The organism is Gluconobacter cadivus (assembly GCF_015244745.1).
In the GTDB taxonomy this organism is placed as follows: Bacteria; Pseudomonadota; Alphaproteobacteria; order Acetobacterales; family Acetobacteraceae; genus Gluconobacter; species Gluconobacter cadivus.
The window spans coordinates 109,112-190,234 of sequence record NZ_JABCQI010000008.1 but is presented as its reverse complement, the minus strand read 5'-3'; the positions used below and the strand labels follow the sequence as shown (position 1 = coordinate 190,234).

The window sequence follows — 81,123 nt, the reverse complement described above, 5'->3', positions numbered from 1 at the left end:
TACCCCGTTCCAGCAGGATGGCAGCTCTCCGCAGTACGGTTACGATACGATCATGCGTCAAAACACCATGGCGCTGGCGCACTATCTGGCAGCCCATTCCATCGGCGGCGTGGATGCGCTTCCGAACTACTGGATGGTCGGCCAGTATTCCAATTCGGCCGTAACAAACTCCATCGGAAACGAGACAGACCCTGAAAGCATTTCGCGCGTGACGCTGGATCTGCTGTCTGCGGGTATGGTTGACGCGACGAATCTGACAGCGCGTGCTGCTGGAGTTATGTCGGCGCAGAAAGGGATCTGCCCTCGTATCACGGCGTTCGCCAACGGACAGACCAGCACGCCGACCCTGGCCGCAACACAGGGTCATGCGACGGCCCCGGCATCGTCAGGTCGCTATGGCTATGGGGATGTCGTCGACGGTTTGCGGATCGATCCCGACCAGGGGCTCCAGTTCATCGACAATGTCTATAAGGCGTCTTCGACGGCGGCTCCGATGAAGGTAAACGGCATCGATGACAGTTCAGGCAACCGGGGGCTGATGTGGGCAAATCGCAATTTTGAAGAAATGGGCGACGGGTATCATTTCAGGACCTGGAATGCCGGGATCAACGGCTTCAATCCGGACGGCACGCCCAGGATCGATGCCACGCAAGGCAACTCCGAAGTGTGGGTGGACTATGCCGGCGGTCATTTCACCTTCGCCTTTGCCAGCAAAAACGTCTATCAGGCCGCGCTCGACCTGACGCTCGACAGTGCGAAATTCACTGTCCCGGTGGAGTTGATCGGGTTCCCTAAAGCAACAATTCTGGGCCTTACAGGTTCAGAGGAAGGAATGATTATCAACGACAGCGATGACCATGTGCCTGTCATTTACGAAAACGGGAAATGGTATCCGATCCAGCTTGGGGCCGCTTTGCAATAAGCGCCCCCTGATCTCTGGCTAAGATGCTCTTCCAGGCCCGTATTTTCAGAGACTTTCTCCAGAAATCCGGGATGTTGGTTTTTTATGGGTGAGCTTCCGCATATGCGGCGGCGGCGCCGAACAGTCCCGGTTGTGGGTGGGTGATTATTTTGACCGGCATTTCGGTCATCATTGTCTCGAAACGCCCTTTTGCGACGAAGCGTTCGGCAAATCCGGAATGGCCGAGGCTGTCTGCGAGGCGGAGACCCAATCCGCCGCCGATGACGACGCCTCGTGCTCCGTGCGCGAGCGCCAGATCGCCGGAGACTGCGCCCAGGCTCAGGCAGAAGCGTTCCAGTGCGGCAACGGCCAGGGTGTCCGAGCCGTCGAGGGCGTTCTGCCACAGGGTGCGATTGTCACGCAGGGTAATGGGCCAGCCCTGTATTTCCGCAATGACTTCATACAGATTGGTCAGGCCCGGACCTGAGACAATCCGCTCTGCGGAAACGCGGCGAAAGCGCAGACGCAGGGCTTTGAGAATTTTGTCTTCCAGTTCGTCGAGGGGAGGATAATCCAGATGACCACCCTCGGTTTCCATCACGAAATACCGGTCGTTGCGACGGAGGAGGCACGCAGCACCCAGTCCGGTTCCCGGCCCTACAATAGTGATGGCACCTTCGGTTGGAAGGTCGATATCCGGTCCACACAGATGTTTCATACAGGATGAATCGACCTGTGCCACGGCATGGGCCACAGCCCCGAAGTCATTGACCAGCACGAAATTATCGAGATGCAGGCGCGCGGCGAGCTGGCTGGGCTGGATGATCCACGGATTGTTGGTCAGTTTGAGGATTTCTCCGCTGACCGGACAGGCGACCGCAATACCGGCTTCGCGCGGCAAGTCACGATTCAGGGAGCGGCCGAATGTTTCCCAGGCCAGCGCCAGACTTCCATGTTCCGCACATTTCAGTGTCGTGGCCTCACCTAACGTGATGACCTTGCCATCCTCGATGGTCGCGATTGCAAAACGTGCGTGCGTTCCACCGATATCGACGGCGACGATTTCCCTCATGGCACCTCAAGTCCTCTGGCGATGCTGGCCGACGGCCTGCGCTTTTTCCATGTGCAGCAGTTGCCTACCGGTTCCTCCGCGTCAAGTTCCGGATGTGATGGAATTCGTAATTCAGCGAGCGGGCCGCTGTCGGACTTCTGCGGTTCGTAGCAGTCGGTGAACGATGGCACGCGGCACGATCATTTCAAGAAACCGGGCTATGGCGAAAGGCCAAGGGAAAAGCAGGTGCGCCCTTCCTTGTCCGATGGCGCGTGCGATCATGCGGGCAGCGCGTTTTGAGGAGACGAGAAAGGGTCGCGCTCCTTCGAGCCGCTGACTCATCGGCGTGTCGACATAACCGGGAGAAATCAGGGTGACAGAGACATGATGAGGGGTCATGGCGGCATGCAGGGCCGTGCTGAAGCGTGCCAGACCGGCTTTTGAGCCGCTATAGGCCGTTGCGACCGGAAGATCATGGAATGCCGCGACGGAGCCTACCAGTGCGATCCGGCCTTCTTTTCGAACAGCCATACGTGAGGCCATTTCGGTGGCAAGGGTCGCAGGGGTTGTGAAGTTGACAAGAGAGATGTCGCGGACCTGTTCGGCTGTTTCCGTCAGGGCGCCTTCGGGGCGGATATCGCCCAGCCCGGCTCCCAGAATCAGAATATCGATTTTCTGCGCGTCGTCTGTTTTTCGCAGAGCATCCAGAGCATCGTCCGTGCGGCACAGATCGAGGGACAGAATGTCTGCCGAGGCGCCTTTACGGACGACCTGTGCGGCAATGTCTGCCAGCCGTTCGGGATTGCGGCCCCAGAGTGTCAGATGAGTTCCCGGACGGGCGTAGTGAAGCGCCAGAGCGGCGCCGATCCCGCTGGATCCTCCGGTGATGAGGACGTGAAACGGGTCGCTGGAAGAAGAAACAGAAGTCTCTGGCATGGAAAACCGCTTTATTCGTGGTCGGATCGGGGCTGGAAGGGTATAGCCCTCCCATGCAACAAGATGCGACCCCGTGCCGTACTGGCACATCAGCCCGCTGGACGGGATGTTTTTTTCGATCAGAGGTACACCTGCCATTATGACACTGCCCGACAGGACTGACATCCCTGCGCCGCATGATGATCTTGTGGTTCGGCCAGTGACGACGCGGGCTGATCTCAAACTGTTTACGACGCTTCCGCGTCGTATCTACGCCGGAATGACGGGCTTTGTCCCTGCTTTCGACATGGAACAGGATGATCTGCTGAACCCGAAAAAAGCGCCGATTTTCCGCCATGCGAGCATCCGCTACTTTCTGGCATGGCGTGGAAACACGGCTGTGGGGCGCATTGCAGCAATCGTGGACCATCGTGCCATTGAGCACTGGGGCATGAAAATCGGCTGTTTCGGCGCGCTGGATGCTGTTCCTGAAGGCAGCGTCGTCAGCGCACTGCTGGAGACGGCCCGGAGCTGGCTGCGTCTTCAGGGCATGCAGACAATGCGCGGGCCGGTGACGCTGAGCGGCAATGGCGAATCCGGCCTGATGATCGAAGGGCAGGACCAACCCCTGATGGTCGCCATGCCCTGGCATCCGCGCCTGATGGGGAAACTGGTTGAAGACGCGGGCTATACGCCCGTTGAAGACCTTTTGAGCTATAAGCTCGATCTTGATGATCAGACGGAATCGCGTTTCAAGGTTCCGGGCGATCTGAAAATTGGTGAAGGCCGACTCGGCTCCATTGCCATCAGGCGTCTGTCGAAGAAGCAGATTGCCGAGCAGGGCGAAATCCTGCGTCAGCTTTACAATGATGCCTGGAGCGACAAGTTCAATTTCGTACCCCTTCAGGATTACGAGATGAAGGCCATGATCAAGCAGCTTGGTCCGGTTCTTCGTCCTGAACATTACGTCCAGATCGATCAGGATGGTGAACCCGTCGCCATGGCGCTGGTGGTTCCCAATCTTTACGATATTGCCGGTGATCTGGGTGGTGCGCCCTCGCCTCTGGGTTGGGTGAAGCTTGCGGCCCGTCTGACGACGCATCGCTTTCATTCGGCGCGAGTTATTCTGCTCGGTGTAACGCAGCGTCTACGTGGCACCGTTCTGGGGGCACTTCTGCCGTCTCTGGCGATTGCCGAACTGATGCGTCGCCGGAAGTCCCTGCCCTATTCCTGGGTGGAGCTGGGCTGGATTCAGGCTTCTGACTCCAACATGCGCAATCTGGCAGAAAGCATCGTGCCCGAGCCTTACAAGCGCTATCGGCTTTATGAACGGCCGATCGACGATCCGGCCTGAAGGCTAGGTTTGTTACAGGGTGGCTTCAGAAATGCTGCCAGCCACCCTGTTCGCGCGCAATATCTTGCCCTGTTGCGTCCAGAAGTCTGACGCCTCGTCCCGTTTGCACTCGACCAATACGATGGACCGGGATTCGAGCACCTTTGCATACAGACTGAAGTACACGTGATCGTTCGGGCGGGCATGTGAGGAGCAGTTCGTAATCGTCGCCACCACACAGCCGTTGCATGAGCCAGTCCTGCCCGAGCGATGCGGCAGCCTCCGAAGCAGGAACGGCTTCCGATTCGATAACGAGCTGGACGCCGGATTCTGCTGCGATATGGCCGCAGTCCTGCACGAGGCCGTCTGAGATATCCATGGCTGCGTTGACAATGCCGTGAAGATTTAAGCCGGTTCTGGGCTGAGGCAGGCGGTATCGTGTGGCCAGAAAGCCCGACGGATCCTTGAGCCTGCCCTGAAGCACGAGCAAGCCCAGAGCGGCGTCTCCGATCGTGCCGGTCACCCAGATATCGTCGCCTGCTCTGGCGGTGTTGCGGCGAAGCGCTGTGTTCTGTTTGAGAAGTCCGAATACAGTTGCGGACAGAACCAGTGGCCCAGAGATGGAGGTGGTATCGCCGCCGATCAGATGCACACCGTAGTGGTGCTGGTCTTCTGCAAGGCCGTGCGAGAATGCAGCAAACCAGCTTTCGTCGTGTCGCCCTCCGCGTGGGACGGTTACGTTCAGCGTATAGGCATGAGGCCGTGCGCCCATGGCCGCCAGATCGGAGAGGTTGCACCGCAACAGCTTGCGACCGAGAGTTTCTGGTGGGTCATCCGGAAGAAAATGGACGTTCTCGACCATGGTGTCGGTCGAGATGGCGAACTCCTCGCCTACGGGACAGCGCATCAGTGCGCAGTCATCCCGCAGGTCGAGCGCTTCCGGTCCGGCGAGTGGCCGGAAATGACGGGCAATGAAGCTGAACTCGCTTGATCCGGCGTCTTCGGAATCCGATCTGCCCGTCATGAATCAGGCGTTGCCGTCATTACCGCTGCGGCTGAGAGTATCGAGGATGCCATTGACCATCTTGGGTTCGTCGCCGGAGAAGAAGCCGTGAGCGACGTCCAGATATTCGTTGATGATGATCCGGTCCGGTGTGTCCGTGCCGATCAGCTCAAAAACGGCACCACGCAGCAATGCACGCAGAACAGGGTCCAGCCGCGGCAGTGGCCACTGTTCGGGCAGAACGGCGCTCAGTTTTGTATCGATATCATCCTGTCGACGGGTGACGCCAAGGACGATTTCCTGAAACAGCTTCAGGTCGGCATCTGGGATATGGCCGTCTTCGAACAGGGCCGTGGAACTGACGCGGCGATGACGAATGAACTGGCTGATGACGGTTTCCGCCGTGTCGCCGGACTGTTCGCACTGGAACAGCGCCTGAACGGCCGCGACACGGGCGATGGTCCGGCTGCGGCGCGTCGGGTTTGTGGCGGGGGCGTCGGTAACGGTCATGGTGTCTCCTGGGAGTCGTCGGGGTGCGGCATGTCTGCTCCCCCGGGAATAGGTTTCATGTCGGCGAGGATTTTCGAGAAGGCCTCGACCTCGCGGAAGTCGCGGTAGACGCTGGTGAAGCGGACATAGGCCACACCATCCACTTCGCGCAATGCGTCCATCGCAAGCTGACCGATGCGATGGGAAGAAATTTCATGCTCCCCCGAGGCTTCGAGCTGCCGGACCAGTCCGTTGACCAGCTGTTCCTGACGTTCCTCGGGAACCGGACGCTTGCGCAGGGCGACACGAATGGAGCGTGCCAGCTTGTCCCGATCAAAAGGAACGCGCCTTCCGTCCGCCTTGTTGACGGAAAGTTCGCGGAGCTGAACGCGCTCGACGGTCGTAAAACGCTGCGTGCATGCTGAACAGACGCGCCGGCGACGGATGGCAACGCCATCTTCCGTGGAGCGGCTGTCCTTGACCTGGGTATCGTCATGTCCGCAAAAAGGGCAACGCATTCGCGATCCTGAGAGTTCGGGCCTTGTCGGGGCCGGGTAAGTGGGCGCACTTTACCGGATGATGCGTTCTGGCCCAAACGGGGCCTTACACGAGACTGCCTACATTCACGGGAGACTGTCGTTGAAACGGGTATCTGTCCTGACCGCCCTCTTTGTTTTCTCTGCGTCGCAGGCCTTCGCCCAGCAGTCCCTTTCAGGAACTGCGCCACCGCCGGATGCCGCTCATGATGCGGAGCGCGTTGTCGTTCTGGACGGGACGTTCCGCCCTTCGGCATATTTTCCAGACCGTGGGGCGGGTTACTTCACGATTCGCAACGACGATAGCGTGGATCACCTCCTGAAGGGGATTTCATCTCCGCTCTGTCAAAACGTGGTTGCACATCATACGAACCAACAGCAGACCGAAGGGGCGAATGACCTCTTCACGCATCTGGCTCTGCCTCACGACTCCACGATGATTTTCCCGCGCTCGGGCTATCACATGATGTGCATGGGTATCCGGCAGATGCCTGCCGTAGGGAGCAAAGTGCCCTTCACTTTCGATATTCTCAACGGCGGCAGCATCACTGTCAGCTTCACGGTGACGGGGCCTGACGAACTGACCCATGACTGAAGTTTCAGTGGGCTGAGGCAGGCTCGCGGATTTCCCGCAGGACAGTCAGGACGGCGGTTCCGTAGCGATCCAGTTTCGAGGCGCCGACGCCTTTAATGCAGCCCAGCCCGTCCCGGCTGTCCGGTTGTTCGCGGGCGATATCCCGCAGGACGGAATCGTGGAAAATGACATAAGGCGGGATTTCCTGTTCCCGCGCTTCAGACAGGCGCCACTGTCGCAGGGCATCGAAATACGGCTTTTCATCCGCTGAGAGGCGGTCGTTTTCCGTATTGCCGTCAGAGCCCGCGCTTGCCGTCAATGCAGCTTTAGCTTCGAGCCTGAGCGCGACACGTTCCTCACCGCGCAGGATCGGGCGGGCAATCTCGCTCTGGAGCGCCAGACTGCCATATTCACCATGCATCCGGATGGCGCCCCGTGCGATCAGTTGTCGGATGACGGCACGCCACCACTGTTCGCTATGCTCTTTGCCGATGCCGAATACGGAAAGATGTTGGTAGGCATTGCGCTCGATCGTCTCGTTCGTCTTGCCGCGCAGGATATTGGAGAGCTGGACCGCACCAAGGCGCTGGCCGGTGCGATAAATCGCGGAGAGGACCTTCTGGGCCGCCTGTGTGCCGTCGAAGGTCGAGACCGGGTTGATGCAGTTGTCACAATGCCCGCAGGGCTGGGCAAGGTTCTCACCGAAACACGCAAGAAGCGCCTGTGTGCGGCAGCCAGTGGTTTCGGTGAGCGCGATCATGCTTTCCAGCCGGGCCTGCATCACGCGTTTTTCGTGGTCGGGGGCGGCGGATTGTTCGAGCCAGTATCGCGCCCGGGCCATGTCCTCTCCGCCATAAAGCAGGAGAGTGTCGGAAGGCTCGCCGTCGCGCCCTGCCCGTCCAATCTGCTGGTAATATGCTTCCGGCGATGAGGGCATGTCCAGATGAACGACGCAGCGCACGTCGGGCCGGTCGATGCCCATGCCAAAGGCGATGGTCGCGACGATCACCATTTCTTCGCCGGAGCGGAAGCGCATCAGGGTGGCGCGTTTTTCGATGGCAGACAGGCCTGCATGAAACGGCAGAGCCGTCAGTCCTTTGTCACGCAGCATTGTGGCGACGCGCTCGGTCTTGTTGCGGCTGCCGCAATAAACGATGGAGGCGCCTTCGCGATGGCTTTGAAGCGTTTCGAGAAGCTGACGGCTCTCGCTGGCTTTGGCGCGGGCTTCCACGATCAGGTTGGGGCGATGGAAGCTCGCCATCAGAACCTGTGCGTCGGGCATGCCCAAGGCGTTCAGGATATCGTCGCGTGTTCTCGGATCGGCTGTGGCCGTCAGGGCAATGCGCGGAACGCCGGGGAACATCTCAGGCAGGCTGGCAAGTGCGCGGTATTCCGGACGGAATTCATGCCCCCAGGCCGAGATACAGTGTGCTTCGTCAATGGCGATCAGGGAAATCCGGCGCTTAGACAGGAAATTCGCTGTGGACGGCTGAAGCAGGCGTTCGGGGGAAATATAAAGAATGTCGATCCGGTTGTTGCGCAGATCGCTCTGGAGCTGTTCGCGTTCATCCGGTTCAAGCCCGGAATGCAGGGCGGCTGCCCGAACTCCAAGTTGCCGCAGACCGGCCACCTGATCGTCCATCAGGGCGATCAGGGGTGAAATGACGAGACCCATCCCATCCCGGCAGAGCGCAGGAACCTGATAGCACAGGCTCTTGCCGCCGCCAGTCGGCATGAGGACGAGAACGTCTTCGCCCCGCATGACCGTTTCGACGGCCTCCTGCTGGAGGCCGCGAAACCCCGAAAATCCGAAGATTTCCGCCAGAACGTCCTCAGGAGACAGCGCTGTACCGGCACCCGCCTGATCGGGAGGCGTGGCCTGCGATTCCGTCATTTCTGCTTCCGGATCAGAGACCCGGAACGATGGTGATGGAAACGCGGCGCAGGGCGACGTGCGAATCTTCAAGCTGGCTTGGTGTGTAGGGCGTCATTTCGATCTTGGCGCCGTTGATCCCGTCACTGCTGAGCTGTGTGGCAACAACCTGCGCGCGGCTCGTGGCCAGTTCCTTCAGAACTGCAGCATCACCATTCACCCCGGCAGAGCCAGAAACGCGGACGACCGTGGCATGTTCAGCGCGGGCTGCTGCTGCGGCCTTGGTGACGACAGCCTGTGCGACAGGGCTGAGTGTGACGGATTCACGGTCGAAGAAAACGACGTAGCTGTCGCGCGTGGGCTGTTCGGCGCATCCTGCCAGCGCAGCTGACAGAACGAAAACCGGGGCCGCGATGCGGATGAGGGAGAGGAAACGTGCCATGGCGTAGCGTCCTGTCAGGGTGGAAAGGCGTGAAGCTGGGGCGGCGCACAGCCGTTCAGCATGCACTGGAAATAACCTGTCCGTCTTCCAGACGCCAGATGCGGTCAAGTTTTTCCACGCCTGTCAGACGATGCGCGATCAGCAGAACGCTTCGCCCTGCGGTCGCGTTATTGAGCGTTTCGAGAAATGAGCGCTCGGTATCGGCGTCCAGCCCTGTTGCCGGCTCGTCAAGAACGAGAATGGGCGCATCGGACAACAGGACACGCGCCAGAGCAATACGGCGCCCCTGCCCGCCCGAAAGTTTCGAGCCGCCTTCGCCGATCCATGTCTCAAGTCCGTCAGGCAGGCTGCGAACGACATCCGCGATCCGGGCCTGTTCTAGAGCCGTCCAGAGAGCTTCTTCGGAAATATTTTCTCGGCCAAGAAGCAGGTTGCCGCGGACCGTATCATCAAACAGGTGGCTGGCCTGTGACAGCCATGCGATCTGGGAGCGGAGATCGCTGTCGCGCAGGGTGTTGATGTCAGTCCCGCCCAGCAGGATCTGGCCCTGAACAGGAGATGCGGCCTTGAGGATCAGCGCGGCCAGACTGGATTTTCCAGCTCCGGAAGGCCCGATCAGCGCCGCGCGCTCTCCCTGACGCAGGGTCAGGCTCAGATTGTGGAAGATCGGCGCCCGATCCGGTGTCCAGCTGAACGTCACGTTTTCGAGACGCAGATCCCGTCCGGCCGGTAGCGGTCCGTTGCCTTCTGGAGCGGGGGGAGCCTTATCGGCAATCTCAACGATCCGCTGGGCGGCGTGGTTGACCTGTCCGCTCAGCAGACCGGCCCGTGCCAGACCTGTCACGCCTTCGAGGGCCGTGATGGCAACGAAAAGCGCTGTAAGGCCAGCGACTGCGGGTGCCTGCGGGAACAGGAGTCCAGCAACCGCGCACAGGATGATGGCGATGCCCCCTTTAGCGATCAGGCCTGCAAAACCCTGCATGAGCGCCATACGGGTCTGCTGGCGGCGCTGGGCCTTGAAGAGGGTTTCCTGCCGCTCCGTAACGACCGCGGTGAGGACGTCTTCCGCACCGAACGCACGTGCCTCGCGAAGGCCCGAGGTCAGATCGAGTGCAGCAACCCGAAGCTCGGATTCTGCATGCAGGATGTCCGGCCCGAAACGTTTGGACAGGTGCGCGCCCATCAATGGAAGAACGAAAGCGAGAACGGCAAAGAGTGCGCCTGTCAGCAGCCCGGCCTGTGTTCCTGCTTTCATCCAGACGATCGTGGAGATTGGAAGCGTCAGCAGCGCTGAAACCAGCGGGACAAAAATTCGCAGATAGAGGCTGTCGAGCGTCTGGACGTCGGACACGAGGCGGGACAACAGATCCCCCGAACGCTGGAAACCCAGCCCTGCCGCAGCGCCATCAGCGAGTTTGCGATAAAACCAAACCCGCAGATCCGCCAGAGCGCGGAACATGGCGTCATGAGTATACAGACGTTCCACATAGCGCAGGACGATCTGGGCGGCACCGGACAGGCGCAGAAGAAGATAGGCGGCTCCAACGCCGATCGCAGCGCCCGCAAGACGACCACCTGCCTGCCCCATTAGGGCCAGTCCCGCACAGACGGCCAATTCGGCAATGATGATGCCTGTGATGAGACGCGTATATTGCGGACGCCAGACCTGAAGGATTCGGGAAAGCGCTGTTTCGCTGCGTGTTTCCGGGCGCGTGGGCAGTGAGGCACTCATGCGGCTTCTCCCGTAAAGGCGATGGCGCGGCCACCATCAAGGACAAGGTGGCGTCCCTGAAACTGTCGGGCCTGTGCGGAATGGCTGCAAAGAATGACAGTCCGGCCTTTTGCCAGTTCTTTCAGGCTTGCGAGGATGCTGGCCTCGGTTTTCGGGTCAAGATGGGAGGTTGGCTCATCCAGCAGCAGAAGCGGCGAGTTTTTGAGATAGGTGCGGGCAATGGCAATGCGTTGCGCCTGACCGCCGGAGAGACCGAAGCCGCCCTCCCCGATCCGCGTTTCCAGACCGTCCGGCAGGGATGAGAGGTACTGATCGACGGCAGCCGCGGAAATGGCATGGTTCAGTTCGTCGGTCGTTGCATCGGGCTTGGCGAACAGGATGTTCTCACGGATGGTCCCGGCAAACAGGACCGGCTTCTGACCGATCCAGCTGATCAGGGAGGAAATCTGTCGCGGAGAAAAACCCTGCATGTCCTGACCATCAAACAGGATGCGCCCCTGTGAGGGGGAGACGAAGCCGAGCAGCAGTTCCAGAAGCGTGGATTTCCCTGCTCCGGAGGCACCTTCCAGAATCAGTGTCTCACCTGCGGCAAGAACGAAGCTGATATCGTGAATGACCGTGCCGCGCTGCTCGTCCCATGCAAAAGAGACATTCTCTGCCGTGACGGAGATGCCGCTGTCGGCATGGAGGATATCGGGAGTGGTGACTATCCGTTCGGTTAGCGGGGCCAGTTCATGCATGGCTTCTGCGGCGGCGGTGGCGTGCGCACGATCCTGATAAGCTGCTGAAAGTGCCCGGAACGAGGCAAACGCTTCAGGAACCAGAAGAACGGCGTAGAGCGCGCGGGTCAGGACGGCGTTGGACGGATGCCCCATGAGGGTGTGGGCCTGCGTTACGACGATCAGCACGAGTGCCACGACCATCGCCACATCCGTGGTTGCGGAAGCAAGAAAGGCGATCCTCAGGACTTTCATGGTCCGTTGGCGCAGATCGTCGGCACTTTTCGCCAGAGCCTGTGTCTCGCGTTCAGTTCCGCCTGAGAGAACGATGGTCGCGATCCCTTTCACGCGGTCCAAAAAACGCGTCTGAAGGCGTGCCATGGCCAGAAACTGTTTGCGGGACGCCACAGCTGTGGCGATTCCGAAGACGGCTTGAAAGATGGGGAGGACGGCGCAACAGGCAGCGAGGATCAGGCCAGCCTGATGATTCTCGAGGTAAACTGCGATCACGACCAGCCATTGAGAGACCAGCCAGAGCGACGCGGCAGGCAGCCAGCGCGCAAAGTAGCCGTCGAGCGCTTCGATCCGGTCAACCAGCGTTGCGGCGATGGCTGCGCTGTGGTGGCGACGCAGAAGAGCTGGTCCTTCATTGAGGATACGATCCAGCACTTCTTTTCGCAGACGGCGGCGACCCTGAATTCCGGCGGATATGGCGGTCATTTCCTGCACGGTCGAGAGAATGACCCTGAGGAGGCAGGCCAGAAGGAAGGCGACAATCGCCGGACCGATACTGTCCGTGTCGTGTGTCAGCACTGAGGCGAGCGTTCGTGCCAGCGCCCAGGCCTGCAGGAGTCCCAGCAGGGTTGAGAGCAATCCTAAACATACTACGACAGAGGTTCGGGAGCGGCTGGCGCGTCCCTGTGCCTTTACCCACGCTTTTGCGATTGTCTTGTCGGCCTTCATGACCCCTGCATATAGGTCGCAAAAGCGCGACAAGACAGTGCCTCGAGCAATTCTTGCAGCTTATTTAGAGTTTTTTGTGGTTTTAAAGGGAAAACCTGGGGCTGCTACGTGATTACCGCACCGAGTCTTCGTCGTGATTAATGGCCTCGCGCGCCATGGCGAGTGCCGTAAGGGACGGGCGTTCTGGAATGAAACGCAGAGTGTACCAGGTTCCGTTTTCATTGCTGACCGTCATGTCCGCATTGATTTGTCGGGCAAATCCACGAATGAGCTGCATACCGATCCCTTCCCTACGCGTCCGGGACTCGCTGGCCTGACCGGCATCAATGCCAATGCCGTCATCACCCAGCTTCAGTTCTACCAGTCCTTCTTTGTCCGGATCTGGCGGTACAACTTTGTGAAGGGCAATGACGATACGTCCTGCCCGCTCGCCTGGAAACGCATATCGCAGGGCATTGCTGAGAACTTCCGTCACGATGAGCGCAATCGGTACGGCCTGATCGGGTGAGATCAGGACATGTTCGATATCAAGCCGGAGTCGGATACGGGTCTGAGCATTCATGCTGTTGGCTGACAGCAGAATGCTACAGAGTTCTTCAAGAAAGCTTTGGACGTCCAGAGCGGAAAGGCCGTTTTCCGAGTAGAGATAACGATGCAGGGTCGCGAGTGCTCTTACACGGTCCCGTACGAGGCGGAATTCCTCACGGGCTTCGTGTGAGCGGATCCGACTTGCCTGAAGATTGAGCAGTGATGCCACGACCTGCAAGTTGTTCTTCACGCGATGATGGATCTCGCGGATCAGCATGTCCTGATTGCGGGCTGACTGTTCCAGAGCCTTTTCATGCTGGGTCAGGCGGCGTGTAGCACGCAGGAAGGCTTTTTCCAGATGCCGGATTTCAAGTGGAATAGAATGGTTGTTTCTGGGCGCGAACAGGGCGCCCCGCCTCCAGTCCGCAACGGCAAGCGCAAGTTTTTCAAGGGGATCAACCAGGAAGATACTGGCGCCTAGTGCCACGCCCAGCAGTTCAAGAACCAGAAGTCCAACAATCAGGCTGACCCGGATCAGAAAGATATTCAGGGCATGGCTTTCTTCCGCTGTGCGCTCGGTAGCGACAATCAGGCTGACCGGCCCGTAAGCGTTCTGAAAGGCATATGTAATGCCCTGATTTGTGAAAACGTCATGTTGGCTCTGGGCGGTAATATCCCGCTGAAGACGGGCCATCGCTTTTGGGGGCAGGTTGACCGATACGGGACGATCCGGAAAAAGCGAGTAGAGAGAACCATCAGGCATTGCGAGAAAATGCCGGGAATTAGTTTCCGTACCAAGAAGAAGCCGACTGTCCCCTTTTCGAAGATGGTTCTGCTGCCACCCCAAGGTCCGTATAGCTACGATATAGCCCGAAACGGAATTGTTGCTGAGAATGGGAACAACAAATTTCAGAAGTGGGCCTCGCGCGCCCTTGAGCACATCAATTCCGGCGACGGGCAGTCTTGCGGAAGCAGACATCATCGAAGGCGACGCATTTTCCGGTGAGTGACAGATCGCCGGGTCCTGAGTTGAAGGCGACGGCAGTACGACCGAGGGTCGCCCCTCGGCATCCGTCAGCATCAACAGACAGTAGTGATGCTGGGAGACCATCTGGACGAGCGCGAATTCCCGAAGAGCATTTCCGGATGAAATGTCTCCATCGGCCAGCATATCCAGAAGGGTATGGGTCTGGTCCAGATCTGTCGTGATTTCTGAAATCGCAAGCTGCGTATCGCGTTCCGTACGCAAAGCGCTATTGCCGACATTCTGCTGATAGCTGTGCCAGGCAAGCATGGACGCGATGATTGCGAGAGGAAGGGTGGTCGCAACAATCAGCGCCATAACCCGAGCGCCTACAGTATCGAGCATTCGGATATGGCGCAGCGCCTTGCGTCCGCGAAGCAGGCGGTGCCAGCGCCGCGGATTCAGGTCTGGAGAACCAGACCGGAGAACAGTCACTTGTTTCGGTCTTCCTCGATCAGTCGGAGAAGCTCATCGGGAATTGGCTCATTTGCAACATCGTCGAAAAGCTGGTGCAGACCCCGGCTCAGCCAGATACCGAAAGGTGAGTCCTGTTCCTCCCCCTTTATATCGTCGACTGAAGACTTCCGCTTGTCTCCTGCGGTCATTGGCTGGTCCCGAACCTTCCTGTGACGTCAGAAGTGCAGATTATGCACCTCTGATACTGATTATGGCGCGAACTCCGGATTCCTTTTGAGAAGCCGTTACAGGATGAACTGCCAGAAACAGTCTTACGAAAACGTCGCGTTTTCTGCAATCGCTTCCAATCCGCAATGGACTGGGATCTGCTCTCTTACAGGCAACGCATCAGGAGAGCATGAGATCCTCAGATGCGTGACCAGCGCGCCGACGGGCGTCCATCGCATCACGCAGGGCTTTGACCTTGACGCGAAGTTTGTCGTTGGTCGGAAGGTCTCCGCTCATCCAGGCTTCCAGTTGACGACGTGCCCGGAAAACGCGGCTTTTTGCAGTCCCGACAGCGCAATCCGTAGCCTCGGCCAGCTCTTCATAACTCATGCCTTGAATCACGACCATGACCAAGGCCTCGCGCTGATCGGATGGAAGGCGGGAAAGCGCCATCGACAGATCCTTCAGGGCAAGATTGTCTTCATGCGTCGCCGGGCTGGCAAAAGATGCTGCGGGCACATCATCGATATCGGTTGTTTCACGACGTTTGCGCAGGTCTGAGATGAAACGGTTACGCAGGATACGATGCATCCATGCCGAGAAATTCGTACCCGGGATGAAGCTGTTTTGTGCTGCCAGAGCGTTGCACACGGCGTCCTGTACGAGGTCTTCTGCAGCAGCGCGATTGCGGGTCAGTGAGAGGGCCTGAACGCGCAGCTTCGGAAGAATGGCAATAACCTGATCGTGGAACGTCATGGAACTGACTCCTGATTTCGTTCTGTCTGTTTTCAGGAGATCAATGAATGGTCGAATGAGAATGTTGCAGCGGGAAGAGAATAATTTTTAAAAACAGAGGGTGTCGTGTCCATATCCCCCGGAATTCAGCCATAAATCAGATGATTTTTTTTTCAGGATCCGTCTCTGGGATGTCAGTATTTTCTGCCGCTAGCTCCGCAAGCCGGGTTCTGGCACGGGAAACTCGCGCCCTCATGGTGCCAGCAGGAACGTTGCAGACCTGTGCGGCATCTTCGTAGGAGAGTTCCTGTCCTCCTACGAGGATCAGGGCTTCACGCAACAGATCCGGGAGTTTCCAGAGCAGCTCTCCCAGATCCTGAACAGCATCACGGGCATTCTGGCGGGACGGAACAGCTGTAGATGGCTGCATATCGAGTTCGATATCGAGCATGATTTCCTGCTCGCGGCTGCGTCGACGGGTCTGCTCGTAAAAAGCGTTTCGCTGTATTGTGAACAGCCATGCTTTTAGAGCTGTTCCCTGCTGGAACTGATCCTGCGACGCCAGAGCGCGCACGATCGTATCCTGCACCAGATCGTCCGCCGCAGTCGCGTCCCGTGTCAGAAAGCGCGCAAAGCCTCGCAGATCCGGAAGGGTCTGCAAAAGGCTGCTGTGAAAGCTGACTTTCTGGGAAGATGGGCCCGATTGGTGCCCTTCGGACGCTGATGTGCTCAGAAGAATATCCTTCACGCGACATTGCAGACGACCGCGCAGCCACAGACACTATACGGAGATTGGGCATCGTGTCATGGTTATTCGACCTTCATAGCAGGATGCATTCCGTTTAGGGGTGGGTCGGCAGATATCTTTTTCAGGAGGCCATGAACTCATGACTGATCTGGCGCGTCAGGAACTCGTCAAGGCACTTCCCTATGCCCGCCGTTTTGCCCGCGCTCTTGTCGGTGATCAGAAGACGGGCGATCAGCTTGTCGCCGCGGCACTGAAAACGCTGATGGAGACACATCGCAATAGCAATCTGTCCGCACGACAGGCGCTCTACGGCCTACTTGTCAGTAAGTTCACGGAGCAGCATGCAGGGGATGCTGCGGTGGGTATGCCGCTACGTCAGCGCGCTCTTCTTCTGCTAACGTCGCTTGAGGAACAGTCTCTCTCCTCCAGCGCGCAGGCTCTTGGCCTAACTGAAGAAGAGGCTGCGGCTGAACTCAACAAGGCCCGGGCTGGCCTTCAGGGAATTGCCCAGACCAGCGTTCTGATTATTGAGGACGAGCCGATCATCGCCATGGATATTCAGGATCTGGTCGAGCGCTGTGGTCACAAAATTGCAGGCGTGGCGCATACCGAAGCGGATGCCGTTGAATTGGCTGCAAAAACGAAACCCGGCCTCATTCTTGCGGACATTAATCTTGGTGGCGGCGGAGACGGTATGCAGGCCGTCGGGCGCATCCTGCGGACCCATGAGGCGCCGGTCATTTTCGTTACGGCCTATCCCGAGCGTCTGCTGACGGGCGAAACGCAGGAGCCGTCTTTTGTCATCACCAAGCCGTTCGAGCCGATGACGCTGGCTGTCGCGACCTATCAGGCTGTCACTGGTGGGGTCACGTTCGTCTGATGGCATAATTTGGAGTGGGGTGGCTTGCGGCGGGTGCTCCGCTGCGACACATAAGAAGCCATGTCGGCACCCATCCTCTCCCTTCAGAATATTACTTTTACTCTTGGCGGACGACCGCTTCTTGATGGCGCAGAGCTTGCTGTTCTGCCCGGTGAGCGTATCTGTCTTGTCGGACGCAATGGCTCCGGAAAATCCACGCTGCTGAAGATTGCTTCGGGCGATATCGTGACGGATTCGGGCAAGCGTTTCGTGCAGCCCGGCACAAAGGTCCATTATCTCGCGCAGGAGCCGGATCTTTCGCGCTACGCCACGACTTTCGATTATGCATCTGAAGGTCTTGATGAGACCGAATCTTACCGTGCACGCTCCATGCTGGCGGAACTCGGGATGACGGGCGAGGAAAGTTGCCAAAGTCTTTCGGGCGGTGAAGTGCGGCGCTGCGCCCTCGCCCGCGCTCTTGCGGCCGAGCCTGATCTGCTGCTGCTGGACGAGCCGACCAACCATCTGGACCTTCCGTCCATCACATGGCTGGAAAAGGAACTGTCTGCCTCCCGTTGTGCGATGATCGTTATCAGCCATGACCGCCGCTTGCTGGAGACTTTGTCTCGCAGTGTCGTCTGGCTGGAAAATGGGGTGACGCGGCGGCTCGATCAGGGGTTTGCCCGCTATGAAACCTGGCGCGATGAGGTTCTGGAACAGCAGGAGCGCGATGCGCACAAGCTGGACCGCCAGATCGCGCGGGAAGAAGACTGGATGATTTATGGCGTCACGGCGCGCCGTAAACGGAATGTCCGCCGTGTCGGAGAACTGGCGGCGCTTCGGGCGCAGCGTCGTGAGCTTGCCTCCCGCAACAAGGGTACGCTGCGGATGGCTGCGACTGATGCTGAAAGCGCGGGCAAAATCACGATTGCAGCAGAAGGCGTCAACTGGGCTTATGATGATCGGGCCATCGTCAGGGATCTCGATCTGAGAATTCTGCGTGGTGATCGGCTGGGTCTGGTGGGAGCAAATGGTGCGGGTAAAACAACGCTTCTGCGCCTTTTAACCGGAAAAATGGAACCACAATCAGGCACCATCAAGATGGGGCCTTCTGTTGCTATGGTGACGCTGGATCAGCAGCGGGAAAGCCTTGATCCTAGCAAAACGCTTGCTGAGACCCTTGCTGGTGGCAGTGGAGATATGGTGCAGGTCGGCGACGAAAAGCGCCATGTCATTGGGTATATGAAAGACTTCCTGTTCCGTCCTGAACAGGCTCGCACCCCGGTTGGAAAACTCTCAGGGGGAGAGCGCGGTCGGCTGGCGCTGGCGTGTGCTCTGGCCAAGCCGTCAAGCCTCATGGTGCTTGATGAGCCGACGAACGATCTCGATCTGGAAACGCTGGATCTTCTTCAGGATATGCTGGCCGATTATGCGGGTACGGTTCTGCTGGTAAGTCATGATCGTGATTTTCTGGATCGGGTTGCGAGTTCGGTTCTGGTGTCAGATGGCGGTGGTGAGTGGATCGAATATGCGGGCGGCTACTCGGACATGCTGATTCAGCGTGGAGAGGCCCCGGCAGGTCGTGAAATTCCCTCTTCTGGCGCAGAAGAAATCGCACCAAAATCTGCTTTGAAAACAGACAAAAAGACGAAAAAACTTAGCTATAACGACAAGCGGGCTCTGGACCTGCTGCCTAAGAAAATGGCTGATCTGGAGAAGAAGATTCAGGCCTACCGCGACATTCTCGCAGACCCGGAACTCTATAGCCGGGATTATGCAAAATTCGAGAAGACCACGCAGCTTCTGGAAATTTCTGAGAGAGAACTCACCCTGTCGGAAGAAGAATGGCTTGAACTGGAAATGAAAAAAGAACTTCTTGAAAATCAGTGATTTGAAAGAAATTCTTCAGCTTTTTGGTGGGGATGGAATCAGGCCGGAAAGCTCCATGATCTCTCTGGATCGCTTAATGCTGTCCGTGACACGGATGGCAGCATCCAGAGCTCTAATTCCAGCCTGCGCATCGACCAGAACGGGCGCGCCGTAAAGGCATGAGGCGGCGAAGGCCTCATGTTCGGCTGCTAGATTGTCATGGTCTTTCCAGCTTATGGCCTCACGGCGGAACCCGCCTGTGCCCGGAAGGGGAAGGCCCCGTTCACGGCCGATGAAGCTCAGCTTGCGCTCCATGAAGTCGGCAGAAAGATATCCGTCCTGTGAGAACAGTCGCATACGGCGTTCTGTTTTCAGGGAAATCCGGCTTGCGGTGATGGTAGCTACGCATCCGTTTTCAAATCTGACGCGGGCGTTGGCAATATCTTCATGCGCGCTCGAAACAGCCGCGCCCAGTGCGTCGATTTCCGCGATGGGGCTGTCCACGATCGCCAGAACGAGATCAAGGTCATGGATCATCAGATCGAGAATGACCGAAACATCCGTCCCGCGGGGTTTGTATGGAGCAATGCGGGTTGCCTCAATGTAGAGGGGCGCCTTGATCCGTTCGGTGATGGCGTGATGTTCGGCGGAGTAGCGCAGCAGGTGTCCGACCTGAAGGATTTTTCCGGTCTGTTCGGCCAGTTCAGCGAGGGCATATGCCTCGTCCAGCGTCGCGGCGATGGGTTTTTCGACCAGAACATGTCGCCCGGTTCTGAGAGCCTGACTGGTCAGGGGAAAATGATATTCCGCCGGGGCGGCGATAATGACGGCATCGACCTGTTCAAGAAGATTTTCGTAGCTTGTGGCAATTCCGCAACGAACTTCTGCTGCCACAACGGCTGCGCGGGCTGGATCGGGGTCATAAAGAGCGACAAGCTGTTCGGCCGGGTTTGCTGCGGATTTAAGGGCGTGAAACCGTCCGAAATGACCGGCTCCGACGATACCGACACGAAGGTGCTGCGCTGTATTCATGCAGATACGCTTATCAGGCGCGCTGTTTTCCGGGAAGGTCGTGCTCGTCCAAACAGGCAAAAGGTTGCATCGGCATGGCGGAAACGGCATGGTCCCGGCCAGAAAATGATCTGAAAAACGATCTGTCCAAATCCGCCGAGGACGTCTCGACCTGATATGATGTATTATAGCCGGCTCAGACTGCTGGGCGTCGCAGGCATCTGCCTGATTGGCGTGCTCCTGTGTCTGCCCAATTTCCTGCGTTCTCCCGCACCGTCCCTGCCCTGGCGGCAGATCCATCTGGGGCTCGATCTGCGGGGTGGGTCCTACCTTCTCCTTCAGCTCGATCTGAAATCCCTTGAGCATGATCGTCTGCAATCCCTTCAGGATCAGGTGCGCCAGACCCTTCTGGATCACTCTCTCGGATACCGGGATTTCGTCCGTGACGATGCGACCGCAAGCCTGAGCTTTATGCCGCGTTCGGATGCCGAGCGTGACGCAGCGTTCAAGGCCATGCAGTCCCTGCCGCCTGTGGTGCCGAACGAATTTACAACGTCCGAAAAAGACGGGCGGATTGTTCTGACACTTCAGCATGAGGCGATGCTGGCCCGTGCGCGCGAAGCCGTGGCGCAGTCCATTGAGATCGTTCGCCGTCGTATCGATGCGACGGGTGCGATTGATCCGAGCATTGCGCGTGAAGGCGACGATCGGATTGTCGTCGAGCTTCCGGGCGTCAGCGATCCCGAGCGGATCAAGAGCCTGCTGGGCACAACGGCACGCCTGACGTTCCGTCTGCTGGCTCCGAACCCGAGCGTTGCCAGCCCCGGCTCGACGATGCTTGAAGACGAGAGCATGCATACACAGGTCGCGGTTCAGGATCACGTTGACGTTGACGGCACGGATCTGACGAATGCCGGTGCAGTGATCGATCAGCAGAGCGGTGGCTGGGCTGTGACGTTCCAGCTCAACAGCGCGGGTGCAACGGCGTTTGCGAACGTCACACGGGCCAATGTTGGCAAGCGCTTTGCGATCGTGCTTGATAACAAGGTGATTGAGGCCCCGAACATCATCAGCCCGATCACGGCTGGAAACGGTCAGATCACGGGTGGCTTCAATGCGCGCAGTGCGTCGGATCTGGCATTGCTGCTGCGCGCCGGTGCGCTGCCTGCTCCGCTATCGGTGGTCGAACAGCGGACGATCGGCCCGAGCCTTGGTGCTGCGTCCATTCGTGCCGGTATCATCAGCCTGCTGACCGGTCTGCTTCTGGTCATCGTGTTCATGGTGCTGTTTTACGGGCGCTTTGGTCTGTATGCCGATATCGCGCTGTTTGCGAACCTCATCCTGATGGTTGGGATCCTGTCGCTGTTTCAGGCGACGCTCACCCTGCCGGGTATGGCCGGTATGCTGCTGACTTTGGGTATGGCCGTTGATGCCAATATCCTGATCAATGAGCGTATCCGCGAGGAAGTGAAGCGCGGTCGGGGTCCGCTTCAGGCTCTGCAGGCAGGTTTCGACCGCGCGACCGGCACGATCATCGACAGTAACGCCACGGCATTTCTGGCGCATGTCATGCTGTTCGTGTTCGGAACAGGGCCGGTGCGCAACTTTGCCCTGACGATCACCATCGGTATCGTTACGACCCTCTTTACGACCCTCCTGCTGTCACGCCTTCTGGTCGTGCGGTGGTACGCCCTCGCCCGTCCCAAAGAACTTCCGGTCTGATCGTCATGCTGTCACGTCCTCTTTTCCGTTTTGTCCGTGACGATCAGCGCATCAATTTTATGCGCGGCCGTCACATGGGGCTGATCGTTTCGGCGGTCCTTTCCATTGCTTCCGTCATTCTGTTCTTCCAACCCGGTCTGAAACTTGGGCTGGATTTCCGCGGTGGTATCATTGTGGAAGCCCAGACCCCCGGTCCTGCCGATTTCGGCAAGTTGCGGGCGGCTCTGGATCATGCCGGTATTCATCCGGACGCAGTTCAGGCGTTCGGGTCGCCGCGCGATGTTCGGATTTCGATCAACGCTCCCGAAGGTGCGGATCGCGAGGCGCAGACCCAGAAACTGGTCGATGGTGTCAAGAACGCCATATCGGCTGCTGAACCGGGCACGCAGGTTCTGCGTGCTGACGCCGTGGGGGCTTCGGTATCCTCCGAACTGTTCCGTGACGGCCTGCTGGCGCTTGGCTTCAGCCTTGCGATGATTCTGGTTTATATCTGGGTTCGTTTCGAGCGTGAGTTCGCCATCAGTGCTGTGGTGACGCTTATTCTGGATCTGACCAAAACGATCGGTTTTCTGGCCATCACGCGTTTTGAATTCGATCTGGTGATGGTTGCGGCTCTTCTGACGATCCTGGGCTATTCCACAAACGACAAGGTTGTCGTTTACGATCGTATTCGGGAAAACCTGCGCAAGTATCGGACGATGCCGCTGCGGGAGTTGCTGGACCTGTCCATCAACGAAACCCTGAACCGGACACTTGGTACGTCCATGACGGTCTTTCTGGCAGCCCTGCCCCTGGCACTGTTTGGGGGAAGCACCCTGACCGGGTTTGCGACGGTCATGCTGTTCGGGATCGTCGTAGGAACGTCCTCGTCCATCTTCATCGCAGCGCCGCTTCTGCTTCTGATGGGCGAGAAGCGGTTGCGCAAAGAGACGGACGCAGGCTGATACGGTCAGTTCTCACAAAAAAACCGGCATTCCTTAGGGGAGCCGGTTTTTTTGTGTCTGCTCTGATGGATGGCTCGTCATGGGAGGCGGCTTTTGCGGCAGATCAGCGAGAAGGTTGGAGAGCGCCTGATCGGCTTGCCTGTTTGCGGATGAGCTTTGCAGCTTCAGTGCGTTCAGGGTTGCCTGCTGTGCTGCTTTGTCCAGAGTGACCAGTCGGGTCAGTCCATCGGGTCCGATCTGTCTTGTCATGACAGCTCCCCGTGCCATGCCATGCGCGATTAGATACGCATAAAGCCGGGAATTGGGGGATGGCGGCAGTCCCGTCATTTCAGGGCGTGCCACGCATCCGGCCAGAAAGCCCCCCGCTACAAGCAGGGCTGTCGCAGAGCGCCAGACTGCGGAACGTGAGGCTTTCTGGGGTGTCATCAGGAGTTTTTCTGCGCCAGCAGGTCGCGGATTTCCGTGAGGAGAACCTCTTCCTTGCTCGGAGCCGGCGGAGCGGCAGGAGCTTCGTCGTGTTTGCGGCTGAGTTTGCTGAGGATGCGGGTCAGCCAGAAAATGAAGAAGGCCACGATCAGGAACTGGATCACGGCATTGAGGAACAGGCCGATATTCACGGTCACTGCGCCTGCCTTCTGGGCTTCGGCGAGCGTGTCTTTCACCGGTCCTTTGAGGGTGATGAACAGGTTTGAGAAATCAACACCGCCGGTGAGAAGGCCGATGAATGGCGTCAGGACATCTTTGACTGCACTGCCGACAATCGCGCTGAACGAGGCACCGATCACGACACCGACGGCCAGATCGAGCACGTTGCCGCGCATGATGAATTTCTGGAAATCGCTGACCCAGCCCGGAGTGTGCAGGGTGTGTTTCGTCTCGCTCATATCAAACCTTTCTTGAGATCCGTGAAGCCACGGTTGCAGGCCTGACATTCGAGCCCGCTTTCATTGCAAGGGATAAACGGACTCACATGATCCAGTAAAGGCTACTTTCATCTGGAAGCGGTTTCCGTTATACGCGCCTGATGATTCGCTCCGGTCGGCATCGGAGCTTTCTTTATGGAGTAGATATTCATGAAATCCGGCATCCATCCTGACTACCACGAAATCACCGTCATCATGACCGACGGGACCGAATACAAGACGCATTCCTGCTACGGTGAGCCGGGCGCGACGCTGCGTCTCGACGTTGATCCGAAGTCCCATCCGGCTTGGACGGGTGTCCAGCGTATGATGGATACCGGAGGCCAGGTTGCAAAGTTCAACAAGCGCTTTGCAGGCATCGGTACGCGCACGAAGTAATTCGGCGCCCCTCCTCCCGCCTCCTCTTGAAGGCGGACAGGTCGGAACCTATCTGGAGGATCAGCCGCGATGCCGTTCGGGTCGTGGCTGGTTTGACCACAGCATTTTGCCATATCGGGAAATGCGCCAGATGATTCCTGCCAGAAGGAGGTTTCAGTGACTTACGACTTTACACCGCTGTTTCGCAGCGCGATCGGTTTCGACCGTCTGGCCACAATGGCTGGCAATGTTGCCAATGCTCAGGCCCTTCCAAGCTATCCCCCCTATAATATCGAAAAAACCGGCGAGACGAATTACGTTCTGACGATGGCTCTTGCGGGCTTTCGGCCTGAAGACGTGGATGTTGTTCAGGAAGACAACACGCTTGTCGTGCGCGGGAGCGTTCCGGAGAATAGTCGTGACCGGGAGTGGTTGCATCGCGGTATCGCCACCCGGGCCTTTGAGCGCCGTTTTGTGCTCGCCGATCACACGGAAATCGATCAGGCGGATCTGGTGAATGGCCTGCTATCCATCATGGTCCGGCAGGTTGTGCCGGAGGCTGCCAGGCCGCGCCGTATTCCGGTTCGGAACGGAACGGGGCAGACTGCTCCGTCTGGAACTGTTTATACGGCATAAGCTACAGGAAAGGCGTGCCTTAAAAGCTCGCCTTTCCGTTTTGGTGCTTGACCATCGCGGCTTTGGTGGCCCATACCCGTTTGCATTATCGCAGAGCATCCAGCAGGTGCCGCGATCATATCCCGGGCGGGATTGTTTCCTCGCCGGATACGCCTGATCGGTGCCTGCGGAAGCTGGCTCCCTCCGTGTCCCAGCAAGGAACGCATCGACATGACCCTGCCTTTGATGCCCAAGGCGACGGCCGTCTGGCTGATCGAGAAAACCGGCCTAACCTTCACTCAGATCGCAGAATTTTGTGGCATGCACCCGCTTGAAGTTCAGGCGATTGCAGACGGCGAAGTTGCGGCCGGAATCAACGGCTACGATCCGGTCAAGAACCACCAGCTTGCCGAAGCCGAAATCAAGCGCTGCGAAAAAGATACCAACGCACGCCTGAAGATCATGCCGACGGCCAGCCCTGTGAAGCGTCGCGCCAAGGGTGCGCGCTATACGCCGGTTGCCAAGCGCAATGACCGTCCGGATGCCATTGCGTTCGTTCTGCGCCAGTTCCCGCAGCTTTCCGAGGCCCAGATCGTCAAGCTGCTTGGCACGACCAAGGATACCATCATCAAAGTCCGTGATCGCCAGCACTGGAACAGTGCCAACATTAAGCCGCGCGACCCGGTGATCCTTGGTCTGTGCACCCAGACCGATCTTCATGCTGCCGTCACGGCTGCGAATGACCGTCTGGCGCGCGAAGGTCATGCCCTGCCGGTCGTGGAAGCCTATGTGCCGGACAGCGACAGTCACGCCTGATCCGGGATGAATGCCTGACGGGTACTGGTCCGGTGCCCTTCAGGCATGATACTGCATTGGAGAGAGTGGAAAGAATCAGTCTCTCCACAATGCCTGACTGTTCTCCGGGACCGGATGCCATGATGACTGACGACAATGCCATGCTGAAACGTCTGCACGAACTGCGCAGCGAGCATCGCGATCTGGATACTGTCATCGAGCGTCTCGTCCATCATCCCCTCAACCAGCTTCAGCTTCAGCGCCTTAAAAAGCGCAAGCTTCAGCTTAAAGATGAGATTTCGTGGATCGAGACCCGTCTCATCCCGGATAATATTGCCTGAATGAGCCAGATCCTCTCCGCCGACGAAACCCTTCAGGGTGACATGCCGATCCGCGTTGGCGTTATCATGGGAAGCCAGTCCGACTGGGACACCATGCGCCATGCCTGCAACATTCTTGACGATCTGGGCATTGCCCATGAGCGACGGATTGTGTCTGCACACCGCACCCCTGACCGTCTGGTGGAATACGCCAAGACGGCGCGTCGGCGTGGGTTGCATGTCATTATTGCGGGCGCTGGCGGGGCCGCACATCTTCCGGGAATGTGCGCGGCATGGACGAGCGTTCCTGTGCTGGGCGTTCCCGTCCAGAGCCGGGCGCTGAATGGCCAGGACAGTCTGCTGTCCATCGTCCAGATGCCCGGTGGTGTTCCGGTGGGGACGCTGGCGATTGGCAAGGCTGGTGCCATCAATGCGGGCCTTCTGGCAGCGTCGATCCTCTCGGTTTCCGATGGGCAGGTCATGGCGCGTCTGGATGCCTGGCGGGCGACGCAGACGGCTGCGGTGGCGGACGTTCCTGTCGAATGAACACACAGGACGTTTTTGCGCCCGGTAGTACGATCGGGATTATTGGCGGTGGCCAGCTTGGTCGCATGTCTGCTGTTGCTGCATCGAAGCTCGGCTATCATGTGCATGTTCTGAGCCCGGATTTCCCAAGCCCTGCCACGGAAGTCGCGTCTTCTGTTACTGTGGGGGCGTATGACGACCCTGCCGTGCTTGAGGATTTTGCCTCCCGTTGCGATGTGGTGACGTTCGAATTCGAGAATATCAGCGCCGAAGGTCTGGCATTTCTGGAAAAACGTCGTCCGGTGCGTCCGGGAGGCGACATTCTTCGGATCAGTCAGGAGCGGATTGCGGAGAAGACGCGTCTTTCCGAAATCGGTGTCAGCCTTGCGCCTTGGCGTGCAGTTAATGGTCCCGAGGATCTGCATGAGCTGGAAACGCTGGGTTTCCCGCTGATTCTCAAGACGACGCGCTTTGGTTACGATGGCAAGGGTCAGTTCCGCGTGCCGGATGCCGAAGCTTTGACCGCCTTGGACGATCTGCCCTACCCGCTTGTTGCGGAGAAGATGATCGACTTCGAGCGTGAGCTGAGTGTGATGGTTGTGCGTGGTCTGGACGGGACTGTGCGCTGTTTCGATGCGGTGGAAAATCGCCATCGGAACGGCATTCTGGATGTGACGCTCGCGCCTGCCCGCGTTATGCCTGATATTGCCCGACAGGCGCAGGATATGGCGGCACAGATCGCGGAAGCGCTGGGGCTGGTCGGGATTATGGGCGTGGAAATGTTCCATGCGGCGGATGGAAGCCTCATGGTGAACGAGATTGCCCCCCGCCCGCACAATTCCGGTCACTGGACCATGGATGCGTGTCTGGTGGATCAGTTTGAGATGCATGTTCGTGCAGTTACGGGGCTGCCGCTCCCGCCTGCGCGCCGCCATTCCGATGCGGTTATGCACAATCTGATCGGCCCGGAGGACATGGCGCGGGTTCCGGCCATTCTGGCGACGGATGGAGCGTCGCTCCATCTTTATGGAAAGTCGGAGGCGCGTGAAGGCCGGAAAATGGGTCATGTAAACACCATTTTTCCGCGTGGCGCTCTTCCCGGAGAACTGGCCCTCAAGGGGCTTCTGCCGCCTCGGGGGTGAAGGTTCAGAGCAGGTTGCTGCGTCGGAAACTGGTGTGGCGGCCGTTGCCGATGATGAAATGGTCCGCGATCGTGACGCCGACCACATCCAGCGCGGCCTGAACCTGCATCGTCATCTGAAGATCGGCTTCTGAGGGTGTGGGGTCGCCGCTTGGATGGTTATGGACCAGAACCAGAGCACTCGCCCCGACTTCTACGGCGCGTCTGGCAACCTCGCGCGGATAGACGGGCGTGTGGTTTACGGTACCTCTGGCCTGAGCTTCGTCAGCGATCAGGCTGTTTTTCTCGTTCAGAAACAGGATCCGGAACTGCTCGATATTTTCCCGGGCCAGACGGGCCGTGAGGTAATCGAGCAGTTTCTGTTCGCTATCGAGAACGTCTTCGGGTGGAAGGCGCGCCCGGTTGTAGCGAAGCGCCGCTTCCTGAAGGAGGCGGATCATGGGCACCATATGCGTGCCCATATTTGTGATGCTTTCAAGTTCACGGTTGCTGGCAGAAAGAACGGCGGCTAGCGATCCAAAACGGGCAAAAAGCGTATGTGAAAGTTCGGCGCTGCCCTCCTCCCGTCCTGTGAACAGGGCGGTCATCAGATGCAGCAGGGTCGCATCGTCGAGATGGCGCCCCCGGCCCGTCAGAAGGGCGCGTGGCGGTTCCAGTTTTGAAGGAGGCTCGGTCAGGGCTGTGATCTGTCTCAGATCGGCCGATGACAGGCCCGTCATGCCATCCGAGAAGCCGCTCGTTTCACTGTCCATCCTACAGCAATCCTTCCTGACGCAGGCTGGATGGTGGTCCGTTTCCTGTGACGAGCACGTCATGCAGCGTGATGGACAGGGGGCGCATTGCAAAATCCAGCTGTCTGGCCGCCTGTGACAGATCTGCGGGACGCTCTGTCGGGCGGACGTAGAACCCGATTAGGGCCGTTGCGTGCAATGCGAGCGCCCGGATGGCAATGGCGCGGTTGCGTTCGCTTGGCGTATCGGCGTCGGGCGCTGTTTCGTCCGCTAGAAGACGGTTGCGATTGTCGAGATATAGCAGCCGGAACTGTCCCGGGATGCCGCCTTCAAGCGCCTGATCGAGATATGTTACCAACTGCTCCCAGTTGCTCAGTGTCGGACGTTCGCGCTGTTCCGAAGACGCCAGCCGTTCTGCCGCAACGCCGGGGAGGCGCAGGACACGGATGGCGTCGTCTTTCAGGCCCGCTGCCCGTAAGACCTGCGTTGGAGCACGAAAGACCTCGACCAGACTGCCGAAATGTCCGATCAGTCCTTTGGCGAGCGGCTTCGTGTCCTTGCGCGGTACGCCGGCGAAAAGAAGCATTTCCAGAATTTCATAGTCCGCCAGCGTGCCCGCACCAGTGTTCAGTACGCGTGCGCGCATTCTGGCCCGGTGCCCCTGTGGACCGGTGCCGCGTGTCAGGTCGATGCGGGGATAGGTGTTGGCCATGGCGTTATCTCACTCTATATCGGGAGGGTGCCGCAAGACCTCTCTTCCCCCACGCCTGCCTCCGCGCCCGAGTATCTCTCCCGCCTCAACCCGGAGCAGAGACGCGCCATCGAGACGACCGAAGGCCCGCTCCTCATTCTGGCGGGTGCGGGAACGGGCAAGACGCGCGTCCTGACGACGCGGTTCGCTCATATTCTTCTGACTGGACGCGCCTATCCGAGCCAGATTCTGGCCGTGACCTTCACGAACAAAGCCGCACGCGAAATGCGCGAGCGTGTTAGCGCGATTCTGGGTGAGCCTGCGGAAGGGCTGTGGCTGGGGACGTTTCATGCGATCTGCGCGCGGATGCTGCGGCGTCATGCGGAATATGTCGGTCTGACCAGCAGCTTCAATATTCTCGATACAGACGATCAGATCCGCCTGCTCAAGCAGATCATGGAGCCGTGGAAGATCGATACCAAACGCTGGCCGCCGAACCAGCTCATGGGCATCATCCAGCGCTGGAAAGATCGCGGACTGACGCCTGACCGGGTGACACCGGCTGAGGATTCAGATTTTGCGAATGGTCATGCGCTGGCGATCTACCGGGCGTATCAGGAGCGTCTGATTGCACTGAATACGTGCGATTTCGGCGATCTGATGCTGCATATGACGGAGATTCTGCGGAACCAGCCGAATGTTCTGGCGCAGTATCATCGAAGTTTTCGCTACATCCTCGTGGATGAATATCAGGACACCAATACCGTTCAGTATCTGTGGCTGCGTCTGCTGGCCAAGCGCGAGCATGGACCATCCAACATTGCCTGCGTGGGGGATGACGATCAGTCCATCTATTCCTGGCGTGGGGCGGAAGTTGAGAATATTCTGCGATTCGAGAAGGACTTTCCCGGCGCGGAAGTGGTGCGTCTGGAGCGCAATTACCGCTCTACGGCGCAGATCCTCGCGGCCGCGGCTGGTCTGATCGCCCATAATGAGGGACGGCTGGGCAAGACGCTGCGGCCGGGCCGTGAGGATGCGGACGGCGAGAAGGTTCAGATCATCGGCGTTCGTGATTCTGATGAGGAAGCGCGAATCGTAAGTGGGGCGATTGAGCGTCTGCGCGCTGACGGGCACCCGCTTTCGGAAATCGCCATCCTGATGCGGGCCGGGTTCCAGACGCGGCCGTTTGAAGAGCGGTTGATGCTGATCGGGATTCCGTATCGCGTTGTGGGCGGGCTGCGATTTTACGAACGCGCGGAGATCCGGGACTGTCTGGCCTATCTGCGCGTTCTGTCGCAGCCTGCGGATGATCTGGCGTTCGAGCGGATTATCAATGTTCCCAAGCGTGGCGTTGGTGCAGTGGCCGTGCAGAAGCTGCATGGTCAGGCACGGGCGCTCCCCGGCCCGCTGACGGCAGCGGTGAGCTGGCAGCTTCAGGAAGGGCTGCTCAAAGGCAAGTCGAAAGAGGCGTTAGACGGGCTGATGGGCGCGTTCCAGCGAGCCAAGGCCACGCTGGAGACCGAAGGTCACGTCGTTGCGGCTGAACAGCTTCTTGAAGACAGCGGCTATCTTCAGATGTGGCGGGACGACCGCTCCGTTGAGGCTCCGGGTCGTTTGGACAATATCCGCGAGCTTCTACGCGCGATTGGCGAATTCGGAACGCTTCAGGGCTTTCTGGAGCACGTCGCGCTTGTCATGGACACGGAGAGTGAGACGTCCGACGACAAGGTCAGTCTCATGACGTTGCACGGCGCCAAGGGGCTGGAGTTTGACACGGTGTTCCTGCCGGGCTGGGAGGAAGGCGTGTTCCCGTCCCAGCGGTCGCTGGACGAAGGTGGAAACCGGGCGCTGGAGGAAGAGCGGCGACTGGCTTATGTCGGGCTGACGCGGGCGCGTCGTCGGGCGATCGTGCTGCATGCGGCCAGCCGACGCATTTATGCGAACTGGCAGTCTTCAATGCCGAGCCGCTTTATTGAGGAAATCCCGTCCGAACATGTTCAGATGAATGGGCAGGCCTTTGAGACCCGGCGTCAGGCTGCGGCGGCACCGTCCATGTTCGCGTCGGGGCCACTCACCAGCACGCGCCCTTCAGGGTTCCGTGCCCCGCGCCCGAAACTTCATGACGTGAAGTCGGAGCCGACTGTTGCGATCGGGGCGACGGTTTTTCATCACAAGTTCGGTGAAGGCACGGTTATCGGTGCTGACGGACAGCAGTTGCACATCAATTTTGAAAACGGTGGCGTTAAGCGCGTCATGTCAAACTTTGTGGAGATCAGATCGTGATGGCACCCCGCAGCATTGGCCGTCGCCATGCCAGTGCGCTCGAAACCCTGTCCATCACGGTTGAAGAGCCTTTTGTTCCCCTGTTTGAACAGGCGCTGATGTGTGCCTGCGAAACGGTCGGTATTTTCGAAGCCGATGACGCGCAGAAATACTGGCGCGTGGAAGGCGTGAAGGATACGGGGTTCAAGGAAGACGAATTGGAGAACGCTCTGGCGGTCGCGCGGCTGCTGACCGGCTGTGAGGCGGAGCTTGAACGCACCCCGACCGAATCTGAAGGCTGGCTGGCCCGGACTTATGAGTCTTTTCCTCAACAGAATGTCGGTAAGCGCTTCGCCATTCGTGGCACTCATCTTCATGGCGCGCCCGATCAGTCCCGTCTGACGATTACACTGGATGCCGGGATTGCCTTTGGTTCGGGCGAGCATGGGTCGACGCGCGGCTGTCTGCGGGCTCTGGAGATGGTGGCGTATCGCAAGCCGCAGCGTATTCTGGATATGGGCTGTGGGTCTGGCATTCTGGCCATGGCTGCGGCAAAGCTGCTGCACCGTCCGGTTCTGGCGGTCGATATCGAGCCCTGGTCCGTCCGGACGGCCAAGCTCAACGCGCGGCTGAACGGTCAGGGGAATCTGCTGGACTGCCGTTTTGGTAATGGCTGGCAGACCGAGGCCGTACGCGCCAAAGCGCCGTATGATCTGGTTTTCGCCAACATCCTTGCGCGCCCGCTGTGCCGGATGGCGCAGTCTCTGGCGCTGAATCTTGCGCCGAACGGAACGGCCATTCTGGCCGGGCTGCTTTATAGTCAGGCGCGGATGGTTCTGGTGGCGCATCAGCGTCAGGGTCTTGTGCTGGAGCGTATTCTGCGTGAGGGCGACTGGGCCACGCTGATCCTGCGCCGCCGCGCCTGATGAATCCACCGCGTGCATTACCGGTGATCCGAAGCGCCGGTCAGGACGACCTTCCGGCAATCCTGCGGATTACCAATGATGCCATCGAGCACACCGATGCGCTCTGGATCACGACACCCTTTACGCTGGAGCAGAGGCGTCAGTGGTTCGAGGACAGGCTGGCGCACGGATATCCCGTGCTTATTGCTGTCGATACGGCTGGCGAAGTGATGGGATATGGCTCTTACGGGTCTTTCAGATCTTATGAAGGCTATGCTCGTACAATCGAACACTCGGTTTACGTTTCGCCTCTGTATCAGCGTCGGGGCGTTGGCCGTACTCTTCTGCTTGCCCTGATTGAGCATGCAAAACATGCTGGATTTCACGTCATGGTGGCTGGGATCACGGCAGATAATGTTGCGTCCGTTGCGATGCATCGCGATTTTGGCTTCCAGACCTGCGGCATACTCCCACAAGTGGGGCGCAAGCGTGACCGCTGGCTTGATCTGCTGTTCATGACACTCTGCCTCGACGATATGTCTTCTGTGGAAAAGGACTTTTCATGACCCTGTCCTCCATCCCGCTCAACGAGCGCCCTGCCCTCGTTCGCGCAGCCTGCAAAGCACTGGGCGTTGACGGTTTCATCATTCCGAGGGGTGATGAATATCTGGGCGAGTATGTCGCCCCCTGTGCCGAGCGTCTGGCGTGGTTGACGGGCTTTACAGGGAGTGCCGGTCTTGCCGCCATTCTGCCGGACGTGGCCGCTGTGTTTTCCGACGGGCGTTATACGGTGCAGTTGGAAGAACAGGTTCCGCATGATCTGTGGGAGCGGCGGCATATTTCTCTGGAACCCCTCTCCGACTGGCTGGCGGAGCAGGCGAACGGGCTGAGAATCGGGTATGATCCGCGTCTGGTCAGCCAGTCCATGCTGGCGTCATGGCAGACGCCGGGTGTTGAACTTGTCGCGCTGTCGCATAATCCCATCGATCAGGCATGGGCAGACCGTCCAGAGGCTCCTGCCAGTCAGGTCATGCCGCAGCCTTTGGAGTTTTCTGGCGAAAGCAGTGCCGACAAGCGCCTGCGTTTGGGGCAGGCTCTGAGCCAGGCCGGGCACGATGCTGCCATCATCGCAGACTGCACCTCGCTGGCATGGCTGTTGAATATTCGTGGCAGCGATGTTCCTCTGACCCCTGTCGCGCATGGCTATGCCATCCTGCACGCTGACGGAACGGCCGAATGGTTCGTTTCATCGGAGCGTCTGGCGGCCGGCGTGATAGATGTCTGTGGTTCGGGTGTGACAGTTCATGCCCCTGCGGAACTGGCAACGCGTCTTGCGGCTCTCAAGGGTAGAACGGTGCGCGTGGACCCGGTTTCGACGGCCGTGTGGTTCGACACCACGCTTCAGGCTGGCGGTGCGACGGTTGTGGACGGAACGGACCCTTGCACGCTTCCAAAAGCGATCAAGAACAGTGTTGAGCAGGAGGGCGCGCGTCAGGCCCATGCCCATGACGGCGTTGCAATGGCCCGCTTTCTGTATTCCCTGACGGTGTCAGGAATCGGCCAGCACGAGACGGATCTAGTTACCCGTCTGGACAGCCTGCGTGCCCGCTCCAATGATTATCGGGAGCAGAGCTTTGACGCCATTTCCGCAGTCGGACCGAATGGTGCTTTCCCTCATTATCGGGCGCAGGTCGGTCATGATCGGGTTCTGGAAGCAGGCAGCGTCTATCTGATCGACAGTGGTGGTCAGTATCCGTTCGGCACGACGGATATTACCCGCACGCTCTGGGTCGGCGATCAGGAGCCGCCAGCCAATGTGCGGGAAGCGTTCACACGTGTCCTGAAGGGCAATATCGCTCTCTCCCGCATTCGTTTTCCGCCCGGCACAACCGGACACAGGCTGGATGTTCTGGCACGCGCGGCCCTGTGGCAGGTTGGGATGGACTACGATCATGGGACCGGACATGGCATCGGAAGCTATCTGTCCGTTCATGAAGGCCCGCAGAACATCTCCCCTGCGCCGCGTCCTGTTGCGCTTGAAGTAGGCATGATCGTTTCCAACGAGCCGGGATATTACGAACCGGGACAATATGGAATCCGGATCGAGAACCTGATGCTGGTGCGCCCGTCTTCGTTCAAGGGCAGCAAGGGCGCATTTCTGGAGTTCGAGATCCTCAGCTACACGCCGATTGATCGTAAGCTGATTGATGTGGCGCTGCTGAATGATGCCGAGCTGAACTGGCTGAATGCATACCACGCCGAGGTTCAGGCGCGGGTTTCGCCGCATGTTGAACCAGAAGTCGCAGAGTGGCTGGCGGAGTCCTGCAAACCGCTCGTTCGGTAAAGTTGCAGGCATAACCGTTTTTTTACCTTTCCCGGTCATAAGCAGAAAAATGATCGGGAAAGTTCGTTGTCTTGCTGCTGCCATGACGCTCTCCGGTGTGCCGGTTGCGAAGGCTTTTGATGTTTCATCTGTCTGTAAAACGGCGGTGCAGGCTGCCGAACAGCAGGCAGGAATCCCCCCTCGTCTTCTGGATGCCATCAGTCGTGTGGAGAGCGGGCGGCGGGACCCGAATGGTTCGGCGACTGTCGCCTGGCCTTGGACCGTCAATGCGGCTGGCAAAGGGTATTTCTACGAGAGCAAGGACGAAGCCATTGCGGCGGTGCGGGATTTTCAGGCGCACGGCATCTTTTCGATTGATGTGGGCTGCATGCAGATCAACCTGCATCATCATCCGGACGCTTTTTTTTCGCTTGAAGATGCTTTTGATCCGTTCAGCAATGCCCGCTACGGTGCCCGTTTCCTGTCTGGACTGCATAACCAGCTTCAGGGCTGGCCCGCGGCGACGGCAGCCTACCACTCCCTCACCCCGGCCCTTGGTGCGGATTACGCCCGACATGTTCTGGCCATCTGGAACGGACAGCCCGACAGCTACCGGCCGCCTGATTTTCTGCCGCAGGTTGTCATGACAGCGTCAGGTCTTCAGGCCATGCTTCCAGCCGCCAGACCTGCGCCCTATTTTGCGCTGAACCGACAATCCGGATTTTCCGAACGTCCGACGCCGCGCATGGAAGCCATGCCGTCTGTTCATATGGTGTCTTACGCGCCACCGCCCCGGATTATCCATCACGCCGTCGGTCAGGCCGGGAGCGCTCTGCCTGTGCATGGCGGACGGGATCTTGCATCCTATCGTGCCATGCCGGTCCGGCTTGCGTGGCGTCAGCACTGATCAGAACCCGGACCAGCCACCCCCTGCTCCTGCATATGCTCCATGACGGGATGAGTGATGTTGGGTGATTGAGGCACTGCCGTCATCGGACGTATGAGCGCAGGCTGATAGTCCCAGAAGAATTATCAAGATCGATGTGCGAAACATCATTTTTCAGCGCACCTTAACACTTTGAAACGCTTCGTTAGAGAACCTGGACCAATTTAGTTCGTTTTAGAGCTTCATGAGTGGAGAGAAATCATGAAGTTCCTGTTTTGCCTGTTCATCGGCGCACTTACGGCCCGGATGTGGTTCCGTGTTCTGGCCAATACATCATGGCGTTCCGCGTTGGCGAAAAGCAGTAACAACTGAGGCGGAAACATTCTCAAATTTAGAAAAGCTCCGGGGCTTCAGGGCGTGAGGCATCAAGCCACCCCTGAAGCATATAAGCGGCGGCCATCTTGTCGACGACTTCGGCGCGGCGCCCTCGTGTCATGTCGGCATCCTGAATCAGGAAACGGTTGACGGCACTGGAAGACAGTCGTTCGTCCCATAGTCCTGCGGGAATCCCGAGACGTTCGGACAAAGCCTGCGTCCAGTCGGAGGCCGCACGGGCTGCAGGGCCAAAAGATCCATCCAGTGAAAGCGGCAGTCCGACAACAAGGGCACCGACGTCCTGTGTGTGGACGATCTTGGCAAGTTCCTGAGCGTTTTCTCCCAGTTTTCTGCGCTTGAGGCCGATCAATGGGGAGGCCAGCATGAGAGAAACATCCGTCAGCGCGACGCCGATGGTCTTCGATCCGGGGTCCAGCCCGAGGATGCGCTGACCGGATTGAACGAGATTACGGAGATCATGTGGATTGAACAGGGGCATAGCACGGCGTTATGATCCCCTCGAAGGCTGAAAAGCCACCATAAAATTTCCTCTTGCTCAGGAATATTCATGTCGCTCGACGCGAAAACGGTTACGCGCATCGCCAGACTGGCGAGGATCGGTCTCCAGCCCGGAGAGGTTGAAACTCTCGGACAGGATATGGGCTCCATCATCGACTGGGTGGAACAGCTCAAGGAAGTGGATGTCATGGGCGTTGATCCCATGATTGGTACGGGTCTGGCAAAGCCCCGTCTGCGGGAAGATCGGGTCACGGATGGCGATTGCCGTGACAAGGTTCTGGCCAATGCCCCCGAACGGGAAGGTCCGTTCTTCACGGTACCGAAGGTGGTTGAATAATGTCCGGCATTCACGATTTCACGCTGGCTTCGGCCCGGGACGCGCTCAAGGCGCGCAAGATCTCTGCGGTCGAACTGACGAACGCTCATATTGACGCGATCGAGCGTCTGGACGGTCAGCTCAACAGCTTCATCACCCGCACGCCCGATCGGGCTCGCGAAGGCGCCAAGGCTGCGGACGCGGCTCTGGCCAAGGGCGAAGGCGGGAACCTTTGCGGTATTCCGCTGGGCATCAAGGATCTGTTCTGCACGAATGGCGTTCGCACTACGGCGGCCAGCAAAATCCTTGGCAATTTCGTACCGCCTTATGAAAGCACGGTTACGGCCAATCTGCTTAAAGACGGTGCAGTTTTTCTGGGCAAGCTGAATCTTGATGAGTTTGCCATGGGGTCGGCCAATCTGACCTCCGCGTTCGGTCCGGTTGAAAATCCTTGGAAGCGCAAGGATTCTGACGCCAAGCTGGTTCCGGGTGGGTCTTCCGGTGGATCAGCCGCAGCAGTCGCGGCGGGGCTCGTGCTGGGTGCGACCGGCACGGATACGGGTGGTTCCATCCGTCAGCCGGCGGCCTTTACAGGGATTGCCGGGATCAAGCCGACCTATGGTCGCTGCTCGCGTTTCGGGACGATTGCTTTTGCAAGCTCGCTCGATCAGGCTGGTCCGATGGCCCGTAATCTTGAGGATTGCGCCATTCTGCTCGAATCGATGGCTGGTTTCGATCCGCGTGATTCCACGAGCGTCGATACCCCTGTTCCGAACTACGAAGCTTCCCTGAAGCGTGGCGTTAAAGGTCTGCGCGTTGGTATTCCCAGAGAATATTATACAAAAACAGGTCTGTCCCATGACGTGGCATTGTTATGGGAAAAGGGAATGAGATGGCTGCAAGAGGCAGGAGCGACTATCTTTGATGTGAGTTTGCCACATACAGAATATGCGCTTCCGTCCTATTATATTGCAGCTCTTGCGGAAGCGTCTTCCAATCTGGCCCGTTATGACGGCGTCCGGTTCGGTGAGCGTGTGAGTGCGCCTTCGCTGGATGGTCTCTATGAAGCCAGCCGTGCTGCTGGTTTTGGTGAAGAGGTCAAGCGTCGTATCCTGATCGGCACGCATGTGCTGTCTTCGGGTTATTACGATGCTTATTACCTGCGCGCGCAGAAGGTCCGGACGCTGATTCAGCAGGACTTCTTGAAAGCTTTCGAGAATGTCGACGTTCTTCTGACGCCGACCGCACCATCGGGCGCTTTTGCACAGGACGAAAAGCCGACCGATCCGGTGCAGATGTATCTGAATGACGTCTTTACGGTTCCTGCGAGCATGGCGGGTGTCCCTGCCCTGTCCGTTCCGGCTGGTCTGGATGCGCGCGGTGTGCCGCTTGGGTTACAGCTTATCGGTAAGTTCTTCGATGAAGAGACGCTGATTGCTGCCGGTCATGCCATCGAGCAGGCGGCGGCATTCCATCACAGACCCACCCTTCATGCAGGAGTGTCGGCATGAGCTATCGTATTACCGGCAGCACCGGCGAATGGGAAATCGTTGTCGGTCTTGAAGTTCATGCTCAGGTCGTCAGCGAAGCCAAGCTCTTTTCCGGCGCTTCGGCGGAATATGGCGGGGAACCGAACACGCATGTCAGCCTCGTCGATGCCGGTTTTCCGGGCATGCTTCCGGTTCTGAATCAGGAATGCGTTGCGCAGGCCGTTCGTACAGGTCTGGGGCTTGAAGCCGAGATCAATCTGTTCAGCCGCTTCGATCGTAAGAACTACTTCTATGCGGATCTGCCCACCGGCTATCAGATCAGCCAGTTTGCCCATCCGATCATCGGCAAGGGTAAGGTTCTCGTTGATCTGGCCGATGGCAGCACGCGTGAAATCGGTGTCACGCGTCTGCATCTGGAGCAGGACGCTGGCAAGTCGATCCATGATCAGGACCCGACCCGCTCGTTCATCGACCTGAACCGTGCCGGTGTCGCGCTGATGGAAATCGTCAGTGAACCGGATATTCGGTCGCCTGAAGAAGCTGGTGCCTATCTGCGCAAGTTGCGGCAAATCCTGCGCTATATCGGCACCTGTGACGGGAACATGGAAGAAGGGTCCATGCGTGCCGATGTGAACGTGTCGGTCCGTAAGCCGGGCGAGACGGACTATCGCACGCGCTGCGAGATCAAGAACGTCAATTCGATCCGCTTTGTCATGATGGCCATCGAAGTCGAGGCGCAGCGTCAGATCGAAGTCTGGGAAGCTGGTGGAACCGTCGATCAGGAGACACGTCTGTTCGATCACGTCCGGAGCGAAACACGTTCTCTGCGTAGCAAGGAAGATGCGCACGATTATCGCTACTTCCCTGACCCTGACCTTCTGCCGTTGGTCATCGAACAGTCGTGGGTTGACGAACTCAAGACGGCCCTGCCTGAGTTGCCTGAAGCCAAGCGCGCTCGTCTGGAAGCGGAATACGGTGTCAGCCGCTATGAGTCTTCCGTTCTGTGTGTTGAACAGGCGACTGCGGATTTCTACGAAACCGTGGCGCGTGGCGCCGATGCCCGTCTGGCGGCAAACTGGATGCTGGGTGATTTTTTCGCAGCGCTGAACCGCACTGGCCGTTCCATTGAAGACAGCCCGGTGAGTGCGGAAGGTCTGCGAGAGCTTCTGGGCCTGATTTCCAACTCTACGATCAATGGCAAGATCGCTAAGGAAGTCTTGGAAGACATGGTCGAGACGGGCGATTCTGCCTCTGCCATCGTTGAGCGTAAGGGTCTCCGTCAGGTTACGGACACAGGGGCCATTGAAAGCGCCATTCGCGATATTCTTGCGGCGAACACCGATAAAGTTGACGAATATAAAAGCGGTAAGGACAAGCTTTTCGGCTTTTTTGTCGGTCAGACGATGAAGGCCATGAAGGGTAAAGGTAACCCTGCTCTCGTTAATGAAACTCTGAAGAAACTTCTTTCAGAGTAAGGCGAAAAAAATGTTCTTAGGGGGTTTGACCACGACGCGGTTACCCCCTAAGAACACTCCTGCTTACGCAGTGCAAACCGCGTAAAGTGCGGAGGGGTGGCCGAGAGGCTGAAGGCGGCGGATTGCTAATCCGTTATACGATGTAAGTCGTATCGTGGGTTCGAATCCCATCCCCTCCGCCAGTATTTTCCAAAACATAATGGCCCGAATATTTGTTGCCCCAGGGTGTATCCTGCGGGACTTTATTTTCGTTTCGGAAATCTGTAGAGGCTGTGGCCTATGTCAGAGAATTTTATTCCAGTCTATCTGGCCGGTGATCTGGTGTTCAGGCCGCAGGCTCTTGATTTGTTTGCGCGTTTGAAATCGATCTGCGCAGAATATGGTCTTGAGGGTATTGCGCCCTTTGATGGGCAGGCCGAAGCACGTCTGCTGCCTCCAGGGCGGGAGACTATTCTTGCCTTTGTCCGCGCGGATCGTGATCTGATGGACCGTTGTGCCGCAGGTCTGTTCTGTATTGATCCGTTCCGTCGTTCTCCCGAGATGGATCCAGGAACGGCGGTTGAAATCGGTTACATGATGGGTCTTGGAAAGCCGATGCAGGCTTATACCGTAGACGGACGCCTCTATTCCGAGAAGGTCGAGACTTACTGGCGGGATGTGTGGAATGAGAGCCTTTCCGCAAGGCCTGAGGGTGATGCCCCCTCCTCAGGGTGCATGGAAGATCCCGATGGTATGCTGGTCCATTCTGAAGGGCTGCTTCAGAATGGAATGGTCGAGGGCTTTATTGAGATGACGGGCGGCAGCGTCGCCATTGATGGCGATTTTTTTCAAGCGTTTCGGCAGGCTGCTGCGTGTCTTTCGAAACGGCTTTACGCAGAAATATAAACTCAGCCTCAGTTTTTGGCGTAGATCCCCTGTCTACAGCGGGGGGCTAGACTGCAGACGCTACATACGACAGTCATTGATGCATCATCATTGAAGGAGCAGCTTGCAGAACGCTCCATGGCATATCCGCGCGGCGGAGGTTCTGTTTGGAAGGCTGTTACGACGCGCGTTATCCATTGCTGAAGCGGCTTCGGCAATTCAGCGTCATGATGAGACCATCGCAGAATATCATCTGTTGTACGGCCAATCCGGTGCGCAAGCTGGTCATTCGACCATTGAGTCACTTGCAGAAAATCAGTCAACGTTACACGTGGCACGTTACAGCCTTCCGAAAGTGTAAGATGACAGAGAGCGTATATCCCTTCATATTTTTCGTCAATAAATCGTTAAAATTTCCTATGGATGATATTTTGGCTGAGTAGTGTCTCTTTGTTTCAATATGTTATTCATTGAGTAAAAAAATTTATACAAAACAATATCGGGAATTCAGGAATAATTTCTAGATTTATGGAAGTGTTGTTTGTTTTTTTGAAAGCGGCGCAGTCCAATATGGCCGATTTTTTCTAGAATCGGGGAGGTCATTCGTAGGAGCCAAGGCATGATCAGGCATGCATGAGCGAAAATCCCATCCAGCGCAGGTAGAAAGATTTCACGTCCCCTTCCTTCGCTGGTCCGGATGATCAGGCTGGCCACATGCCGCGCCGGAAGAGGCTTGTTGACAAAGTTGAGTACGGATCCACCATCCCGTGTTTCCTGTTCAAGCATTGGAGTGTCGACGGCGCCAAGAAAGATAGACGAAACTCGGATTGTTCCGGCTTTGAACTCCAACGCCAATGACCGTGCAAAACCCCTGAGGCCGAACTTTGTTGCGCTATACACGGCACTTCCCTGAAGGGGCATGACGCCAGCAATGGAATTGACGAAGACGATATGTGAAGCCGGGGACAGGTTTGGCAGCAACTGACTGGTCATGAGTATTGGTGATGTCAGATTGATCGCCATCTGTTCTTCAAGGCTGTGCCGAGTGAGATCTTTGGTCAGCTCGGGCTGTATTTTTCCCGCGCAATGAATCAATAGTCCGATACTTTTTTTTCTTTCCAGAATGGTGGCACTGATGGCCTCCAGATCTTCAGGTTTGGTAAGGTCACAATAAACAGCCTCAAACCGACCGTTTCTGCTGGAAATCTGTTCTTCAGCTTTGCGTGGTTGGCGCGTCAGTAGAAGAACATCCCATCCTTTTTCCAGAAGAAGCCCTGCAATTTCACATCCAATTCCGCCTGTTCCACCCGTCATGACGGCGCAAGATGGTACTGACACTCCCTTTTTGAAGGAAAAAAGCTTCATGTATTGTATGAACCAGTCGGAATTGAGGGTGTCAGTGCGTTCATGATCGGCTTTCTGGAAAAACTGTTAAATCTTCATAACGCGATAGCCGCATGCATCCTATGGTTTTCTTACATATGAAGGCAGGAGAAGGAATGTTGTGCGTTATAGGGGGGAATTGCGTGGCTATAGCCAATGATAACGGTTCAACCGCTTATTCTAATAAGACAGGCAGTTTGCGCAAAGTGCCGGATTGACACATGATTTTCCTCGGTGCGCGCGACTTTGCTTCTCTATGAAGATGCTTTCCGTGCTGCCCCATCAACCTAACTCTCCTAACCGCCTTTTGGGCGGTTTTTTTATGTCTGGAGATACATGCGCAACCGCTTCTTCGTATTCGGTGCCGCCCATGCGTCTGTCGGCCGTTTCGGTGGAATGCAAACTCCGACCACAGATCAGTTGAGGGGCGATGAAGCCTATGGTCTGCCGCGGCAGCAGAGCTGGCTGGGTCTTCCGGGTAGGACGCCGGAACGCTGAAAATTTCGACGTGTTTCTGAACGACATGAGGACTGCATGACCACAATTCATAATCTTACCCCATCTCCGCTGCGGACGATTACTTTGCAGGGATGCAACGGAGTCGTCTCTCAAGTCACTTTTTGTCCGAAGTCGTCTGCTGACTGTCTGGATTATTCGCTGGATTTCTCGGCGCTTCTGGCCGGGACAGGTGATACGCTTGTCGCCATCAGATCGGCCACGGTTATTACGGCAAGTGGAGATTATGCTCTCACGGTCATGTGGAGTGCCGTCGCCGGGACGATGGTGGTGGCATTTCTCGCCAGCGGCCAGCCGGACACAACGCAGAAAATCCTCTTCGAGATCACGACGCAGCAGGGCCGGGTCTACTCCGTAATGGCCGTCTTGCAGATCACGGATCTCACCGCTGCGACCGCTCCCCCCTCGGATTTCCCTGCCGACACCCTGACGAACGGCAACGTGCTGATTGCGGGCGTGGAGGCGCTGCCCTCGGGTTATTCGTCGAACGGTCAGGTCGTCATGGCGACTGAGGATGCCGCCCCTGTTGGCACGCCATCTTTCAAGAGCGTGACGGCCGGGACATATGCCGGTGATGGTTCCGGACTGAATGTCACGTCCGGCGGCAAAGCCCAGACCATCGACCAATGGGTTGCATCGCTGTCCTCGGGGGGGGGGCAGAGTGTCGGTGTCAAATCGATTGATGTGACGCAGGACCCTGTCACAACCGGCCAGCCTTCGACCGTAACGCTGACGGCTACTCTCACTGATGGCACGACGACGGCACCGACAACATTCGTGGCTCCAGCCGGTGCTACAGGTGCTACAGGTGCTACAGGTGCTACAGGTGCTACAGGTGCTACAGGTGCTACAGGTGCAGCTGGACCGAAAGGCGATACGGGCGCAACAGGTGCGGCTGGTCCTGTCGGCGCGTCCGGCATAGGAATAGCGTCCGTCGCCGTAAGTCAGGGGACGGTCGTAGCGGGTCAGGCATCCACGGTTACGCTCACAGCGACAATGAGCAATGGTGCAACCGCTCCAGCAGTTTCTTTTCAAGCACCGGCAGGTGCGCCGGGTTCAGGCGGAAGTACGACGGATCTGACAGCGGCGGCGATTAATACCGCCTTAGGATACACTGCGGCGAACGGCGCGAATTATCTGCCGTTACAAATGGCATCGATTTCAAATATTCCGGCTTTAACGCATCCCTCCGATGCAGGCTCGGACGGTTCTTTGTTTTCAATGTGGGATATCGGGAATAACCACAGTATTAATGTTGGATTTAACTCCAATAACAACTACAATAGATTTACAATAGTATCAAAAGACAATAACCCGCCCTGCCTGACGTTACAGGACAAGGACGGCTATCAAGGATATCTATTTACGCATAATTCCAGTGGAAACACTGCGCTTGCCTCGCCGTGGTTTGGTATAGATGGCACTTGGGGCGAGAGCGGTATTGCGTGGATCGAAAAGGATTGGGAAGGCGTTTATTGGAAGATATCGTGCCCATCTACGCAAAATGGCGCTGCTACCTTCAATATTACAGCCGCATCTTCCGACAGTTCTGCTTATCTGGCCGCGCCCGCTGTATCCATTACCCGCGCCACGAACCAGGCCACTCTGGCAGTAGAACCTCTTGTTCTGGCTTATAACGCCTACACCTTCGCCACACTGCCGACATCCCCTGTTGCGTGGCAGCGTGCTGTCGTGACGGACAAAGCCATCGGCTCTGGCGCTCAGGGTGTCATGGCGATGTGGAACCCGAATACGAAGGCGTGGACAGGTCTGGGTGGAGAGGCGCTGGTATGAGGAGGCTGGCGCTCTGTGGAATGCTTGCTCTTTCTGGCTGTTCTGCCGGGTCCTTCGCGCCCGTCACAATCAGTCAGGCCATTGCCGGGGTGCAGGCGGATCTGACGAAAGCCGGTGTGGTCAGTGTGTCGGGTGTACAGCATTGGACGGCCAATCAGGCCGCCCGGTTCGACGCCAATGTACGGGCGCTTCAGTGCGCGCAGAACACGTCCGATCCGGTCGTGGCCATGATTGCCGGGCCGGTGACGATGGATCTGTCCGGCACGTTTAGTCAGTCGGGGTCGTTCTCCGTCTCGACGTCAAGCTTTACCCCTGTTTTTGGTTTGCAGGCCGATGCCAGCCGAACGAAGGGCCAAACTCTAAGTCTTCCGGTCCAGTTCGTGCCTCTGTCGGCGTTGCCTGATGCCGAGGCTGGACGTGAGGTCGGATATGTTGGAGTCCTTCTGGGGCAAAACGACGCTGTCCGTGTTGAAGCCGCAACGCGGATCGAAGCAGATCGATCCGCGTTGGCTACGCATGTCCAGCTGTTGATCGGTGGATATGGTTCCCCCTGCCCGCCCGGATCAGATCATCCATTTGTTGGTGTTCGCGGAAAGTGATTTTCGGGATCTTTCAGATCATCCCTAATCCTAAAGATCAGAAAGATGAACTATCAAGGTGAATATATTATTTTTGAAAACTATATTCCAGGTATTAAAGAATATATGGCGCATTCATTTTTCAAGTGAAGAGTAAGATCGTTCAACAGTTTATTCTTGAATCTCGGTATGACCCAGTGGAGATCTACGGTAAGACGGTGGCCAGGAACGATTTCAATCAGATTTCCCTGAGATAGATACCTGTCCACCAAGGCGTGCGGCTGTAACCCCCATCCAAAACTATTGAGTGTAAAATCCAGAAAACCGTGCGTAGAGGGGACGTAATGTATCCGCCGCGGTAGATCTGTCTTGTGCAGAGCATGCAACCATCGCGCCTCCAGACCATCGTCGCGGTCAAAGCATATGCACGGTGCTTCCTGAAACTCAGCTGCGGTACCTCCGGTTCTGAAGTATTGCGCTGCAAAATCAGGCGTAGCGCAGGCAACATACTGCATGCCCCCGAGCTGGATGGAGCTGCATCCCGGGACTGGCTCTGTTTGGGCGGTGATTGCAGCGATAACCTCGCCTGATCTTAAGCGGTCAGCTGTACAGGTTTCATCCTCGACAAGAAGGTCCAAACAAATTCCTTCTTTCATAGCAAAGCGCGAGATTGCACCTGGAAACCACGTTGCAAGACTATCAGCATTTACGGCGATTCTCAGAGTAACCTCAGGTGGAGACAAAGGCCCTGACGCGAAGGAAAGATGAGGGATTTCCGCTTCGAGCAGATGAACCCTGTCGAGATGTGTCACCAGGGCTTGGCCCAGTTCTGTCGGTCTGCACGGTTGGCCGCGAATAATCAGCAGAGCACCCAGCCGGTCTTCGTATCCTCTGACGCGCTGAGAAACAGCAGAAGCCGTAATGTTTAATTTTCTGGCCGCACTGTCGAAGGAGCCTTCCCGGATGACAGCGCTTACGGCCGCAAGAGCATTATAATCCAACACCAATAAAGGATTGCTTCATTAGGATAAGAAAAACAAGTTTTCCTTTTTCGAAGTCGCTCCGTAAGGAGGCTGAATGATGTCTTTCATTACAAGCTTTTTTTCCGGTTTTGCGCTTTCTGCCTCACTGATTGTCGCGATCGGCGCTCAGAATCTGTTCGTTCTTCGACAGGGTCTGAAGAAAGAGCATGTCGGTCCCATTGTCCTTTTCTGCGGCTTTTCAGATGCTATCCTGATTATCGCGGGGGTGAGTGGAATGGGGGCTCTGCTGGAAACTTTCCCACAAATCGCGAAAGGATTTACACTCGCCGGTGCTGGGTTTCTGTTCTGGTATGGCCTAAGAACGCTGCGTCTGGTTACTCTCTCGGAGAGCATGACAGTCACTCAAAGCGATTCTGTTGCTTTGTCGAAAGCATTGACCTCAGTCGCAGCGTTTACCTGGCTTAATCCGCACGTCTATCTCGATACAGTTCTCTTGATGGGCACAGCGTCGACAGCGCAGCCACTTCCCCTTAGGCCCTTTTTTGCAGCCGGGGCGGCATCTGCCAGTTTTCTATGGTTTGGTGCATTAGGCTATGGTGCACGTTTTTTACAGCCAATATTCGCTACGCCGAAATCATGGAAGGTTCAGGATCTTGTTATTGGGTGCGTAGTGCTTTTTCTCGCAACCCTTTTGCTGGTACAAGATCTCTAAAATTGTCTGCGAATACAGTGAATATTTCAGGATGATGAGGCTGGAAATCGATTTAACAGGGAAAAGTAAATCTGCTGAACGGATGCAGAACAAACTATACTGTTTCTTGCCAACGCAACCTGAGTTTATATCGCAATATATGAGATAGGATTTCCAAGAATTTCGGATGGTGGGCGCGACAGGGATTGAACCTGTGACCCCTGCCGTGTGAAGGCAGGTTAAATTTTCCTCTAAGTAATTGATAGAAGTCTATTTTTTTGGCCCCATCAGATGGGATTGCCTACTTTTTGCATTAAGGTCTTTCTTTCGACGTCATAGGACTCCTCGCCAAGCCAACGTCCCCTGCCCTCGCCCAAATTTATCCCGTGTCATCAGAGAATCATTGACGCGCTCTGTCTTGTTCTCTTTCTGTTCTCGTTATGGAGGCCAGAAATATGAACTACCAAGGCGACCGTACGACCGGCTTCGCATCCCCCGTAGGGGACAATATCGAAGGCACGATCGACCTGATGTCGACCGCTCTCGATCTGCGACAGCCCAGCCGATATCCGGTCCGTGTGGAAGGCGATGCCCTTCTTGGTCGCGCCATCCGGCATGGCGACATCCTGGTCGTGGATTCGGCCGTGGCACCCCGGGCAGGTGTTGTAGTGGTGGCCAGCGTCGGCGACGAGCTGCGGGTCTGTGAACTGACCCAGCGAGCTGGAGAATGGTGGCTGCGATCGTCTTCTCCCCGAGCTTCCCCAGTCCAGGTCGATGATGACACGGATGTAGCAATCTGGGCTGTGGCCACCGGCCTGGTCCGAACGGACGTGTGATGCGCGTCTACGGCCTGATCGACGGCAATTCGTTTTACTGTTCCTGCCAGCGCGCGTTTGAGCCTCGCCTGAAGCACAAACCGGTTGTGGTCCTCAGCAACAATGACGGCTGCGCCATTGCGCGGACCCGGGAGGCCAAGGCGCTTGGCGTCAAAATGGGAGACGCCTGGCACATTGCCCGCAAACGTCCCGAAAGCCGGCCGGTCGTCTGGTACTCCTCAAACTATGCGTTGTATGCCGACATGTCGCGGCGGATGTATCAGGTCCTGGCAGAGCGCCTGCCAGCCGTAGAGCCATATTCGATCGACGAGATGTTTCTCGATCTAAGTGACCTGCCCGGAGATCTGCATGAGCGCTGCCGGCAGATCCGCCAGGACGTGGCCAATCACGCGAAGATTCCCACCTGTATCGGCTGGGGGCCGACCAAGACGATCGCCAAGCTGGCGAATGGTCTCGCCAAGGATCACGCAGAACTGGACGGCCTGTGTGACCTGACAGACCCGGTCGTGCGTCAGGACTGGTATTGCCGGACAAGTATCGATGAAGTCTGGGGTATCGGCCGACAGACGAAGCACAAGCTGTTGGGAGCAGGCATCGAGACGATTGCCGATTTCGTAGCCCTCGATGCAAAGACTGTGCGTCAGATGCTGACAGTCGTAGGCGGCCGGGTTCAGGCCGAACTGCGCGGCCAGTCGTGCCTGCCCCTGTCAGATATCGCTGCCACCCGCAAAAGCATTGCCTCAACCCGAACGTTCGGGCGCCTACTGCTGAAATGGGAGGAGATCCGCGAGGCCATTGCACACTATGCAAACAGGGCTGCGGAGAAATTGAGAGAAGATGGACTGGAAGCGGCGCATCTCTCCGTTCTGATGCAGACCAATCCGCATAATGGCGATCCCTGGTACGCAAAGCACGCGGCCGTCACGATCGAGCCGACGTCTGACGCCCGGGATCTGATCCGACACGCTACAGCGCTCGGCTGCGCTATCTGGCTTCCGGGCTATCGGTATTTCAAGGCAGGGGTAATTCTGTCTGATCTCCGCCCTGCTGGCAGTCAGGGCCAGATGTTCGCATTCCGGGATCCGGTCCAGTCCGCCACGGTCATGGCCGCACTGGATGCGGTGAACGCCCGTTTTGGAAGCGGGACACTCCGGCCGGGATCAACGGGACTGAAGCGGACATGGTCGCCGCGACAGTCCCTGTTGTCAGCTCGTTACACGACCCGGTTGGAGGAGATCGTGAAGGCCAGGAGTTGGTAACTTTCTCTTACATCGGCCCATCTCAGGAATTGACACGCAGTGTATAAATTTTAAAGTCTAGATTATTAGATGGATTTAAGAAATAACTTACATATTAACCAATATGATAAAGTAATATAAAGTAAAGGTTTAACAAATGAACAATATATCAAGAAAAGATAAATTAAATAAAAGGCACATAAATAGGGCTGAAAGATGTTGCCGGCCAATTATATATAATAACGGCACCGGAGATCTTATTGATACATGGCGTGGGGGTACTTGCTTTATAATAAAATGGTCATACGGACTAAGGAAGAGATACTTCATCATAACTGCATTGCATGTCATATCGAATAGGCTCACCAAGACAATTGATGCAGACTCATTGGATAAAATCAGAATATTAAAGCGCAGAATTACAAGAAATAGAGAAAAACTCACCGACCAAGATTGGGTTTCTGTGATCGCTTATCATCCGATTCAGAATGTTGAGGATTATATTGCGATATATGATGATGAGGATGTTTCGGATGTAGCTATATTTGAAGCAGACTCAAACGCATTTGATGGGGATACAGATGTATTTAAGATAGATGTAAGAAAAATAGGTTTGGATGACATCCATGTAGAAAAAGAGATTAATATAAGAAAATGTTTTCTTTTTTTAATTACAGGATATCCAGAAGCTTTCAACACAATAGATTACGAAAAAGAAGGCATTGTTTTAGATCAAAGGAGTTTGATATGCGAACGCGCAAACATAAATGATAATGGTGCATTAACAGAGGTTAGGGTAACAAACCCCAAACCGGTACTATTTCCCATTAATGGGTTCAGCGGGTCACCTGTATTTTCCGCTTACGATGGCGTAACAAAACTGTGTGGAATGGTAGTGAGGGGCGGAGGGCCAGGCAATAATATAATAAGATTTTTGAGGATTTCTGCAATCATACCATTAATATTTATAACTGCTGTTAATTCAGAAAAAATAATGATGAAAGAATTTAAAAGGAGAAAAAGAAAATATCGGAAAATAAAATAAATATTATTATAAAAATATATTTATAATTAGATTGTTTTGATACGGTATGCTGGTGGATAAGCTTTCCGGCCCTGCCCGAATATGCCCGCTCCCTAGCGTCCATTCCTATCCCTTCTTAACGCCTACGAATGGCCGGACTCTCGTTTCAAGGCAGCGCGCGACATTCGAGATCAGCACCTCGACATGCGCTGCCAGTGCCGTCCGGTCTGTCTCAATCCGAGCAGCCACCCCCTCCCGCACGACATCATTCTGCCCGAGCAGCGCTCCAGCATAACCGACCTCCCGCCCAGCCTCGGCATCCGCCAGAGCCGACAGCGGTACGAACTGGACGGGCACGTTCAGGGTCTGGCCTTTCGTTCGGCTGGCATCGGCTTGGAGCCCGAAGACCGGCAGAGCTGACGACGCTGAAACAGAGAACGATCCCGACTGGCTGAAGCTGCCGGACAGATCCATCGTCACTGGCCCGGCAATCATGGCCACGACCGGATCAGACGTCTGCTGCGCGCACTGGAGCGCCCGGACGTTGGCATCGAACCGGGCAGCCTGATCGGGCGTCCAGTGCTGCACGCCCGAGACGCTCACAACACCGGCCTTCGTCAGATCCGCCTGGACACCGGCAATGGCCTGACTGATCGTGACGGGCGACACGGATCCGGCCGAGCAGGCCGAGAGGGCCAGAAGCCCGCAGAGCAGCAGCCCCCTCATACCAGCGTCTCCCCGCCCAGACCTGTCCAGGCCTTCGTGTTCGGGTTCCACATCGCCATGACACCCTGAGCGCCAGAGCCGATGGCCTTGTCCGTTACGACAACGCGCTGCCATGCAACGGGTGACGTCGGTAATGTAGCAAAGGTGTAGGCGTTGTAAGCCAGAACGAGAGGCTCTGCCGCCAGAGTGGCTTGATTGGTTTTAGCGGAAAAGGAGACGGCAGGCGTAGTCTGCCAACTCGCATTCCCGTTCACAGCCGCAAAGATCTGCAAATCATCCGGCCAACCATCAGAAGTATCCTGTGTGTTGGCTTGGATCTTCCAGTAGTTTCCGCCACTGTTGTCCTGATTGGTGAAGTAATAAGCACCTGTGGCGCCACCAAGACGACCATCCACTGTTATACAGCTCGACTGCGTTGCGCCGTCACCTGTGGGAAGCCTGTGTGCGCTGACGCTTGTACCCGATCCATCCTGATTACTGATGATGATGCCAACGGGCTGACTGGTCATGGACCGGATAATGACGGAATTTTCTCCGAAGTATCCTTTATACATCCCGATCTGAATGACCGGGTCGTCAGCATAACCCAGAGTGAACAACCCACCAGAGTTATCGAAACCAGAGTTCGTAGCCACTACAGCCGGGAGGTTGTAATTGCCCGAAGAATCTTTGGTGTTGTCGATTGCGAGTGGAAAGTAATTTGCCCCATTCGCAGGCGTATACCCAAGCGCGGTTTCGATATTCGTCGCCGTCACGTCAGCGTCTGAACCAGCCGCCCCGGCTGGAGCACTGAACGAGACTCCTGGAGCCGTTGCCCCGTTGGTCATCGTAGCGGTCAGTGTCACGGTAGAGGGTTGCCCTGCCGTCACCGCGCCTTGAGTTACTGCGACGGACGCAATCCCGACGCCATCCGCGCCGGTCGTTCCGTTAGCTCCGTCTTTGCCGTCCGCTCCCGTGGCGCCTGTCGCTCCAGTGTCCCCCTTCGCCCCGGGCGCGCCTTGAGGACCTGTAGCGCCGACAGCCCCCGCAGGTGCTTCGAATATGGCCGGAGCCGTGGTCGTGCCATCCGTGAGCGTGGCGGTCAGAGTTACCGTCGACGGCTGGCCTGCCGTGACCGCCCCCTGCATGACGTTAATCGACTTGACGCCGACGCCCTGTGTCCCGCCCGAAGACAGTGCCGCAATCCACTGACCGATGGTCTGGGCTTTGCCACCTGACGTGACATTCAGCCCCGAACCGTCTCCGGAATACGTCCCGGCTGTCACGCTCTCGAACGACGGCGTGCCCACGGGAGCGGCGTCTTCTGTCGCCATCACAACGCGGCCGTTTGAGGAATACCCGGAGGGCAGTGCCTCGATGCCGGCAATCAGCACCTTGCCGTTCGTCAGCGTGTCGGCCGGGAAGTCAGATGGCGGGGCGGTCGCCACGGTCAGCGCCGTGATCTGAAGAACAGCCATCACGGAATAGACGCGGCCCTGCTGGGTCGTGATTTCAAAGAGGACCTTCTGTGCCGTGTTCGGCTGCCCGCTGGCGAGGAACGCCACGACCAGTGTCCCGGCCACGGCCGACCACATGACCTTGAGGTCATATTGCCCACCCGGGGCCGTCGTGACGACGGCGGAGCGGATCGCGGTCAGCGTGTCGCCTGTGCCAGCCAGCAGGGTGGAGAAGTCCAGCACATAGTCCAGACAGTCGGCCGAGGATTTCGGCGTCCACATCACCTGGGCAAACAGGCCGGTGCAGGACTGGAGCGTCACCGTCCGCAGCGGGGACGGCGTGAGATTGTGAACCGTGGTCATGCAGCCCTCGCTTCTGGCGGCATTGCGACGCGAAAGCCTCTCTTGGCCTTTCGCATAGTGGGAAAGAGGCGCGGATTTCTTTCGTTATTCACGCGGCCCTCACTTCTGCCAGCAGCGCGTCGAAGTCCTCACCGGTCGGAGCCGTGCCGGGAATGCCCAGCCAATTCTCCCGCGACAGCAGGCCATAAGCTTCATCCGCGATCCGCACGAACGTGCCCCACGGCATAAAGGTGCGCGTGCCCCAGGTGTTGAAGAACACGCCGTCCGGGTTGTAGCCGACAAGCGCGATCGCATGCCCGCCCGCAGGCGTGTGGTTGGAGATGGCATCCCAGTCCCAGGTCTCGCCCAGACCCAGATCGAGGAAGCCTTGCGGCACCTGCACACCCGCCAGCACACCGCCCAGATAGGCGATGGCACGGCGGATGCCCACGACATCGGTCGGCGCGATGGAGCCATAGGCGGTCAGGTAATCGCGTGTCTGTCCCGGCCGGAGCAGGCCGTTACGACGCCAGGCGTTGAGTTCGTCCAGCAGGATGGTGCCGTTGTCATTCTGGCCCGTATCAGGATCGAAGCCCGTCAGCGCTGCGTAGTTGGCCAGCACCGTTTCGGTCGAGAGCATCACAAGGCTCTGCGCGGCCTTCGTCCAGGTCGCCACCAGGGCCGCGTGAGCAGCAAACGCGCAGCAGCCGAAGCGGTCATTACCCCACATCTGATAAGGCACGTTCTGCGACCAGTCCCGCGCTTCGGGCACGGCCGGCAGACGCACGGCCAGCACCCGGCCGAGGCGATAGGTGCGCGGGTCATGTCTCGGGGCGCGCTTGCCCAGTTTTCTGTCCTGCATGGGATCTCCGGAAACAAAAAAAGAGGGGAGCAGCCGAAGCCGCTCCCCTTTTTCCCGACGTCGGGAATATGGTCAGACGCCCTGATAGATCCGGGCGCGGATCAACTCCGGCGACTGGAGAGGTGCGGCATAGGGCGCAGCCGTGACACCGGCCAAAGACTCGACCAGCGGAATCATCGCCTGGACGGTCTGCATGTAGGTGGCAGCCGAGGGCGAATAGACCTTCACGATCGGCGTTGCGATCGCCAGCAGGGTTTCGAGATCCGTGCCGAGTGACTTGGCCCAGTCCTTGCCGGTCGCGACGGTAATCGAGCCATTGGAGTTGGCCGCGACCTGTGCCGTCACGCTGCGGATCTGTGCGACCAAATTGTCGAACTTGGCCTTGTCCGCAGCAGACAGATGGCTTTCCAGTTCGGGAATGCCCTCGATCGCCTGGACGGCATAGGCGATGGCCGTGGCGTCGTTGTTGAGCGCGGCTGTGTTGAAGGTCGCCGTGGTCGGCGTGGTGGTGCAGGCAGCCGTGGAGCCGAGAAGAAGGGCACCGAGGCTGAGGGCGAGAAAGCGATTGCGCATGAAGTCTCCAGACATAAAAAAACCGCCTCAGAGGGCGGCGGAAGAAAAAGCGGTCTGACAGGCGTGAGCCTGCCTCCTTCGGGTCAGGCGGTCGGTTTGGGAGGCGCGCCAGCCTGGGGATGGGTGGACGCCGGATCGAGGCCCAGCTTTGCCGCCTCGATCGTGCGGCTGGCCTCGGCCGGGATCATCAGCGCCTTGGCATCGGGCTGATAAGCATTCGTGTTCCAGCCCTTCGACTGCGCCAGGCTGGAAACGACCTTGTAGAGCAGCGCCAGCTTGCTGCCCGAGGCGGGCGGCTTCCAGAAGCGCATGACCAGAGCGGCGGCCGCGATCAGGAAAGTGAGGATCGAGACGATGTCGCCCGCATAGCGCGCAGGCAGGTACGGCAGGACCGTCTGGAACAGGGTTGTCCAGTCCATTTTCAGTTCTCCAGATATGAAAAAACCGCCTCGGGGGCGGCATCAGGATTTTTAGGCAGAGAGGAGAGTGTCCGTTGGTACGGATCGCCTTCCGAGAAAGACATCCCGCTCATAAGCGCGACGTTTAGCGAGACCGGGCAGCTCAACCAGATGGCCGCGCACCGTGGCCTTATCCCAGCGCAGCAGTTCGTCGGCTGCGCCGGCATAATCTGCGGTATTCAGCTTGCGCAGTAGGCTCGAGCTTTCGACGGCGGCTGTCCCGACATTGTACTGCCAGGACAGCAGGGCCGCACGCTGGACGTCCGACAGCGGCACATGGACAAGGCGGGACAGCGCGGCATCGAGCGTCGTCACGGTCTGGAGCAGGAGACTGTCAGCAGCAGTCCGATCGATAGGAGGGGTCCGGGCCGTGACGGGCTGTCCGTTGGCCAGCCAGCGGCTGCCATACCCGATCGTCCAGTATCCCGCCGGACAGACGTAGGGCGTTGCGCAAAAGCCCTCGAACCCTGGGCGCCGCAGTAGCGCCGTGGCTAGAACGATGGCGATGTTATGCATTAGGGGTTTTCCATAAAAAAAGCCGCCCGGATGGGCGGCTTTGGGAGGAGGTTTAGATAGGTGCTTTGTGACTACTTAACAATCACAAGCAGCTCAACAAATTGAGACGAAAAGCGGATATAGAACGTTTCCTCAGGAAAATTTTTACATATTTTTTTACAAGAAAATAAGATAAGGTTATTAATCGATCATTGTTCGCAATTAAAGGCTCGTTCCAATGAGAACCGATTATCATCTTGAAATCTACGAACCGAATGATAGCTCATGTGTCGCAGCTTCTTACGTAAGTAATTCACCATTTATGTCATTGCAGATAGGCGACTCCATAAATGGGATTTCAATGAATGACAGCGACTTAAAATATACTGTCCGAATCAAGGACATCCAGCACATTTTTTGGGAAATTGAAGGTTCACATATTTCTCACAAAATATGTGTATTTACTGAAGTATTGCCGGATAGGTATTCCGATCCCTCTCTCTCTTCCTGATCTCACTTCCCAATCGACACCACCAAATGAACCACCCCGGACCCAAGGATTGACGTCGCCAGAGTAACAAGTGCTGTAACCACGGCCTTGCCACCCATGACGCGATCAAACTTGGATCCGAGGGCTTTGATCCCTGCCTCCAGTTCTTCCTTCAGGTCTTTGATCTGGGTGCGCAGGGACGCGATTTCCGAGCGCATCTCGGCTCGCAGATCAGACTGATTGTCTCCCAGGGCCGAGACCAGCGTTTCCAGCTTGAGAACCCGATCTTCCAGGGCACGGATGATGATGTCCTTGTCAGAGAGTGCTTTGTCGATCGGGGCGGTCATGACGGTGTCAGGCATGGTTTATCCATAAAAAACCGCCCGGAGGCGGTTTGTCAGTGATGAAGAGGATCAGTCCGCGGCAATCACGCCGTCTTCGGAGCGCCATTGAGACTTGGTATCGAGGAAAATCCAGCGGCCCGAGCCTTCTCCGGCACCCTGTCCCGAGTTTCGACAGTCCCCGCAGAACACCCGGTCTGACGGCTGGTGGGAGGAGTTTTCGATATCCGAGAGGGTCTGGTTCGTGGCTGCTGCCCGGACCAGGGCGACGCCCTCCAGATACGGCGTATTCGAGACCGTTCCCTTGATCGTAGTCGCCGTCAGCGTATTGATCCCGCTAACATTTGCGCCTCCCGCAACCTGCGTCCCAAATGTCCAGTTTCCGGAATCATCAGGCGTCAAGGTGGCAGTGATCCCGCCAGCAGCATTCGTCGCCTGCATGAAGGACCCATGCTTGTAGGTGATTGCACCGTTGCTTCCGTCCCCGACCTCAAACCATGGAGCATTCACGACGCCAGCGTGCATCGTACCGGTCAGGTTTGCGCCGGTTCCGTAATACAGATTGACGCCCCGGATGTTTGCGCCGCCTGAAACCTGTGTGCCGACATTCCAGTCACCGTTTGCATCCGGCTGGAGCGTGGCTCCGATAGTCTGGTTGCCGTTTGCGCTGCTCCCCACGATGGAGCCATTTCCAGAAAGATGCACAGACCACGGCATGTAAACGTCACCGCTGCCGCGAACACAGAGACCCGGCACGTCGGGATCGGTGGCTGTGGTGCTGTTGCCAATCAAACAGACACCGCCCAGGTTCGCGCCGGAGTAATCAAACGACAGATACCCCATAGGTGACCCGGTGCTGCCCGAGCTGTCCCAACGTGTTCCGTCGATGACGAGACCGAGATTGACACGGTAATCGGTCCATGTCGGAGAGGTGCTTGTGGAATATTGCTGCGTCGAAGTCCTCATGACCATCTGGTGGCCATCCTGCGACGGGGTGAAACTCTCGAAATTGGTGTGAGACTTGCCCTGTCCGACGGCTGGAGCCTGTGAACCAGGGATGTAGAAATTGTATCCCTTGTATTCGTTGGCCCAGCCGGACACCGTGTTCTGAATGCCGTTTGGCAGGTTGGCCCCGTTGATGATCAGTCCGGTGCTGTCATAGGTCGGGTGATAGCAAACCCCGGCCGCAGGAGCCGCTGCGCCCTCGCAATCCATGCTGATAACAATCCCGCGCATGGTCGCCTCGTTCGACTTGTCGCCGTTGTAATGCATGTCGAATTCGTAGGCGTTGATATAGTCGATCGCGCTATGCGGGTTCTGCGTAGGGTCAAACGTCAGATAGGTGTTGGTCCCGCCCGTCTGTGTCGGTGAACCGATCATGGCGACGGCGTGCCCGAAATTGCTCCGCACCGTGTCGTAGGTGGCCGTAGGGACGTCGCCCGTCTTCCACGGATGCCCTGTGCTGTTCCCGTTCAGAATTCCCCAGCCGTTGACCGTAATCGAACTTCCATCAGCGGCGACGCTGGCAACCGTGGTCACATAGTAATTCTTCGGGTTCAGGCTCGTGCCAACCGTCGGGTTCTGGATGCCGCTATCCGTCGTGCGGATCTCGGTCTGGGCCACGTCGCCGGTGATCGAGTTCGTCGTGACGTACTGGTTCGGATGGATGCGGGCGATCTGCTGTGCCGTAAGGGGTGAACCAGAGGGCAGATAGATATGCGTGGCGTCGTAGGTCACGTTCTCCAGCGTCAGAACAGGCTCAACGTCGCCGCTCTGATCGTAGTGAACCACCGTGTCAAACGAGGTATCCTTGCCGATATTCTCGATGAGATTGATATCGCTCGTCAGACCCGCGCGGCTTGCGAAGACAGGCGCGTTCGTCATCACTGCGCAGTAAAGGCAGCCCTGATCCATATACCCGTCGGGATGCCCTCGCAGAACGATTGAGGAGCCGGTGCCATACTGGTCAAGAGGCGTTCCCGTACTGGCTCCGGCGCGCTGCGCCCCCAGCCATAGCGCGTGAGGCGAGATGTAAGGATCGGAATTCTGGCCCGGGACCAGATAGGACGACTGGGTCCCGCCGATACTGAGAACAGGCGCAGAACCGATCGAAGCCAGGTTTGCAAAAACACCCTGAAGAGAGGGCGACAGGATCGGCGCGATCAGGCTTCCGGTCGCATTGATGTTCCCGGATTTGGGAATGGCCGCGGCTGCCAGGGCCGTGTTGGCATCCACCTGGGTCAACAGGTCGAGCATTGTCTTGCCGTCGAGCGTTGTTCCGGCGCCAAGGATCCTGGACGCCCCTGAAATTCCGCCTCCGGGCGCGCGCCATGGTATCGTAATCGGTGCCGCGAGCGCCAGACAGGGTGCGAGCACCAGGAAGGCAGGGATAATCCGCTTCATCATTTCCCGTCATCCACCTGCGTTACGACGCCAGCATTGTTCTGGAAGCCACTGAAATTGGTGCCAGCGCCCATGGCCGGGATCGCTGCCAGAAGCGCGGCAAGGGAGGCGGCGGTAGCCTGAGGAGACAAAGGCAGACCGGACGTTGTGCCGGTTACGGCCGAGTATGCGAACGTCCCGTTATCCATCCAGAGGCCACCACCCTCAGGGGCTGTCGTCGGTAGCGTCTGACCAAGCTGGAGAAGGCCGAGGGCCACGACAGATACGGCGAAATTACCCGCGGCAATGTTGCAGGGCTCATAGCCGGTGAGAGTGTTCTGGGCATTTAGAACCGGCCGCAGAAAGACGAGCAGATCCGTTGCCTGCACGCTGGTCTGCGTGAGTGCTGGGTCAGACGCAAGTTGTGACATGGGATTTATCCGAAGATCAGGGGGTTTCCAGAGCTATCAGGCACAATCGCTGAGCCGAGCAGGAAAGCGTTGGGGGCGTAGTCAGGTCCGGCAGGGAATATCAACGCTGGCGCGCAAATAATGCTGATGGAAACGGTTACCGAGAGGACAGCACCGAGGGCCGTGCGCACAGACAGCGTGACGGTCTGCAGACCGGCCGCGAGCCATTGGATCCAAAGCGTGGCCCGCGATCCGAATGCGCTGCTCCAGGCAAGCTGTCCACCAGTTGCAATCGCTTCGACAACCGAGATTCGGTCAGAAGGACCTAATAAAAATGAAAAATCCACACTGTAATCTGCGCCTGAGCCCAGATATGCGCTTGGCCAATATAACAAGAGAGGAGCAATAACGCCTTGGACACGAAACGAAACTGGCACCTCTGCTTGTACAATACGTTGGCATGGGGTCCATTTCATGGAGCCTGCCTCCGGCAGTCATTTAGGGTCATTTTACCAGCCTATGGCTACCCAGCCAAAACCCATTCCCTGAGCACCGACCCAGGTTCCTGTTGAAGGGGCGCCCGAAGCCGGATCCCAACGGACCCCGTACACAGTCATCGCTTCCGTCGTAAGGCCACTATAAATGGAATACAGGCTGGGCTGATTGGACGCCCACGTTCCGGCACCAGCCAGTTCTCCCGCGAAACCGAGCACGCCGGTGGTCGGAAATTTAACTGGGAAATCGATTTTCTGAAATCCGCTCTCGCCAGTTGACGCGGTCCCAAACTGAATAATGAATCCTCCGGGTAACGTGACATACCCCGGATTTGAAAGAGATATATCTAAGCCCGATCCGGCCCCGATCAATGCCTTAATGGCCTGAAGAATCTGAGACAGGTTGCCTTTATCTGGCTTCAGGTTTGCACCGCCTACAACATTGAGCAGTTCGGTTTGGACCATATTGAGCCAGTCAGCCTCTAAAATGGTCGCAGGAAGTCCTGCAGCGGGGCTCCCCCCGGTAAAGAAGCCTGCCGTTCCCGCCGCTGAGATAGCGGGCATTGAAGCGACCGACGTCGTATTATCTATTCCGTACATAAAACCTTATCCTTTCAACGGATATCAGGCCCAAAATCTGAAATTAGATTCATGCCATTCTGGGCAAACAGAACGACGGTGTGAGCTGGGCAGCGGCTTTTAATCTCGCAATTCAGCACCGCATCGCCCCATGACGTTAGCGGCTCACCAGCCGACCCAGCGTCCGCAACAAAATAGCGAACAGTAAATCCGGGGGCGTTTACCACCCAAACAAATGCCCAGTCGGCTGCAGCAACAGGCTCACCAGCCCGCAGCAATCCTGCTCGAGCTGGCGCATATTCTGTGATGGAAATATCGAAACCAAGAGCTTCTGCAAAAGCCACGTAATAGGCGATGGATGAGCCGCCATTATCTGTTAGGCGCGCAATGACCTGTGATCGCCTTTGCGCCACAGTCGGACTAGAACCCGCACATGGATCCGGCAGGCCTGTAGTCTTTTCCCATTCGTCTAGAAGTTCCGCAGTTGTCAGCGGAAAGGTCTCTAAAAGGAGGTCGGATCCACGTTGACTGTTGCGCTTAAAAGTCTGGCCCCAAATGGAGGCAAGTTTGGATGGCAGAGCATCAGGAGATCGGGACCATATTGCACCCTGGGGCAATAGCCGAAGAAGAGCCTGCCGAAAATCATCAGCAGAAAAGGCTGGAACCCCCATCGTCAGGACTCAAAATTGATTGCACCGAGTGTCGGCATTGACCCGACATTCGCAGCAACGACCGATTCCGCAGGAAATGGAACCGAGAACTGCTCGAGATCGAGGGCCCCCAAAGCTTCCATCCAGGTGTTCTGATACAATGTGGCTCCTGGGCTGGAGAGTCGGGTGAACATGTCTTGCAGGGCGCTTTTTATCAGAGCCTGATTGCTGGGCGTATTAGAGTCACCCAGATCAGATATCGTGAAGTCGACAGGCTGTGCGGCGGGAGCGCAAACAATGACAAGAGCAGTGACGGGCCGTTCTTCACTCAAGGCGTTCGCTACAATCAGCTGGTCGCCTGTGGCTGTTACATATCTTTTCTCGCCCGTGGCGGATCCGTCAGTTCCTTGAGGAAGGCCACCTTGAGCAGACCGCACATTATCCATCGCGATATAGACGACGACCGTCCCTGCCCCATATCCATTCGGATTAACCCAAGCGCGAGTTACGCCGCTAACGCCCTTGGCCCATTTGACATAGTCTTTGGAGGCTCCGTTTTCCCCGCCTTCTGCAAAGGCGTCCAAGATCCGCCCCCGAAGATCGCTATCATTCTCGATATCGGCGCCGCCCGTAAAAGCAAGTGTAACGGAGCCAGTAGTCTGGATGCCGTCTACAGGACTTCCCAAGATAGCCGTGGTTCCCGCAGCAACGTTGCCTGCCGCCCCCGCCGCCTGGACCGTACATGGAACAACCGTGACACCGTTTGCTGTCACACTATCGGAGGTAGAGACAGCCGGCAGGCCACCGGTGATCTGGATGGTCGTGCCAGCCGGAACAATCTTTATTCCGGTAGCTACAAATGAAACTTGCCCCGCTGCAAATGTGGCTGACTTACGGGTAATCTTTTTGAGGCCGCCCCAAGCCTCCAGAAATATGCCCGTTGCCGTCCAAGGGACTGCTTGTTTGGCGATCCAATCCAGATAGCCATAGTGTAGATGCGCAAGGCCAGCGAGAACCATCGCGAGAACGTAGAGGACAGAAAATCTCAGAACGGCGGTGACCCCGTTGATTCCTCCATTTTGGATATCCTGAAGAGCCTGCTGACGCAGATCAGTGAGTGTTGGACGACTGAAAGCCATTACAGCCCCTCCCAGGCCCACGAAAACAGAAATGTCTGAGGCGTTGCCGCCCCGGGTTCGTACACGCTGATCGCAAATTCAGCCGTATTTGGACTAACCGCGCTCCAGGCAGTCCGGATGGAAAGACTGGTCGCGACGCCGTCATCGATGAGCCACTGCAGGCATTCCTTGAGAATGTCCTTGAGCTCGAGCAGAACGGCCTGCTCACCTGCTTTGATGGCGCGGCGCAATTGCCAGAGCCTTGAGCCAATCGGAAGTCTGTCCTGCTCATAGGCATCCCCCCACCAGCCGCGCCGATCGTTCAGACCGCTCATGGCAGCATTCCCAGGCGCCTGAATTGCGACCGCAGAATCCTCAGATGAAGGCTGCTCCGGAGCGACGCGGTCCGTGAAGATGCTGACCATCACGGCTGAGCGCAGCGGGTTATCGAGAGCCAAATCACCGGACACAATGGTCCAGTCGCCCCGGCATTCCCGGGCGTTCCAGATGATCGCAATATCCACGGATTACCTCAGTCGGTGATTTCTGAGATCACCAATGCGGGCGCCTCAATGACACATGCTCCAATGCGCTCTGCCGCCTGCTCGATTGCGGCCACCAGCTTTGCATATGCCGCAATAGCTGCAGCAATCTGCTGCTCCATAGTAATATATGGCTGATACATCGGCTTCAGAACGCCCTCGATAAAGTCCGAGATCCATGAAGCAATCTTAGCCAGATCGGCTGCCGGATTTTCCAACAACTGGGCAATCGGTTTCAAAGCCGTTATTTCGTCTTCAATGGCATTAATTTGGGCCTGAAATGACGCCAGCGCCTCATCTGCTAGTTTTTTCAAGTCGGAACATGCGTCAATCTTGTTGATACGATCCGTGAGGGTATCAATGTACGTCGTGTCAAAAACACTTGAGCCTTGAGCGTTCATTGCTTCCTCTTAATAAATATTTGTGATCAACCCGTTCCTGATCGTCAGGGTTTTGCCGGTACCAGTCGGTACTGATCCCGTTGCTCCAGTCCCGACGCTGGCATTCCCAGACACATCAAGACTTCCGTCTAGGATCACATTTCCATTCAGCGATATGTTGCCGTCGGCTGCAGTTATTTCTATTCCACCGCGCTCATTTAGAAGAATTCTCGATCCGGTGCGGGGATGATAGAGGCAGACTTCGCCAGGCTCGAGATCGGACGGACGTCCTCGCTGATCCCCGGACGCTACGGCTACCGCCCGGGTACGATCACCGGAGATAAACATCAGCGCCAGATCGCTACCTGGTACCGAGCGGCTTGCAAAGCCGTAGAGCTGCATTACCGGCACGTCTGATCTCAGCTCACCGCTCGCCAGCGCAACCTGAACCGTTGATGTCGAACGTGACTCATCGGTGTCCGCCGTCTGCCGCCCCAAGCCAAAGGCCATTGCGACACGACGCGCCAGACGGGCGAGTGAGGACATATCCGTTTCCTAGCTGTTGATCGCCTGGATTCCCTCATTGGAGAGAGCCGGCAGGAGCAGTGGCTCAGGCATCAGACCTTCAGGCGGCATCAGCACGAGATCCGCACGCGTCCCGTCCTCGCCTTGCCGAAAGACAATCTCGGCAATCACGAGATCCATTTCCTGTCCGCTCTTGAGGCGGACAGGAGCCGTGTGATTGACGGCCCACAAGTTGCCTGAGGTATCGCGCCAACTGTCGCACGTCACAGTTACTGTGTTCGCCCGCCCATATCGGCGCGCAACCTCCCATTGGACCCGCTTGGTTGTGACGGCATAGTCCTGATCACCAAGCTCGGCCGGGATCAGAAGCGGCCGGGTCCGGACAATACCCGGATCTTCTGCCACCGCTCCGGACGTGACGGCATCCATCTGACCAACGTAGTCAGCATCCCCGGGCTCACTGAACAGGAGAGCCGTTGTCATCAGAACGGCGGTGATACTCGAGAACCGCCCCGCCGTGCTTCGAACGGTGGTCATCTGCTCGACATTTTCGCCATAGATCAGACCGCTGGCCATGCGCTGACTTCCGACAGCTGCGAAAGCCACGTTCCCATCGGGCAGGTCATAGAACAGCACACCTGCCAGGCGCGCCACTCGTTCGATGATCTCATAGGCCGTTTCGGTCAGGATGACGCTGAACTGCTGGAGATCAATATTCCCTGCCCCGTTGATCTGGACGACGTCGATCTTTGCGAATTTTGCTACCCTTTTTGCAAGGGCCAAGGCATTGGTCGAGTTCATCTGATACGTGGAGAACTCGGCCGAACAGTCCACCAGATCCATGCTCTTGCTGGCGATCTGCAGGCGGAATTCATGCCTTTCCGGGCTGACAGCCTCGACGACTGTGACGACATAGCCGGTGATCAGAAGATCCGTTCCAATCCGGACTTCAGCAACGTCCCCCTCATTCACCAAAGGAACGCCAGCTGGATTATTGAGATCGCCCAGCCAGTTCTCATTACTCTCTGATGCACTTTTTGCGGGCTGGTACTCTGTCATTCCCAGATCGGCAACCCACGGCATCAAATCGACACCACATCTTACCGTGACGTCAGTCCAGCCGGTAAGGAGCCTACCATTGATCAGAACAGAAGCCGTCTTCTGAGCATCCTCGCCATAGCCGAGGATCTGCTCAATCTGATCAATGATGCCGCTCATGAAGACAACGCCTCAAACTCAGTTGGCATGAATGCCGGGTGAACGGGATCAGCTCGATTCACCAGATCATCGGATCGGGTACCGTCCGCATAAAGCTGTTGGGCCAGTGTCAGTGCCGGCAGCGGCGCGTTTCGCTGGATCGTGACGATGTCAGGCAGTTTTGCCGCCCGCTTCATCAGATCCTGCGACACCTGAACCCGCAAAGCCTTTAGAGCCGCCCAACTGGCGTCATCCTGTGCATCGGCCGCGATCAATTCCTCAGCCTCGAACAGGGCGACCACGCGGCTGCACATTGCCTCGGCATCCTCTGACGATGCAGGGCTCCAGTCCGAGCAGGCCTGGGCAATCGAGGCCAAAGCAGCACGACGACACAGGGCAGCGGTTTCGGTCTGGGCTGTAGCCAGCGCGGCACCGATAGGGGCACTTGAGCTGATGACATCGACCGAGCATGAGGCCAGCGGCCACAGAAGCGAGATTTGCACGCCCGGATCTGCGATTGCCTCCCGAAGCGCTTCTGTCAGGGCCTGCACAGCCAACGAAATCCCGGCGGCCGTGGTGAAACCTATGATCGCCTCGGCATCCTCCTCAATCGCACCTCGCGAGGCGCTGAGGGCGGCCAGAACACTATCCTCTGTCGCCGTTGCATCCGTTTCAGCCCCTGCCCCAGAAGCATATCGGCCGTTATTGCCGGGGAGGACCGAGGCGGCAGACTGCATCGCTTCCGAAGAGCCAATCGCCGAAACCGCACCCTCACCCCACCCAGTCGCAACTGACCGGGCTGCAGCAATGGCAGATCCTCCGGTCGCAAATGCTGATGATGTGCGGCTGGAATAACTGGATGAGGATGCGGAAGAGAGCGCAATGCGCGCGACGGCCACAGCAGCATGAAGTGACGTGACGATCAGTGTAGAGAGTAGGTTCTTTTGTTCGACGAATTCGAACTCGAGATCCACGACATTCAGACGACCGTCCCGCTCGCGCCATTCAAAGCGGGTACATGCTGCCTGAATTGCCCCGATGGACGGATGCACAAGCAGGCCATTCCCCGGTCTTTCCACGACCGCCACCAGAGCGTCTCGTTGCACGTAGGCCAAATCACCGACCACAAAGCCAAGGATCCGATATCGCCGCGCCTTCTTGCCAAGGTCTTCAACCCAGACACCGGCGCGTCCAGGATAACCGTGCTCAGCCTGTTTGCGCCCACTGGAGCCGCCGCTGCCGATCACGGCAAACGGCACCCCACGGAACGAGCACTGAAGATATTCAGCCGCCGTTCTGGCGAGAGTGCCGCTCATGTTAATTTTTCATCCCTGATTTGAGGGTTAATTCCCAACGGTCGTCAGCGCCGGGTCCATCGCCCGATGCTGGCTGATGGCGTGGACCTGCAGCCCCGGTGTGGTGCTTTTCACCTGCACCGACGAGCCAGGAGGAGCATTGCGGTGATCAATCTCTACACGCAGCTGAGCAATCTTCTGATCAAGACCCTGCGCCGCCGCGGGTGATGGAGCAAGCGTGGCATCCCCCAGCTTGCTGGCCCATTTTTCAGCAATATCGCCTCTGATTGACGACTCTGCGTCCGGATGTTGAGGTATTTCATACTGCCGCGTAATTACGTCAGCTGCACCTCGAATTGTATTGACACCTCGAAGAGCGTTTCCGGCCGCTGCATACTTTCCATGGGTCAGTTCCCATTGAACAAACTGGAGCTGCTCATCAGGTGTCGATGTACGAATGTCGTGGCCGAATACTGATTTAAACTGATCCTGTCGCGCCTTATGCCATTGGGCATAGCCGTACGCCGTATATTTCCCGTTTACCTTGTCGCCTTCAATATTCGGAGTGAATCCTTGGCTCTCTCTATCCAAGCTCGCGACTATTCCTAGCGCCTGCGGTCGCGTCCAATTTTGTGAACGGAAATAATCATATGCGTGCTGGGCAGGATCTCGATCGTAACCAAATAGCCGGCGCAAACCAGTTACAAGATGATTTTGCGGAGCTCGCTCTGGATGATGAACATCCTGCCAAGTCTTGTAGGCCACTACTGCCCCAGCCGCCGCAAAAGCTATGCCATTAAATGCTCCCGAGATTCCCAATAGGGCGGTCGAAAGAGTAGCTATACCCGCGATAACTGGCGCGGCATACAACGCGGCGATTCCACCTAACGCGATTTTTCCAGCAGTTTTCCAACCACCCAAACCATCCACGACGTGCAGAACTTCGTCATACACGCTCCTGATATCACTCTTGATTTGGCTCCATCCGCCTGTCCGAAGCCAAGTGATGAAGCGGTGAACATATCCTGCGATATCCTGGGCAATCCATTCCCGGTTTGCCGCAATCCAGTCTCGCATCTCATTGACGACAGGCGTGATCACTGGCTCAACAGCCTGAGCCAGCGAATACCCAAACCCTTCAACTGCTTCCGTAAGTCCCGTCTGAGCCTGACGAAGCCGATCAGCGGCGTCAGCTCCGGCCCGGTTCATGACGCCCAGCCGTTCAGCTTCCTTTACGTTGGCCTGATACTGCTCTTCGGTTTGTTGCAGGATTGGCATCAACCCTTGCGCCGCACCACCAAAGATCTGCGTTGCCGCGATAACCTTGGCGGCCGGGTCACGGATCGAACGGATACGCTTGGCGACCCGTTCGAACATTTCATCGGGCTTCATCCTCTGCAGTTCCTGCAGGCTGATTCCAAGAGCCTTGAACTGGACAATAGCTTCCGGAGCAAAGCCATGCGTAGCTTCCCAACGGGTCTGCGAAAGTCCCTGCAAAGCGCTGGACATCGCCTCTCCAGAGCCACCTGACAGACGCGTCGCGTTTTGCATCGCCATAAGACGATTAGGTGCCATCCCCATGGAATTTGCCGCGGTTCTCAAGTTCGTTCCGAACTGGCCCCAGGCACTTGCCAGCTTATAGATGCCCGCTACGGACGCTGCCCCCGTAATTGTCCCGAGAACAGGAACGATCTGCGAAAGCGAGCGAAACATGCCAAGACCAGCGCGGGCAACCTTGCCGACACCGCTTTGGAGGCGCGTCAGGCCCGTAACGCTCGAAAAGCGATTGACGGCGGCCATTGTCCGCCGAACAGGAGCCTGAATGGCCGCGATTCTGGCATTGATGCGCTCGAGCGTCTGAGAAGCCCGATCGACAGCCGAGATCGTTACCTTAACGCCTTTGTTGGCCATTGCGCCTGGTTTCCTTTTGCCGCTGCTCCGAGATCCGGTTCGCTTCTTCGACGTATCGCCAGAGATCTGACCCAGTCAGCCCTTCAGTTTCCGACCTATTCCAGCCCGCGAAGAACTGGCTCAGATCTCCCGGTAGGCTGTCCCAATTGGCGGGCCAGGTATAAAAAAACCCGTCACGTAATCTGCTGCCTCCGCAAACTTACTGATCGGCAGCCGCAGCAACGCAGCGCGGTGCCATTCGCTGATTTCTTCGACCAGGGCCATTTCAGCCCGGAGCGCAGCCTCAATGGTGCCGGCACCTTCCCCAGATTTGAAGCGCCGGCGTTCAGCAACAGAAGGCTCACGCAGCCTCATTTCGCTAAATTCTTTGCCGCCGCCTGGAATAGATTCCCTAAAGATCAGGACCTTTTCAGGACGGAGATCGAGGCCATCCTGCAGATCGGGATCATGTATTTCCCGACGTGCGCCACGCTCAAACGCGGTCACGTATTCAACAGCACGATCCAGCGCCCGCGACGGCAGCTTCTGGATAACCATCTGCGGCACTCCAGCCGCTTTGGCGACAAGGGCAATCTGACTGTCATAAATGGACTGGAGCGACGGACGTTTGCCAATCACCTGGGCAGCACCAAGGACGTCATACAATGAAGGCTCGCAGAGATTGAGCCGATCATACTCCTTCCCCTGATGCAAAATCGAAGCATCGAGTATGACGACGCCGTTGTCTTCTTCGTGGCCCCCGATATCCTCTAAGCCGCCAAGAGAGCAGATCTCAAGCAGCTCAGCATCAGACGCTTCATGCTTCATGACGACACCACATCCACGGTCACACTATCACTTTCGACGTGCAGCTCGAACGTGCCTTCCTGAGTGTTGATGTTGATATTTTCGGTCTGCCAGCCGTTATCGACAGTCACGACCTTGCCGTTTGCCTGCTCGATAATCACGGTCAGTCCGCTTGCCCCCTGAAAATCCAGCGGGTTCGTGTCGCGACGGTCACGCAGGGTCATCTGAGCGAAACCCTGCGTCGGCATCTGCGAGAAACCCTCGACAGCGGACTGCCCCTTGAGGGTTTCGTTCTGCATCCCTGCCGCCTGATACTGACACTCACCGACGACGTTATAGACAACGCCGTTGATGGTTGCGGTCGCGGTACCCGCAAGGGGGCCACGATATACGGATCCCGACATGGGCCCTCCTTAGGATTTTACGAACTGGACGCTGCCGGCGATGATCCGGAGCTGATTGGCAAAGTCGTACGGCATCAGCAACTTGACGACGCCGTTGCCCGCATTCTCCGCAACGATGTTGGCGGCGAACGTGTCGGCATTCTGAACCCAGAGCTGAGTCGTCTGCCAGCGATATCGCGAGGCACAGGCCTTACCGATCAGCTTGGCCGTGGTTGCCTTGGCCCCGGCCGCGATCTTTGTCCCATCAGCGACAAGGATGCACCCGCCATACTGGCTACCGAGAAAAATCCGCATGTCCTGCATGCAGATCTCTGCCGTCAGCATGGTCTCGATATCGAGGTAGCTGTTGTCAGGCAGGCCTGCTGCGTTCGTCTGGTAGGTTGTAACCAGTCGCTCGATATTAACCGTGCCGCTGTCATCGACCGTGAAGGTCGAGAGGCCATCATACAGGAGGCTATTGCGCTGCTCTGTCGAGTAGCGACCAGCATCGGTCGGCGGCATGACAGTCAGGGACAGTGCCGTGATCGGTAGAGCAGGATTGTTCCGCATGCTCATAGCGGTTCGTGCCGCCACCTGAGCCGCCCAGGAAAGAGGATCAGACGGGCTGTCCCCGATCGGCATGACCGTCGCGTGCTGATCGTTCTGTGTCAGCCCGAAAGCTGTCGCTTGGCCATATGTTCCGCGATATGCCGTGATGACATGCCCGTAGAGCTGAAGCATCGGCGACCACCGGCCTGCGGTATCATTCAGCCAGGTCTTGAGCGCCGTCAGAGAACCGCTGTCCGTATAGGGATGGATGATAAGGTCATAGACGCGCTCACCCTGTGTCGCGAGGGCCGTCGGTAACGCCGTCGGATTTGTCGCGCCTCCGGACATCTGGCCCAGAGCAACAGCCAGACCGGACGGAACCGACTGGCCACCAGCCGTTCCGAGCACAGCAACGCCCAGAAGAATATCGTTGCCGGACATCCCCTTGTTGATCGCGGTCAGCGTAACCGTCCCCGTTGACGATGTCACAGATACCGGCAGGCCCAAGACGGCCGCCGCAGCGGTAGCGACATCAGAAGCAACCGTCGCGGCAGTATCGCCCGCATTGACCGCGACACTGATCAGCTGATCGCCGACGTATAGCGGAAGCGTTCCCGCTTCTGTCGCGGTCCCGGAAATCGTGAATGTGCCGCTCGCAGCAGTAGCTGATGAATCGTCAGCCAGCGGAAGAACCCAGATCTCACCTTGCGTGTCGATAGCCCGGTAGGCCTTGACCAGACGCGCGCACTGAGAAGCCGCACCATATTTGCTGACCGCGTCGGAATATCCACCCGAGAGCGTGGCAACGCCAGCAACAGCGCTACCTGCGGCCATCTGACCGATAATCAGCACCCGCCGCGTGGCGGCTGCAGTGTTCGCCTTGGAGTTGTCCAAGGCGAAATAAAGACCCGGAACCCGGTTTGTGTCCGAGTAATTCGGTACCGTGATGGATCCGCTCATGCCGCGGGTTCCTTTTCGGGCTCAGAGGTTTCAGGAGACGCAGCCACTTCCGGCGCGGCTGGGGAGGCCTGCTCTTTAACCTCTTCGATATCGCCGTGCTTCAGGGCGAGAAGCCAGAAAGAGGTTTCGGGCACGCTTTCACCGGCTGACTTGAGCAGCCGCATGGATCCGGGCCAGCGCACCGCTCGCCCGTCAGCTGGTTTTACAATCATGGATTTCCCTATTCGGACGGGAACTCAACCGTCATACCCGCGAATACGGGCTGGTCTGCCGTCCTGAGAGTTGCATCAATTTCGGTGAGCGGTACGCCGTCAGGCGGGTAGGTCTCGATATACTGGAAGCCAAGGATCATCTTGAACTCGCCGATGTGCGCGCTTCCCTCGCTGGTGACTTCCGTCGCGGTGGAAAATTCGGAAACCTGACAGATTGCGGCCTGCAGGGTCACATCCCGCATCAGAGCGAGTTCGATTTCTTCGGCGAACCTGTCGAGTAAAGCTTCAACTTTCGAAGGCGTCCCCGCTGAAACGTATCCCCTGATTCCCATCGTGGACGTGCGTTCGAACTGGACTTGGGCTGGACCCGGGCTTTCCCCGCGATCCTCATAGATCTGCAGGTATAATGCAGGGAGGTTTCGCTCCCCGATTGGCAAAGATCGGCCTACGAAGACATTCTCGCCAGCCATTGTGTCGGCACACTTGAGCGCCGCGACTGCGAGGTCACGGATAATCACCCGGTAGAGCATCGTTTTCTCCGGTCGCATCATTCAGAATGAGTAGAGCTCCGCCCCGCCCGTCAGGCTGCACCTCATGAATGCGATACATTTTGCCGCGCATCTCGATCAGGTCCCCCTGATCAGGCTCAACTGCCAGCGCGCTCAACTGAACCCCGAGAACCGGACGGGAGGTCGTGACGTGAACACCGCCCATCCCATCATCCCCACCAAGCGGATCCAGAGGATAATAAGCGTCATCGTATACGCCCGTAATCGCTACCCAGTCGCCCAAGCGCCCGGACTGCCACCTTGCAGGCTCCGCGAAGGTCTCCATACAGGGCCCAAGCGCCAGCTTGTCGAAATCAATCATTGATGGCCCTGCTTTCGAGATGAATTAGGCCGCGACAGGCGGCTTTGGTGGGGGAGGATCAATAGGAGGCGGCATGGCCTTACCCCCCGAAACAGGATCGCCCAGATCCTTGCCGCCCTCGTTTTCCTCATCCTGATCATCAGGATCGAGATCAGGGCCTGTCATGTCTTCTTCCGTCGTCGGCATGCGTGCCGGAAAACAGTGCCCACAAGCCACCATCTGTCGTGCTTCCTTCGCGGCAAGCACGACAATGTCCCCCTCCTCGAGGAGCTCACCGTCGTGCCTGAAACGGCGTCCAGGCGCGACCTCAACTGCGAGTTTACGATCTTTCCGGGTCATGATCAGGCCGCCGAGCTGGTGACAGTGGCCGCCAGACAGGCATTAACCCGGCTGGGAATGACGAGCGGCGCCGACTGCATCATCAGGAAGCGCTGAGCCGGGTCTTCCTGCATCCAGGACTTCGGCGCATAGGCCGTAGCCACATAACCTAGAGCAGGATCCTTGATGGCGCCATAAGCACGACTGCCATTCAGCTGGTCAGAAACAGCCAGAACAGTCCCATCCGGGATCATCGGCAGTTCCTTGTTGTCGTCGTCGACGTACCAGTCGTTATACAACCAGACGCGATAGGTACCCCAGTATCCCATCAGAACTGCACCGGGAGCAGCCACGGGGCCCTGCATGAGACGGGTGTCGTCGTTGGCCCGTACCGCAGAGTTCAGGATGGCGTTCTTGACCTCATCATCCTTGATGAGGGCGTTATAAGGCGAATTGGTGAAGATCAGGTCGGTGATCTGGGCTCCACTGGCCTTCAGCATCTGAACCGACCACTCCCGGACGCTGTTCGTCGGGTTGGCTACGGTGCCCGCGGCGTCCCACAGGCTTGTCCCGGTTTCGACGATCGTCAGGCTCGGGTCGCGCTGGAAATCAATGGTCGAGGTCGGGAAACCATCTCCCGAGACCGTCAGCTTGCCCGTAACGAGCGCCTGGGCAGCCATCCATTCCTGACGACGCTTGAGCATGTCGACCTGGTCAGCCAGTTCGAAGACCAGGTTGGCCTCCATACGCTCGCCAGCCGTGAGTGGAGCGCCGCCGTTGATCAACTCACCGCCCGCGATGCGCTCGCCAAGCATACGGCGGACGGGTCGCATCAGATCCGGAGCGCGCTTGTCCTTAATGTAGGGCGGCTCGAAGACGTTCGTCTGGATACGACGTGCTTCGACAAGCCTGCCTTCAACGAGCGGACTGACGAACGGCGACATCCGGCGCTTGCCGACGTCGACATCGATCGAGACGTACTGCGTGTCGCTTTCCACGATGTTCGGAAAGAAGCCGTCCAGCAGGAAGGTCTGAGCCACCTTGAGGTTGGCGACGACCTGAATGAGGACGTTTGTGTCAAAGATGGAGATCGTTGGATTCACAACGCTATTCCTCAGGTCGGGTCAGCCGCGCTTACGGCAGACTTCAGGTAGATGTTATTCGGGCGGAAGGCGGATTTCAGGGTTGCAGCTGTCCAACCCGCGCCCATGGTGACGGCGTTTTCATTGAACTCGCCTGTCAGATAAACACCTGCTCCGACAACGTCTCCGCTGGTCGTGTCATAGGTGTCGGCCAGGATCGCTACCGGCGTCTGACTGCCATCGGTGGCTGCTGATGCAGACGGAATATACTTGCCGGAGGCCGTCACGAGCCCAAGGGCTGTTCCTCGCGTCACAATGCCATTTGCGCCCGCAAGTGTGACGTTGTCGGTGACCCGAGGGTAGACGCCGGCGATCAGCTGATCGGGCTGATACGTGGCATCGAACATGGCTGGCGTCTGGGGATAGATGCCGTTTACGGAGTTGGTATCACTCATGATGCTTACTTCCTGAAGGCGCGAGCGCGCTCAACCATGCGGGCCGCGACGGATCTCGGTGATGACGGATCAGGGCTCCCCTGCCGCTCTTCCTGCGCAGGGACCGGGGGGCGGCGGGAGCGAGACATGCGCTGATCAAGGGCGCTGATTGCGGAAGGCTGGTTCTCTTCCTCAAATTCAGCCTCGGCCGGAGACGCCTTTGCCGGCACACGGCCGCCAGACGCCATCGATCCATTCAGAATGCTGATGGCCTTGCTGCGCGGCAGGTTCGTCGTGAAGGCCAGCTGCGCCGCGAGCGCGGGGTTCGCGGCAGCACCGGGCGCGGAGAAGATTGCCGCCCCACGGCCACGCTCACGGGCGCGGGCTGAGGCTTTATCTCCGTCGTCCTCATCCTCTTCGTCGGAAGCGTCATCGCCCTCTTCTTCAGCGACTTCATCGTCCTGTCCGTCCGAATCCTCGTCGCCGTCATCATCGGCGCGACCCGCTTTCTTGGCCTTTTTGGCTTTCTTGGACTTGTCAGCGCGACGCGCCTTACGGTTCTTAGGCTTGTCGTCTTCACCCTCGTCCTCACCGCCCTCGCTCTCAGCCGAGTTGGCGTTATGATCGTCGGTGTTGTTCTCATCGTCTTCCGAGGCCCGAACAGGCACGCGAAAAAGGTGAGCAAACCGGGAAGGCTTGGCCATAGACTGTCTCCCAGACATGAAAAAGGCCCCAGAGGGGCCGGATTTTGAAGTTCAGAGCTTGAGAAAGGCGGCTATGGCCTCTTCCGGCGTGGCGATCTCGTCTGCCAGGCCGATCTCCACCCCATGCCGCCCCAGATAGGTTCCGGCCTGGGTATTTCTCACCACGTCCGCTGCTATCCCGCGATTACGTGCGACTGTCTGGACAAAGAAATCGCCCATTTCGTCGATTTCTGCCTGCGCCCGCTCACGAGCAGGATCCGTCAGTGGCGTGGTTGGATACCCATCAGTTTTGCGGGCACCGTACTGGAACGTCGTCACCTTGATACCAGCCTTGTCTAGCGCATCCGTGATGTCGACGTGCATACCCACACAACCGATCGAGCCTGTACCGCCCATCTGAGGGACCGTGATGAAATCCGCAGCCGAGGCGATCGCGTAAGCGGCCGAATAGGCTGCATCGTTCAGGATTGCCCAGATCGGCTTCTCGCCCCGCGCCTGGTAGATCATCTCGGCAGTATCAAAGCATTCGCTAACCGTACCACCAGGAGAATTCACCATCAGCGCGATACGGCTGACGGCTGCATCGTCGAGAGCCGAATTGAGGGCCTTGCGGATGTCCTGATAGTATGTGGCTCCCGACCAGCTCCACCCACGCCCCGGAAGAAGAATCCCTGAAACCGGGATCAGAGCGACACCCTGCACCACTTCATACGACTGGGAGTCAGTATCCCGCTCGCCGAAGAAGGCCTCTGCTCCTGCGCCAGCCTCGAACGAGCGCTTCAGCAAGGCCGATCGCGCGCTTGAAAGCATCAGTGGCCTGTTCAGGAAAAGAGATGAGGCCTGTGTCATTTCGCGTCCTCTTCCTTTGGTTGAGCAGCATCCTCTGCCGCAACGCCGCTCAGCGCCCATTCCGGGGGTGTGAGCCCCAGTTCTCTGAAGCGATTGACCTCGACAGCGCGCTGATCGACCTTTTCTTCCCAGTCAGCGCCGCTGTTCTCTGCGATCTCGTCTTCGAGCGTCGTGAGACCGGCATCAATGCCCATGATTGAGCCCTTCCGCTCGGCCACAGGATCAATCCAGCCACGCCCGGGGCCGAGCCAGTTGCACCGCGAAAGCGGCGTTCGCAGGCGCGGGAAATACTTGGCGAGAAACCCGCGCGGCGCGCCTGCCGGCAATGGCAGTTCGTCATAAAGAGCTACGCATTCTTCAAGCCATGCCGTCCGCATGGGAGACGCATAGCCCTGGGCGAAGTTCTTCCGTCGGCGATCCATGGTCTTCCAGGCCTCGAGCATGGCGGCTCGAGCAGACGAGTAGTTTACGTCTGACCAGTTGTTACTGACCTGCATGGATGACACTCCAGCGCCGGAGGCAACATTTCTAAGAACGGCGCTCTCGAAGGCTGCGAAGTTGGAATTCGGACGCGCCGCATCAACGGTGTTGATCTTCTCGCCCGGGGCCAGCATCGGCATGCGAACCCCACCCAGCATGACCCGGTTTTCTTCATGGAAGGCCGTCCGGACGTCTTGATAGGCCATGACGCCGTCGCCTCCACCTGCTCCTAGGGCGTCCGCCACCATCTCCTGATCGTAAGGGGATTCGACGTACGCCCCGAAAATGGAATTGACGATCGCGGCGTCTAGTTCAGTCCCATCATACTTGATGAGCATCTTCAGCCGCTGAACGACTGGCGCGAGAATTCCCGCTCCGCCGCGATGCTGACCCGCACGCTCAGTCTGGAAATGATGCACCATATTCGCACGGCCCCATTCGGTCTCGCGCTCGATATAGTCCCATTCCTGCGTCTCAGCTGCCGAGAACCAGTCTCCCTGATGCGCCCGACGGATATGGTAGCCGAGAGGCGCCCCCCATTCATCGATCTGAACACCACCGCGGCAGTATTTCAGATCCCAGTTGTTCTGAGGGACAGACAGCCGATCCGGATCGATCAGGTTGAAACAGGTCGCATATTCGGCCCGCCCTTCCCCGATCCGCTCTGGAAGCCAGCAGACCTGAGCAAGGCTGTCACCATCCACCAGGTCGTGCCGCAGACCTGTCCAGCACATTTGCGTAAAACTAAGCCTGCGCCCGACATCACAATACCGGTTTTCGTCTTCTGCAAACCCCCGCCAGTGGCTGTCGACCGCCCTACCCCATTCATCTGCCCATACTGCATCGAACGACAGACCGGTCTTTACGCGCAATGCTCGATAGTCGGGCTTGCTGATCGCGCGAAAGGAACCGCCGATCGCGTTGTCCAGGACACGGGTGATTGTGCCCGAGGCCCAGCCATCGTTTCGAACCAGGTCCCTGATGCGGGAGACGATCCGGTCACGATAGACATTCAGCTCAACGTCCGGCGACCACAGCAGCGGATTCCAGGCCTCCATGTGAGGCCCGGTGATGTCCGCGGCATCGTACGGGGTTTGCCCCCAGCCGCCCGCCAGTCCCATCGCCCGACGACGACGTGGCAACGCAGGCGTCCGGGGCATTCCTTTTCCATCAGGCCCAAGGATGACTGCGCTGCGTTCTGTCATCGGAATACAAACCTTACTGGACGCCTGCGAGAGATCCCCAGCTGCTTCTGGAGAAGCTGGATGTACTGAAGAAGGTCCGTCTTGTTGGCTGCGGTATAGGTGACAGATCGGGATCCGTTCACCTGCGAGTATGAGACTGCAACTGGCTTTCCGCCGATCATCAGGTCATTATAGGCCTGTTGTGCTGAAGCAAGATTGGCCTGAAGCTGCGCTGTTGTGAGCCCAGACATGCTGGTTTGGGGAGGCCTGCGGACATACTGTCCGCGCCCGGTAAGGGATATCATCGCAAACCTCTTCTACGGAAAACTTTGATGATCTCTTCATTGACGATCCGGTCCTGACGGCGTGCGATTGTCTCATTGACGATCTGCTCGACAGGCAGCCGCGCTTTGTAGTGAGGCTGTGATACAAATCTGAGGATCTCTCCGACCTTCCCCGGCCCAATCAGCTTGAAAATCCCCCGAGGGCGTCGATTTCCGCGCTCATACCCCACAAAATATTCGCTGCGAGATCCACGGGCATTTTTAAGCTGTTTGGCAATCCGTCGTGCCGTCCGATCGCCCATGTTTGACGTAGGATCCTGCATGAGGCTCAAGCGGCTCAGGATCTGGATGATGATGCCGCGCTTGATGTTTCCATTTTCGTCAAGCGGACAGTCTTTCCCAGGAACGACATATTGACCGCCTGATACAGTTCGAAGCGCCTTTTCAAACCGCTTCATGTCGCGTTCGCCGCCACGGATCTGTGGTCCGAGATAGGTAATCGCAGGCGTCCCACGGCGCGCAAAATCCCGGGTCGCCACCCAGGCTTCCAGATTTTTCCCCGTCGCAGGCCTCGTAAAGAACCCGTTCAACGTGAAAGCATTAGGCCGGTCGAAGACCTCTTTCATCCGGTCAACGACCTTCAGGCGAGCTCCAGTAGCCAAGCGGTTCAGGGCAGAGGCTGCTGCCCTAGGAATTTCGTTTTCCGCCAAGGCGCTCAGATCTCGCTGGAGCGCCTTAGCATCGAGGCCGACTTTGAGATCCATCGGCATCTTGAATTTCCTATCCCGGGAGACGTTTGATCAAGCGGCGCAATCGTTCCTGTCGAGACTGGCGAGCTGTTTCTACAGGCGTCGGTGCTTCAGCCCTTTTCTCGCCATTCCAGCTACTTACGGCCCGCGTAACTTTCGACAGATTTTCCACAAGGGTTTCTGTCGATGAGACCACATTACTGTTCTCGTCCCATGGAGCTGCCCAGACGGGCGGAGAGTTCCATGGCATCCGGGCAATTCCGAACAGGAAAGCCAGAACGTTCGTCATAACCATCAGATCCAGCGCCTCATTCCGGGCCGATGGCGTGACTTTCGCCCACCGTCCGTCTGGACGCCTCTGTTCCGCCACCAACTGCTCGAAAAAGGGATGCGGTGGTTCATTCGCTAGCAATCCTGCCGGAAAATGAACGCGCCAAGCGCCGATGTCAGCGACCTGCAACTGGGTCGAGGCATCATCCTTGAAGCGGTTCGGGTTGAAGAACCCGACCGGGATCTCGCCACGAGCAGCCGCAGATCGGTCTTTTCTTTGAGTGTCCGGATAGGTGACCACCAGCGCCGGAGCGTTGATTGTGCTCGCGCCCTTGAGTGGAAGGAGGGACCAGCCGTCCCGCCCGTCAAACCGCCCCATCCGCTTTGCGCTACGCCGCCTGCGGGCCCGCCTCCATGCGCCATAGGCCTGCAGTGTCACGCCGTCCTGACCGCCGCTGTCGTATCCGACCGCGAGGATCTTCATGGCGCGACTTGAGCCATCGACAAGAGGGTATCTGGCCTCATCGAGAAAGGTCAGCAGATCATCCCAGTCCTTCTGGCTTGTCGCAGGATCTGCAGCGACCTTCTGGTAATCGATGATCCAGCTTTCGCCATCGACCCCCCAACCACGCACCATATACTCGAAGCGATTGGACTGAACGTCCACGGCGGCCGTAAGGAACCGGACACCCTCAGGGATAAAGCCGAGACGAAGCCCTGGTTCGGCCCGGTTGGCAATTGCCTGTGAGTCTAATGATCCAGCCGCCCGAGGCGGCTGGTATGGAAGGCCCCAGCGCTTGACCGTGACGGCCCGGAGGTCTTTGTCATCACCTGTTGTCTCGAAGTCACGCTGCGCTTTGACCATGTCATAGGCGAGCGATCCCATGCCGCCGATGATGAAGGGCGACATAAGGCCTGTGATCCAGAAACCGGCCGTGGTGCTCGCCACCAGTTCGCCAGACACCTCACCATCATGGCTGATGTCCTGACCTTTGCCGACCCAGACCCCGTCCCGGTTCATGGCGCGACGCCACTTGTCCTCGATCAGCGTTCCACAATGCGGGCACAGGAGCGCCGCGCTGTCGCGGATCTCATCGAGCGGCGCGTCTGCATTCCAGTGCAGTGTCATCGGCACAGATGATGTCGGGTTTGGACTGGAGAAGCCGTTGCAATGCGGGCATGGCCACCACCAGACGCGGCGATCGCTGTCCCGATAGAGCTTCATGATCCCGTTCGTCCACCTAGACGGGTCGCTGCCCAGAGCGGCGTCAGGATGACTCTCGGCAAGCACCATGCTCTCTTGCCCGAAGGTCTCACGCCTGATCGACGCCAGAGCGTAAGCATCACCGAGATTGGCCGGATAGGCGTCGATTTCGGTCATGATGATCCGCGGTGCGGACTTGTTGATCAGGTTGTTGTAGGCGGCCGCCAGAAACTCGATCCACATGGAGCGGAAGCGCTTGAACTTGAGTGAATTGTCGACCGGCCGCGTACCCAGCTTTTCCTTCATTGAAAGATGGGCATCGATCATGGGCGCGATTTCGCGCTTGACGTAACTTTCGATGACGTCGTCGGTCTGGGCATAGACCAAGAAGTCTGCAGGGTCGACGTCCACTGATTGAAGAAGCCAGTTCTGCCCAATCGTCGTCTTGCCCGACCGCGCAGGCCCGACCACGGCCGTCGTGAGGTATTGCTGCTCTGTCAGGGCTTCCATGGGCCCTACGAGGTAGGGGGCCTCATCATGGCTCCAACGACCAACGAAGCCGCCGCCCCTGTTGTCCAGAATCCGATGCTTCGCAGCATAGTCGGCAACATTGATCTCTTCGGCAGGACGGTATGATTCGATCGCTTGGGCGATGATGGAGCGTGGATCTGCGAACAGGACTTCCTCAGGTGAGATGAAGCTGTCGCTCATGTTCAGTGTCTGTATCCTGTTTGAGCATGGTCAGAACGCTGTTGACAGACTTTACCTGAACGTCCTTTAGGCGGCTCTCAGCCTGTCGCAGGACTGCGTCAGGCCAATTCTGGTCCCGGGCCAGCTGACGCAGAAACGCTCCGGTGTCCCGAGCCAGCATCGCGAAGGCCGTGGCCATCATGTCCTGCATCTGATCTGCGATGACCAGTTTGCCGCAACGCTCGGCCTCTTTCCGCTTCAGGTCGCGAAGGCGCCAGATATCAATCTGTTCTTTGGTGGAGACGAAGCTGGACCGTGCAGGCTGCTCCTCTTCCGCGAACAGATCATCGAACTGCAGCTGCAGCTCCATGAGTTTTTCGTCGCGGCCGATGGTCGCCTTTTCTTCCTCTTCCCGCCTTGCGGCGAGGAAATCGAAGACGGCGTGAGGGTTGAAGCGCCAGCTCTTGCCGTTGGTGCCCCGGTGATCAGCAGGGAAGTCTGGCCACCGATCGATCCAGTTGGTGAGGGTCGGAAGCGAGACCTTCAACCGCTTGGCCATCTGGGCCTTGTTCAGCGTGACGGTGTCATGCGCTTCCATTGCCGGTTCCTCATGAGACGACAACAACAACAACACCAACCCATTTTCAGATTTGCTCGAAAACTGCCTCTTACCGGGGTGCGAATTACCCCCGGACGGCTACCCCTTCAGGAGGGACCCACGAATTCTGTGGCTTTCAGGCCACACGACCCCGCCCCGACCTCTTGGTCGCGCATCAGAGCGACCCAACGAGAAAGGGGACGCAGCCCTCGCGAGCATACGTCCCCTCATTATGCCAATTACATATGTTCAAAATGGCGGATGTGGCGAGAGAAAAATGCGCTGCGGCTGATTTTTTTTCCTACCTCGGCACATGCCTCTGCATGCCAGTCCTTTGCGGTCTCATGGTTAATCCCCAATTTTCCGCCGATTTTCCGCCATGTCCACCGATATTGCCCCGAGATCGGATGGACGATCAGCCTCATGTTGACCACGGCCTTTTGCCCCCGGTCAGTCACCATCGGCACCCATGATAGGGCCAGATCCATGCGGCTCACTTCATCCGATGTCGGCATGGGTGGCCGGATGTCGCTCTCCATTGGCCAGTCGAGATCATCACGGTCGGCGACAATGTCAGGCCAGTAGGATCGCATTCCACCCGGCCAGCATCCGTTCGACGGCATGGCTGCCAGCGTGAAAGCCGCATCAGTCAGCCATTCTGCCACCTGTTCCGGCACATCGCGCCCGAGATCAATGCGCTTGACGCCCTTCATGCTGCTGCCTGAACAATGAAGTCAGCCAGTTCCGGACGACGCAGGCCGGTTTCACCACTCGCGATGGCGCTGGAATAGTCCTGCATGGCTTGCTCCCATGCACGCTCCGCCTTGCGCTGTTCTGCAGTTTTCGGCGCTTCAGGGATATCGCCTTGAGCAATCGCCTGTTCGACCGCCTTCGTGAAGTAGCCCAGATGCGAGACCGGAGAACCGCGTTCACGCTGCCTCTCTGCCACCGCTGCCACGACGGATGTCACCAGCAGTTCAGTCTGATCATCCGTCAGGCCTTTCGCGACAGCCGTAGCGCACCAGGTCCGCGTGATGCCCCAGTTCGGCATATCCTTCGCGTCATCGAAACCAGCCGCAGCGAACGCCTTGGGTCCAATGCGTTTGAACATCGCGTCCAGCCTAAGCTTATCTTCTGAAGAAGATTTAGAAGCTAAGCTAAGCTTATCGCGCGCACCCGTGAGGTGGGTTTTCGCTGGGTTTTCGCGTGCCACGTCTTTGCCTCCGGAAATGGGTAGAACAATGTTGCCCTGGCGCTGATCCGCCACGACGCCTGTTTTCGGTGTTTTTCGCGGTCTTCCGCCCTTTGCGCCATTCGCACGGGACGCAATCTGCCGTGCTGTCATCCCGAGGCCAGCCGGGAGGCCAATGGTCTGCGCATCGCGGTTCCAGGTTATCAGCTGGGTTTTGGCGTAGGTTTCGAGGTAGGTTTCCATCAGGTTTACGTCACAGAAAACCTTTGTCCGCGCCAACGCCGCCAGCGCGCCCGGAAACGACACGTCCAGCACGCCGTCTGCCGTGTTGAGGATCAGATATGTGACCAGACGCACCCAGGACAGCACCTGAACGGCCTCCAGAGCATTGAGCGCCAGATTTTCGACCTGCATCAGGGCTATCCGGGACAGTTGGTCGCGATGTGTTGCACTGACCTTCACGTCAGAAACTCCTGCACCCGCCAGCGTGGCGGGATTGAAAACCTAGAAAACCTAATAGGATGCGAGCCGGTATCCGGATCCGACCGGCTCAAGCACGCCACACTGGACGAGTGAGGGCAGAGCATCGCGAACCGCACCGGCATCCGCCGCCAGATAGCGGGCGATGTCGTCTGACGTGGCACCGGTGCGACCAGGCGCGCGGATGCTTGGCACGACGTCCCCGACATCCGTCAGGCCCAGCCAGATGGCGCGCGCCGCGAGCGACAGGGGCTGCCAGCGTCGATCGGACATGACGGCCCGCGCGTGCTTTCCCGGACGCTCGCGGCGCGACATCAGGCGAACTCCAGACCCGCACCCCATGCCGGGCTGCGCATGTCCTCGCCCGCATCGCGGAACCATGTCGTCTCATTGTCGAACAGCATCCGGCAGCGGCCTTCAGGTCCGTGCCGGTTCTTCACGACGAACACATCCCCTTTTCCGCGCGCGGCATCGAGGCGCTCCTGAAA

Annotated in this window: 89 protein-coding genes and 1 tRNA gene (1 of these 90 running past the window's edge); 30 read left to right on the top strand and 60 right to left on the bottom strand. The window is 57.7% G+C overall.

All coding sequences use genetic code 11. From position 1 onward, the window contains the following. A partial coding sequence (locus HKD28_RS12720) for a hypothetical protein (protein WP_194268634.1) occupies nucleotides 1-922 on the top strand: 922 nt, incomplete at its 5' end. Between the two features lie 82 nt (nucleotides 923-1,004). On the opposite strand, the gene glk is transcribed toward HKD28_RS12720, so the two are convergent. Both glk and HKD28_RS12710 read right to left on the bottom strand, forming a co-directional pair. Beyond that, a complete protein-coding gene (gene glk, locus HKD28_RS12715; protein WP_194268633.1) occupies nucleotides 1,005-1,973 on the bottom strand; it encodes a glucokinase in 969 nt (322 codons plus the stop codon). 111 nt (nucleotides 1,974-2,084) lie between these two features. Further along, nucleotides 2,085-2,888, bottom strand: coding sequence for an SDR family NAD(P)-dependent oxidoreductase (locus tag HKD28_RS12710; protein WP_194268632.1), 804 nt, complete (start codon nucleotides 2,886-2,888; stop codon nucleotides 2,085-2,087). Nucleotides 2,889-3,027: 139 nt separating this feature from the next. Between HKD28_RS12710 and HKD28_RS12705 the strand changes: the two genes are divergently transcribed. Next, the gene (locus tag HKD28_RS12705) at nucleotides 3,028-4,221 is read left to right on the top strand and encodes a hypothetical protein (protein ID WP_194268631.1); all 1,194 of its coding nucleotides are present in this window, start codon (nucleotides 3,028-3,030) and stop codon (nucleotides 4,219-4,221) included. Nucleotides 4,222-4,246: 25 nt separating this feature from the next. Here HKD28_RS12705 and thiL read toward each other — a convergent pair whose 3' ends face one another. From thiL to nrdR, 3 genes are read right to left on the bottom strand one after another with little or no spacing between them, the layout of a single operon-like run. Beyond that, nucleotides 4,247-5,224, bottom strand: coding sequence for a thiamine-phosphate kinase (gene thiL, locus HKD28_RS12700; protein ID WP_194268630.1), 978 nt, complete (start codon nucleotides 5,222-5,224; stop codon nucleotides 4,247-4,249). A 3-nt stretch (nucleotides 5,225-5,227) separates the two neighbouring features. Further along, the gene (nusB, locus tag HKD28_RS12695; protein ID WP_099286571.1) at nucleotides 5,228-5,713 is read right to left on the bottom strand and encodes a transcription antitermination factor NusB; all 486 of its coding nucleotides are present in this window, start codon (nucleotides 5,711-5,713) and stop codon (nucleotides 5,228-5,230) included. Next, nucleotides 5,710-6,210, bottom strand: a complete 501-nt coding sequence (nrdR, locus tag HKD28_RS12690) for a transcriptional regulator NrdR (RefSeq protein ID WP_194263307.1) — start codon at nucleotides 6,208-6,210, stop codon at nucleotides 5,710-5,712. Before nrdR ends, nusB begins: the two co-directional genes overlap by 4 nt. 121 nt (nucleotides 6,211-6,331) lie before the next feature. Between nrdR and HKD28_RS12685 the strand changes: the two genes are divergently transcribed. Continuing rightward, nucleotides 6,332-6,823, top strand: coding sequence for a copper chaperone PCu(A)C (locus tag HKD28_RS12685; protein ID WP_235993461.1), 492 nt, complete (start codon nucleotides 6,332-6,334; stop codon nucleotides 6,821-6,823). Between the two features lie 4 nt (nucleotides 6,824-6,827). On the opposite strand, the gene recQ is transcribed toward HKD28_RS12685, so the two are convergent. The 8 genes from recQ to HKD28_RS12645 form a co-directional block, all read right to left on the bottom strand. Next, nucleotides 6,828-8,696: a DNA helicase RecQ gene (recQ, locus tag HKD28_RS12680; RefSeq protein WP_194268628.1), complete on the bottom strand. Its 1,869-nt coding sequence runs from the start codon at nucleotides 8,694-8,696 to the stop codon at nucleotides 6,828-6,830. A gap of 13 nt (nucleotides 8,697-8,709) precedes the next feature. Further along, nucleotides 8,710-9,117 carry an OmpA family protein gene (locus tag HKD28_RS12675; protein ID WP_194268627.1) on the bottom strand — a complete coding sequence of 136 codons (408 nt, stop codon included), beginning with the start codon at nucleotides 9,115-9,117 and terminating at the stop codon, nucleotides 8,710-8,712. A 55-nt stretch (nucleotides 9,118-9,172) separates the two neighbouring features. Beyond that, on the bottom strand, nucleotides 9,173-10,849 hold the full coding sequence (gene cydC / locus HKD28_RS12670; protein ID WP_194268626.1) for a thiol reductant ABC exporter subunit CydC: 1,677 nt from the start codon (nucleotides 10,847-10,849) through the stop codon (nucleotides 9,173-9,175). Continuing rightward, nucleotides 10,846-12,531 (bottom strand): thiol reductant ABC exporter subunit CydD, encoded by a 1,686-nt coding sequence (gene cydD / locus HKD28_RS12665; protein ID WP_194268625.1) that lies wholly within the window; start codon nucleotides 12,529-12,531, stop codon nucleotides 10,846-10,848. Before cydD ends, cydC begins: the two co-directional genes overlap by 4 nt. A gap of 112 nt (nucleotides 12,532-12,643) precedes the next feature. Further along, nucleotides 12,644-14,428, bottom strand: coding sequence for a sensor histidine kinase (locus HKD28_RS12660; RefSeq protein WP_194268646.1), 1,785 nt, complete (start codon nucleotides 14,426-14,428; stop codon nucleotides 12,644-12,646). An 86-nt stretch (nucleotides 14,429-14,514) separates the two neighbouring features. Continuing rightward, nucleotides 14,515-14,688, bottom strand: coding sequence for a NepR family anti-sigma factor (locus HKD28_RS12655; protein ID WP_194263301.1), 174 nt, complete (start codon nucleotides 14,686-14,688; stop codon nucleotides 14,515-14,517). 199 nt (nucleotides 14,689-14,887) lie between these two features. Further along, complete coding sequence (locus tag HKD28_RS12650) at nucleotides 14,888-15,463, bottom strand: sigma-70 family RNA polymerase sigma factor (RefSeq protein WP_194263300.1); 576 nt, start codon at nucleotides 15,461-15,463, stop codon at nucleotides 14,888-14,890. Between the two features lie 136 nt (nucleotides 15,464-15,599). After that, a complete protein-coding gene (locus tag HKD28_RS12645) occupies nucleotides 15,600-16,103 on the bottom strand; it encodes a sigma-70 family RNA polymerase sigma factor (protein ID WP_268898564.1) in 504 nt (167 codons plus the stop codon). 226 nt (nucleotides 16,104-16,329) lie between these two features. Between HKD28_RS12645 and HKD28_RS12640 the strand changes: the two genes are divergently transcribed. Both HKD28_RS12640 and HKD28_RS12635 read left to right on the top strand, forming a co-directional pair. Then, a complete protein-coding gene (locus HKD28_RS12640; RefSeq protein ID WP_194268623.1) occupies nucleotides 16,330-17,070 on the top strand; it encodes a response regulator in 741 nt (246 codons plus the stop codon). A 60-nt stretch (nucleotides 17,071-17,130) separates the two neighbouring features. Further along, complete coding sequence (locus tag HKD28_RS12635) at nucleotides 17,131-18,939, top strand: ABC-F family ATP-binding cassette domain-containing protein (protein WP_194268622.1); 1,809 nt, start codon at nucleotides 17,131-17,133, stop codon at nucleotides 18,937-18,939. 15 nt (nucleotides 18,940-18,954) lie between these two features. On the opposite strand, the gene HKD28_RS12630 is transcribed toward HKD28_RS12635, so the two are convergent. Further along, a complete protein-coding gene (locus HKD28_RS12630) occupies nucleotides 18,955-19,950 on the bottom strand; it encodes a Gfo/Idh/MocA family protein (protein WP_194268621.1) in 996 nt (331 codons plus the stop codon). A gap of 159 nt (nucleotides 19,951-20,109) precedes the next feature. On the opposite strand from HKD28_RS12630, the gene secD reads away from it, so the two are divergent. Both secD and secF read left to right on the top strand, forming a co-directional pair. Beyond that, entirely contained in the window at nucleotides 20,110-21,651 is a 1,542-nt protein-coding gene (secD, locus tag HKD28_RS12625) for a protein translocase subunit SecD (RefSeq protein WP_099286790.1), read from the top strand. Nucleotides 21,652-21,656: 5 nt separating this feature from the next. After that, nucleotides 21,657-22,595: a protein translocase subunit SecF gene (secF, locus tag HKD28_RS12620; RefSeq protein WP_099286582.1), complete on the top strand. Its 939-nt coding sequence runs from the start codon at nucleotides 21,657-21,659 to the stop codon at nucleotides 22,593-22,595. 33 nt (nucleotides 22,596-22,628) lie between these two features. On the opposite strand, the gene HKD28_RS12615 is transcribed toward secF, so the two are convergent. Together HKD28_RS12615 and mscL are read right to left on the bottom strand one after the other, a co-directional pair. Next, the gene (locus tag HKD28_RS12615) at nucleotides 22,629-23,021 is read right to left on the bottom strand and encodes a hypothetical protein (RefSeq protein ID WP_194268620.1); all 393 of its coding nucleotides are present in this window, start codon (nucleotides 23,019-23,021) and stop codon (nucleotides 22,629-22,631) included. After that, a complete protein-coding gene (gene mscL / locus HKD28_RS12610; protein ID WP_194263293.1) occupies nucleotides 23,021-23,479 on the bottom strand; it encodes a large-conductance mechanosensitive channel protein MscL in 459 nt (152 codons plus the stop codon). Before mscL ends, HKD28_RS12615 begins: the two co-directional genes overlap by 1 nt. Before the next feature lie 189 nt (nucleotides 23,480-23,668). On the opposite strand from mscL, the gene rpmE reads away from it, so the two are divergent. The 6 genes from rpmE to HKD28_RS12580 all read left to right on the top strand — a co-directional run bounded on the left by rpmE (nucleotide 23,669) and on the right by HKD28_RS12580 (nucleotide 27,272). Next, nucleotides 23,669-23,896, top strand: a complete 228-nt coding sequence (gene rpmE / locus HKD28_RS12605; protein ID WP_062028708.1) for a 50S ribosomal protein L31 — start codon at nucleotides 23,669-23,671, stop codon at nucleotides 23,894-23,896. Nucleotides 23,897-24,052: 156 nt separating this feature from the next. Next, complete coding sequence (locus HKD28_RS12600) at nucleotides 24,053-24,511, top strand: Hsp20 family protein (RefSeq protein WP_322783068.1); 459 nt, start codon at nucleotides 24,053-24,055, stop codon at nucleotides 24,509-24,511. A 210-nt stretch (nucleotides 24,512-24,721) separates the two neighbouring features. Further along, entirely contained in the window at nucleotides 24,722-25,306 is a 585-nt protein-coding gene (locus HKD28_RS12595; RefSeq protein ID WP_062028710.1) for a DUF1013 domain-containing protein, read from the top strand. 119 nt (nucleotides 25,307-25,425) lie between these two features. Beyond that, the gene (locus HKD28_RS12590) at nucleotides 25,426-25,626 is read left to right on the top strand and encodes a YdcH family protein (protein WP_011253895.1); all 201 of its coding nucleotides are present in this window, start codon (nucleotides 25,426-25,428) and stop codon (nucleotides 25,624-25,626) included. Further along, entirely contained in the window at nucleotides 25,627-26,151 is a 525-nt protein-coding gene (gene purE / locus HKD28_RS12585; protein ID WP_194268619.1) for a 5-(carboxyamino)imidazole ribonucleotide mutase, read from the top strand. Beyond that, entirely contained in the window at nucleotides 26,148-27,272 is a 1,125-nt protein-coding gene (locus HKD28_RS12580) for a 5-(carboxyamino)imidazole ribonucleotide synthase (RefSeq protein WP_194268618.1), read from the top strand. The genes purE and HKD28_RS12580 overlap by 4 nt, the downstream gene beginning before the upstream one ends. A gap of 4 nt (nucleotides 27,273-27,276) precedes the next feature. Here HKD28_RS12580 and radC read toward each other — a convergent pair whose 3' ends face one another. Beyond that, nucleotides 27,277-28,023 (bottom strand): RadC family protein, encoded by a 747-nt coding sequence (radC, locus tag HKD28_RS12575; RefSeq protein ID WP_407925770.1) that lies wholly within the window; start codon nucleotides 28,021-28,023, stop codon nucleotides 27,277-27,279. Nucleotide 28,024: 1 nt separating this feature from the next. Next, a complete protein-coding gene (locus tag HKD28_RS12570) occupies nucleotides 28,025-28,714 on the bottom strand; it encodes a JAB domain-containing protein (protein ID WP_194268617.1) in 690 nt (229 codons plus the stop codon). A gap of 27 nt (nucleotides 28,715-28,741) precedes the next feature. On the opposite strand from HKD28_RS12570, the gene HKD28_RS12565 reads away from it, so the two are divergent. The 5 genes from HKD28_RS12565 to HKD28_RS12545 are packed head-to-tail and all read left to right on the top strand — an operon-like array spanning nucleotide 28,742 to nucleotide 35,090. Beyond that, on the top strand, nucleotides 28,742-30,976 hold the full coding sequence (locus HKD28_RS12565; protein ID WP_194268616.1) for an ATP-dependent helicase: 2,235 nt from the start codon (nucleotides 28,742-28,744) through the stop codon (nucleotides 30,974-30,976). Continuing rightward, nucleotides 30,976-31,881, top strand: a complete 906-nt coding sequence (locus HKD28_RS12560; protein WP_194268644.1) for a 50S ribosomal protein L11 methyltransferase — start codon at nucleotides 30,976-30,978, stop codon at nucleotides 31,879-31,881. The genes HKD28_RS12565 and HKD28_RS12560 overlap by 1 nt, the downstream gene beginning before the upstream one ends. Further along, nucleotides 31,881-32,426 (top strand): GNAT family N-acetyltransferase, encoded by a 546-nt coding sequence (locus HKD28_RS12555; RefSeq protein ID WP_194268615.1) that lies wholly within the window; start codon nucleotides 31,881-31,883, stop codon nucleotides 32,424-32,426. Before HKD28_RS12560 ends, HKD28_RS12555 begins: the two co-directional genes overlap by 1 nt. Continuing rightward, entirely contained in the window at nucleotides 32,423-34,204 is a 1,782-nt protein-coding gene (locus HKD28_RS12550) for an aminopeptidase P family protein (protein WP_194268614.1), read from the top strand. The genes HKD28_RS12555 and HKD28_RS12550 overlap by 4 nt, the downstream gene beginning before the upstream one ends. A 49-nt stretch (nucleotides 34,205-34,253) precedes the next feature. Continuing rightward, entirely contained in the window at nucleotides 34,254-35,090 is an 837-nt protein-coding gene (locus tag HKD28_RS12545) for a lytic transglycosylase domain-containing protein (RefSeq protein ID WP_194268613.1), read from the top strand. A gap of 370 nt (nucleotides 35,091-35,460) precedes the next feature. On the opposite strand, the gene ruvX is transcribed toward HKD28_RS12545, so the two are convergent. Further along, entirely contained in the window at nucleotides 35,461-35,943 is a 483-nt protein-coding gene (gene ruvX, locus HKD28_RS12540) for a Holliday junction resolvase RuvX (RefSeq protein ID WP_194268612.1), read from the bottom strand. A gap of 69 nt (nucleotides 35,944-36,012) precedes the next feature. Here ruvX and gatC point away from each other — a divergent pair, with 69 nt between their 5' ends. The 5 genes from gatC to HKD28_RS12515 all read left to right on the top strand — a co-directional run bounded on the left by gatC (nucleotide 36,013) and on the right by HKD28_RS12515 (nucleotide 40,129). Continuing rightward, nucleotides 36,013-36,300, top strand: a complete 288-nt coding sequence (gatC, locus tag HKD28_RS12535; RefSeq protein ID WP_194268611.1) for an Asp-tRNA(Asn)/Glu-tRNA(Gln) amidotransferase subunit GatC — start codon at nucleotides 36,013-36,015, stop codon at nucleotides 36,298-36,300. Continuing rightward, the gene (gene gatA / locus HKD28_RS12530; protein WP_194268610.1) at nucleotides 36,300-37,790 is read left to right on the top strand and encodes an Asp-tRNA(Asn)/Glu-tRNA(Gln) amidotransferase subunit GatA; all 1,491 of its coding nucleotides are present in this window, start codon (nucleotides 36,300-36,302) and stop codon (nucleotides 37,788-37,790) included. The genes gatC and gatA overlap by 1 nt, the downstream gene beginning before the upstream one ends. Beyond that, nucleotides 37,787-39,244 carry an Asp-tRNA(Asn)/Glu-tRNA(Gln) amidotransferase subunit GatB gene (gatB, locus tag HKD28_RS12525; RefSeq protein ID WP_194268609.1) on the top strand — a complete coding sequence of 486 codons (1,458 nt, stop codon included), beginning with the start codon at nucleotides 37,787-37,789 and terminating at the stop codon, nucleotides 39,242-39,244. Before gatA ends, gatB begins: the two co-directional genes overlap by 4 nt. A 90-nt stretch (nucleotides 39,245-39,334) precedes the next feature. Beyond that, nucleotides 39,335-39,426, top strand: a tRNA-Ser gene (locus HKD28_RS12520). Between the two features lie 97 nt (nucleotides 39,427-39,523). Next, nucleotides 39,524-40,129, top strand: a complete 606-nt coding sequence (locus tag HKD28_RS12515; RefSeq protein WP_194268608.1) for a nucleoside 2-deoxyribosyltransferase — start codon at nucleotides 39,524-39,526, stop codon at nucleotides 40,127-40,129. Nucleotides 40,130-40,615: 486 nt separating this feature from the next. On the opposite strand, the gene HKD28_RS12510 is transcribed toward HKD28_RS12515, so the two are convergent. Beyond that, nucleotides 40,616-41,473: an SDR family NAD(P)-dependent oxidoreductase gene (locus HKD28_RS12510; RefSeq protein ID WP_194268607.1), complete on the bottom strand. Its 858-nt coding sequence runs from the start codon at nucleotides 41,471-41,473 to the stop codon at nucleotides 40,616-40,618. A gap of 354 nt (nucleotides 41,474-41,827) precedes the next feature. Here HKD28_RS12510 and HKD28_RS12505 point away from each other — a divergent pair, with 354 nt between their 5' ends. The 3 genes from HKD28_RS12505 to HKD28_RS12495 are packed head-to-tail and all read left to right on the top strand — an operon-like array spanning nucleotide 41,828 to nucleotide 44,400. After that, the gene (locus HKD28_RS12505; RefSeq protein WP_194263279.1) at nucleotides 41,828-41,989 is read left to right on the top strand and encodes a hypothetical protein; all 162 of its coding nucleotides are present in this window, start codon (nucleotides 41,828-41,830) and stop codon (nucleotides 41,987-41,989) included. A 36-nt stretch (nucleotides 41,990-42,025) separates the two neighbouring features. Beyond that, nucleotides 42,026-43,801, top strand: coding sequence for a phage fiber-tail adaptor protein (locus tag HKD28_RS12500; RefSeq protein ID WP_194268606.1), 1,776 nt, complete (start codon nucleotides 42,026-42,028; stop codon nucleotides 43,799-43,801). 20 nt (nucleotides 43,802-43,821) lie between these two features. Further along, nucleotides 43,822-44,400, top strand: coding sequence for a hypothetical protein (locus HKD28_RS12495; protein ID WP_235993460.1), 579 nt, complete (start codon nucleotides 43,822-43,824; stop codon nucleotides 44,398-44,400). Nucleotides 44,401-44,480: 80 nt separating this feature from the next. Here the strand turns inward: HKD28_RS12495 and HKD28_RS12490 are convergent, their stop codons facing one another. Next, a complete protein-coding gene (locus tag HKD28_RS12490; RefSeq protein ID WP_194268604.1) occupies nucleotides 44,481-45,383 on the bottom strand; it encodes a LysR family transcriptional regulator ArgP in 903 nt (300 codons plus the stop codon). 73 nt (nucleotides 45,384-45,456) lie between these two features. Here HKD28_RS12490 and HKD28_RS12485 point away from each other — a divergent pair, with 73 nt between their 5' ends. The 4 genes from HKD28_RS12485 to HKD28_RS12470 all read left to right on the top strand — a co-directional run bounded on the left by HKD28_RS12485 (nucleotide 45,457) and on the right by HKD28_RS12470 (nucleotide 49,172). Further along, a complete protein-coding gene (locus tag HKD28_RS12485; protein WP_235993459.1) occupies nucleotides 45,457-46,074 on the top strand; it encodes a LysE/ArgO family amino acid transporter in 618 nt (205 codons plus the stop codon). A gap of 434 nt (nucleotides 46,075-46,508) precedes the next feature. Continuing rightward, nucleotides 46,509-46,889: a LexA family protein gene (locus HKD28_RS12480; RefSeq protein ID WP_194268603.1), complete on the top strand. Its 381-nt coding sequence runs from the start codon at nucleotides 46,509-46,511 to the stop codon at nucleotides 46,887-46,889. After that, nucleotides 46,889-48,148: a Y-family DNA polymerase gene (locus HKD28_RS12475; RefSeq protein WP_194268602.1), complete on the top strand. Its 1,260-nt coding sequence runs from the start codon at nucleotides 46,889-46,891 to the stop codon at nucleotides 48,146-48,148. Before HKD28_RS12480 ends, HKD28_RS12475 begins: the two co-directional genes overlap by 1 nt. Before the next feature lie 136 nt (nucleotides 48,149-48,284). Beyond that, nucleotides 48,285-49,172 carry a hypothetical protein gene (locus HKD28_RS12470; RefSeq protein WP_194268601.1) on the top strand — a complete coding sequence of 296 codons (888 nt, stop codon included), beginning with the start codon at nucleotides 48,285-48,287 and terminating at the stop codon, nucleotides 49,170-49,172. Nucleotides 49,173-49,277: 105 nt separating this feature from the next. Here HKD28_RS12470 and HKD28_RS12465 read toward each other — a convergent pair whose 3' ends face one another. The 39 genes from HKD28_RS12465 to HKD28_RS12275 all read right to left on the bottom strand — a co-directional run. Then, nucleotides 49,278-49,877, bottom strand: coding sequence for a hypothetical protein (locus HKD28_RS12465; protein ID WP_194268600.1), 600 nt, complete (start codon nucleotides 49,875-49,877; stop codon nucleotides 49,278-49,280). Beyond that, entirely contained in the window at nucleotides 49,874-51,676 is a 1,803-nt protein-coding gene (locus HKD28_RS15945; RefSeq protein WP_268898562.1) for a collagen-like protein, read from the bottom strand. The genes HKD28_RS12465 and HKD28_RS15945 overlap by 4 nt, the downstream gene beginning before the upstream one ends. A gap of 88 nt (nucleotides 51,677-51,764) precedes the next feature. Then, nucleotides 51,765-52,517 (bottom strand): C1 family peptidase, encoded by a 753-nt coding sequence (locus HKD28_RS12455; protein WP_194268599.1) that lies wholly within the window; start codon nucleotides 52,515-52,517, stop codon nucleotides 51,765-51,767. A 72-nt stretch (nucleotides 52,518-52,589) separates the two neighbouring features. Further along, nucleotides 52,590-53,090: a hypothetical protein gene (locus tag HKD28_RS12450; protein ID WP_194268598.1), complete on the bottom strand. Its 501-nt coding sequence runs from the start codon at nucleotides 53,088-53,090 to the stop codon at nucleotides 52,590-52,592. 83 nt (nucleotides 53,091-53,173) lie between these two features. Continuing rightward, nucleotides 53,174-53,509: a hypothetical protein gene (locus tag HKD28_RS12445; protein ID WP_194268597.1), complete on the bottom strand. Its 336-nt coding sequence runs from the start codon at nucleotides 53,507-53,509 to the stop codon at nucleotides 53,174-53,176. A 51-nt stretch (nucleotides 53,510-53,560) separates the two neighbouring features. Next, nucleotides 53,561-54,064 (bottom strand): lysozyme, encoded by a 504-nt coding sequence (locus HKD28_RS12440; protein ID WP_194268596.1) that lies wholly within the window; start codon nucleotides 54,062-54,064, stop codon nucleotides 53,561-53,563. A gap of 492 nt (nucleotides 54,065-54,556) precedes the next feature. Beyond that, on the bottom strand, nucleotides 54,557-54,895 hold the full coding sequence (locus HKD28_RS12435; protein ID WP_194268595.1) for a hypothetical protein: 339 nt from the start codon (nucleotides 54,893-54,895) through the stop codon (nucleotides 54,557-54,559). Between the two features lie 51 nt (nucleotides 54,896-54,946). Next, nucleotides 54,947-57,280, bottom strand: coding sequence for a hypothetical protein (locus HKD28_RS12430; RefSeq protein ID WP_194268594.1), 2,334 nt, complete (start codon nucleotides 57,278-57,280; stop codon nucleotides 54,947-54,949). Continuing rightward, nucleotides 57,277-57,687 (bottom strand): hypothetical protein, encoded by a 411-nt coding sequence (locus HKD28_RS12425; RefSeq protein ID WP_194268593.1) that lies wholly within the window; start codon nucleotides 57,685-57,687, stop codon nucleotides 57,277-57,279. Before HKD28_RS12425 ends, HKD28_RS12430 begins: the two co-directional genes overlap by 4 nt. Before the next feature lie 5 nt (nucleotides 57,688-57,692). Continuing rightward, entirely contained in the window at nucleotides 57,693-58,142 is a 450-nt protein-coding gene (locus HKD28_RS12420) for a hypothetical protein (protein ID WP_194268592.1), read from the bottom strand. 33 nt (nucleotides 58,143-58,175) lie between these two features. Next, nucleotides 58,176-58,760, bottom strand: coding sequence for a gp53-like domain-containing protein (locus tag HKD28_RS12415; protein WP_194268591.1), 585 nt, complete (start codon nucleotides 58,758-58,760; stop codon nucleotides 58,176-58,178). A 14-nt stretch (nucleotides 58,761-58,774) separates the two neighbouring features. Continuing rightward, entirely contained in the window at nucleotides 58,775-59,410 is a 636-nt protein-coding gene (locus HKD28_RS12410) for a YmfQ family protein (RefSeq protein WP_194268590.1), read from the bottom strand. A gap of 2 nt (nucleotides 59,411-59,412) precedes the next feature. Continuing rightward, nucleotides 59,413-60,528 (bottom strand): baseplate J/gp47 family protein, encoded by a 1,116-nt coding sequence (locus tag HKD28_RS12405; protein ID WP_194268589.1) that lies wholly within the window; start codon nucleotides 60,526-60,528, stop codon nucleotides 59,413-59,415. Next, nucleotides 60,528-61,031 (bottom strand): phage GP46 family protein, encoded by a 504-nt coding sequence (locus tag HKD28_RS12400; RefSeq protein WP_194268588.1) that lies wholly within the window; start codon nucleotides 61,029-61,031, stop codon nucleotides 60,528-60,530. Before HKD28_RS12400 ends, HKD28_RS12405 begins: the two co-directional genes overlap by 1 nt. Nucleotides 61,032-61,039: 8 nt before the next feature. After that, the gene (locus HKD28_RS12395) at nucleotides 61,040-61,450 is read right to left on the bottom strand and encodes a hypothetical protein (protein WP_194268587.1); all 411 of its coding nucleotides are present in this window, start codon (nucleotides 61,448-61,450) and stop codon (nucleotides 61,040-61,042) included. 9 nt (nucleotides 61,451-61,459) lie between these two features. After that, the gene (locus HKD28_RS12390) at nucleotides 61,460-61,975 is read right to left on the bottom strand and encodes a phage baseplate assembly protein domain-containing protein (RefSeq protein WP_194268586.1); all 516 of its coding nucleotides are present in this window, start codon (nucleotides 61,973-61,975) and stop codon (nucleotides 61,460-61,462) included. A gap of 9 nt (nucleotides 61,976-61,984) precedes the next feature. Next, on the bottom strand, nucleotides 61,985-63,172 hold the full coding sequence (locus HKD28_RS12385; protein WP_194268585.1) for a phage baseplate assembly protein: 1,188 nt from the start codon (nucleotides 63,170-63,172) through the stop codon (nucleotides 61,985-61,987). Then, nucleotides 63,169-64,467: a DNA circularization protein gene (locus HKD28_RS12380; RefSeq protein ID WP_194268584.1), complete on the bottom strand. Its 1,299-nt coding sequence runs from the start codon at nucleotides 64,465-64,467 to the stop codon at nucleotides 63,169-63,171. The genes HKD28_RS12385 and HKD28_RS12380 overlap by 4 nt, the downstream gene beginning before the upstream one ends. A gap of 27 nt (nucleotides 64,468-64,494) precedes the next feature. Next, on the bottom strand, nucleotides 64,495-66,357 hold the full coding sequence (locus HKD28_RS12375; protein WP_194268583.1) for a phage tail tip lysozyme: 1,863 nt from the start codon (nucleotides 66,355-66,357) through the stop codon (nucleotides 64,495-64,497). A gap of 120 nt (nucleotides 66,358-66,477) precedes the next feature. Next, nucleotides 66,478-67,164, bottom strand: coding sequence for a phage tail assembly protein (locus HKD28_RS12370; protein WP_194268582.1), 687 nt, complete (start codon nucleotides 67,162-67,164; stop codon nucleotides 66,478-66,480). Further along, nucleotides 67,161-67,547 (bottom strand): phage tail tube protein, encoded by a 387-nt coding sequence (locus HKD28_RS12365; RefSeq protein ID WP_194268581.1) that lies wholly within the window; start codon nucleotides 67,545-67,547, stop codon nucleotides 67,161-67,163. Before HKD28_RS12365 ends, HKD28_RS12370 begins: the two co-directional genes overlap by 4 nt. Before the next feature lie 9 nt (nucleotides 67,548-67,556). Further along, nucleotides 67,557-69,035 carry a phage tail sheath subtilisin-like domain-containing protein gene (locus tag HKD28_RS12360; RefSeq protein WP_194268580.1) on the bottom strand — a complete coding sequence of 493 codons (1,479 nt, stop codon included), beginning with the start codon at nucleotides 69,033-69,035 and terminating at the stop codon, nucleotides 67,557-67,559. Further along, nucleotides 69,032-69,247, bottom strand: coding sequence for a DUF2635 domain-containing protein (locus tag HKD28_RS12355; RefSeq protein ID WP_194268579.1), 216 nt, complete (start codon nucleotides 69,245-69,247; stop codon nucleotides 69,032-69,034). Before HKD28_RS12355 ends, HKD28_RS12360 begins: the two co-directional genes overlap by 4 nt. A gap of 8 nt (nucleotides 69,248-69,255) precedes the next feature. After that, nucleotides 69,256-69,777 carry a hypothetical protein gene (locus HKD28_RS12350; RefSeq protein WP_194268578.1) on the bottom strand — a complete coding sequence of 174 codons (522 nt, stop codon included), beginning with the start codon at nucleotides 69,775-69,777 and terminating at the stop codon, nucleotides 69,256-69,258. Beyond that, entirely contained in the window at nucleotides 69,752-70,117 is a 366-nt protein-coding gene (locus tag HKD28_RS12345; RefSeq protein WP_194268576.1) for a head-tail joining protein, read from the bottom strand. Before HKD28_RS12345 ends, HKD28_RS12350 begins: the two co-directional genes overlap by 26 nt. Nucleotides 70,118-70,141: 24 nt before the next feature. Next, nucleotides 70,142-70,456 carry a hypothetical protein gene (locus tag HKD28_RS12340; protein ID WP_194268573.1) on the bottom strand — a complete coding sequence of 105 codons (315 nt, stop codon included), beginning with the start codon at nucleotides 70,454-70,456 and terminating at the stop codon, nucleotides 70,142-70,144. 2 nt (nucleotides 70,457-70,458) lie between these two features. Next, nucleotides 70,459-71,538 (bottom strand): major capsid protein, encoded by a 1,080-nt coding sequence (locus HKD28_RS12335; RefSeq protein WP_062106173.1) that lies wholly within the window; start codon nucleotides 71,536-71,538, stop codon nucleotides 70,459-70,461. Between the two features lie 11 nt (nucleotides 71,539-71,549). Next, entirely contained in the window at nucleotides 71,550-71,972 is a 423-nt protein-coding gene (locus HKD28_RS12330; RefSeq protein ID WP_194268571.1) for a head decoration protein, read from the bottom strand. A 5-nt stretch (nucleotides 71,973-71,977) separates the two neighbouring features. Beyond that, nucleotides 71,978-72,655: a hypothetical protein gene (locus HKD28_RS12325; protein ID WP_235993458.1), complete on the bottom strand. Its 678-nt coding sequence runs from the start codon at nucleotides 72,653-72,655 to the stop codon at nucleotides 71,978-71,980. Between the two features lie 51 nt (nucleotides 72,656-72,706). After that, nucleotides 72,707-73,504 (bottom strand): S49 family peptidase, encoded by a 798-nt coding sequence (locus tag HKD28_RS12320; protein ID WP_194268565.1) that lies wholly within the window; start codon nucleotides 73,502-73,504, stop codon nucleotides 72,707-72,709. Continuing rightward, nucleotides 73,501-75,144 (bottom strand): phage portal protein, encoded by a 1,644-nt coding sequence (locus HKD28_RS12315; RefSeq protein WP_235993457.1) that lies wholly within the window; start codon nucleotides 75,142-75,144, stop codon nucleotides 73,501-73,503. The genes HKD28_RS12320 and HKD28_RS12315 overlap by 4 nt, the downstream gene beginning before the upstream one ends. A gap of 41 nt (nucleotides 75,145-75,185) precedes the next feature. Beyond that, nucleotides 75,186-75,419, bottom strand: a complete 234-nt coding sequence (gene gpW / locus HKD28_RS15780; RefSeq protein WP_268898563.1) for a gpW family head-tail joining protein — start codon at nucleotides 75,417-75,419, stop codon at nucleotides 75,186-75,188. A 50-nt stretch (nucleotides 75,420-75,469) separates the two neighbouring features. Beyond that, nucleotides 75,470-76,222, bottom strand: coding sequence for a hypothetical protein (locus tag HKD28_RS12305; RefSeq protein ID WP_062106165.1), 753 nt, complete (start codon nucleotides 76,220-76,222; stop codon nucleotides 75,470-75,472). A gap of 10 nt (nucleotides 76,223-76,232) precedes the next feature. Further along, nucleotides 76,233-78,386 carry a phage terminase large subunit family protein gene (locus tag HKD28_RS12300; RefSeq protein ID WP_194268561.1) on the bottom strand — a complete coding sequence of 718 codons (2,154 nt, stop codon included), beginning with the start codon at nucleotides 78,384-78,386 and terminating at the stop codon, nucleotides 76,233-76,235. After that, on the bottom strand, nucleotides 78,361-78,963 hold the full coding sequence (locus HKD28_RS12295; protein ID WP_194268560.1) for a DNA packaging protein: 603 nt from the start codon (nucleotides 78,961-78,963) through the stop codon (nucleotides 78,361-78,363). The genes HKD28_RS12300 and HKD28_RS12295 overlap by 26 nt, the downstream gene beginning before the upstream one ends. 239 nt (nucleotides 78,964-79,202) lie before the next feature. After that, entirely contained in the window at nucleotides 79,203-79,676 is a 474-nt protein-coding gene (locus tag HKD28_RS12290) for a DUF6362 family protein (RefSeq protein WP_194268559.1), read from the bottom strand. Beyond that, nucleotides 79,673-80,617 carry a hypothetical protein gene (locus tag HKD28_RS12285; protein WP_194268558.1) on the bottom strand — a complete coding sequence of 315 codons (945 nt, stop codon included), beginning with the start codon at nucleotides 80,615-80,617 and terminating at the stop codon, nucleotides 79,673-79,675. The genes HKD28_RS12290 and HKD28_RS12285 overlap by 4 nt, the downstream gene beginning before the upstream one ends. Before the next feature lie 51 nt (nucleotides 80,618-80,668). Next, nucleotides 80,669-80,950: a hypothetical protein gene (locus HKD28_RS12280; RefSeq protein ID WP_228125654.1), complete on the bottom strand. Its 282-nt coding sequence runs from the start codon at nucleotides 80,948-80,950 to the stop codon at nucleotides 80,669-80,671. Then, nucleotides 80,950-81,123: the final stretch of a DnaB-like helicase C-terminal domain-containing protein gene (locus tag HKD28_RS12275; protein ID WP_194268556.1), read on the bottom strand. 1,377 nt of this gene lie beyond the right edge of the window; 174 of the gene's 1,551 nt are visible here — the last part of the coding sequence; the start codon falls outside the window, past its right edge; it ends in the stop codon at nucleotides 80,950-80,952. Before HKD28_RS12275 ends, HKD28_RS12280 begins: the two co-directional genes overlap by 1 nt.

Bases quoted from the DNA above. Each gene is read 5' to 3' on its own strand.
- HKD28_RS12660 (WP_194268646.1), bottom strand. From the start codon at position 14,428: ATGCTCGATACTGTAGGCGCTCGGGTTATGGCGCTGATTGTTGCGACC.
- HKD28_RS15945 (WP_268898562.1), bottom strand. From the start codon at position 51,676: ATGACCACGGTTCACAATCTCACGCCGTCCCCGCTGCGGACGGTGACG.
- HKD28_RS12360 (WP_194268580.1), bottom strand. From the start codon at position 69,035: ATGAGCGGATCCATCACGGTACCGAATTACTCGGACACAAACCGGGTT.
- HKD28_RS12560 (WP_194268644.1), top strand. From the start codon at position 30,976: ATGGCACCCCGCAGCATTGGCCGTCGCCATGCCAGTGCGCTCGAAACC.
- HKD28_RS12550 (WP_194268614.1), top strand. From the start codon at position 32,423: ATGACCCTGTCCTCCATCCCGCTCAACGAGCGCCCTGCCCTCGTTCGC.
- gpW (WP_268898563.1), bottom strand. From the start codon at position 75,419: ATGTCTGGGCTCACAACAGCGCAGCTTCAGGCCAATCTTGCTTCAGCA.
- HKD28_RS12640 (WP_194268623.1), top strand. From the start codon at position 16,330: ATGACTGATCTGGCGCGTCAGGAACTCGTCAAGGCACTTCCCTATGCC.
- HKD28_RS12385 (WP_194268585.1), bottom strand. From the start codon at position 63,172: ATGAGCGGCATCATTGATCAGATTGAGCAGATCCTCGGCTATGGCGAG.
- HKD28_RS12650 (WP_194263300.1), bottom strand. From the start codon at position 15,463: ATGACGTTCCACGATCAGGTTATTGCCATTCTTCCGAAGCTGCGCGTT.
- HKD28_RS12485 (WP_235993459.1), top strand. From the start codon at position 45,457: ATGATGTCTTTCATTACAAGCTTTTTTTCCGGTTTTGCGCTTTCTGCC.
- HKD28_RS12705 (WP_194268631.1), top strand. From the start codon at position 3,028: ATGACACTGCCCGACAGGACTGACATCCCTGCGCCGCATGATGATCTT.
- HKD28_RS12410 (WP_194268590.1), bottom strand. From the start codon at position 59,410: ATGGGGGTTCCAGCCTTTTCTGCTGATGATTTTCGGCAGGCTCTTCTT.
- HKD28_RS12465 (WP_194268600.1), bottom strand. From the start codon at position 49,877: ATGAGGGGGCTGCTGCTCTGCGGGCTTCTGGCCCTCTCGGCCTGCTCG.
- HKD28_RS12450 (WP_194268598.1), bottom strand. From the start codon at position 53,090: ATGCGCAATCGCTTTCTCGCCCTCAGCCTCGGTGCCCTTCTTCTCGGC.
- HKD28_RS12675 (WP_194268627.1), bottom strand. From the start codon at position 9,117: ATGGCACGTTTCCTCTCCCTCATCCGCATCGCGGCCCCGGTTTTCGTT.
- HKD28_RS12580 (WP_194268618.1), top strand. From the start codon at position 26,148: ATGAACACACAGGACGTTTTTGCGCCCGGTAGTACGATCGGGATTATT.
- HKD28_RS12330 (WP_194268571.1), bottom strand. From the start codon at position 71,972: ATGAGTGATACCAACTCCGTAAACGGCATCTATCCCCAGACGCCAGCC.
- HKD28_RS12635 (WP_194268622.1), top strand. From the start codon at position 17,131: ATGTCGGCACCCATCCTCTCCCTTCAGAATATTACTTTTACTCTTGGC.
- HKD28_RS12545 (WP_194268613.1), top strand. From the start codon at position 34,254: ATGATCGGGAAAGTTCGTTGTCTTGCTGCTGCCATGACGCTCTCCGGT.
- HKD28_RS12305 (WP_062106165.1), bottom strand. From the start codon at position 76,222: ATGCCGATGGATCTCAAAGTCGGCCTCGATGCTAAGGCGCTCCAGCGA.
- HKD28_RS12295 (WP_194268560.1), bottom strand. From the start codon at position 78,963: ATGGAAGCGCATGACACCGTCACGCTGAACAAGGCCCAGATGGCCAAG.
- HKD28_RS12415 (WP_194268591.1), bottom strand. From the start codon at position 58,760: ATGTACGGAATAGATAATACGACGTCGGTCGCTTCAATGCCCGCTATC.
- HKD28_RS12480 (WP_194268603.1), top strand. From the start codon at position 46,509: ATGAACTACCAAGGCGACCGTACGACCGGCTTCGCATCCCCCGTAGGG.
- HKD28_RS12355 (WP_194268579.1), bottom strand. From the start codon at position 69,247: ATGATTGTAAAACCAGCTGACGGGCGAGCGGTGCGCTGGCCCGGATCC.
- HKD28_RS12340 (WP_194268573.1), bottom strand. From the start codon at position 70,456: ATGACCCGGAAAGATCGTAAACTCGCAGTTGAGGTCGCGCCTGGACGC.
- HKD28_RS12475 (WP_194268602.1), top strand. From the start codon at position 46,889: ATGCGCGTCTACGGCCTGATCGACGGCAATTCGTTTTACTGTTCCTGC.
- HKD28_RS12390 (WP_194268586.1), bottom strand. From the start codon at position 61,975: ATGTCCTCACTCGCCCGTCTGGCGCGTCGTGTCGCAATGGCCTTTGGC.
- HKD28_RS12300 (WP_194268561.1), bottom strand. From the start codon at position 78,386: ATGAGCGACAGCTTCATCTCACCTGAGGAAGTCCTGTTCGCAGATCCA.
- gatA (WP_194268610.1), top strand. From the start codon at position 36,300: ATGTCCGGCATTCACGATTTCACGCTGGCTTCGGCCCGGGACGCGCTC.
- HKD28_RS12370 (WP_194268582.1), bottom strand. From the start codon at position 67,164: ATGAAGCATGAAGCGTCTGATGCTGAGCTGCTTGAGATCTGCTCTCTT.
- HKD28_RS12570 (WP_194268617.1), bottom strand. From the start codon at position 28,714: ATGGCCAACACCTATCCCCGCATCGACCTGACACGCGGCACCGGTCCA.
- HKD28_RS12595 (WP_062028710.1), top strand. From the start codon at position 24,722: ATGACCCTGCCTTTGATGCCCAAGGCGACGGCCGTCTGGCTGATCGAG.
- HKD28_RS12280 (WP_228125654.1), bottom strand. From the start codon at position 80,950: ATGTCGCGCCGCGAGCGTCCGGGAAAGCACGCGCGGGCCGTCATGTCC.
- secD (WP_099286790.1), top strand. From the start codon at position 20,110: ATGTATTATAGCCGGCTCAGACTGCTGGGCGTCGCAGGCATCTGCCTG.
- HKD28_RS12315 (WP_235993457.1), bottom strand. From the start codon at position 75,144: ATGCCCCGGACGCCTGCGTTGCCACGTCGTCGTCGGGCGATGGGACTG.
- HKD28_RS12495 (WP_235993460.1), top strand. From the start codon at position 43,822: ATGCTTGCTCTTTCTGGCTGTTCTGCCGGGTCCTTCGCGCCCGTCACA.
- nrdR (WP_194263307.1), bottom strand. From the start codon at position 6,210: ATGCGTTGCCCTTTTTGCGGACATGACGATACCCAGGTCAAGGACAGC.
- glk (WP_194268633.1), bottom strand. From the start codon at position 1,973: ATGAGGGAAATCGTCGCCGTCGATATCGGTGGAACGCACGCACGTTTT.
- HKD28_RS12710 (WP_194268632.1), bottom strand. From the start codon at position 2,888: ATGCCAGAGACTTCTGTTTCTTCTTCCAGCGACCCGTTTCACGTCCTC.
- secF (WP_099286582.1), top strand. From the start codon at position 21,657: ATGCTGTCACGTCCTCTTTTCCGTTTTGTCCGTGACGATCAGCGCATC.
- gatC (WP_194268611.1), top strand. From the start codon at position 36,013: ATGTCGCTCGACGCGAAAACGGTTACGCGCATCGCCAGACTGGCGAGG.
- HKD28_RS12470 (WP_194268601.1), top strand. From the start codon at position 48,285: ATGAACAATATATCAAGAAAAGATAAATTAAATAAAAGGCACATAAAT.
- HKD28_RS12290 (WP_194268559.1), bottom strand. From the start codon at position 79,676: ATGAAGGGCGTCAAGCGCATTGATCTCGGGCGCGATGTGCCGGAACAG.
- HKD28_RS12510 (WP_194268607.1), bottom strand. From the start codon at position 41,473: ATGAAGCTTTTTTCCTTCAAAAAGGGAGTGTCAGTACCATCTTGCGCC.
- HKD28_RS12505 (WP_194263279.1), top strand. From the start codon at position 41,828: ATGCGCAACCGCTTCTTCGTATTCGGTGCCGCCCATGCGTCTGTCGGC.
- rpmE (WP_062028708.1), top strand. From the start codon at position 23,669: ATGAAATCCGGCATCCATCCTGACTACCACGAAATCACCGTCATCATG.
- recQ (WP_194268628.1), bottom strand. From the start codon at position 8,696: ATGACGGAATCGCAGGCCACGCCTCCCGATCAGGCGGGTGCCGGTACA.
- HKD28_RS12395 (WP_194268587.1), bottom strand. From the start codon at position 61,450: ATGAACGCTCAAGGCTCAAGTGTTTTTGACACGACGTACATTGATACC.
- HKD28_RS12615 (WP_194268620.1), bottom strand. From the start codon at position 23,021: ATGACACCCCAGAAAGCCTCACGTTCCGCAGTCTGGCGCTCTGCGACA.
- HKD28_RS12655 (WP_194263301.1), bottom strand. From the start codon at position 14,688: ATGACCGCAGGAGACAAGCGGAAGTCTTCAGTCGACGATATAAAGGGG.
- HKD28_RS12590 (WP_011253895.1), top strand. From the start codon at position 25,426: ATGATGACTGACGACAATGCCATGCTGAAACGTCTGCACGAACTGCGC.
- cydC (WP_194268626.1), bottom strand. From the start codon at position 10,849: ATGAGTGCCTCACTGCCCACGCGCCCGGAAACACGCAGCGAAACAGCG.
- HKD28_RS12440 (WP_194268596.1), bottom strand. From the start codon at position 54,064: ATGCATAACATCGCCATCGTTCTAGCCACGGCGCTACTGCGGCGCCCA.
- HKD28_RS12630 (WP_194268621.1), bottom strand. From the start codon at position 19,950: ATGAATACAGCGCAGCACCTTCGTGTCGGTATCGTCGGAGCCGGTCAT.
- HKD28_RS12420 (WP_194268592.1), bottom strand. From the start codon at position 58,142: ATGAAATGGACCCCATGCCAACGTATTGTACAAGCAGAGGTGCCAGTT.
- HKD28_RS12500 (WP_194268606.1), top strand. From the start codon at position 42,026: ATGACCACAATTCATAATCTTACCCCATCTCCGCTGCGGACGATTACT.
- purE (WP_194268619.1), top strand. From the start codon at position 25,627: ATGAGCCAGATCCTCTCCGCCGACGAAACCCTTCAGGGTGACATGCCG.
- HKD28_RS12320 (WP_194268565.1), bottom strand. From the start codon at position 73,504: ATGACACAGGCCTCATCTCTTTTCCTGAACAGGCCACTGATGCTTTCA.
- HKD28_RS12430 (WP_194268594.1), bottom strand. From the start codon at position 57,280: ATGATGAAGCGGATTATCCCTGCCTTCCTGGTGCTCGCACCCTGTCTG.
- mscL (WP_194263293.1), bottom strand. From the start codon at position 23,479: ATGAGCGAGACGAAACACACCCTGCACACTCCGGGCTGGGTCAGCGAT.
- HKD28_RS12325 (WP_235993458.1), bottom strand. From the start codon at position 72,655: ATGGCCAAGCCTTCCCGGTTTGCTCACCTTTTTCGCGTGCCTGTTCGG.
- nusB (WP_099286571.1), bottom strand. From the start codon at position 5,713: ATGACCGTTACCGACGCCCCCGCCACAAACCCGACGCGCCGCAGCCGG.
- HKD28_RS12405 (WP_194268589.1), bottom strand. From the start codon at position 60,528: ATGGCTTTCAGTCGTCCAACACTCACTGATCTGCGTCAGCAGGCTCTT.
- ruvX (WP_194268612.1), bottom strand. From the start codon at position 35,943: ATGCCCCTGTTCAATCCACATGATCTCCGTAATCTCGTTCAATCCGGT.
- HKD28_RS12350 (WP_194268578.1), bottom strand. From the start codon at position 69,777: ATGCTCTACCGGGTGATTATCCGTGACCTCGCAGTCGCGGCGCTCAAG.
- cydD (WP_194268625.1), bottom strand. From the start codon at position 12,531: ATGAAGGCCGACAAGACAATCGCAAAAGCGTGGGTAAAGGCACAGGGA.
- HKD28_RS12365 (WP_194268581.1), bottom strand. From the start codon at position 67,547: ATGTCGGGATCCGTATATCGTGGCCCCCTTGCGGGTACCGCGACCGCA.
- HKD28_RS12375 (WP_194268583.1), bottom strand. From the start codon at position 66,357: ATGGCCAACAAAGGCGTTAAGGTAACGATCTCGGCTGTCGATCGGGCT.
- HKD28_RS12445 (WP_194268597.1), bottom strand. From the start codon at position 53,509: ATGGACTGGACAACCCTGTTCCAGACGGTCCTGCCGTACCTGCCTGCG.
- HKD28_RS12455 (WP_194268599.1), bottom strand. From the start codon at position 52,517: ATGCAGGACAGAAAACTGGGCAAGCGCGCCCCGAGACATGACCCGCGC.
- radC (WP_407925770.1), bottom strand. From the start codon at position 28,023: ATGGACAGTGAAACGAGCGGCTTCTCGGATGGCATGACGGGCCTGTCA.
- HKD28_RS12380 (WP_194268584.1), bottom strand. From the start codon at position 64,467: ATGAGCGGCACTCTCGCCAGAACGGCGGCTGAATATCTTCAGTGCTCG.
- thiL (WP_194268630.1), bottom strand. From the start codon at position 5,224: ATGACGGGCAGATCGGATTCCGAAGACGCCGGATCAAGCGAGTTCAGC.
- HKD28_RS12515 (WP_194268608.1), top strand. From the start codon at position 39,524: ATGTCAGAGAATTTTATTCCAGTCTATCTGGCCGGTGATCTGGTGTTC.
- HKD28_RS12345 (WP_194268576.1), bottom strand. From the start codon at position 70,117: ATGATTGATTTCGACAAGCTGGCGCTTGGGCCCTGTATGGAGACCTTC.
- gatB (WP_194268609.1), top strand. From the start codon at position 37,787: ATGAGCTATCGTATTACCGGCAGCACCGGCGAATGGGAAATCGTTGTC.
- HKD28_RS12555 (WP_194268615.1), top strand. From the start codon at position 31,881: ATGAATCCACCGCGTGCATTACCGGTGATCCGAAGCGCCGGTCAGGAC.
- HKD28_RS12425 (WP_194268593.1), bottom strand. From the start codon at position 57,687: ATGTCACAACTTGCGTCTGACCCAGCACTCACGCAGACCAGCGTGCAG.
- HKD28_RS12435 (WP_194268595.1), bottom strand. From the start codon at position 54,895: ATGCCTGACACCGTCATGACCGCCCCGATCGACAAAGCACTCTCTGAC.